This window comes from Lacipirellula parvula, from assembly GCF_009177095.1.
In the GTDB taxonomy this organism is placed as follows: domain Bacteria; phylum Planctomycetota; class Planctomycetia; order Pirellulales; family Lacipirellulaceae; genus Lacipirellula; species Lacipirellula parvula.
Genome location: NZ_AP021861.1, coordinates 3,860,555 through 3,975,897 on the forward strand (window position 1 = coordinate 3,860,555; position 115,343 = coordinate 3,975,897).

The 115,343-nt window shown below is 63.8% G+C and carries 77 protein-coding genes (2 of these 77 running past the window's edge); 54 read left to right on the forward strand and 23 right to left on the reverse strand.

What is annotated here, in order from left to right; translation table 11 throughout:
- The 3 genes in view from PLANPX_RS15050 to PLANPX_RS15060 are tightly spaced (at most 41 nt apart) and all read left to right on the forward strand, a layout consistent with a single transcriptional unit that may run on beyond the window.
- A protein-coding gene (locus PLANPX_RS15050) for a DUF1553 domain-containing protein (RefSeq protein ID WP_152099522.1) crosses the window boundary here: on the forward strand, window positions 1–980 show its end. Its footprint begins 2,188 nt before the window's first position; only the last 980 of its 3,168 coding nucleotides appear in the window; its start codon lies beyond the left edge, outside the window; the stop codon is at window positions 978–980.
- 15 nt (window positions 981–995) lie between these two features.
- Window positions 996–2,459, forward strand: a complete 1,464-nt coding sequence (locus tag PLANPX_RS15055) for a DUF1501 domain-containing protein (protein WP_152099523.1) — start codon at window positions 996–998, stop codon at window positions 2,457–2,459.
- Between the two features lie 41 nt (window positions 2,460–2,500).
- Window positions 2,501–4,369, forward strand: coding sequence for a PQQ-dependent sugar dehydrogenase (locus PLANPX_RS15060; protein WP_152099524.1), 1,869 nt, complete (start codon window positions 2,501–2,503; stop codon window positions 4,367–4,369).
- A gap of 19 nt (window positions 4,370–4,388) precedes the next feature.
- On the opposite strand, the gene PLANPX_RS15065 is transcribed toward PLANPX_RS15060, so the two are convergent.
- On the reverse strand, window positions 4,389–5,336 hold the full coding sequence (locus tag PLANPX_RS15065; protein ID WP_152099525.1) for a hypothetical protein: 948 nt from the start codon (window positions 5,334–5,336) through the stop codon (window positions 4,389–4,391).
- A gap of 240 nt (window positions 5,337–5,576) precedes the next feature.
- Here PLANPX_RS15065 and PLANPX_RS15070 point away from each other — a divergent pair, with 240 nt between their 5' ends.
- On the forward strand, window positions 5,577–6,521 hold the full coding sequence (locus PLANPX_RS15070; protein ID WP_172992087.1) for a hypothetical protein: 945 nt from the start codon (window positions 5,577–5,579) through the stop codon (window positions 6,519–6,521).
- A gap of 70 nt (window positions 6,522–6,591) precedes the next feature.
- Here the strand turns inward: PLANPX_RS15070 and PLANPX_RS15075 are convergent, their stop codons facing one another.
- On the reverse strand, window positions 6,592–7,173 hold the full coding sequence (locus tag PLANPX_RS15075) for a sulfotransferase family protein (RefSeq protein ID WP_198421739.1): 582 nt from the start codon (window positions 7,171–7,173) through the stop codon (window positions 6,592–6,594).
- A gap of 989 nt (window positions 7,174–8,162) precedes the next feature.
- On the opposite strand from PLANPX_RS15075, the gene PLANPX_RS15080 reads away from it, so the two are divergent.
- The 24 genes from PLANPX_RS15080 to PLANPX_RS15195 all read left to right on the forward strand — a co-directional run bounded on the left by PLANPX_RS15080 (window position 8,163) and on the right by PLANPX_RS15195 (window position 50,065).
- On the forward strand, window positions 8,163–9,551 hold the full coding sequence (locus PLANPX_RS15080) for a glycosyltransferase family 4 protein (protein WP_152099528.1): 1,389 nt from the start codon (window positions 8,163–8,165) through the stop codon (window positions 9,549–9,551).
- On the forward strand, window positions 9,538–11,229 hold the full coding sequence (locus PLANPX_RS15085) for an alkaline phosphatase family protein (protein WP_172992088.1): 1,692 nt from the start codon (window positions 9,538–9,540) through the stop codon (window positions 11,227–11,229). Before PLANPX_RS15080 ends, PLANPX_RS15085 begins: the two co-directional genes overlap by 14 nt.
- A 35-nt stretch (window positions 11,230–11,264) precedes the next feature.
- Window positions 11,265–12,983 (forward strand): alkaline phosphatase family protein, encoded by a 1,719-nt coding sequence (locus PLANPX_RS15090; RefSeq protein ID WP_152099530.1) that lies wholly within the window; start codon window positions 11,265–11,267, stop codon window positions 12,981–12,983.
- Window positions 12,984–13,029: 46 nt separating this feature from the next.
- The gene (locus PLANPX_RS15095; protein ID WP_152099531.1) at window positions 13,030–14,610 is read left to right on the forward strand and encodes an oligosaccharide flippase family protein; all 1,581 of its coding nucleotides are present in this window, start codon (window positions 13,030–13,032) and stop codon (window positions 14,608–14,610) included.
- Window positions 14,611–14,691: 81 nt separating this feature from the next.
- Window positions 14,692–15,837 (forward strand): efflux RND transporter periplasmic adaptor subunit, encoded by a 1,146-nt coding sequence (locus PLANPX_RS15100; RefSeq protein WP_152099532.1) that lies wholly within the window; start codon window positions 14,692–14,694, stop codon window positions 15,835–15,837.
- 27 nt (window positions 15,838–15,864) lie between these two features.
- A complete protein-coding gene (locus PLANPX_RS15105) occupies window positions 15,865–17,250 on the forward strand; it encodes a hypothetical protein (protein ID WP_152099533.1) in 1,386 nt (461 codons plus the stop codon).
- Window positions 17,251–17,282: 32 nt separating this feature from the next.
- The gene (locus tag PLANPX_RS15110) at window positions 17,283–20,390 is read left to right on the forward strand and encodes a glycosyltransferase family 39 protein (protein ID WP_172992089.1); all 3,108 of its coding nucleotides are present in this window, start codon (window positions 17,283–17,285) and stop codon (window positions 20,388–20,390) included.
- A gap of 44 nt (window positions 20,391–20,434) precedes the next feature.
- Complete coding sequence (locus PLANPX_RS15115) at window positions 20,435–21,487, forward strand: hypothetical protein (RefSeq protein ID WP_152099535.1); 1,053 nt, start codon at window positions 20,435–20,437, stop codon at window positions 21,485–21,487.
- An 8-nt stretch (window positions 21,488–21,495) separates the two neighbouring features.
- On the forward strand, window positions 21,496–21,753 hold the full coding sequence (locus PLANPX_RS15120) for a hypothetical protein (RefSeq protein ID WP_152099536.1): 258 nt from the start codon (window positions 21,496–21,498) through the stop codon (window positions 21,751–21,753).
- Between the two features lie 69 nt (window positions 21,754–21,822).
- A complete protein-coding gene (locus PLANPX_RS15125) occupies window positions 21,823–24,267 on the forward strand; it encodes a glycosyltransferase (protein WP_172992090.1) in 2,445 nt (814 codons plus the stop codon).
- Between the two features lie 225 nt (window positions 24,268–24,492).
- A complete protein-coding gene (locus tag PLANPX_RS15130; protein WP_152099538.1) occupies window positions 24,493–26,115 on the forward strand; it encodes an efflux transporter outer membrane subunit in 1,623 nt (540 codons plus the stop codon).
- A gap of 79 nt (window positions 26,116–26,194) precedes the next feature.
- On the forward strand, window positions 26,195–26,692 hold the full coding sequence (locus PLANPX_RS15135) for a MarR family transcriptional regulator (protein WP_152099539.1): 498 nt from the start codon (window positions 26,195–26,197) through the stop codon (window positions 26,690–26,692).
- A gap of 69 nt (window positions 26,693–26,761) precedes the next feature.
- Window positions 26,762–28,090, forward strand: a complete 1,329-nt coding sequence (locus PLANPX_RS15140) for an efflux RND transporter periplasmic adaptor subunit (protein WP_152099540.1) — start codon at window positions 26,762–26,764, stop codon at window positions 28,088–28,090.
- Between the two features lie 20 nt (window positions 28,091–28,110).
- Window positions 28,111–30,408, forward strand: coding sequence for an ABC transporter permease (locus PLANPX_RS15145; protein ID WP_152099541.1), 2,298 nt, complete (start codon window positions 28,111–28,113; stop codon window positions 30,406–30,408).
- A gap of 217 nt (window positions 30,409–30,625) precedes the next feature.
- Window positions 30,626–33,895, forward strand: coding sequence for a DUF1553 domain-containing protein (locus PLANPX_RS15150; RefSeq protein WP_232536127.1), 3,270 nt, complete (start codon window positions 30,626–30,628; stop codon window positions 33,893–33,895).
- A gap of 119 nt (window positions 33,896–34,014) precedes the next feature.
- Complete coding sequence (locus tag PLANPX_RS15155) at window positions 34,015–35,478, forward strand: DUF1501 domain-containing protein (protein ID WP_152099542.1); 1,464 nt, start codon at window positions 34,015–34,017, stop codon at window positions 35,476–35,478.
- 288 nt (window positions 35,479–35,766) lie between these two features.
- Window positions 35,767–38,811 (forward strand): family 43 glycosylhydrolase, encoded by a 3,045-nt coding sequence (locus tag PLANPX_RS15160; RefSeq protein WP_232536129.1) that lies wholly within the window; start codon window positions 35,767–35,769, stop codon window positions 38,809–38,811.
- A 125-nt stretch (window positions 38,812–38,936) separates the two neighbouring features.
- The gene (locus tag PLANPX_RS15165; protein ID WP_152099544.1) at window positions 38,937–41,837 is read left to right on the forward strand and encodes a sulfatase-like hydrolase/transferase; all 2,901 of its coding nucleotides are present in this window, start codon (window positions 38,937–38,939) and stop codon (window positions 41,835–41,837) included.
- Window positions 41,838–42,139: 302 nt separating this feature from the next.
- Window positions 42,140–43,762, forward strand: coding sequence for an arylsulfatase (locus PLANPX_RS15170; RefSeq protein WP_172992091.1), 1,623 nt, complete (start codon window positions 42,140–42,142; stop codon window positions 43,760–43,762).
- A gap of 193 nt (window positions 43,763–43,955) precedes the next feature.
- Window positions 43,956–45,848 (forward strand): AAA domain-containing protein, encoded by a 1,893-nt coding sequence (locus tag PLANPX_RS15175; protein ID WP_152099546.1) that lies wholly within the window; start codon window positions 43,956–43,958, stop codon window positions 45,846–45,848.
- Between the two features lie 147 nt (window positions 45,849–45,995).
- The gene (locus PLANPX_RS15180) at window positions 45,996–46,691 is read left to right on the forward strand and encodes a peptidoglycan recognition family protein (RefSeq protein WP_172992093.1); all 696 of its coding nucleotides are present in this window, start codon (window positions 45,996–45,998) and stop codon (window positions 46,689–46,691) included.
- 324 nt (window positions 46,692–47,015) lie between these two features.
- Window positions 47,016–47,372, forward strand: a complete 357-nt coding sequence (locus PLANPX_RS15185) for a hypothetical protein (protein ID WP_152099548.1) — start codon at window positions 47,016–47,018, stop codon at window positions 47,370–47,372.
- Window positions 47,373–47,727: 355 nt separating this feature from the next.
- Window positions 47,728–48,027 carry a hypothetical protein gene (locus tag PLANPX_RS15190; protein ID WP_152099549.1) on the forward strand — a complete coding sequence of 100 codons (300 nt, stop codon included), beginning with the start codon at window positions 47,728–47,730 and terminating at the stop codon, window positions 48,025–48,027.
- Window positions 48,028–48,796: 769 nt separating this feature from the next.
- Window positions 48,797–50,065 (forward strand): PQQ-binding-like beta-propeller repeat protein, encoded by a 1,269-nt coding sequence (locus tag PLANPX_RS15195; RefSeq protein ID WP_152099550.1) that lies wholly within the window; start codon window positions 48,797–48,799, stop codon window positions 50,063–50,065.
- A gap of 229 nt (window positions 50,066–50,294) precedes the next feature.
- On the opposite strand, the gene PLANPX_RS15200 is transcribed toward PLANPX_RS15195, so the two are convergent.
- From PLANPX_RS15200 to PLANPX_RS15220, 5 genes are all read right to left on the reverse strand, one after another.
- Window positions 50,295–50,774 carry a hypothetical protein gene (locus PLANPX_RS15200; RefSeq protein ID WP_152099551.1) on the reverse strand — a complete coding sequence of 160 codons (480 nt, stop codon included), beginning with the start codon at window positions 50,772–50,774 and terminating at the stop codon, window positions 50,295–50,297.
- 47 nt (window positions 50,775–50,821) lie between these two features.
- Window positions 50,822–51,880, reverse strand: coding sequence for a DUF1559 domain-containing protein (locus PLANPX_RS15205; protein WP_152099552.1), 1,059 nt, complete (start codon window positions 51,878–51,880; stop codon window positions 50,822–50,824).
- A gap of 59 nt (window positions 51,881–51,939) precedes the next feature.
- Window positions 51,940–53,469 (reverse strand): DUF4623 domain-containing protein, encoded by a 1,530-nt coding sequence (locus PLANPX_RS15210; protein ID WP_152101890.1) that lies wholly within the window; start codon window positions 53,467–53,469, stop codon window positions 51,940–51,942.
- Window positions 53,470–53,538: 69 nt separating this feature from the next.
- Window positions 53,539–54,789 (reverse strand): DUF4623 domain-containing protein, encoded by a 1,251-nt coding sequence (locus PLANPX_RS15215; protein ID WP_152101891.1) that lies wholly within the window; start codon window positions 54,787–54,789, stop codon window positions 53,539–53,541.
- A gap of 521 nt (window positions 54,790–55,310) precedes the next feature.
- Entirely contained in the window at window positions 55,311–56,486 is a 1,176-nt protein-coding gene (locus PLANPX_RS15220) for a xylose operon transcription regulator XylR (RefSeq protein WP_152099553.1), read from the reverse strand.
- 324 nt (window positions 56,487–56,810) lie between these two features.
- Between PLANPX_RS15220 and PLANPX_RS15225 the strand changes: the two genes are divergently transcribed.
- The 10 genes from PLANPX_RS15225 to PLANPX_RS15270 all read left to right on the forward strand — a co-directional run bounded on the left by PLANPX_RS15225 (window position 56,811) and on the right by PLANPX_RS15270 (window position 68,147).
- Window positions 56,811–57,902 carry an anhydro-N-acetylmuramic acid kinase gene (locus tag PLANPX_RS15225; protein WP_172992094.1) on the forward strand — a complete coding sequence of 364 codons (1,092 nt, stop codon included), beginning with the start codon at window positions 56,811–56,813 and terminating at the stop codon, window positions 57,900–57,902.
- Window positions 57,903–57,907: 5 nt separating this feature from the next.
- Complete coding sequence (locus tag PLANPX_RS15230; RefSeq protein ID WP_152099555.1) at window positions 57,908–58,843, forward strand: hypothetical protein; 936 nt, start codon at window positions 57,908–57,910, stop codon at window positions 58,841–58,843.
- Window positions 58,844–58,917: 74 nt separating this feature from the next.
- Window positions 58,918–59,979, forward strand: a complete 1,062-nt coding sequence (locus tag PLANPX_RS15235) for a Gfo/Idh/MocA family protein (protein ID WP_152099556.1) — start codon at window positions 58,918–58,920, stop codon at window positions 59,977–59,979.
- Between the two features lie 57 nt (window positions 59,980–60,036).
- Window positions 60,037–61,887: a sodium:solute symporter family transporter gene (locus tag PLANPX_RS15240; protein WP_152099557.1), complete on the forward strand. Its 1,851-nt coding sequence runs from the start codon at window positions 60,037–60,039 to the stop codon at window positions 61,885–61,887.
- Window positions 61,888–61,891: 4 nt separating this feature from the next.
- Window positions 61,892–63,646: an FAD-dependent oxidoreductase gene (locus tag PLANPX_RS15245; RefSeq protein ID WP_198421740.1), complete on the forward strand. Its 1,755-nt coding sequence runs from the start codon at window positions 61,892–61,894 to the stop codon at window positions 63,644–63,646.
- Window positions 63,647–63,991: 345 nt separating this feature from the next.
- Entirely contained in the window at window positions 63,992–65,020 is a 1,029-nt protein-coding gene (locus PLANPX_RS15250; protein ID WP_152099558.1) for a sigma-54 interaction domain-containing protein, read from the forward strand.
- Window positions 65,021–65,420: 400 nt separating this feature from the next.
- Window positions 65,421–65,834, forward strand: coding sequence for a response regulator (locus PLANPX_RS15255; RefSeq protein ID WP_152099559.1), 414 nt, complete (start codon window positions 65,421–65,423; stop codon window positions 65,832–65,834).
- A 116-nt stretch (window positions 65,835–65,950) separates the two neighbouring features.
- Complete coding sequence (locus tag PLANPX_RS15260; RefSeq protein WP_152099560.1) at window positions 65,951–66,154, forward strand: hypothetical protein; 204 nt, start codon at window positions 65,951–65,953, stop codon at window positions 66,152–66,154.
- Window positions 66,155–66,323: 169 nt separating this feature from the next.
- The gene (locus PLANPX_RS15265; protein WP_152099561.1) at window positions 66,324–66,995 is read left to right on the forward strand and encodes a PEP-CTERM sorting domain-containing protein; all 672 of its coding nucleotides are present in this window, start codon (window positions 66,324–66,326) and stop codon (window positions 66,993–66,995) included.
- 72 nt (window positions 66,996–67,067) lie between these two features.
- Window positions 67,068–68,147 carry a PEP-CTERM sorting domain-containing protein gene (locus PLANPX_RS15270; RefSeq protein WP_152099562.1) on the forward strand — a complete coding sequence of 360 codons (1,080 nt, stop codon included), beginning with the start codon at window positions 67,068–67,070 and terminating at the stop codon, window positions 68,145–68,147.
- A gap of 291 nt (window positions 68,148–68,438) precedes the next feature.
- On the opposite strand, the gene PLANPX_RS15275 is transcribed toward PLANPX_RS15270, so the two are convergent.
- Window positions 68,439–69,374, reverse strand: a complete 936-nt coding sequence (locus PLANPX_RS15275) for an endonuclease/exonuclease/phosphatase family protein (RefSeq protein ID WP_152099563.1) — start codon at window positions 69,372–69,374, stop codon at window positions 68,439–68,441.
- Window positions 69,375–69,497: 123 nt separating this feature from the next.
- Between PLANPX_RS15275 and PLANPX_RS15280 the strand changes: the two genes are divergently transcribed.
- Complete coding sequence (locus PLANPX_RS15280; RefSeq protein ID WP_152099564.1) at window positions 69,498–70,688, forward strand: Gfo/Idh/MocA family protein; 1,191 nt, start codon at window positions 69,498–69,500, stop codon at window positions 70,686–70,688.
- Window positions 70,689–70,709: 21 nt separating this feature from the next.
- On the opposite strand, the gene eutC is transcribed toward PLANPX_RS15280, so the two are convergent.
- The 7 genes from eutC to PLANPX_RS15315 form a co-directional block, all read right to left on the reverse strand.
- Window positions 70,710–71,483, reverse strand: a complete 774-nt coding sequence (gene eutC, locus PLANPX_RS15285; protein WP_152099565.1) for an ethanolamine ammonia-lyase subunit EutC — start codon at window positions 71,481–71,483, stop codon at window positions 70,710–70,712.
- Between the two features lie 2 nt (window positions 71,484–71,485).
- Window positions 71,486–72,871, reverse strand: a complete 1,386-nt coding sequence (locus PLANPX_RS15290; protein ID WP_152099566.1) for an ethanolamine ammonia-lyase subunit EutB — start codon at window positions 72,869–72,871, stop codon at window positions 71,486–71,488.
- Window positions 72,872–72,874: 3 nt separating this feature from the next.
- Window positions 72,875–74,197 carry an MFS transporter gene (locus PLANPX_RS15295; RefSeq protein WP_172992096.1) on the reverse strand — a complete coding sequence of 441 codons (1,323 nt, stop codon included), beginning with the start codon at window positions 74,195–74,197 and terminating at the stop codon, window positions 72,875–72,877.
- A 333-nt stretch (window positions 74,198–74,530) separates the two neighbouring features.
- Window positions 74,531–76,300: a hypothetical protein gene (locus PLANPX_RS15300; RefSeq protein WP_152099568.1), complete on the reverse strand. Its 1,770-nt coding sequence runs from the start codon at window positions 76,298–76,300 to the stop codon at window positions 74,531–74,533.
- 49 nt (window positions 76,301–76,349) lie between these two features.
- On the reverse strand, window positions 76,350–77,681 hold the full coding sequence (locus PLANPX_RS15305; RefSeq protein ID WP_232536130.1) for a DUF1501 domain-containing protein: 1,332 nt from the start codon (window positions 77,679–77,681) through the stop codon (window positions 76,350–76,352).
- Between the two features lie 158 nt (window positions 77,682–77,839).
- The gene (locus tag PLANPX_RS15310; protein ID WP_152099569.1) at window positions 77,840–79,492 is read right to left on the reverse strand and encodes a DUF1549 domain-containing protein; all 1,653 of its coding nucleotides are present in this window, start codon (window positions 79,490–79,492) and stop codon (window positions 77,840–77,842) included.
- 281 nt (window positions 79,493–79,773) lie between these two features.
- A complete protein-coding gene (locus PLANPX_RS15315; RefSeq protein WP_152099570.1) occupies window positions 79,774–81,087 on the reverse strand; it encodes an MFS transporter in 1,314 nt (437 codons plus the stop codon).
- A 290-nt stretch (window positions 81,088–81,377) separates the two neighbouring features.
- On the opposite strand from PLANPX_RS15315, the gene PLANPX_RS15320 reads away from it, so the two are divergent.
- From PLANPX_RS15320 to PLANPX_RS15330, 3 genes are all read left to right on the forward strand, one after another.
- Window positions 81,378–82,541: a lactonase family protein gene (locus PLANPX_RS15320; RefSeq protein ID WP_152099571.1), complete on the forward strand. Its 1,164-nt coding sequence runs from the start codon at window positions 81,378–81,380 to the stop codon at window positions 82,539–82,541.
- Window positions 82,542–82,873: 332 nt separating this feature from the next.
- The gene (locus PLANPX_RS15325) at window positions 82,874–84,040 is read left to right on the forward strand and encodes a C40 family peptidase (protein ID WP_152099572.1); all 1,167 of its coding nucleotides are present in this window, start codon (window positions 82,874–82,876) and stop codon (window positions 84,038–84,040) included.
- Between the two features lie 245 nt (window positions 84,041–84,285).
- Window positions 84,286–85,293 carry an N-acetylmuramoyl-L-alanine amidase gene (locus tag PLANPX_RS15330; RefSeq protein ID WP_152099573.1) on the forward strand — a complete coding sequence of 336 codons (1,008 nt, stop codon included), beginning with the start codon at window positions 84,286–84,288 and terminating at the stop codon, window positions 85,291–85,293.
- 395 nt (window positions 85,294–85,688) lie between these two features.
- Here the strand turns inward: PLANPX_RS15330 and PLANPX_RS15335 are convergent, their stop codons facing one another.
- Both PLANPX_RS15335 and PLANPX_RS15340 read right to left on the reverse strand, forming a co-directional pair.
- Entirely contained in the window at window positions 85,689–86,855 is a 1,167-nt protein-coding gene (locus PLANPX_RS15335) for a hypothetical protein (RefSeq protein ID WP_152099574.1), read from the reverse strand.
- Between the two features lie 251 nt (window positions 86,856–87,106).
- A complete protein-coding gene (locus tag PLANPX_RS15340; protein ID WP_152099575.1) occupies window positions 87,107–87,697 on the reverse strand; it encodes a hypothetical protein in 591 nt (196 codons plus the stop codon).
- Window positions 87,698–87,724: 27 nt separating this feature from the next.
- Here PLANPX_RS15340 and PLANPX_RS15345 point away from each other — a divergent pair, with 27 nt between their 5' ends.
- The 8 genes from PLANPX_RS15345 (at window position 87,725) to PLANPX_RS15380 (ending at window position 96,414) form a co-directional block, all read left to right on the forward strand.
- On the forward strand, window positions 87,725–88,051 hold the full coding sequence (locus PLANPX_RS15345; protein ID WP_152099576.1) for a hypothetical protein: 327 nt from the start codon (window positions 87,725–87,727) through the stop codon (window positions 88,049–88,051).
- A 395-nt stretch (window positions 88,052–88,446) separates the two neighbouring features.
- Window positions 88,447–89,478: an aldo/keto reductase gene (locus PLANPX_RS15350; protein ID WP_152099577.1), complete on the forward strand. Its 1,032-nt coding sequence runs from the start codon at window positions 88,447–88,449 to the stop codon at window positions 89,476–89,478.
- A gap of 236 nt (window positions 89,479–89,714) precedes the next feature.
- Window positions 89,715–90,869 (forward strand): hypothetical protein, encoded by a 1,155-nt coding sequence (locus PLANPX_RS15355; RefSeq protein WP_152099578.1) that lies wholly within the window; start codon window positions 89,715–89,717, stop codon window positions 90,867–90,869.
- Window positions 90,870–91,264: 395 nt separating this feature from the next.
- Window positions 91,265–92,392: a hypothetical protein gene (locus PLANPX_RS15360; RefSeq protein ID WP_152099579.1), complete on the forward strand. Its 1,128-nt coding sequence runs from the start codon at window positions 91,265–91,267 to the stop codon at window positions 92,390–92,392.
- 86 nt (window positions 92,393–92,478) lie between these two features.
- Entirely contained in the window at window positions 92,479–94,818 is a 2,340-nt protein-coding gene (locus PLANPX_RS15365) for a DUF4159 domain-containing protein (RefSeq protein ID WP_152099580.1), read from the forward strand.
- Between the two features lie 251 nt (window positions 94,819–95,069).
- Window positions 95,070–95,498 carry a hypothetical protein gene (locus tag PLANPX_RS15370; RefSeq protein ID WP_152099581.1) on the forward strand — a complete coding sequence of 143 codons (429 nt, stop codon included), beginning with the start codon at window positions 95,070–95,072 and terminating at the stop codon, window positions 95,496–95,498.
- Complete coding sequence (locus PLANPX_RS15375; protein ID WP_152099582.1) at window positions 95,482–95,925, forward strand: LamG domain-containing protein; 444 nt, start codon at window positions 95,482–95,484, stop codon at window positions 95,923–95,925. Before PLANPX_RS15370 ends, PLANPX_RS15375 begins: the two co-directional genes overlap by 17 nt.
- Window positions 95,926–96,006: 81 nt before the next feature.
- Window positions 96,007–96,414 (forward strand): hypothetical protein, encoded by a 408-nt coding sequence (locus PLANPX_RS15380; protein ID WP_152099583.1) that lies wholly within the window; start codon window positions 96,007–96,009, stop codon window positions 96,412–96,414.
- Window positions 96,415–97,038: 624 nt separating this feature from the next.
- Here the strand turns inward: PLANPX_RS15380 and PLANPX_RS15385 are convergent.
- A complete protein-coding gene (locus PLANPX_RS15385) occupies window positions 97,039–99,825 on the reverse strand; it encodes a beta strand repeat-containing protein (RefSeq protein WP_152099584.1) in 2,787 nt (928 codons plus the stop codon).
- 860 nt (window positions 99,826–100,685) lie between these two features.
- Between PLANPX_RS15385 and PLANPX_RS15390 the strand changes: the two genes are divergently transcribed.
- A complete protein-coding gene (locus PLANPX_RS15390; RefSeq protein ID WP_152099585.1) occupies window positions 100,686–102,125 on the forward strand; it encodes a cytochrome c peroxidase in 1,440 nt (479 codons plus the stop codon).
- Window positions 102,126–102,307: 182 nt separating this feature from the next.
- On the opposite strand, the gene dacB is transcribed toward PLANPX_RS15390, so the two are convergent.
- Complete coding sequence (gene dacB / locus PLANPX_RS15395) at window positions 102,308–103,759, reverse strand: D-alanyl-D-alanine carboxypeptidase/D-alanyl-D-alanine-endopeptidase (protein WP_152099586.1); 1,452 nt, start codon at window positions 103,757–103,759, stop codon at window positions 102,308–102,310.
- 137 nt (window positions 103,760–103,896) lie between these two features.
- On the opposite strand from dacB, the gene PLANPX_RS15400 reads away from it, so the two are divergent.
- Genes PLANPX_RS15400 through PLANPX_RS15410 form a run of 3 tightly spaced genes read left to right on the forward strand, consistent with a single transcriptional unit; the run spans window position 103,897 to window position 108,244 of the window.
- Entirely contained in the window at window positions 103,897–104,880 is a 984-nt protein-coding gene (locus PLANPX_RS15400) for an AAA family ATPase (protein ID WP_152099587.1), read from the forward strand.
- A 35-nt stretch (window positions 104,881–104,915) separates the two neighbouring features.
- Window positions 104,916–106,223: a DUF58 domain-containing protein gene (locus PLANPX_RS15405; protein ID WP_152099588.1), complete on the forward strand. Its 1,308-nt coding sequence runs from the start codon at window positions 104,916–104,918 to the stop codon at window positions 106,221–106,223.
- A gap of 29 nt (window positions 106,224–106,252) precedes the next feature.
- Window positions 106,253–108,244: a DUF4129 domain-containing protein gene (locus tag PLANPX_RS15410; RefSeq protein ID WP_152099589.1), complete on the forward strand. Its 1,992-nt coding sequence runs from the start codon at window positions 106,253–106,255 to the stop codon at window positions 108,242–108,244.
- Between the two features lie 176 nt (window positions 108,245–108,420).
- On the opposite strand, the gene PLANPX_RS15415 is transcribed toward PLANPX_RS15410, so the two are convergent.
- The 4 genes from PLANPX_RS15415 to PLANPX_RS15430 form a co-directional block, all read right to left on the reverse strand.
- On the reverse strand, window positions 108,421–111,441 hold the full coding sequence (locus PLANPX_RS15415) for a PVC-type heme-binding CxxCH protein (protein WP_172992097.1): 3,021 nt from the start codon (window positions 111,439–111,441) through the stop codon (window positions 108,421–108,423).
- 41 nt (window positions 111,442–111,482) lie between these two features.
- On the reverse strand, window positions 111,483–112,577 hold the full coding sequence (locus PLANPX_RS15420) for a TIM barrel protein (protein WP_198421741.1): 1,095 nt from the start codon (window positions 112,575–112,577) through the stop codon (window positions 111,483–111,485).
- 118 nt (window positions 112,578–112,695) lie between these two features.
- The gene (locus PLANPX_RS15425) at window positions 112,696–113,862 is read right to left on the reverse strand and encodes a XylR family transcriptional regulator (protein WP_152099591.1); all 1,167 of its coding nucleotides are present in this window, start codon (window positions 113,860–113,862) and stop codon (window positions 112,696–112,698) included.
- A gap of 273 nt (window positions 113,863–114,135) precedes the next feature.
- A protein-coding gene (locus PLANPX_RS15430) for a PQQ-binding-like beta-propeller repeat protein (protein WP_152099592.1) crosses the window boundary here: on the reverse strand, window positions 114,136–115,343 show its 3' portion. The gene runs 94 nt beyond the window's last position; only the last 1,208 of its 1,302 coding nucleotides appear in the window; the start codon falls outside the window, past its right edge; its stop codon occupies window positions 114,136–114,138.

Here is a 115,343-nt window from a genome sequence, read left to right on the forward strand (position 1 = left end):
CATTCCTGCCGCGGCTCGCGGAAGGCGCTCCGCGCAATCGACTCGGGCTCGCAAGTTGGGTCGTCAGCCCGGAGAACCCGCTCACGGCGCGGGTCGCCGTCAATCGACTCTGGAAGCAATTCTTCGGCGTCGGGCTCGTGAAAACGGTCGAAAACTTCGGCGTCCAGGCCGAACCGCCGTCACATCCCGAGTTGCTCGATTGGCTCGCAGTCGAGTTGATGGAATCAGGCTGGGACTTGCAACGCATTCAATGGCTCATCGTCAGCAGCGACGCTTATCGACAGACTTCCGACGCCGCGCACGACTCCTACGCTAACGATCCCGAGAACCGACAGCTCAGCCGCGGGCCGCGGTTCCGTCTTTCGGCGGAAATGATTCGCGACAACGCGCTCGCAGTCAGCGGCTTAATGAACCAAAAAGTCGGCGGCGCATCCGTGATGCCTTACCAGCCGCTCGGACTGTGGGAAGAACTTGCCGGCGGTGCACACGAAGACTATGTGCAAGTCCACGGCGACGACCTTTATCGCCGCAGCCTCTATGTCTACCGCAAGCGGACGGTCCCCCATCCGTCGCTGGCCACGTTCGATGCTCCAAGTTGGGAGATATGCCAAGCTCGCCGCTCGAGCACGAACACGCCGTTGCAATCGTTGGCGCTGCTCAACGATGTGACGTACGTCGAGGCGGCGCGTCAACTGGCGGCACGGATGCTCGCTGCCGAAGCGGGCGACGATAGCAGAAGGATTGCCTACGGCTTTCGCTTGGCCGCCGGGCGAGAACCTCGGCCTCAAGAATCAGCGGAGTTGCTGGCTGCGCTCCAGGAGTACCGCCGAGCAATGAGCGGCGATCCAACCGCTGCAGAGTCGATGATCGCCCACGGCGAGTCGGCTGTGGCAACCGGCGTCGCCACCGAGGAGCTCGCCGCCTACACGCTGCTCGGCGGCATCTTGCTCAACCTCGACGAAACGATCACCAAGAACTAAGCGACGAATCGACGCATGGAAACCATCAAACGCGTGCAGCAATGCAATCGTCGACACTTCCTGAGTGGAGCAGGCGTCGGGCTCGGGGCCGTCGCGCTGCAATGTCTCACAGGCGGCGAGGCGTTCGCTGCCAAGCTCATGGCGAGTAACGCCGCCAATGGGCCCGCCCTCGCCGGGTCGCAGCTCCAGCCTCGCGCCAAGCGCGTGATTTATCTGTTTCAGTCCGGGGCGCCGTCGCAGATCGAGATGTTCGATCACAAGCCGCTGCTGCAGCACTTGGCTGGTCAAGAATTGCCCGCCTCGGTCCGCATGGGGCAGCGTCTCACGACGATGACGGCCGGCCAAAGCAGCTTTCCGCTCGTCCCCTCCAAATTTGCGTTCGCGAAGTCTGGCGCCGCGGGAGCAGAGTGCAGCGAACTCATTCCACACACTGCCGCCATTGCCGACGATCTCTGTATCGTCAAGTCGATGGTCACCGAAGCGATCAACCACGATCCCGCGATCACGTTCTGCCAAACAGGCTCGCAACTCGCAGGACGGCCCAGCATCGGCGCATGGGTCGCCTACGGGCTCGGGGCGCTTAATCGCGACCTGCCGAGCTTCATCGTGATGCTCTCGCGTGCTTCAGGGCGAGCCAACGATCAGCCCCTCTACGATCGACTGTGGGGCAGCGGTTTCCTGCCGACGAGCCATCAAGGAGTCAAACTCCGCAGCGGCGCTGACCCGGTGCTCTACTTGGCAAACCCCGCCGGGTGCTCTCCAGCGTTGCGACGCGACATGCTCGATCGCTTGGCAACGCTCAACAAGGCCGCCTACAGCCAGTCGGGCGATCCCGAAACATTGACCCGCATCGAGCAGTACGAGCTCGCGTTCCGCATGCAAACCTCGGTTCCCGAGCTGACCGATATCTCTGACGAGCCGGCTCACATTCTCGATATGTACGGCCCCAGCGTTCATCAGCCTGGCTCGTACGCCCGCAACTGCCTGCTGGCCCGTCGACTTGCGGAGCGCGACGTGCGTTTCGTGCAGCTCTACCACATGGGTTGGGATCAGCACAACGCGCTGCCGACCAATCTCGCGCAGCAATGCAAAGACACAGACCAAGCGTCGGCCGCGCTCGTCAAAGACTTGAAACAACGCGGCTTGCTTGACGATACGCTCGTGGTTTGGGGGGGCGAATTCGGCCGCACCGCCTACTCACAGGGACCGGTCACCGCCGAGTCGTATGGCCGCGACCATCACCCCCGCTGCTTCACCGTCTGGATGGCCGGCGGCGGCGTCAAGGGAGGCCTCTCCTACGGCGCCACCGACGACTTCTCTTACAACATCGTCGACAAGCCGGTCGAGGTGTTCGACCTCAACGCCACGCTGCTCCATCTGCTCGGGATCAACCACGAGCGACTGACTTATCAATTCCAAGGTCGCGATTTCCGGCTGACCGACGTCCACGGCAAAGTCGTGCACGACTTGATCGCGTAGCGCATCGCGAACAACTGAACGATTCAACAACGAGGGGCGCCATGAGCCTTCTTCACCTGATCTCCGCACGCTTGAATGTCGTCAACGGGGCCTGCATCCCGTTAGTGCTGGGATTTTGCCTCGCAGTAGTATCGCCCGCGCGCGGGCAAGTGGCGCCCGTCCCCTACGGCTCGCTCACCGTGCGGCTCCAGCCGCAAGCAACCGGGCTCAACGGCGTCCTCACCGGCAACACAGTGAACGCCCGCAGCCAGATGATTCCGATCGACATGACGCCCCTCGGCGACGGCCGCCAACTCGTGCTCACCCTCAGCGGACATGTGCGACTGCTGAAAGCCGACGGCACGCTCATGGCGGGGGCGTATCTCGACACCTACAACTCAAACTCGCCGCCGATCATCGGCACCACCGGCGGTGAAGTGACCGACTTCCGCCAAATCGGCAACACGAGCATCGCCGCTCACCCCGGCTTTCTCAACCCGCTGTCGCCGGGCTACGGACGCTTCTACACCATCACCAGCGAACTCCCCGACGTCTTCCCCGGCGACTTCGACGACGGCACCGATTCGGTCGTCGACAGCGTGCTGACGGAGTGGGCCGTCGCTCCCTCGGCGGTCGCCGCGGGAACGACGCTGCTTCCCGGCGTCAACGTCACGAAGCGCGAGATCCTACGCGCGGCTCGTCCCGGCATCATCCACACGCTCGCCGATATGGCGTTCGGCCCCGACGGCACGCTCTACGTCACCAGCGGCGACGGCGGCGGCAACGCCTTTCCGAACACCGAGGGGAGCGCCTTCGAACAAGATCGGTGGACCAACGCTCAAGATCCTTCCAACATCTTTGGGTCGATCCTCCGCATCGACCCGATCAGCCTCCCCGGCGACACCCGACCGACCGGCGGGCAGAACGGCCAGTATCGCATTCCCACCAACAACTTCGGCGCCGCCGACGGCGATCCGACCTCCCTCCCTGAAACATTTGCGTACGGCTTCCGCAGCCCGTATCGGATCAACGTCGATAAAACGAACGGCGCCGTCTACGTCGGCGACGTCGGCGAGGGGCAGCGTGAAGAGATCGATCGCGTTGCCAACGGCGGCAACTACGGGTGGGGCGCCTACGAAGGAACCCGCGTCGAGCGCCCCGACCTCGTGGCCGGCGCCGCTGGGGTCGTTCCGCCCATGTTCGAGCTCTACCACAATCTCAACGGCCAAAGCGAATCGACGAACATCGTCGGCGGCTTCGTCTATCACGGCTCCGCCATCCCCGGCCTGCAAGGCAAATACGTCTTTGCCGACGTCGGCGAAAACAACGGGGGGCAACCAACCAACGTCGTCGACATCTACTACGGCGATCCCGCCACCTCGACGGCGAGTTCCCGCGACCAGATGTTTCGGTTCAATCTAGAGCTACCCGCCGGCGTCTCGCTGCCCGACCGCATCTGGAGCATCGCTGAAGACGCCCAAGGGGAGCTCTACCTGCTGGTCGGCCCTGATCGGCTCGACTTGTTCAATCGCACGCCAGGCGAGACCGATGGGGGCATCTGGAAACTGCTTGCTCCCTCGAATCCGCTCAATCAGATTGTCGGCGACGTCAATCAAGACGGCGTCGTCAACGGCAATGGCGCCGGCCTCCCCGCCAATGACGACGTGACCGCATTCATCGCTGGTTGGAAAAGCACCGGCTGGGCGAGCAACTACGACCGCTACACCCACGGCGACGTCAACCTGGATGGCAAGACGAACTTGCTCGATTGGTACATCCTGACGACGCACCATCAAAACGCCGGTAGCCTTGATTTGGCTGCCCTCTTGAACGGGGCGCCCGTCCCAGAGCCGAGCAGTTATTGGCTCTTGGTCGGCGGGCTGCTGTTACTCCGCCGCACGCCTTTCAGATCGCGCTCGTCTGAAGCTTAAGATTTTTGCCAAGCGTGCCCTAGCGCAGGTTCGCCAGATCCGGCGGGTAAACGTCGAAGTACGTCCCGCCAGCCGCCTTGCCGACTGCGATCCCGTCCATCACATCCTTCGAACCAAATCTCGGAGCGCTGTTCGCGGCGGCCGAGACCATTTCGAAACCGACGCGCGTGCCGGCCTTCGCCTCCCGCGCGATGAACAAGTGGTGGGGCGCCATCGGCTGCGTCGACGCCTTGAGCGCATTGTGCTCCAGCGTGAAGCGCTCGCCGAGCGCTTTCTTCCCGGCGGCGACGACCTGCCCAAGATATCGGTTCGCCGGCGGCCGGACGCTGATTGACAGAATGCATGCCGTATCAGGGAACGCCGCGGCATAGTCGGCGATCGATCGCGACCAAGCGTCGGTCATCGCCCGATCGCTGTACCCCGCCACTTGCACGATCCCCGGGGCAGGGTGCATCTCGGCGCTCGGAAACGTCGGCCCGGTGATGTGGACGCCGACCAGCAGCGGATCGGCGGCGAACTTCTCGCCCAGCGCCTTCACCAGTTCGCCGTAACTTGCCGCCAACTCTGGCGACCAGGGCACCGGCGCCCCGCGGTACCACGCTCCGCCGATCCACTCCGGCGCACAACCGGCCCCGGTCATGACAAGCAACTTATACGGCTTGCCCGCCTCGTGGCACCGCTTCACTTGCTCCTCAAGGAACGACAGGTCGATCTTTCCTTTCTCCGGCTGGAGCCATTTCCAGCGGGCCCGGATCGTCAGCCCCGCCAAGTGCGGCAGGGCCAGCTGCTCCGCCGAAATCACCCGGCGATTTCCAGGCTGCAGCACGGCAGGGTCGCCCGGTTGGAGTGCAAAATAGCCCGCCGGAACCCGCAGCTTGCCCCCTTCCGCAGCGATAGCGCCGGCAGTGGAAGCGACGCATGCGAGCGCCGACAGATAGCCCAGCATTGCAGTCATTGCTTTAATCATGGTGATATCTTTAATTGACGCGAAATGGACACTTGCCGCCGCGGCTCGCTGAACTCGCCGCTCAGCACGAAAACGCCCCTCGCGTGAGGGGGTAAAGTCACTCAATCTGGAATTCTTGAGGTGGACTGCCGCAATCGAACGTAGCCCTGCGATCGGCCCTGCATAGAATTCGCCTCCCCGGGCAGTTCAGCGTTCTCTTCTCCGCCCGGCCGCCTCACGGAACAGGAACTGGAAGGATCTATGATGAAGCAATTGTTCGCTTGCGCTGTACTCGCTATCGGATCGCTCGTCGCCCTCTCTCCGCTCTCTGCGGTCGCCCAAGTCCGCCAGCCAGTCGGCTACTTCGTGATGCAGGAAGTCGGCTCTCAAAACATCAAAGACGTGAAGCTCGCCTCTCCCGCCTTCACCGGCATCGTCATCCGCGAGCGTTGGTCGTCGCTCAATCCGGCCCCCGGGGTCTACAACTGGAAGTTCCTCGACGGCCAAACGGCGCGTGCCCGCCGCCTCGGCAAAGCCTACATCCTTGCCATCTACACCGGCAACAATGCGCCCCTCTGGCTCGGCGTCCCGCTGTTCAAGTCGGCGCCGTTGCCATGGGATTCAAAAATGCTCGCCGCCCACGGCCAAATGGTCGCCATGCTCGGCCAACGCTACGGTCGCGACGCCAACCTCGTCGGCGTCGAACTGAGCGGCCCGACGCGCGGCCCCTCTGGTTCGCTCGAAATGCACCTCGCCGACGGTCTGCTCCAGCATCCTTCCTACCGGCCCGAGAACGTCGCCCTCGCCTGGATGCAGTGCATTAACCAGTATGGCGCCGCCTTCCCGCAGTGCGGTCTCATCTCCGACGGCGGCATCGCTCCCGGCGGCAAGGACGGGTCCATCACGCAAGCCGTCTTCAATCACCTCTATCAAACCTATCCAATGCAGGCGAACGTCTCGCACTGCGCCCTCAAGGCGAACACGCAGGAATCGGCTCCGCACCATGCCATCGTCGTCGCGATGGCCCGCCGTGGCTGCAGCGTGGGCTTTGAAATGGTCGGTCCTTCCGTCGCCGGAGTAAACGGCGAGGGAGGCCCCGTCGCCCGCTTCAGCGGCGACTTCGATTCCGCACTCGCCATCGCCAATCGCGCCGGAGCGAGCTGGCTGAAGATCTACCAAGGCGACGAGTTCAACGCGATGGACTGAGCGGTCGCAAACGCGGCGAACTGATAATATTGAAAACGGCGGGCTGCTCGCTCGGCCCGCCGTTCTTTTTCTACTCTTTGCGATTGCGATAAAGCGACGCATCGACCACGCCTTGCATCGCCGCAGCGTCTAAGATCCCGCCTAAAAACTCGTTTACCCGCCCGATTTCAGCCGCGGGATTCGCGAGCATCTGGTTGTAGTTCACGTCGATCAGTTCGATGTGTTGCTGCTTGGCGGCCCAATCGTAAAACCGCTCGATCTCCGACCGAAACAGCTTCGCCATCATCTCCGGCGAAACCGCGTCGCCCGCGCTGTGACGGTTCAGCATCACCTGCTGAGACGCCAAAATCTCGTCGAGTTCCCGCCGCATGAACAGCACGCGGTACGTCCGGTCGGCGGGCAAATCGTACAGCAGGCGGTACACCATTTTGACCGCTTTGCCGTTAGCGCCCTCCAGCCAAGAGGCGTCTTCTGACGTCTTTTTGACGGCTTCGAACTCGTAGTACCCGTTCGGGTTATCGTCATCCGCGGTGCGGATTTCGTCCGTCATCACCTTGAGTCCGCCATGCTCCAGCATGCGCATCATCATCGAGGTTCCCGAACGGGGCAGGCCGGAAACAATGGTCAGAAACTCGGCGGTGGCTGTCGACATAATCATCTCAGCGTGAAATCGATCGGATCACAATCGGCACTCGAACTATTGTCGCAATGCCATAAACCACTACAGATATAGTGATTCGCGCCGCCCCCGCGCTTCATCCGCATCTCGCGTGGCCGCCATGCCGCCCGCAAGTGATATGCCCAGTCGTGGCTTTCAGGGAGCGTAGAAATCTTTCTCGCTGTTGTACTCGCTCGCCGGCCCGGTGCAAGTCTTTTGCGGGCAAGCGATCGCGCAGTCTCGCGGCAGTTGCTGCTCGCTCGATGAGCAGATTCCCAGCCAAGTTCGAGCCGCGCCGCCGCCGCCATCCCTATTGAAGTGATGAACAGGCGCTAACTGAATTGGTCGTTGCGCGTCCAGCGCGTAGTGCAAACGCCCAAACGGAATTTTCTGGCGCGACGTTTGCTTTCTTTGCGAGCGAACTATTGCTATTGACTCCGCAATGCTGTTCAATGGCCCCTGCTTGGTTGGGAAGAGGCACCACCATCCCCCCGCATGTGAGCGTTACGCCGTCCTAACGTCTGCGCACTGACGCGCGATTACCGGCTTCAAGCTCACGTCCCTAACCTAACCCGCCGTACGATCTCCACAGATCAGTCGGCATACCTCGTTCGTCAGTAATCGCCGCGCCGCTCCGCGGTTCCAGTCCATTTCTAAATTGCTTTGCTCACGCCGATCCCATTTGCGGAAGGTAGTGCCGTGACCTCGTTGCGTCACCACAGAAGCGGACAACGCCCCTCTCGGGTCGTCCGCCTCTACGCCTCGAAGCAGTTATTTCCATGCGTCGAGTCTTATTTAGATTCTGCGCAGCGGATTTACGGGCCTTCATCGGGCGTCCGCGCATCGGCTACGCGTCAAACTCCATGTGAGGATCGCGCGTCCTCGCCAATTCGAACGAAATCGATTCTTCCCGCCTCACGCATCGCCGGCGTCGGTCGTCGATCGACGCCTTCATCCTCCGCAACCCATTCGGAGCGCGAGTCATGATCAACACGTTGCGTCCCAGCAAGAAGCACGTTCGCTCGCTCCCCGCCGCCGTCTCCGAGAGCGGCGTCGTCGGACCGGAACCGCCGCTGAAGGTTTGCGTCCTCGCCGCTTGTCCCTTCCCCGCCAACCACGGCACGCCTGGCTCGATTCGCGAACTCGTCGAAGCCACCGCCGAGCGCGGCCACGAAGTGCACGTCGTCACCTACCACATCGGCGAAGAGTTGCCGCTGCGGAACGTTCATCTCCACCGCATTCCCGACTGGACCGGCGAACGCACCGTCAAGGTCGGTCCGACGAAGTATCGGCCGCTGTACGATTTTCAGATGGTGCTCAAGACGCTGCAGGTGCTGCGGCGGAACAAGGTCGACCTGATCCATGCCCATGGCTACGAAGCCGCACTCGTGGCCGCCTGCTGCCACCCCTTCGTCCGCAAGCCGATCGTTTACAGCGCCCACAACGCGATGGGCGACGAACTCGCGAGCTACAACTTCTTCCGCTCGAAGCGGATGGCCAACGGCCTCGCCTGGCTCCTCGACCGTACCGTCCCCCGCATTGGCGATCGCTGCATCCCCCACAGCGTCAACTTGCAAGAATTCCTCTACGCTCGCGGTCTGGAGAAGCGAACCGAAGCAGTTCTCAACTTCGGCGTCAACTTCGACGCAATGCCGGTCGGCGACCGGACGGCGCTTCGCCAAGCATTCAACCTGACCGACGAGCCGGTGATCCTCTACTCGGGCGTCATCGACAAATTCCAGCGCCTCGATTTGCTGCTGGAAGCAATGGTGCACGTCCTGCCGCGCTTCCCGCGGGCGAAACTGCTGCTGCTCACCAACGTCCCCAATGCCGAAAACGAAGCCATCCTCCGCGAGCATGCCCGGGCCCTCGGCATCGAAGACAACGTGATGATGATGGTCCCGCGCTCGCTCGACGACGGCCTCAAGCTGCTGTCGATGTGCGACCTCGCCGTCGTCCCGCGACCCAAGGCGCCAGGGTTCCCGATCAAGTTGCTTAATTACCTTGCGGCCAAGCGCCCCTGCGTGATGTACGCCAGCTCGTGCAGCCGGCTGTCGCATGGCGAGCACGTCTGGCTCGCATCGGAAGACACTCCGAAATCGTTGGGAGACGCCTTGGTGCAGGTTCTCAAGGATGACGCGCTCCGTAATCGGATTGCCGAGGGGGGCCACCAGTTCGTCCGCGCACGGCACGACCGCCGTGCGGCCGCCGCCCAACTTTGCAACGTGTACCTCGACTTGCTGCGCACGACGCGCCGCTGGAACGATATTGCCGCCCGCCCGGCCCGTGTCGTTCCGAACATCGAACAATCCGACGAACTTGAAGCGTTCGACGGTGAATCCAAGGAGATGCAGGCCAATGCCTACGCCTAATTACAAGGTGCTGATCGTCGGCCTCGACGGCGCGACGTTCGACCTGATGCTGCCGTGGATCGAGGAAGGAAAACTCCCGAACCTCGCCCGCATCATGCGCAGCGGAGCGAAGAGCCCGCTCGAGTCGACCGTGCCGCCGATCACGCCGTGCGCCTGGTCGAGCTTTATGACGGGCAAGAACCCCGGCAAGCACGGCCTGTTCGACTTCATCGAGCCCGACGACAACCACGGCTTTAAGTTTACGAACGCCTCCTACCGCGACGGCGAAACATTGTGGGGCTGCCTCAGCCGCCACGGCCGCCGCGTCGGCGTCGTCAACGTCCCGATGACGTTCCCGCCGGAACCGGTCAACGGCTTCCTGATCTCGGGCCTCGACACGCCGCACGACCTCAGCGCGTTCATGTACCCGGTCGAAGTTCGCTCCGAGCTGAAGATGGCGGGCATTAAGTACCGCATCGATCAGCAACATCTGGGCAACATGCGGACCGACGAACGCCGTCGCGCCCAGCTCGACGACATCTTCGCCTGCGAACGCGATCGCACCACGGCGTTCCAGCTCCTGTCCGAACAACGCCCCTGCGACTTCCGCATGATCGTCTTCGGATCGACCGACCAAGTGCAGCACCACTTCTGGCACTTCATGGATGCGTCGCACGACAAGCACGATGCCGCCGGCGCCGAGAAGTTCAGCACTGCCATCCTCGACACCTACGTCCACTGCGACGAACAACTCGGCATCCTCCTCGACGAGTGCGACGACGACACGATCGTCGTCATCATGTCCGACCACGGCTTCGGCCCGATGTCGAACGTCCGCGTTCGCGTCAATCAGATTCTCGCCGAAGCCGGGCTGCTGAAGTTCGTCGAAAGCTCCGCCCCTGGCAAGCTCAAGCAGTCGCTCGCCGCGTGGCTCGACCGGATGATTCGCTCGACGCTTTCCTCCGACGCCAAGCGCCGTATCGCCGGCATGCTGCCGCGGCTGCGAACTTGGTTTGAAACGCTCGACGAGACGCAAATCAACTGGGACGAAACGAGCGCCTACGTCAACGAGGCGTACCGCTCCAGCCCCGCCATTTGGCTCAACCGCCTGCAAGATCTGGACGAAGGCGAAGTGGCGGAACTACGCGACCGTATCGAGCAGATCATGCTCTCGCTCGTCGATCCGCAAACGGGCGAACCGGTGATCACCCACTTGGCCCGCCCCAGCGAGCTCTACCACGGCCCCCATTCCAGCAAGGCGCCCGACCTGCTCCCCGCGTGGTGGACCGACGGGTTCCTGCTCGATCAGAGCATGCCCGCCGCGGCCGGCTTGCCGAACGTCGAGCGTTCGACCGCGCCGCTCGAGGGAGGCGTCGAGTTCGCCGCCTCGCACCGTCTCGACGGCGTTTTCATGATCAGCGGCGGTCCGATCTCGCCCGAATTTTCGTTCTCCGACGCCAAAATTGTCGACGTGACCCCGACCGTCCTGTATTTAATGGGTCTGCCGATTCCCGACGACATGGATGGCAAGGTCCTGGTCGAGGCGATTGATTCCGACTTCCTCGCCGCTAACCCGATTCGCTACGAATCGACCGAAGATGGCGCCGTGAGCGAAGTCGACAACGCCCCGCGCGGGTTCTCGAAAGACGAATCAGAGATGATCGCGCGTCGTCTCCAAGCCTTGGGATACATCCAATAGCCATCGCACTCGGCGGCCCGAGAGGAATTTCAGATATGAGTCGTGTTTTCATCGTCGGCTGGGATGGCGCCACATTCGATTTGGTCGAACCGTGGATCGCTGAAGGCAAGCTGCCGAACATCGCGGAAGTCTATCGCAACGGCGCGCACGGCGAGCTCGCCTCGACGCTGCCGCCGATGACGTTCCCTGCTTGGTCCAGCTTCATGACGGGCAAGAACCCTGCGAAGCACGGCATCTACGACTTCACCCGCCAAACCCCCGGCACGTACGACCTTGAGTTCGTCAACGGCGGCAACCGGCGGGCGCCTTCGTTTTGGAAGCTGCTCAGCGACGCCGATAAACGCGTTATCTCGATCTCCCTCCCGTGCACCTTCCCGCCGGAACCGGTCAACGGCGTCATGCTCAGCGGCTTCGACGCCGCTGGCCTCGGGGGCAGCAGTTCAAAGCTCGACGCCCGCGGCATGTATCCCCGCAGCATGTACGACGAACTCGACCGCGAACTGGGCGGCCACCCGATCGGATCGTTCCCGATCCAAGAAATCAACCAGGGCAGGGCGGAAGCCGCGGTTCAGAAGATCATCGACGTCATCGGCCGCAAAGCCGCGACGGCGAAGTACCTTATGCAGAATTACGAATGGGATTGCGCGATGATCCTGTTCGGCGAGTCCGACGGCTCGGCCCACCACTTCTGGAAGTACTGCGACCCCCGCTCGCCGCAATACACGGCCGAACCTGCCTCGATGCGCGACAGCATCTTGCGGGTCTACCAAGAACTCGATCGCCAACTCGGCGAGCTCAAAGAACTGCTGCCGTACGATACGACGCTGATGATGATGTCGGACCACGGTTTCGGCGGCGTCAGCAACGCGGTCGTCTACCCGAACTGCTGGCTCCGCGAACAGGGACAACTCGGCTTCCGCGGCGGCCTGGCGCGCTGGATGTCGCGGCGGCTCGACGCACTCAAGCTCCGCGCCGTCGCCGTGCTGCCGAACTCCATCCAAAAGTTCCTCTCGCGGTTCGCCCGCGCTCAGCTCGGCGGCATCGAAGCGAAGGTCCGCTACGGCATCATCGATTGGAGCCAAACGAAGGCCTTCTTCGAAGAGAACCCGTACTACCCGGCGCTTCGCATCAACCTGAAGGGCCGTCAGCCGCAAGGCACCGTCGAACCCGGCGCCGAGTACGAAGCGCTCCGCACCGAACTGATCACGAAGCTCGAAGCCTGGCGCCATCCGCAAACGGGCGAGTCGATGGTCGAAAAGGCCTTCCGCCGCGAGGAAGTCTACTCCGGCGCCTGCCTCGACGAAGCGCCAGACATTGTCGTCAAATGGGCGACGCACCAAAATTACACCTACGCCTTCCGCGTCAGTTCGAAGAGCAAGTCCCTCGCTTGGATCGAGGAGCTCGACCCGCACCGTCAGGAGAATTCCGCGTTCTTCACCGGCAAGTCGGGAAGCCATCGCGACAACGGAATTTTCTTGGCCGAAGGACCGCAAGTGATTGCGGAGAAGACGGTCGACGGAGCCCGCATCATCGACGTGGCGCCAACGATCTTGCACCTCCTTGGGGTACCGACGCCGGCGGACATGGATGGCCGGGCGCTGATCGAAATATTCGAAGGCGCCGCGGCGACCCCCATGGCAGTTGGAGAGGCTGCCGGCGTCGTCGCCGCCTCGGAAGAGGACGACGCCTCGTACACGGATGATGACAAAGTCGTGATCAACGAACGCCTCCGGGCGCTCGGTTACATCGATTAATTCACCGCTGTTCGACGTTCAGTTTCTTCGCTGAGAGTGCCGCCACGTGAGCCGTTCCGTTCCACCAACCGCGTCTGATTCGCCGACCGTCGCGCCTGCGCACGAATCGGGTCTCGGCCGCATCGTACGAAACAGCGCGTTCAACGCCGTGGGGACGATCCTCATCGTTCCCTCGAACATGCTCGCGCTGTTCGTCATGGCGCAACGGTTGGGCGCGCAGCCCATCGGTACGTTCTTCACGATCTTCTCGATCTCCGCGGTGATCCACTGGATCGCCGATGCGGGCACGACCACGGTCCTCACTCGCCACGTCGCCCGCAATCCACAGCGGCTGAAAACGATCATTCCCGAGTCGCTCGGCGTCCTGTGCGTCGTTTGCTGCGTTTCGACGACGCTGTTCATGCTGGTCGCCGTTCCGTGGATGTCGTTCTTCACCGACCGCGTTTCGTTCGCGGTGGTGATCGTCGCCGCGTCGGCGATGTGGTCTCGGCACGCTCTCGACTTCGCCGCCAGCGCCCTCCGCGGGCTAGAACGCTTCGAATACGAGAACTTCTCCCGGGTCGTGCAGACCTGTAGTTTTTGCGTGTTCGTCTGGTTGTGGGTCCACCCGTCGACCGGCGGCGCCCTGGCCGCCTTCATCGCTTACGCCGCGAGCAACGTCATTGCCGCGATCATCATCTGGTGGACGCTGCTCACCAAGTGGGACTGCGCCGGCTTCCGCTTGAACCGCGAAATCATCCGGCGCTGGTGGACCGAATCGATTCCGCTCGGCGCCGGCGACGTCATCCGCCAGTTCCTCATGCAGATGGACACGCTGCTCCTCGCCGCGTTCAAGCCGCAGGCGATCGTCGGCATGTTCAGCATCGCCGCCCGGCCGCTGCAGCCGTTGCAGCTGCTGCCGAAGATCATCGTCTCGGTCACGTTCCCGATGCTCAGCCGCGCGGCCCAGGTCGATCTCGCCGCCGTGAATCGCCTGTTCGTCAAAACGACGAAGATCCTCTGGGCTGCCTCGCTGCCGATCAGCATCGGCCTGAGCATGGCCGCCCAGCCGATCATCCTCGCCACTGCCGGCGAAGACTTCATCGATGCGGCCCGCCCGCTCCAGATTCTGATCTGGTCTACCGGCCTGATTTTCATCAACGCCCAACTCCGCTTCGTCCTCACCGCACTCGACAGCGAAAAGGCCTACTGGCGGCTTATCTGCTGGACGCTTGCGGTGAAGCTCGGCCTCGAAGCGGCGCTCATCCCGCTTTGGGGCCTCTACGGCGCTTGCATTGGCAACATCCTCGGCGAAATCGCGCTCTGCATCGGCGGAGCGCTGGCCCTCCATCGACTCGGCGTCAAATCGCCCAACTGGCTCGACTTCCTCCGTCCAGCACCCGCTGCCGTTGCAATGACGCTGATTATGTGGCCCTACGCCGATCACGACGCCTCGCTGCTCAGCGTGATCATCGCCGGCATTGCCGGCGGCATCGTCTACGCGATCGTGGCGCTGTTCAGCGGCATCGTTCCGTGGTCCGATCTGCAGCGCATCTGGCGCTCGCTTCGTAAACCGGCGATCGTCGCCAGCCTTGAACCTGCCGCCGTCGTCGCTGTCGCCGAGACAGCCGACGCAATCCCCAACTAACCATCTGCTCAGGCACGCGAAAGACACCAACATTTAGACCCTCCCGGACGCGGGAGCAAAGGATTCTGGAGTATCTCCCTCATGAAGACATTCATCCGTTGGACCAGTGGATTGCTGTTGCTCGGCTGCGCCGTTGTTCTCATCGGCCTGTGGCAGTTGCGGGCCCGCGACGCGATGGCCGATTGGGATCCCGATGCGGCCCGTCACCGCGGCAAGCCGATCCCCGTCCGCACCATCAAAGTGGCGGCCCGCGACTTCGATGAAACGATTGGCGGCACCGCTGTGACGTTCCCGGCCCAATCGGCGACGGTGACCATCCCGCTCCGCTCCTCCTCGGTGATCGACCGCGAAGTTCTCGACGTCAATTGCGAAGCAGGCGGCGAAGTGAAGAAGGGCGACGTCCTGGTGACGTTCCTCCCCGGGCTGTTCGAGCACACCGTCCGTCAGCGCGAAGCCGCCGTCCGCCAAACGACCAAGACGCTCGAAGCCTACAAGGGCCTCAACAAGCGTCAGGCGATCACCGAACTCGAAGTCGCCGAAGCCGAAGTCGGTTACGAAACGGCTCAGCTCGAACTCGCCATGTCGAAGCGCGACCTTGAACTTTGCAAGATGATCACTCCGATCGACGGCGTCATCCAGGAAGTCAACGTCGTCCCGCAGATGCGCGTCGGCGACGGCACGATCGTCGCCGTCGTCCACGACCTCGACCCCATCTACGTCCAAATGGACTTCCCGATGGAACGGCTCGATTCGCTCCAAGTCGGCCAAACCGCCGAAGTGGAACTCGACGCTTTCTCGCAAGAAACCTTCGAAGCGAAGGTGATCCGCATCGCACCGATCGTCTCCACGAAGACCCGCGTGCTGCCGATCATGCTCGAGATCCCCAACCCCGGCAATCGCATCAAGGCCGGCATCTCGGGCTTCGCTCGCGTGAAATCGATGAAGCCGGGCGCCACCTCGATCCCCGCCGTCGCCCTTATCAAGAAGCAGAAGAAGGCGATGGTCTTCATCCTCGAAGGCGATAAGGCAAAGATTCGCGAAGTCCGCACCGGCGAAACGATCGGCACGGGCGAAGTCGAGATCCTCGAAGGCCTCGAAATCGGTGACGAGGTCGTCATCTACGGCCACGACTCGCTGCAAGAAGACGACCTGGTGAACGCCGATTGGCGCGGCTGGACTCGCCGCGGCGAGGGCAATGTTGCTCAAGCCAGTATGTCCGGTTTCTAAATCGTCGCTGCTCGCCCTTCCCGCCGCATGAACTACGTCAAACGATTCTTCATCGCCTGTTGGAGTCTGTACGCCCGGCTATTTAGCTGGTGTGCTGGCGCTGCGCTGTCGAATCGCGGACTGACGTTCACGGTGCTCGTGACTTGCTTGATTCTGATCACCGGCCCGTGGCTGCGGTCGTCGGTTAGTCGCGACTTCCGCGGCCCCCACATCCCGTGGAACAACTCGGCGAGTTCGCGATTCCTGCCGGAGTACGTCGCGAAGGCACCCCGCGAATGGCGCGTCGACAGCATCGCGATCCCGATGCTCGCCATCGTGCTCGTCGCGATTCCTGTGGCGTTCATTCGTCCGCGGTGGATGCCGCACCTATTCGGGCTGCTGATCGCCGTGAGCATTCCCGCCCTGGCGGTAACGCTCTGGAACCATCCCGGTCTGTACGAGTTTTTTGAAAGCGAAATCCGCGGTCGCAGCATGCTCCGCACCGTCTACCGGATGGAACATACCGATCTGATGACCGTCCGCGCGCCCGATCGCATGCAGGCGTTCGGCGGTCAAACCGGCAAGATCGATCTGCTCGCACCGACGCACCCGCTGCTCGTGCCGCTTAACTACTGGATGTACGGCCCCTGGCTCGTCGGCGCCGCCATCATGGGCGCCGTGGCGACCAATCGCACCAACTGGCAACGCCGCTTCGCCTACACTGGCGTTTGGGTCGGCGTCGGCGCCCTGTTCGCGCTCGCCGCCACGTGGCCGCGCTGGGTCGCCGAGTACCACTGGACTCAGGCGGAGCTGCTCGAAGAGCGAAACGACTTTGTCGCAGCCGCCGACGCGCTCGAACTTGCCCGCCAGTCGATGCCCCCTCTCGGCTTCACCAAACGCTATTGGGAAGCCCGCGGCCGGCTCGACTATCGCCAGCTTGTTCGCAGCCCCTACGCCGCCTACTTTGTCTCCTCCGAGTATCTCGAAGCCGCCGACGTCGATCGCGCTCGCAACGAACTCGCCCCCTTCGTTGACGCCGACAGCGCCGCCGCGCCGCGTGCCTTACTCGCGGAAATCATGGGCCACACCGCCACCGGCTTCAGCGCCCACGGCAAGCGCGGCGCCGCCGAAAAAGCGTGGCGCGAAGCCGCCGAAATCGCTCCCTGGAAGCCGAGCTACTGGGTCGCATACGCCGTAACGGTGCTCGGCTCCGCGCCGGAGCGCGCGCCGGAAATCGAAACTCGCTACCTCGAAGAACTTCGCGACGTCGGCGACTGCTTCGTCGGCAGTGACTTCGCCTCAGCCCTTGGCGACGCCTATTTCGAAAGCGGCGACTTTACGAGCGCCCGGCGTCTGTACAGCATGGCGATGGATATCTTCCACTTGCCGAAGTACGTCAACCTGCATGCTCAAGAGGGCCGCCTCGGCATGTAATGATGAGCTCGCGCCCTCTCGCTGCACTCCTGTTGGTCGGATTCGCACTCGCCGTCGGCGACTTCGGTTTCCGCACGTTCAATCCGTCGCCCACGCCGGAGTACATGATCTCCGGCAACGTGCAACCCCTCACGCTGCAAACCGACGACGAACCGAAAAAGCACCTTTACCTCCGTCGCACCTGGCGGCTCACCGAAGCCCCCGAGCAAGCTTGGATCAAGCTCATCGGCCATGACGTGATCGAGGTCTGGGTCAACGGCCGCCGCGCCGGCTACTCGAAGCCAGTCGGCTTCGGTCGCAACACTGGCATCGTCATGGACGTCACCCCGCTAATGCACGCGGGGGAAAACAGCATCGCGATCCACGTCGCCCAGCTCGTGCTCGATCGGCCGCCGAGCGTTTCCATCGAAGGCGAATGCCGTTTCGCCGACGGCGTCGTCCGCGACCTCGGCGACTTCCACGATTGGAAAGCCGCCGGCGTCTATGAACGCAATGGCCCCTATTGGTTTGAAACCGAGTTCGAAGACAAGCACTGGATCGAACCAACTGCCGGCGAACGCATCGAATGGCGCTGCCAGGTCGACTTCCCCCATCGCTCGATCACCCACCCGCGCGAAGCGAAGTGGATTTCGCCCACCAGTTCGACGGAAGGCGCCGCTGCGTTCGCCGCCGAGTTCGACGTCCCCGGTACGCCCCGCGACGGCTGGCTCCGCATCCTCACCAACGGCTCGCAGCGGATCGCGCTCAACGGCAATCTCCTGTCGCGCGATCAACTCGGCCTTGGCACCGAACAATCGAAGCACGCTCGCGAACTCACGTTCGACGTCAGCCCGCTGCTGCGCCGCGGTAGCAACGTTATTTCCGTGATGGCGGAAACCCCCGGTGAGAAGCCCCGTCTGCTGGCCGACCTCGAAGCGACGACCGCCGACCTGCACCGCACCTACCTCGCCACTGACGACAGTTGGAGCAGCGCCGCCGGCTACCCCAGCGATTGGCTCGAACCAGACTTCGCCGCCGCCGAGTGGCAGCAATGCAAACCCGAGATCGGCTACCAAGGCATCCCGCCTCGGTCACTGGTCCGCGAACTCGGCATCCTCGATCCCACCCGTGCCTTCTGGATCGAGCGCGGCGCCATCCACGCCGCCTGGATTCTCGGCAGCGGTCTCCTCGGCGCCCTCGGCAGCTTGGGCGTGTTCGCCGCAATGAAAAAATACGTCGCCGCTGCGGAACCGCTTCCCGTCGCACTGCCGTTCCTCCCGCTACTCGTCGGCTCCCTCGCCGCCTGCAGCGGCGCGCTGATGACCTGGGACTTCCGCTGGGCCGGGCACGATGTTTATCGCCCCGTGTGGCTCTACTCGATCTGGATCGGCGTCGCTGCACAGTGGTTGCTGCTCATCGTCCTCATCTCCGTCAAGTCGCTCGCCGATCGCCCCGCGCTGCGCCGTACGTTCAGCTCGCGGGCGATGTGGACCGCCTCAATCATCGGCTGGACGGCGTTCGGCGTCCTCGCTCTCTGGCTTCGCCTCCGCGACCTCACTGCCGAGCCGATTCACCACGACGAAGTCACCGTCTACGCCTTTACCGAAACCGTCTTCACGCAAGGTTTCCCCGGCGGTCAGGTCCATCCCGACATCCCCTTCGGCTACGCCGCGACGAACGAGCTTTGCTACTTCTTCAACGCCATTGCCGAACTCGTTTTCGACGATCCGCTGCTCGTGATCCGCGTGCCGGCCGTCATTTGGTCGATGCTCACGCTGCTGATCATCGGCTACATGGGTTGGAAGTGGTTCGATGGCTACGTCGGCGCCGTCGCCGCGGTGTTGTTTGCGATTTCGCCGCACATGATCGGCTTCGCCGACTTCGGTCGCTATCTCTCGCAGGTCCAGTTCTTCAGCTTGCTGACGATGTACTGCACATACGAAGCCATCCGCGGCACGGGCAAACCGAACCTGCCGATGATGTGGGCCGCCACCATCAGCTTCATCGCGATGTATTTCAGCTGGGAGGGAACCGGCATGTTCGGCTTCGGCCTGGCGCTCGCCGTTTTCTTCCATCGCCGCCGCCATCTCTACCCGCTGCTCGCGTCGCCGCATCTCTACATCGCGTCGACGGTGCTTGTCACCTCGGTGATCGCGCAGAACGCCCATCGCATCATGCAGCAGACGCAACGGCTTTGGTACGGCGAAGGAATCAGCTCGCTCACCATCAAAGCGATGTGGCGATACCCCTTCTTCCAGCATGATTACTTCCTGATCAACTCCGCCTGGACCCGCGACGCATTCCTCCCGATGATCGCGCTCGCCATCGGGTTCATCCTCACGATCAACCACCGCTGGCGAGCGCCGTTGCGATTCTCGCTCTTCTGCCTCGTGGTGAACGCCGAAATGATGTCGGCGTTTCTCCCCGTTCGCACGAACCGTTACGCCTGCCACCTCATCGGCATCCTGATGCTGATCGCCGCCGCCGTCGTCGTCGCCGGCGCCGAGGCGCTGCTGAAGTATCTCCGCTCCACGAAACTCCCCGAAGCCTACCGCTGGTACGCCCAAGCCGTCGCGTTCCTCTCGGTCGCGGTCGCCGTCGCGCTTTGCAGCGGCTGGACCGTTCGCACTGCTGAAATGACCCGCTACGCCAGCGCCGCCTTCGACGTCAAACAACTTCGCATCCCCGACTGGGACGAGCCGACGAAGTACCTGCACGATCATCTGCAAGAAGGCGACGTTGTCATTTCCATCTTCCCGCACACGACGAATTTCAACTTCGTGTTCGACAAAGTGAAGAAGGGCAAAGAAACGCGCACCGTCGACTACTGGCTGCAAAGCCGCTTGATCATCCAAGCCACGATCGGCGACAGCACCGAATCGCCCCGCGACCGCCGCAGCGGCGCCATCATGCTCCACAACATCGACCAGGTAAAAAAACTGTTCGCCGAGAACGACCGCATCTGGTACTGCACCATGCGGATGGCCCAAGGAAAACTGAACGACGGCGAGGTCTCCGAATACCTCCGCCACCACATGGACGTCGTGAGCGAAGATTTTGCGACAGCGCTCATGGTTCGCGACAAGAACCACCGCCCGGCTCCGATTCAAGTGCAAGAAGACGAGTCGGGACAGATGGCTGCTGAGTACTTCCTCCACTAACGGACGCCGAGCGCCCGTGCCGCGTCCGCGCGGCCGAGACGACCATGCGATTCATCAACGACATCTTCACCGCCCCGGTTGGCGAAGTCTGGACGAACGAACGCGTCGCCCAGGCCTACAACCGCGCGATCGACGCTCTTCCGGCCGAGTCGCAGGAAGAGGTGCGGGCGTTCGTGAAGTTCCAACTCGTCGGCGAGCGCAGCCGCCGCAGCGTCTTGGCCGATCCGCTCGCACTCAGCGACTTCCGCTCGCACGCCGAAGCCTACGAACGAGGCGCCGACGCGGCGCTCGACCAACTCGCCGCGCAAATCCGCCCCGCCGCCGAGGCCGCCGACGTCCAGTTCGACGCCCTGATCACCACCACCTCCACCGGCAACGTCATGCCCGGCCTCAGCTACCGCCTGGCCGAACGCCTCGGCCCAGCCGTCCGCCGCGACAGCATGATGGTCGACCTCGCCAACGTCGGCTGTACCGGCAGCAGCAAGGCGCTCAATCTGGCCCGCTCGCTCGGCCCCGAGTTCCGCCACATCCTCATCGCCGCCGTCGAGCTACCGACAACGCTCATCAACGTCCACACCGCCGATCTCGACACCTGGCAAGGCAACTGCACGTTCGGCGACGGCGCCGCGGCCCTCTGGGTTTCCGACAACGTCGAATGCGGCAGCACTGCTCTCTCACTCGAAGAGTTCCAGTACCAGCAGTTCGCCGACACCGGCCTCGACCTCATCCGCTGGGGCTACAGCGACTATTTCGGCTTCCGCCTCCGCGATCACGCGACGTTCGAAAAAGACGTCAAGCAAACCGTCGCCGAGGCGCTGCTGCAGGCCGAATCCGGCTGGCGCGACGAACCCCGCTGGGCGATCCATCCCGCCGGCATCGCGTTGTTGATGCGGCTGTCGCGGGAGCTCAAAATGCCGAAGGATTCCATCCAGCCCTCGGTCGCCCACTATCGTGAAAACTCCAACATGAGCAGCGTCAGCATCCTGTTCGTGTTGAAAGAACTCGCCGCCGCCGCGGAAGTTGGCTCTGCCGTCAACTTGCTCACCATGGGCGCCGGCTTCAACGTCATTTACGGCAGAGTGCGCCGCGTGCGCTAGGAGTCCCCGTGGATCGAGACGCCATCCTGGCAACGATGAAAGCGAACTTCACCGCCGCGGAAGCCCCGGGGACGATCGAAGAATTCGCGAACACGAAGGCCGTCGACCTCTTCCAGGAGAGCATCGACGTCATCAACTTCTTGTTTTACCTCGAAGACGAGCTCGGCCCGAAAATCGACGCCTCGCAGCTCGGCCCCGCGATGGCGAACATGACGTTCGGCGAGCTGGCCGACGAACTCAACCGCGTTCTCGCACCGCAAGCGTAAGGGCCCCTCGCCCCGCGCATGAACAACGACCACGAATCCGCAGACGACCCAACCGCGAAGGCCACTGCAGTGAACGCGAACGTAGAAACACACCCGACGCTGGCCGACAGCGTCCCCGCGCCGCATTCCGCCGCCGATGCCATGTCGCCGCGCAAAGCAGGCTTAGTCGCCCGTTGCCGCAAGAGCGCTGCCAAAACCCGCGAAGCGCTGCAAACGGTCGGCCTCAGCGCCGCGCTCTGGATGCTCTACGTGCCGCATCATGTGATGCTCCGCGCGCTCGGCCCGCGCTGGGGCATGCTCTGGGTCCGCTGCGCAGCGAACATCCACTGGCTCCTCACCTTCGTCGGCGCCCAGCGTTCCGCCCGCGAAGCGATCGCGCGGATGCACCCCTTCTTCAGCGTCAACGTCTCCGTCTCGCAGATTCTGCGCCGCCACCTGCTGCTCAAGCACGAATGCTTCGCCCGCGTCCGCGTCTTCAGCCTCCACGCCGGCGACGGTCGCGACGCCGACATGCAGTGGCAATGTAGCCCCGAAAGCGCCGCCGCGCTCCCCGGCGCCGAGCGCGAACGCGGCCTCGTGATCGTCGGCTTCCACTTCAATTTCTTCCAAACGTTTGCCGCGGGCCTCGCCAAATTCTTCCCCGGCGAGAATCTCGTCCAGCTTCGCTACCGCACGTCGCGCTGCGTCGAAAGCGCCACGTCGCCGATCGTCCAACTCGCCCTCAAGAAGGCGATGGAAGCCGACCGCCGCGCCGGCGCCAACGTCTTTTACATCGACGACATCGAGGCGATCATCCAGCTCTACCGCTTGCTGCGGCAACGCGGCGTCGTGGCCGTCACCGCCGATGGCGGCGCCGCGGGCGATTTCGTCGACGTTCCCTTCTTCGACGGCACGTTCCGCGTCCCCAGCGGTTGGGCCAAGCTTGCCGCCGGCACTAAGTCCGACGTGCTACTCATTTGCGACAAGGAACTCAACGGCAACGCCCGCGAAGGCCTCTTCTACAACCATGTGAAGTGCGCCGACGCCAGCGACGAAACGGCCTTCAACGCCATCGCCGAGGCGATCCGCGTTCTTGAGTACCGCATCAAAGAAGAACCATGGGGCTGGCACCCCTGGCAACGGCTTCGCGTCGACGTCGACGAACAGGGCATTCGCCGTTACTCGCTCAAGCAGTATGGGTTCGACGAAGGAACCCGCATGCAGAAGAAGGCATCGAGCGATCCCGCCGATCAGCAGCGGATCCGCAAGCTCGACCTCGCCGCGGCGCCGAAGCAAACCGTCGAACGCCACGTCGCGGTGATCGCCAACTCGCTCCCGCCGTACCGCGTCCAACTCCACGAAAAAATCGTCGCCGCCTACCCGCAGGTCGAGCTCTGGACCGTCACGACCCACAGCAACGCCTACCGTCGCTGGGGCGGCCTGATGCCCCCCGAGTCGATCCGCGCCGTCGAGTTCGGTCGCGGCGAACCGACGAACGAGCAACCGATGATGCGGTTCTCGTTCCGCGAATGGCGCAAGGGGGGCCGCATCATCCGCTGGCTGAAGGAACACCGCATCGACACGGTGCTGATCCAGGGCTGCGGCGACATGGGCCGCCTGCGGATCATCCGTTGGTGCAAGCGCAACAACGTGGAGTGCTTCCTCACCGGCGACTTTAACATCTGCAGCGACAACCACCGCCCACTCAAACGCCTGCTGAAGCGCGCCGTCTACAGCCGCGCCGTCAACTGGTCGACCGGCCTGATGCCGTGCGGCGAACATGGCCTCGCACTGCTCCACCGCTACGGCGGCGGGTCGAAGCCGTCGCACATGTGGCCGTTCATCCCCGACGTGACGCTGTTTCAGAATCCGTCCGCTGAGCGAATCGACGCTATCCGCGAAAGATTCAATCTCCCCGCCGAGCGCCGCCGCATCATCTTCTCGGCTCGGATGATGAACGCCAAACGCCCCGACCTCGCCGTCCGCGCATTCCTGGCGGTCGCCGCCCTCCGCCCCGACTGGGACATGATCATGGTCGGCGACGGCCCGCTCCGCGCCGAGGTCGAGCAACTGGTTCCCGAGCACCTCCGCGCCCGCCTCATTTGGACCGGCTTCGTCAACGACATGCAAGACCTTGCGGCGCTCTACGCCTGCAGCGACTTGATGCTGCTCCCCAGCGGCCACGAACCGTGGGGCGTCGTCGTCGTCGAAGCCGCCGCCGCTGGCCTCGCGATCGTCGCCTCCGACGTCGTCGGCGCCGCGCCGGAACTCGTCCGCAGCGAACTCAACGGCGAGCTGTTCCCGACAGGGAATCTCGGCGCACTCAAGCAGGCGCTGCTCAAAGCGACCGAACCGCAGCGCATCGACGCGCTGAAGGCCGGCTCGCAGCAGGTCTTCCAAGAATGGTTCGCCGCCTGCGACCCCGTAGCCAATTTTGGCCAAGCGCTCGGCGTCGCCGCCTCGACGGCAATCGCCCCCATTGCAGTCAACTCGCTGCGCCGCATCGAGGCGCCCATGACCATTCCGACCACTTAGCGCACTTTCCATCCGGATATCACTCTGGCCCTCCCCCAACGCTAGCATCCGCCATGTCGATTGCATCGACTTTGCCGGCCATGCCGCCCGCACTGGCGCCCCTGTAGCAGTCGTGACGAATATTCCGTTACGCAACGAGTCGTCGTTGCTCCGACGCTTCCGCGTCCCCGCTTCGACGCCCACGCGTTCCCGCCGAATACTCGCCCGCCACAGGTCAGCCCGACGATGCTCCCAGTCCGCCAAGCCACGGTCGTCGCGCTAATTCTCTCGCTCGGCGTCGGCTGCACCCGCCCGCGCGAATACATCCAAAACGGCTTCAAAGTCGGCCCGAACTACGCCCGCCCCGCCGCCGCGATTGCGCCGCAGTGGATCGACGCCGACGACCGCCGCGTTCGCAGCGAGCAAGACGACCTCGCCGGTTGGTGGACCATCTTCAACGATCCGACGCTCAACGAGCTCATCCAGAACGCGAACAACCAGAACCTCACCCTCCGCGAAGCCGGCTTCCGCATTCTCGCCGCGCGGGCGCAGTTCGGCTTCGCCGTCGGCAACATGTTTCCGCAATTCCAAGCGGCCGAAGGGGGCTACCGACGCTTCGGCGTCAACGACAACTTCTTCGACCAGTGGAGTTCCGGCTTCAGCCTCGCGTGGGAACTCGACTTCTGGGGCCGCTTTCGTCGCGCGGTGCTCTCCGCCGAGGCGACGCTCGATGCGACGATCGAAGATTACGACGCGGTGCTCGTGACGCTGCTCGGCGACGTCGCGACGAACTACGTCAACTACCGCACCTCGCAAGAGCGGATCCGCCTGCTCAGCCGCGTCGCCCGGGTGCAGGAAGACGTGCTCACGTTCATTAATCGAAAGCTAGCGGAAGGCGCCATCAACGATCTCGATCGCGCCCAAGCGAGCAGCGACCTCCGCCAAAGCCGCGCTCAAATCTTCGAACTCCAAACGCAGCAGCGCCAAGCGCAAAACAACCTCTGCGTGCTGATGGGCATGCCGGTGGAAAACCTCGCCCGTCTGCTCGATCGCAATCCCGACACGAACATCCCCGTCACGCCCGACTACCTCGTCGTCGGCATCCCGGCAGACTTGCTTCGCCGCCGCCCCGACGTTCGCCGCGCTGAACGGACCGCCGCCGCGCAGGCTGAACTCATCGGCATCGCCGCCGCCGACTTCTACCCGGCCTTGTCGCTCACCGGCACGCTCGGCTGGCAAGCCGCGAATCTCTCCGACCTGTTCAAAAGTTCGTCGCTCAACAGCAGCGTCGGGCCAGTGTTCCAGTGGAACATCCTCAACTACGGCCGCATCCGCAACAACGTCCGCTTCCAAGAAGCCCAGTTCCAGGCTCTGGTCGCGGCGTACCAAAACACGGTGCTCGGCGCCGACTTGGAAGTTGAAAACGGCATCGTGTCGTTCCTCAACTCGCAAGGCCGCGCTACCAACCTGCAAATGAGCGTTCAGGATTCGACGCTCGCATTCGAAGTCGTCATCGCGCAGTACGAAGCGGGACTCGTCGATTTCAATCGATACGCAGTCATCCAGAAGACGCTCATTCAGCAGCTCGATCTCTGGGCCCAATCGCGCGGCCAGATCGCCCTCAGCTTGGTCGACGTCTACCGCGCCCTTGGCGGCGGCTGGCAGATTCGCCTAGCCCCGGTTCCGGATAAGCAAGGCATCCTCTCGCCCGAACCGCTGCCGCCAGCCGCCGATACCGGCCCGGCTGCCGCTGACGAGGATCTTGCCGAAGTCGAAGCGGACGCCAATGCGGAGGTCGACGCCGCGGCCGACGGAGCTGCCGCCCCTGCCATCGACTCGCCGCTTCCGCTGCCGCCGACGATTGAATAAGCCGCGTTTGCCCGCAATCGCGAGCTGCCAGCATGCCCCTCGTCTGGCAATAGTTCATGCCCATGAATAATATAGGGGCATGAAACACACCACTGCCGTCGCTGCGCGTCCGCCAGCCCGACGCGTCCCCGCCGCCAAGCCCCGCGGCGCCGCCAGTTCCCCCGAGGTCAGCGAGGCCGACGCCCTGCTGATGTCGGTCGTCCGCGACCTCCTCTACGTCGAGGATCGCACCAGCGACCTGCCGCTGCGGCAGCTGCACGTCTGCACGACGCTCTACGCCGGCCCGCTGTCGATGTCGCAGCTCAGCCGTAAGCTCGGCGTTTCGCTCAGTGCGATGACGCAAATCGCCGACCGGCTCGAAGCCGCCGGTCTGGTCGCCCGCCAAGCCAGCGAGCCCGATCGCCGCGTCCGGTGTTTAGTCCTTACCCCGCGCGGCCGCCGTGCGTTGCAAACCCGCGAAAAGGTTCGGCACGAACGCCTCGCCGCCGCCTTCGCGACGCTCGACGCCACCGCCCGCAAGCAGTTGCTCGCCGGCCTCCGGCTATTCCAGCAAGCTTGCACCGCGATCGCCGAATAAGCGACTCGACGTAGCTCCCGCCGACCACCAGATTCGCCGCGATCGACATCGAAGCGATTGGAATCATCAATGAAAACCATCTTCTCCATCACGCTCCTGCTGGTGCTCACCGCCGTCGGCGTGAAGTTGTACGGCAACTACCAAACTGGCAGCGAGCGCGTCGCCTTCCGTACCGGCGCCGTCGAGCAGGGCGACCTCGTGCTCACGGTCGAGGCGACCGGCACGCTTGAACCGGAGGAAGTGATCGACGTCGGCGCGCAGGTCGTCGGCCGTATCAAGGAGTTCGGCCTAGATCCGCGCGGTGAAACCGATCCGCAGTTCGCCGGCAAGCCGGTCGACTACCGCTCCGAGGTCAAACAGGGGACGATCCTCGCCGTCATCGACGACGCCGTCTACCGCGCTCAACGCAACCAGGCCAAGGCCGCTCACGCCCGCGCGATTGCAGACCTCGTGCAGTTGAAGGCGCGGCTCGTCCAGACGGACGCCGAATGGCAGCGGGCTCAGCGGCTGCGCAATCTGTCGGTGAAAAGCATTTCGGCGACCGGTAAAGACGAAGGGGTTCAGATCCGCGGCATCTCCGACGCCGACTTCGTGCTCGCCAAATCGAACTACGAAGTCGCGAAGGCGAACATCGACGTGGGCGAAGCGGCGATCGCCCAACAAGCCTCTGCACTGGAACTTGCCGAAACGAACCTTGGCTACACGGTGATCAAGTCGCCGGTCGACGGCACGATTCTCGACCGTCGCGTCAACATCGGCCAAACAGTCGTCGCCAGCTTCAACGCCCCCAGCTTGTTCCTCATCGCGCAAGACCTCCGCCGCATGCAGGTATGGGCGTCGGTCAACGAAGCCGACATCGGCGGTCTGAAGGAAGGGACGCCAGTCAGCTTCACCGTCGACGCGCTCCCCGACGAAGTCTTCCGCGGCAAAGTGACTCAGGTCCGGCTTAACGCGAAGATGACGCAGAACGTCGTCGTTTACACCGTCGTCATCACTACCGACAATTCCGATCTCAAGCTGCTTCCGTACCTCACCGCCAACGTCACCTTCGAGGTCAACCGCCGCGAAGGCGTGCTCACCGTCCCGAACGCCGCGCTCCGTTACACGCCGCGGCCCGAGTTGATCGTCAGCCTACCCGCTGAGGCTGCATCGCCCGCGTCGTCGACCGCTAAGTCGAAGAAAACCGACAACCGCGAAACGATCTGGATCCGGCAAGGGCAGGGGATCGCACCAATTGAAGTCGCCATCGGCGCGAGCGATCGCTCCCGCACCGAAGTCATCAGCGACCAACTCAAACCCGGCATGGAAGTCGTCCTCGGCGAACAGCAAGCCGGCGCCGCCGAGCAAGTGAACAATCCGTTCGCTCCAAAGATGCCTCGTTCCAGACCGCGCAGCTAACGCCGAGCCGGAGATTCTGCATGTCGCTCCTGCGGCTCGAAAACATCACGAAGACCTACCACCTCGGCGAAATCGACGTCCCCGTGCTCAAGGGGATTTCGTTCACCGTCGAGCGAGGCGAGCTCGTCGCGTTAATGGGCGCCTCGGGCTCCGGTAAAAGCACGCTAATGAACGTGCTTGGCTGCCTCGATCGCCCCACCTCGGGCAAGTACTGGCTTGATGGCCAGGAAATCAGCTCGCTCTCCGCGAACGACCGCGCGCTCGTCCGTACCGCGAAGCTCGGCTTCGTCTTCCAAAGTTTTAATTTGCTGCCGCGCACCACGGCGGTGAACAACGTGCTGATGCCGCTCGACTACTCGACGACGGCGCCCCCGATTCGCGAAGCCCTCGAACGCTCGCACTCGCTGCTCGAGCGCGTCGGTCTCGGCAGTCGGCTCGACCACATCCCCAGCCAAATGTCGGGCGGCCAGCAGCAGCGCGTCGCGATCGCCCGCTCGCTGATCAACCAACCCGCCTTGCTACTCGCCGACGAACCGACCGGCAATCTCGATTCGCAAACGAGCGTCGAGATTCTGGAAATGTTCCAGCAGCTCAACGCCGCCGGACTCACGGTAATGCTGGTCACGCACGACCCCAAGGTCGCCGCGTACGCCGACCGCGTCATCCGCGTCGTCGACGGCCTCATCGTCGAAGACGACCACGGCGGCCGCACGATCGACGTCACCAAGCAGCAGCGCCCCGCGCGTGAACGGATCGACGCCGGCGTTCCCGCAGCGGAACAGCTTCAACCAGCAGCGGCCATCGCCGCCATCGAAGAACCCGAGAGCGAACTCACCGCAGCATCCGCCGGCGGCACGGCCGTGGCGGTGCGACCCAAAACAGTCGCCGCCACGGTAGCCCCGAAACCCGCAGCCGCCGCTCCAGCCGTTTCGAAAATTCATCTCGGCCTCGCGTCGCTCGTCCCCGGCCCGTTGCGTACCGCGTTCACCGCCTTACGCCGCAATAAAATGCGCTCCGCCCTCACGGCGCTCGGCGTCATCATCGGCGTCGGCGCCGTCATCGCGATGGTCGAAATCAGCCAAGGCTCGCGCACGTCGCTCATGGCAACGATGTCGACGATGGGCGCCAACACGATCATGGTCCGCTCCGGCGCCGCGGCTAGCGGCGGCATCAGCTTCGGCTCCGGCACGCTACTCACGCTCACGCCGGGCGACTCCGAAGAAATCGCCCGCGAAGCCACCGCCATCGCCGCTGCGGCGCCCGTCGTGCAGATCCAAGGCCAGGTCGTCTACGGCAATCGCAACTGGATCCCGATGAGCGTCTACGGCACGACGCCCAACTACCTCGAAATCCGCGATTGGGAGCAGCTCGAAGAAGGCGAGATGTTCAACGATCGCGACGTCCGCAACGCGAACAAAGTCTGCGTCATCGGCACGACGCTCGTGAAGGAATTGTTCGACGGTCAGTCGCCCCTTGGCGAAGACATTCGCGTGAAAAACGTCTCGCTCCGCGTCGTCGGCGTGCTCGGCCGCAAGGGGTCGAACATGATGGGCATGGACCAAGACGACGTGATCCTCGCCCCGTGGACCACCATCAAGTATCGCGTCGCCGACAACTCCGCCGCCGCCGAAGTCGCCGCCACTTCGTCGAACTCCACGGAGGTCAACTCGCTCAACGAGCTCTACCCGGGCTCGACCGAACTTTATCCCGTCCAATCGGCGACGCAACTCGCCAACACGCCGCAGCCGGTCCGCTTCACCAACATCGATCAGATCTCGGTGAAGGCCCGCTCGGCCGCCGACATTCCCGTGGCAATGGACGAGATCACCAGCATCCTTCGCCAACGCCACCGCATCCGCCCCGGCGGCACCGACGACTTCAACCTCCGCGACATGGGCGAAATGGTCAAAGCGATGGGCTCGATGTCCGAGATGATGGGGGGCCTGTTGATGATCGTCGCCCTCATCTCGCTCGTTGTCGGCGGCGTCGGCATCATGAACATCATGCTCGTCTCGGTCACGGAGCGAACCCGCGAAATCGGCCTCCGTATGGCGGTCGGCGCCCGCTCGCATCACATCCTCCGCCAGTTCCTCATCGAGGCGATCGTCCTGTGCGTCTTCGGCGGCGCTATCGGGATCCTGCTCGGCCGCACTGCGTCGTACGCGGTCTGGCTCGCAATGCGCTGGCCCGTGGAGGCCTCGCTCCCCGCGATCATCGGCGCCTTCCTCGTCTCCGCGACGATCGGCGTCGCGTTCGGCTTCTACCCCGCGTGGAAAGCCTCGCGGCTCGATCCGATCGAAGCGCTGCGGTACGAATAGCTCGCCTTGTGAGTTCTGCGGCGGCAGCTTCCGAAATTGCAATGCCCACCGAGCGCGAACGTCCTATTCTGCATAGGGAATACGCCGCAGCGAACTTGCATCCTCCCTCGCTTTCGGCGGAGAATAATAGGGTACCGCCACTTCTCTCTCGCAGGCGCCGATGCCCACTCACGGTTCAACGTCGAGCAGCTCTCATTACATGCCGCGATGTCGGCGTTTGCTCCGAACTTGCCTGATCGCGGTCGCCGCGCTGCTAACCGGCGGTGCAGCATCCGGCGCGAAGCCTGACTTCGATCGCGACATCCGCCCGATCCTCTCCGACAAATGCTTCTTCTGCCACGGCCCCGACGGCGAACGCCGTGAAGCCGAGCTGCGGCTCGACACCCGCGCGGGCGCCATCGAGTCGGTCGTCGTCGCGGGCGATCCCGACGGCAGCGAACTGATCGCCCGCATCACGAGCGACGACGAATCGCTCCGCATGCCGCCGGTCGAATCGAATCTCGCCCTCACCGCCGCGGAGAAGCAACTGCTGCACGACTGGATCGCCGCCGGCGCCGAGTATACCGAGCACTGGGCCTTCCTCCCACTGCCGGCAGAGGTTCCGCTTCCCAAAGTCACGCACGCCGACTGGCCGCACAACGAGATCGATCGCTTCATTCTCGCTCGACTCGAAGCCGAAGAGCTATCGCCCGCCGAGCGCGCCAACCCGCTCCGGCTGCTCCGCCGGTTGTCGCTCGACCTCACTGGCCTGCCGCCGAAACCTGCCGACATCGCCGCGTTCGAAACGGCCGTCGCTGCCGACGGTCTCGACGCCGCGCTCCACGCCGCCGTCGAACGCCTCCTCGCCAGCCCCGCCTTCGGCGAACACCTCGCCGTCGCCTGGCTCGACGCCGCCCGTTACGCCGATTCGTTCGGCTATCAATCCGATCAACTCAACACGCAGTGGCCTTACCGCGACTGGGTCGTGCGGGCCTTCAACGACAACCTGCCGTACGACCAGTTCCTCACCTGGCAACTCGCCGGCGACCTGCTCGAGAACCCAACGCGCGATCAAATCCTCGCCACCGCGTTCAATCGCATGCACCGCATGACGAACGAGGGTGGCTCGATCGCCGAAGAATGGCTCGTCGAGAACGCCGCCGACCGCGTCCACACGTTCGGCTCCGCGATGCTCGGCCTGACGCTCGAGTGCTCCCGCTGCCACGACCACAAGTACGACCCGATCCTCGCCCGCGATTATTACTCGATCTCGGCGTTTTTTAATTCGATCGACGAGAACGGCATGTACGACCACTCGGCGAAGGTGCCATCACCGACGCTGCTACTGCCGACGGCGGAGCAGGAGCGCGAGCTGGCGAACGCGGCGACTGCTGTTAGAAATGCAGAACAGCATCTTGCTGATGTTAAGATGGGAGGCAGCGACCGACTCGCCGCTTGGCGTGCTACTAATTCCCCTCCCTCGAAGGGACGGGAGCAACCGAGCACGCTCGCCAGTGGCGAGCGAGCGCAGGGCGGTAGTCTTGAAGAGTCGATTCCCGACGCCACAAGTCCCGTTGGAGGCAGCGCAACTACCGAAAACAAAAATCCCTCACCTAACCCCTCCCTTCAAGGGAGAGGGACCATTCCCGACCTCGTCGCTCACTTCACCTTCGACGACAAAACCTCCGAAACGCACAACGCTAACGGCCTCCCCCAGGTCCCCGGCCGCGCCGGCCAAGCGATCCGCTGCGACGGCGACCACGGCGTCACCTTTCCCGACCTGCTAAAAATCGATCGCCCCGATCCCTTCACGCTCGACCTCTGGCTCCGCGACGTGCTCCGCAATCCGCAGCCAGTCGTCGTCGCTCAGCGAACCTTCGGCACCGACGTCGGTTACAACGGTTTCGATTTGATGCTCGCCGACGGCGTGCTCGAAGCCCGCCTCTACCGCGTGTGGCCCGGCAACGCGATCGGCGTCCGCGCCGCCGAACCGATCGCCGCCGCCGACTGGGAACATATCACTGTCACTTACGACGGTTCGAGCCGCGCCGCCGGTCTGCGGCTCTACCTCAACGGCCGCGAACTACAAACGACTATCCTTCGCGATAAAATCCAGAAGAGCGTCGCCGTCTCCACCTACGGCAGCGGTACGTTCACCCTCGGCGAACGCTTCCGCGACCGCGGTTTCAAGGATGGCGAGTTCGATGAGCTGCGCCTCTACGCTCGCGCATTGACGCCGTACGAGATCACGCTGCTGCACGATGACGCAACCGCGAGCGACGATCAGGTTCACAATGATGCAGCGCGGCGCGACTACTACTTCTCCGCCCACGACGCCCCCGCCCGCGCCGCCGCTGAGAAACTCCGCGACGCCCGCCGGCAACTCGTCGCCTCCCAGGAGGCGATTCACGAAGTCAGCGTAATGGACGAACTCCCCGAGCCGCGGCCCGCCTACATCTTGCCGCGCGGCGCCTACGACGCTCCCAAAACCGACGAGACCCGCGTCACCCGCGACGTCTTTTCCGAAATGCTGCCGCCGTTCCCCGCCGACGCGCCGCGCAATCGCCTCGGCCTCGCCCGTTGGCTCACGGCGCCCAACCACCCCCTCACCGCGCGGGTCTTCGTCAATCGCCTCTGGGCGAACTTCTTTGGCCACGGCCTCTCGACGACGCCCGATAATTTCGGCCGGCAAGGAACGGCGCCAACCCATCCTGAGCTGCTCGACTGGCTCGCTCGCGACTTCGTCGCTCACGGTTGGGACGTGAAACGCCTCTGCCGGCAGATCGTCAGCTCCGCCGCCTATCAGCAAGATTCGCGGACAACGCCCGAGTTGCGCGAGCGCGATCCCGAGAACCTTCTGCTTGCCCGCGGCCCCAGCCGACGTCTCTCGGCTGAACAGATCCGCGACCTCGCGCTCGCCGCGGGAGAACTGCTCGTCGACAAGCCGGGCGGCCCGCCGGTCTACCCGTACCAACCCGGCGGCGACTTGTGGCGTGAATCAAACGGCATGTCGCCCGCGTACACGCAATCGACGGGCGAAGGCCTCCGCCGCCGCTCGCTCTATTCAGTTTGGAAGCGAACGGCCCCGCTGCCGAACATGCTCGTCTTCGATGCGACGTCGCGCGAGGTCTGCACGATCAGCCGCGGTCGCACGAACACGCCGCTGCAAGCTTTGGTGTTGCTGAACGACGTCCAGTTTGTCGAAGCCGCGCGAGCGCTCGCCTCGGCCGTCGCCAAACAGCACGCGGGCCCACGCGACCGCATCGCCGCCGCGTTCCTGCGACTCGCCGGCCGCGCGCCCAACTCCGCCGAGCTTGCACTCCTCACCGATCTCTACCAAGAACAACTAGCGAGCTTCAGCACCGGTTCGGATGGAGCTGGAGCTGCACAACTCACTGCACTAGGCGAAACAAAAGCGGACGAAGCAATTCCTCCGAACGAATTCGCTGCCCTGACCGTCACCTGCCAAGCGATCCTCAACCTTGATGCCACTATTTACGAGAGGTAAGTGGTCACATTCAGCATTCAGCATTCAGCATTCAGCATTCAGCATTCAGCATTCAGCAACTGACAACTGACAACTGACAACTGACAACTGACAACTGACAAAATATCGCCGCCCCGCCAATGAACCTCCAATCCCTAACCCGCCGCCACTTCTTCGGCGCCAGCTCCGCCGGCCTCGGCGGCGCCGCGCTCGCCTCGCTCCTAGCGCAACAAGGCTTCGCCGACGCACCGCCAACACCCGCAGTCGCCCCGCTCCCGGCCAAAGTAAAGCGAGTCATCTACCTCTTCCAATCGGGCGGCCCCGCGCAGCACGACCTCTTCGACTACAAACCGCTCCTCAACCAAAAGAACGGCGAGCAGCTCCCCCCCGAAGTTCGCGGCGGCCAGCGGCTCACCGGCATGAGCGCCCAGCAAGCGTCGCTCCCGCTCGCCGGTTCGCAGTTCAAGTTTGCCCAGCATGGCCAATCGGGCGCCTGGCTCAGCGACTTGCTGCCTCATCACCGCGAAATCGCCGACGACCTCTGCTTCGTCAAGTCGATGTGGACCGAGGCGATCAATCACGACCCCGCAATCACCTTTTTCCAAACCGGTTCGCAAATCGCCGGCCGCCCCTCGCTGGGCGCCTGGATCTCGTACGGCCTCGGGTCGATGAACGACGACCTGCCGTCGTTCATCGTCCTCGTCACCGCGAACCAAGGCGACCAACCCCTCTACGCCCGCCTGTGGGGTTCCGGCTTCCTCGACTCGAAGTTCCAAGGCGTCCAATTCCGCCCCGGCGCCGAACCGGTCCTCTACCTCAGCAACCCCGACGGCGTCTGCCGCTCCGGCCGCCGCGCGATGCTCGACAAGCTCAGCGCCCTCAACCGGCTGCAGTTCGAGCAGGAACTCGACCCCGAGATCGAATCGCGGATTACGCAGTACGAAATGGCGTACCGCATGCAAACGAGCGTCCCCGACGCGACCGATCTCTCTCAGGAAACTGATGCGACGTTCGAGATGTACGGCGCCGACAGCCGCACGCCCGGCACGTTCGCCGCGAATTGCCTCCTCGCCCGCCGCCTGGCCGAGCGAGGCGTCCGCTTCATTCAGCTTTACCACCAAGGCTGGGACCATCACGGCGGCCTCCCCGCCGGTATCCGCGAGCAATGCCGCGAGACTGATCAAGCCTCCGCAGCGCTCGTGAAAGATCTCAAGCAGCGCGGCATGCTCGACGACACGCTCGTCATCTGGGGCGGCGAGTTCGGCCGCACGAGCTACTCGCAAGGCGCCCTCACCGCCAACGACTACGGCCGCGATCACCACCCCCGCTGCTTCACCGTGTGGATGGCCGGCGGCGGCGTGCGGCCCGGCATGTCATACGGCGCCACCGACGACTACGGCTACAACATCGTCGACCCTGATGGCGCCCCGCTCACGCCGACGAAAGACGCCTTCACTCCCGGCGCCGTCCACGTCCACGATCTTCAAGCGACAATCCTCCACCTTCTCGGCGTCGACCACACGCAACTCGTCTACAAACACCAAGGCCGCCGCTTCCGGCTGACCGACGTCCACGGCCACGTGGTGAACGACTTGCTCGCGTAGCGCCCGCCATTCTTTTCTTCTATTTACTTCTGGCTCCCTCCCCCTTGAGGGGAGGGGACCAGAACAGTAAGAAGTAACGCACCAACGTCATTCACCTACCTCCTCGCGCGAATTCGAATTCATTAAGTTTCCTCCCAGCCTCGCTACGAAATCCCCCGAAAATCCCCGCACGCACGCACCCCGCGCCGCCGCAACGGTCGTCCTCGCCGCGCTTCTCAGTTATCCTGTCTGTATCAGGCAACGGCCATGGCGGCCTCCTCCCTCAGACAGCTCGACAATAGGTTTTCCGTGCCTTCAAAGACTCCCCTCGGTCGGTGGATCGCGGTCTGCGCCGCGTTCGTTCTCTCGCTCCTCGCCCACTCCCGCAGCGTTAGCGCCGCCACGGCGTCGACGCCCGCGCCGGTCGAGCGGCCGAACATTCTGTTCGTCTTCATCGACGACGCAGGCTTCGCCGATTTCCCCCACTTCAAGGATGGCCGCGCTCGCACGCCGAACATCGACCAACTCAGCGACGAAGGCCTGCGGTTCACGCAGTTCTATGTCAACGCGCCGATCTGCTCGCCGTCGCGCACCGCGTTCATGACGGGCCAGTACCCGTCGCGGTGGGGCATCATGAGCTACATCGCCGCCAGCCAAGAGAACGCCCGCCGCGGCATGCGCGACTGGCTCGATCCTGCCGCTCCCACGCTCGCTCGCATGTTGAAGGGCGTCGGCTACACGACTGGCCACTTCGGCAAATGGCACCTCGGCGGCGGCCGCGACGTCGTCGCCCCGCCGATCAGCGACTACGGCTTCGACGCCTCGCTCACCCAGTTCGAAGGCATGGGCGACCGCATCGTGCCGCTCCTCACGAACTACGACGGCAAGCCCCCCGTCAAATTCCCCCTTGGCCTCGACAGCGAAAAGCTCGGCCACGGCAACGTCCGCTGGGTCGAACGCGCCGAAGAAACGACCGCCTTCGTCGAGCCGGCGATCAAGTTCATCAAGCAAGCCCAGGCCGAGGGCAAGCCGTTCTATGTGAACCTTTGGCCGAACGACGTCCACACGCCGCTCCACCCGCCGAAGAATCTCCGCGGCGACGGCAGCAAGCGCGAGCTCTACCTCGGCGTGCTCGAACACATGGACGCCCAGCTCAAGCCGCTGTTCGACCTCATTCGCAACGACGCCAAGCTGCGCGACAACACGATCATCATCGTCGCCAGCGACAACGGTTTTGAACCTGGCGCCGGTTCGGCCGGGGCCCTGCGCGGCAGCAAAGGCAACCTCTACGAAGGGGGCATCCGCGAACCCTTCATCATCTGGGGCCCCGGCCTCGTTGACGAGAAAGCCGTCGGCACCACGAACGACTCGACGGTCATCTCGTCGGTCGACGTCGTCGCTTCGCTCCTCGACATCGCCCAAGCCAAGGCCCCCGAGAACGTCGAACTCGACGGCGAAGTCCTCACCGATGCGCTCCTCGGCCTCGAAAAATCCCAACGCACCAAGCCCCTCTACTGGGTTCGTCCCCCCGATCGTCCCGGCCAAGATGGCGGCAACCTCCCCGATCTTGCCATCCGCTCCGGCAACTGGAAGCTCCTCACCGAGTACGACGGCAGCGATCCCCAGCTATACGACCTCGCCTCCGATCCGAACGAGCAGCGCAACGTCGCCGAGCAACAGGCCGACGCCGTCAGCAGCCTCCGCGGCGATTTGCTGCAGTGGTATCGCACTGCCGTGCCGGTGAAGAAGGAAGAGGTCGACGCCCCGCGGCAGTTCACCAATCCGATTTTCGAAGGCGCCGATCCCTGGGTCATCCAGCACGATGGCAAGTACATCGTCTGCGCCTCCGAAGGCAACCACGCGATCACCCTCCACATTTCCGACGACCTCACCGAGCTCGGCCCGAAGCAAGTCGTCTGGACCGCCCCCGAGACCGGCCCCTACTCGCGTGAGATCTGGGCGCCTGAACTCCACTTCCTCGACAACCGTTGGTACATCTATTTCGCCGCCGACGACGGCGACAACAAGAATCACCTCAGCTACGTCCTCGAATCAAAAGACGACGATCCGCTCGGCCCGTACGAAATCCGCGGCCCGATCTACACGGGCGACGATCCCGAGCAAAAGAAGAACAACAACTGGGCGATCGACGCCACCGTGCTTGAGCAAGACGGCAAGCGTTACCTCATCTGGTCCGGCTGGGCCGCCGACAACGACGAGCAGTGGCTCTACATCGCCCCGATGAAGTCGCCGTGGGAAATCGGCCCGCGGGTGCAACTCTGCCACAACGCCGACCACCTGTGGGAACGCGTCAACGAGCAAGCCGACCAGCGCGGCCTCCACGAAGGCCCGCAAATCCTCAAGCGCAACGGCCGCACCTTCATCATTTACTCCACCAGCAGCTCGTGGCAGCCAACCTACAAACTCGGCCTGCTCGAACTCAAGAAGGGGGGCGATCCGCTCAACCCGCAGGATTGGACGAAGGCGCCCGAGCCGGTCTTCAAGGGAACCGAGCAAACCTTCGGCGTCGGCCACGCGTCGTTCGTCAAATCGCCTGACGGCAAAGAAGACTGGATCGTCTTCCACGCGAAGCTCGACCGCAACGACGGCTGGCGCCGCGCCGTCTTCGTGCAACCTTTCACGTGGGGCAAGGATGGCCGACCTAATTTCGGCGAACCGGTGAACGCCGGCCAGTTGCTCGACGTCCCCAGCGGGACGCCGACCAGCGATCCCGATCGCGGCGCCTTCAGCCTGCCGAAGTTCCGCTCGCTCCGCGGCTGGAGCTACTTCGGGCACCACCAGATGTACCGCGTCGACGACGGCAAGCTGTTCCTCGGCGTTCAGCCGAAGGCACCGGTCAATACCTATCGCAGCGGCGAGAAGGTCGTGCTCAACAATCGCGAGTGGCGCAATCTTCGTGCGAGCACGACGGTGCGCGTCGTGTCCGGCGACCGCGACGCGGGCATCTTGTTCCGCGTCCAGCAACCGGCCGTCGGTTTCGACGCCCAGGAAGGTTACTTCGCCGGCATCATCCCCCGCAGCGGCCGCGTCATCCTCGGCGCCACCGACGGCCTCCACTGGCGGCAGATCGCCGAAGCGAAGGCCGAGGTGAAGGTCGACCAGGACTATCGCCTCGAAGTCGTCGCCCGCGGCGATCAACTCGTCGTCAACCTCGACGGCAAGGAGCTGATCAAAGCCCACGACGACGCCTTCGCCCGCGGGAGCGTCGGCCTCCGCGTCGTCGATACCGAAGCGGCGTTTAGCGACGTCACCGTCGAACCATTGAAGCCCCGCGCAAAGGCCTCGAAGCAAACGCGAACGCGAACTGCTCCCCAGTCAGTCATCCCGAGTTAATCACGGGGTGCCACTGGCATCCTGCCAGTGCTGAAGTGGCGCCCCGCTCGGCGTCTCAGCACTGGCAAGATGCCAGTGGCGCCCAAAGAAATCACTTTTCACGCCGCGACTCAAACGACCTCATCGTGCTCCTCCACCGCCTCATCATCGTCCTCGCCGCCAGCATCGCGCTGCTCCCCGCCGCCGTGCTGCGCGCCGACGAACCCGCCACGCCTTCCCAGCCTCCCGCGTCCAAAAAACCAAACATCGTCGTCATCGTCGCCGATGATCTCGGCTGGAACGCGGTCGGCTTCCACAACGGCTTCGTCCCCACGCCGAACCTCGACCGCATCGCGCACGAAGGGGTCGAACTCGACCGCTTCTACGTCAGCCCGATGTGCTCTCCGACCCGCGCCGGCCTGATGACCGGCCGCTACGCGCTCCACCTCGGCATGGCCCGCTCAGTTGTTTTCCCCTGGAAGCGGTACGGCGTGAAGCCCGAGCTCACCACGCTCCCCGAAGCGCTCGGCGCCGTCGGCTATCGCCATCGCGGCGCCTTCGGCAAGTGGCACCTCGGCCATCTCGAACCGCAGTGGCACCCCCTCGCGCAAGGTTTTACCGAGTACGTCGGCTGCTACAACGGCGCCGCCGATTACTGGACCCGCGACCGCGAAGGCCAAATCGACTGGCACGTCGGCTACGAACCGACGCCGAGCAAAGGCTACACCACCGACCTCATCGCCGACGCCGCGTGCGAGTTCATCAACGCCAGGGCAGGGGAGGGGCCGTTCTTTTGCTACGTCCCCTTCACGGCGCCGCACGAACCGCTGCAGGCGCCCGAGTCGTACCTGAAAAAGTTCGCCCACCTCGACGGCAAGCCGAATGACGGCCAACCGGGCGAGAAGCAATGCCTCGCCGCACTGATCGCCTCGATGGACGACGGCATCAGCCGCATCCTCGCGCAGCTCGAACAAGCGGGCGTCGCCGACGACACGATCGTCTGGTTCTTTAGCGACAACGGCGGCATCGACCGCATCCGCGAGAACAATGCTCCGCTCCATGGCGCCAAGCTCTCGGTGTATGAAGGGGGCGTTCGCGTCCCCGCCGCGGTCCGCTGGCCCGGCCATATCGAAGGCGGCCGCAAGGTAACGACGCCGATCATGAACATCGACGTGCTGCCGACGCTGCTCGGCCTCATCGACGCCCCCGGCGAGTTGACCAAGCTGACGCACGAACAACCGCCGCTCGACGGCGTCGATCTCTCCGCCCCGCTGCTCGACGCCGCCGTCACCGAACTGCCCAAGCGCAACCTCTTCTTTTTCCACGGCCAAAACGGCCCGGAGCGCGAGCAACTCGCCATCACCGGTCCGCGCGGCTGGAAGCTGCAGATCGTCGGCCCCGACGTCCGCCGCGGCGGCTACCACACGCCCGAGCATCAGGTCGAACTTTACAACGTCTTCCGCGATCCGAACGAGACGACCAACCTCATCAAACAGAAGGCGAACATCGCCGCCCGCCTCGGCGCCCACTTGGTGACGTTCCGCCGTTCGGAACCAGCCGACGCGATGCCGACGGCGCCGAAGCCAGCCGACTTCACGCCGCCCAAGAGCTGGCGCAACTCGCCGGAAAAAGTTTCGACAGACGCCAAGCCATCTGCGAATACCACGCCCGCCAGCACAGCGCCCGCTGACGCAACGTCAGACAAAGCGGCGAACGCCACCCGACGTCCCGACGTCATCCTCTTCGTCGCCGACGATCTCAGCTGGCACGACATCGGCCCCTACGGCGGCGACGACGTCCGCACGCCGCGGCTCGATCAACTCGCGAAGCAATCGCTCCGGTTCGACGACGCCTTCGCCGCCTCGCCCACCTGCACGCCGTCGCGCTCGGCCCTCTACACCGGCCTCTACCCGATTCGCAACGGCGCCCACGCCAATCACAGCCCGATCAACCCCGGCGTCGAAACGCTCCCCGCGCTGCTCAACGCCCTAGGCTACCGCACGGTGATCGCCGGCAAGACTCACATCGGCCCCCGTTCGCAGTTCCCGTTCGAGTATCTCAAGAACTCGAACGTCCGCCCGCCGGGCGTGAAGGACGTGCTCGTCACTGATCTCGGCGTCGATGCCATCGACGAGTTGCTCGCCACGCACGACCGCGCGCAGCCCCTCTGCTTGATCGTCACGGCCCACTCGTCCCACACGCTCTGGAAGAAGAACGAAGGGTACGATCCCGCGGCCATCAAGATTCCTCCCGAGTTGCACGACACCCCCGCTCTCCGCGAAACCCGCGTCGACTACTACACTGACGTCACGCAGCTCGACACAGAGGTCGGCCAAGTGCTCGACTCAATGCAGCGGCACGGCTACGGCGACGCCCTGTTCATGTTCACCGCCGACCAGGGCGCCCAGTTCCCGTTCGCGAAGTGGAATCTCTACGACGCCGGCATCAAGGTGCCGCTGCTCGTCCGCTGGCCGGGGCACGTGCAGCCTGATGCGACGACCACGGCAATGGTCTCGCTGATCGACGTCCTCCCCACGATCATCGCCGCCGCGGGCGCCGCGCCGCCGGCGACGCTCGATGGCCAAAGCTTCCTCGACGTGCTCGCTGGCAAGTCGCACGAACGCCGCCCCGAAGTCTTCGCCGCCCACACCGGCGACAAAGAAATGAACCAGGCCCCGATGCGCTGCATCCGCACGCCGCAGTTCAAATACATCGAAAATCTCGCCCCGCAGATCAAGTACGTCACCCACATCACCAAGGGCCCGACGACCGAACGCTACTGGAAAGATTGGCTTGAGCGGGCGCCCAACGACCCGGCCGCCGCCGCGGTAATCGATCGCTACGAACACCGCCCCGCCGAAGAGCTGTACGAGGTAAGCGTCGATCCGCACGAACTGCACAACCTCGCCGCCGACCCCAAATTCGCGGCCGAGAAAGACGAGTTGAAAAAGAAGCTCCACGCGTGGCGCACCGCGCAGGGCGAAGACCTCACCAAGGTCCTCATGCCCGCCGACGCCCGCACGGGCCGCTTTCCGTACGCCGAGTGATTCGCCCCGCAAGAACAATCAGAACGTCATCATTTTCCGAATTGAGCCCCGTGAGGGGCGACATGTTGTAGCCAGGGGCGCAAGCCCCTGGAAAACGCCGCCATCAAAACCAAAGCCCCGGAGGGGCGACACAACTCCCAACGAAACGCACAAACTCTGCCGCCCCTCCCGGGGCTCATACGATTCGACTCGAATATTCCAGGGGCTTGCGCCCCTGGCTACATGATTCCGCCCCTCCCGGGGCTAATCCGACAACCGACGACCGATCGCGTCTCCTCATCGCCGCACGCATCAACATGCCCATGACTCCCACCAGAATCATCGCGTTGCTGCTCCTCGCGTTCCTCCCGCGCGCCTCCTCCGCCGCCGACCAGAAGTCGGCGCCCGACGCGGCCCCGCGCCCCAACATCGTCGTCTTCTTCGCCGACGACCTCGGCTACTCCGACCTCGGCTGCTACGGCTCGGAAATCGCCACGCCGAACATCGACCGCTTGGCCGATCAGGGAGTCCGTTTCCGCCAGTTCTACAACAACGGCCGCTGCTGCCCCTCACGCGCTTCGATCCTTACCGGCCGCTACCCCGCCCAGGTCGGCGTCGGCGCCATGATCGACGGCTATGCCAAGTGGATTCGCGACGCCGCCGCTCGCCCCTCGTACGACGACCACCTCAGCGCCGCAACTCCCACGATTGCCGAACTTCTCCGCAACGCCGGCTACCGCACGATGATGTCGGGCAAGTGGCATCTCGGCGATCGCCCCGCAGAATGGCCCGTCCAACGCGGCTTCGACCGCTCGTTTGCGCTCATCCCCGGCGCGATGAACTACTACGGCGGCGAAAGCGACGGCCCTCGCGCCCCCATGGTGCTCGACGGCGAAACGTTCGTCCCGCCGCACGACGGCTTCTACTCGACCGACGCCTTCACCGATCGCGCGATCGAGTTCCTCAAAGAAGCCAAAACGAAGCAGCAGCCTTTCTTTCTGTACTTGCCGTACAACGCCCCGCATTGGCCGCTGCAAGCCGACGCCGACGAAATCGCCGCCTACGACGGCGTCTACGATAAGGGTTGGCAGAAGTCTCGCCATCGCCGCCGCCGCCAGATGATCAACCTCGGTCTCATTCCCGAGACCAACCTGATGTCGCAGATGGATCGCGGCAACGCCCGCGCGTGGGACCGCATGCCCGACGACGTCCGCGACGAATGGGCACGCCGCATGGAAATCTACGCCGCCCAGGTCACGCGGATGGATCGCAACATCGGCCGAGTCCTCGCGCAGCTCGACGCGATGGGCGCCTCCGATAACACGCTGGTGATCTTCCTCTCCGACAACGGCGGCGCCGCCGAAGATCCCCACCGCGGCAAGCCCGACGCCGTGCTCGGCTCGCGCGATTCGTTCTGGGGCTACGGCCGCCCCTGGGCCACGGTGAGCAACACCCCGTGGCGCCGCCACAAGATCTCGATGTACGAAGGGGGTATCAGCACGCCCGCCGTCGTTCGCTGGCCCGCGGCAACCCCCGACGACGCCAACGGCAAGATCGTCGACGGCCCCGCCCACATCATGGACCTCGTGCCGACGTTCCTCGATCTCGCCGGCGCCCAGCCAACCGCCGCCCAGCGCGAACAACTCGAAGGCCGCAACATCGCCGACATGTTCCGCGGCGAATCGGCCCCCGCCGATCGCACGATCTGCTGGGAGCACGAAGGCAACCGGGCCATCCGCCAAGGCAATTGGAAGCTGGTCGAACTCCCTGATTCCCCCAACGGCTGGGAACTTTACGACATCGCCACCGACCGCGGCGAACACTACAACCTCGCCGCCGAACGTCCAGAGGTCGCCCGCAAACTCGCCGAAGAGTACAATCGCTGGGCCGAACGCTGCGGCGTCATCCCCTGGCCGGAAATCCGCGCCAAACGCAAAGACAAGTGACGCCGAGTTGCTCCGCTTGCGGTTAGCGACTCCCATTTGTGGGAGGGGTCTCCGACCCCGAAAACGGCTCGCGGATCGGCGCCGGCACGAAGTTGAGAACGCCATCGGCGTCGGAGACGCCTCCCACAGTTTTGCCCCGCCCGGAACCCACACCATCCCGTCCGAAGACTACTACCAACGCTTTTTCCGCTGGATGCAGCTCGAGGCCCAAGCCGAGGCCCAGCGCATGGCCGAGCGCCGCCAGCTTCGCACTCGCAAAACGGCCGAGCGCACCGGCGAAACGCTCCTCGATCTCGTCATCGAAGAGCATCAAACGGGCCTCAACGGCCGGCATCTCTTCACGCTGGTGAAGCGCAACCGCACGCTCGATCTGCCGTGGAATCGCCTCCGCGTCGGCTCGCCGGTGCTGCTCACGCCGCTCCCCGACGACAACGCGAAGCCCCACCCCGGCGTCGTCAGCGCCCGCAGCTTCCGTTCGATTCAAGTCGCCGTCGACAACTGGATCGCCGGCGAGCGTTTCGACGTCGACATGGCCGTCGACGAGGTCTCCCGCAATCGCGAGCGCGCCGCCCTCGCGGCGGTCAGCAGCGCGAAGGGCCGCCTCGGCGAATTGCGGCAGATCATCCTTGGCTCGATGGACGAAACGAACCATCGCAACCGCCAGCCGCGGTTCAAGCCGCACGCCCCGATCGCCGAGCACGAACACCCCGTCGCCGACGCCCCCGCCGCGCACCTCAACGCCTCGCAGCAGGAAGCGATCCGCTTCGCCCTCTCCGCCGAAGACCTCGCGATCATCCACGGCCCCCCCGGCACGGGTAAAACGACCTCCGTCGTCGAATTTATCCGCCAGGCCGTCGAAGAGGGGAGCCGCATCCTCGCCACCGCCCCCAGCAACACGGCGGTCGATAACCTGCTCGAACGGCTCCTCGCCGCCGGCGTCCGCGTCGTCCGCCTCGGCCACCCGGCCCGCGTCACCGAACGCCTCCGCGATCACACGCTCGACGCGCTCGTCGAAACGCACGAACACGCCCGCTGGGTGAAAGAACTCTACCGCACCGCCGAGGCGCTATTCAAAAAGGCCGATAGCGACTCCCGCTCGCGCAACGCCTACGCCGCCAAACAAGAATGGCGCCGCGAAGCGAAGCAACACAAAGCCGACGCCCGCCGGCTCGAGCGCGACATCGTCGCCGACGTCCTCGACTCGGCAGACGTGCTCTGCGCGACGACCACCATCGACGAAGACCTGCTCGGCGATCGCACGTTCGATTGGGTCGTCGTCGACGAAGCCTGCCAATCGACCGAGTCGGCCTGCTGGATTCCGTTGCAACGCGCGAACCGCGTCCTGCTCGCCGGCGATCACTGCCAACTCCCGCCGACGGTCCTCTCGAAACCAGCCGCCGCCCAAGGCTACGATCGCAGCATGATGCAGCGGCTCGTCGAACTCTACGGCCCGCTGATCACTCGCCAGCTCACCGTGCAGTACCGCATGCACGACCACATCATGGACTTTTCGTCGGAGCAGTTTTACGACGGCACGCTCGTCGGCGACGAAACGGTCCGCACCCGCACGCTCAACGAACTCGTCGGCGTCGAAGACGCGCCCTTCACGCAAACGCCGCTCGAGTACATCGATACCGCCGGCGCCGACTACGACGAACGCCAGGAAGAAGACGGCCTCAGCCGCCTCAACCCCGAGGAAGGCCGCCTCGTCCTCAAGAAGGTCGACGCACTGATCGCCGCCGGCCTCCCCGCCGCCGACATCGCGGTGATCGCCCCCTACGCCGCGCAGGTCCGCTGGCTCCGCCAACACGCCGAGCACCGCGACCTCGAAATCGACACGGTCGACGGCTTCCAAGGCCGCGAAAAAGAAGCGGTCGTCATCACGCTGGTCCGCTCGAACCGCCAAGGCGAAATCGGCTTCCTCGCCGACACCCGCCGCATGAACGTCGCCCTCACCCGCGCCCGCCGCAAGCTGATCGTCATCGGCGACAGCGCGACTCTCGGCGCTAACCCGTTCTACGCCGCGCTGCTAGACTATTTTCAAGCACACGATGCTTACCACACCGTCTGGGAAGAAATGGACTGAGTCGCAAATGAGTAAATGACCCAATGACGAATGACGAATGGAATACGCGCAAGCGTGCCCATCATTCGTCATTCGGATTTCGTCATTCGTCATTTCCTACAACAATCCCCAAACGCCAACCGCCCCCACCCAATCATAACGCCCGCCATGCGAACCCTACTCCTAACCCTCCTCGCCCTCGCCCCAGCCTTCGCCCACGCCGAGGTCCCGCGCCCAACGAACATCGTCACCCGCGAAGAGTGGAAGTCCACCCCCGACCCGATCCCCGACAACCGTAAGCACAAGCCGCGGTTCGTCACCATCCACCATGCCGGCGTTCTCTGGACGAACAGCCAAACGCCCGAGGAGTTTCTCCGCAACATGCAGGCGTGGGGCAAGCGCCGCCCCGAGATCGAACAACCGCCGCGCAACACCTACTGGCCCGATCTCGCCTACCACTTCCTCATCGGCCCCGACGGCCGCATCTTCGAAGGCCGCGACATTGCGTACGAGCCCGAGTCGAACACCAAGTACGAACTCGCCGGCAACCTCGGCGTCGAAATGATGGGCGACTTCAACCAACAGCGCCCCAGCCCCGCGCAACTCGAATCGGCCGTCCGCCTCACCGCGTGGCTCGCCGACCAGCACGACATCAAGCTCGACAACATTCGCACCCACCGCGACGCCGCCCCCGGCGCCACCAGTTGCCCTGGCGACGATTTCTATCGCTACTTCGAATCAGGCGAATTCAAACGCTGGGTCGAACAACTCCAAGCCGGCGAAGAACCGCAGATCACGCAAGGCGAGCCGTTGCCGAAGGGCCCCACCGAGTCGATCCTCGACACAAAGAAGAAGCCCCAGTAGCCGCCGGTCGACGACCGGCCGGAGCAGCGCGCATTAGTTCCAGAAAAAATCTCACGCAAAGACGCGAAGACGCCAAGAGATAAGCTTGCGCTGCAGTTTCTTTGCGCCTTAACGCCTTTGCGTGAGTCTTATCCGCAGGCGCCTGCAAGCTCGCACTCAACTTGCCGACAACCGCACCCGTGCATCGACTAGTTTTGCACGAACCCGTGCGTTACCTTGTCGACAGGCTTCGGCCTCCCGCCCACATCCCGCCTTGCCCGTCGCTCGCGCCGCCGCCCGAGCGGCACTCTGGCACGCCAAACCACCTACCCCAGGAGTCTGGTCATGCGCCGCGTTCGCCCGCTCGCCCTCACGCTTTCGCTCGCCGTTGCTTGCGCCGCTGCCGTTGGTTGCAGTCCCGATCGCCAAAGCGGCATGAACAAGAAGCCTGAACCCGCCGCTGCCGACGCTGACGCTGAATCTTCCGAGCCGCAATCAACCGCCGACTCCGCCGTTTCGAGCGACTCGACGCCGCCCCCCGCTGCCACAGGCGTCTCCGGCTTTCAAATGCCCGACTCGAAATCGATGCTGATCACCGACGAGGCAATGACCAGTTCCCTCTCGGCGCCCGTCGCCGATCCGATCGCCCCTCACGGCCAACCGATGCAGCAAACTCCCCTCATTCCCACGATGGTCAAGTAACTTTTTCACGCGCCGCGCAGACGCAGCGACGTTTCAACCACGCCTGTCGCTGTCACCCTCTACCGCGTGAGTACTCGTCGCCGCATCGCCCAGCTAGCCCGCTTACAAATTGCTTCAATGTTGAACTGATTGTTCGGCATCCCGCACCGCGCGATGCGTGGTCGCTGCGGAATCAGTTCAGCGCCGCTGCACCGCCGCAACAATCACCGAGACCCGAGAAAACAGGACGTTTTCTGCTTTGGCACGTGGTTCGCTTCACGCTACCACGGAAACATGGTCGTCCGCCGCGGCTGCGATTGAAGGCTACTCATCGCACCGCGGCAGACGGCTTGAAGACACCGATGGAGAGAGTGCGATGGTCGCCCAATTGCTAGAACCGGTCCCGCGGACGTTTGCGGAGCTCCCGCTCATTCGTCCCTGGCAGAGCCTCCGTCAGCATCTCACTTGGCTCGAAGGCGCCGAAGAAACGTGGTTCGCCTGCAAAGACGGCATCTGCTGGCTCCACTTCGAGTATAGCTTTCACTCGTTCCAAATTTACGAGCATGGCACGCGGGTCGAGCTCTCCGTCACCGACGCTGGCTGTCCCGAGCGCATCCTCAGCGAAGTAACGCAACACTTTGCCGCGCTCCTCTCTCCGCATGATCGCCCCTGCTAACGCCAACGCGCCTTAGTAGCCGCGGGGCAACGCCCCCGCCGGAGCACCCCTCCCACGGCATCGCCCCGCGTTCCTTCTCCCTCGCGCATTCCCCCCGGCCCCGCGTGGGAACGCTCTTTTCAACGCGCGGCGTCAACCCCCAATAACTAGCCACGCATCCGTTTTCATTAGCCTTCGGTTCTTCCAACCGGGGGCGAGCGGCTCCGCATCCTCTCCCGCGTAGCCGCAAACAATTTCGCACACTTTTGTGTCGAAACTAGGCCACCCGTTGTGCTACCGTGAACGCCAGTTCACATCGCAACGTGCAGCGCCGCGCATACTCCTAGCGAGCCCCCTGGTTTATCCGGGTGGGCGTCCGCAGCGCACCACGCACTACCAACCGCAACGCGCACCAAACCAAATTCCCCCCGGACAAGCCGGGGGGCTCGCCATCAATTAATCACACAGCGCCATACGCGCTTCACATCAACCCAAGCCCCCGACCTCCTGCAAAACGAACAACGCCAAAAAAACCGCGACAAGTACCGCCTCTTAATGTCGCGTAAAACGAAGAAAGCGACACAAGCGACACGACAACAAAACCGCCGCCGCGCCGCTTAGCCCCCGGTTCTTCAAACCGGGGGCTCTATCGACGTTGCCCAAATACACGGCCCGTCGGCCTGGAACCCTAACTTACGCCGCATGTCGCAACTCGCCTCAAAGTCGTAGAATACTACTCGCGCCGCGCACCAAGCGTCCGGCCCGCAGAGAATACGCCAGGGAGGAGACCATGCGTCACACATTCGTCCGATCGATCGTCATCGCATCCGCGCTCGGCGGCGTCGCCGCCGTCGCGACATTGTCGCCCGCCGCCAACTGGGCCCAGTGGCGCGGCCCCTTGCGCAACGGTCACTCCGCCGAAACCGGCCTCATGAAATCCTGGCCCGCCGATGGCCCACTGCTTGCTTGGCAAGCCAACGAACTCGGCGAAGGCTACTCCACCCCCGCCGTTGTCGGCGATCGGATCTTCCTCGTCGGCAGTCGCGGCGTCGCCGACGAATTCGTCCGCTGCCTCGACGCCGCCGGCCAACCCATTTGGGAAGAACGGATCGGCGACGTCGGCAATCCAAAGCAAATGCCGCCGTACCCCGGCGCCCGTTCGACGACGACCGTCGACGGCGACGCACTCTACGCCCTCGGTTCCGACGGCGATCTCGTTCGCCTCGACGCCGCCACCGGCAAGGTCGTCTGGAAAAAACAGCTCCGCACCGACTTCGGCGGCAAGCCGGGCGTGTGGGCTTACTCTGAATCACCCCTCGTCGACGGCGACCTCGTCATCGCCACGCCCGGCGGCGACGAAGCAACCATCGTCGCACTCAACAAGAAGACCGGCGCCCTCGTTTGGAAGACGCCGATCGAAGAAATGGAAGCGGGCTACGCCTCCGCGGTGAAGGCGACCCTCGCCGGTCGGCCGCAGTACGTCCAGTTCCTCTCGAAGGGACTCGTCGGCGTCGACGCCGCGACCGGCGAACTCCTGTGGCGCTACGATCGCACCGCGGCCGGCAGCATGGCGAACATCCCCACGCCCGTGGTGCAGGGCGACTACATCTACAGCGCGAGCGGCAAAGTCGGCGGCGGCCTCGTGAAGATCGTCGCGAAAGAGGGCGGCGGATTTGATGCCGAAGAAGTCTATTTTGAATCGCAGCTCCCCCGCGCGATCGGCGGCTCGGTGCAAGTCGGCGACTACCTCTACGGCGCCGGCGGCGACTCGGTGATGTGCGTCGAGTTCCTCACCGGCGACGTCGTTTGGCGCGAACGGTCGATCGGCGCCTGCGGCGTTTGCTACGCAGACGGCATGCTCTACCTCCACGGCGAGAACGGCGACGTTGCCCTCGTCGAGGCGACTCCCGAAGAATACCGCGAGCGGGGCCGCTTCACGCCCCCCAACGCCCCCGACCGCGGCAAGTCAAAAGCGTGGGCCTACCCCGTCGTCGCCGACGGCAAGCTCTACATTTTCGATTGGGGCACGCTCTGGTGCTTCAACGTCAGCGCCCCCTAGCCCCGGGCGGTAATGCCACAATGAATACTGTGGCTCCATCCCCCTTGAGGGGAGGGCTGGGGAGGAGGTAATGAACCCTGGTACCCGCTTCGGCCCCCCCTCCCTAACCCTCCCCCTCAAGGGGAGGGGACCTCAACGTTTGGTTTTTGATGAGGGTTCAGTAACATCCAATCGAATAAACTTCGGGCGAGGCGCTGCAGAAATACTGAGCCGCTGTTTCGCTGAGCAACTACTGAGGAAACTTCTTCTCAGGCCCCGTCAGTTCCAGCACGATCGCCTCCGTCCCGTCCGCCGGCACCTCGGCGGTCAATTCGCTGCGATCGACGAACGCGTACTTCTCCGGAATCAACGACGCCCCCGTCGAGAATTCGCCAGTGCGCGGCTTGGCCCGTTCCGAGGGGCTTTGCGAAGCGTAACAACTGACCTTCACTTTGTAGGAACCAGGCTTCGCGCCGTCGAACTCCGCAAACGTACTGAGCTTGAACGTGCCGTCCGGCTGAATCGCCGCCCCTGACGGCTGCCCCTGCGCAGGTTGGAAGCCGACCGTCCCGTAAGGCAATGGTTGGCCGTTGTACGTCACCTTGCCGCTCACCGGAACGACCTCCGGTTTGGAACCGCAACCAACGCCAACCGCGATCACGGCGAGAGCAATCGTTAGCCGGCAGGCTAACCGCTGGCGACGATTCGAATCAACGGGACATCCAGTCATTGAAACCAATGCTTTCTCAGGCTGCTGACAGAAACTCACGCCCACCACTAGAGAGCAATGCTCACGGCCTCGTCGCCGTTGACAGTCGCCAAGTCCTTATACACTTCCAACTCGATGTTGTCGGTGACGTTATGAACGCTGCCGTCGATGAACACGAACTGCGTGATGCCTGGGTGGAAGCTTCCCATCGGCAAGTGATTGAACAAGGTTGATCCAGCGGCTCCCGGACAATTTCGCGAATCGCGAACCACGCAGGCGTTTGGCGTAGTTTCAGCAACTTTCATGCTGTAAGGCCCGTCTTTGTAACCAGCCAGGTACCAAGGCCGCACATTGCCGGGGGCGTCTTCCACGGGACTGGTGAAGCAACACTCGCGGTGGACGAATTCGCCCACGAACAAAGAGTTGCTTTGACCGTCGGTGATTTCCTTTAATGTGCGGGCACGTCCGATCAACAGATTCTTTGCGCCACTGCCGCCGAAGGGGCTGCTCGACGCGGCGCCCTTGACGATTTGCATCGTCAAAGCACCGTTATCAGGAATGTCGCCAAATCCTTGATCGGAAGGAAACAATGTTTCGCCTCGATTGCGAATTGCTCCTGCAATTCCCGAGTAGGTGCACAAGGCGCCGATCTGGTATTCGAATCCGGGCGCAGCCGTGGGAGTATTTTTTGCGTCAGTCCAAGACGGGCAGATAAACGAGTCGATGACAACATTCTTCGCCGGATCAGCATAGGGATCATTGTTGGCCTTATTCACGTAATCGAAGACAATCTGATTGTAAGCCGTCTGTCCTTCGATGTAGTGAAGCATGCTAGTCAACACGCCGCGCTTCGAAAAATTGATGTTCTTGTCGGCTTCTTCCTTCGTCCGATCGTATCCCGCCGGCAACGTATTTTTCGCTGCAGCGTAGTTCTGAGCAGCCAAGCCCATCTGCTTTAAATTATTGCTGCACTGCGCCCGTCGCGCCGCTTCCCGCGCCGCTTGCACGGCCGGCAACAGCAACGCCACGAGCACGCCGATGATTGCAATCACCACCAGCAGCTCCACCAGCGTAAAACCAGCGAGCCCCCGCGAGCGGCGAATTCGTTTCTGATGCAAGGCTTCCATTCAGATACCTCGGCGATAACAAAAAATGACGACGAATCGTTTGATGACGGATGATGAAACTAGATCGTACGATTTTTCCGCAAACCAGCCAGACAAATCATGCCGAACGCCGCCAAACCAAGCGTCGCCGGTTCCGGCACGGCGCTCACTGGCGTCGGCGGCGTGATGACTGTTCCGAACTGTGTCTTCCAAGCGGCCAAGTCGGCGTCGTTCACGTTGCCGTCACCGTCGGCGTCGCCCGTCGACTTGTCGACCTGCGCCGACAACCCGAACCCGCGTTGCCAGATCAAGAAGTCAGCCCCGTCGACGATCAGGTCGCCGTTGAAGTCGGCGTCGACGACCGGCGGCACGACCGGATCGAACGTGAGGGTGAACTTCTGGATGCCGTTGTTCGTGCTCATCGAGAAGATCTCGGCAGAGTTGCCGGTGATGGCCCCGAACTTCACTTGGCCGACCGAGTTGCCGTTGGCGAATTGGTTCGGCCCGCCCGCGGTGAAGGGCAGGGCGGTTGCTTCGCCGAGCTTCCGTTGGGCCAGCGGCAGCGAGGGATCGGTCATGTCGTAGACGAAGATGCGAGCACGCGAGGCCTCGTTCTGCCCATTGCTCGCTTCGACCATCGCCATCAGCGGCCGACCATCGACGACGGCGTAATCCATCGGCCGCAGCGTGATGCCGTCCGTCCCGTGCTGAGCAACGACCGTACCGTTGGCGCCAGTGACGTCGACGACCGTCGCCGGGTTGATCGACGACTTGCCCATCACGGTATCGCTGTCAATGAACGTCACGCCCAACCGGAACTCTCCGGTGGGAATGGCCGTGAAGGGGGCGTTCGAAGTAACGGCGACGCTGGTGGCGGTGAACGTCGAACCATTGTCCGTATCGAACAGCGCGAAGCCGCTCGTCGCTGGAATCGCGGGCGTCGAGCCGTAGCCCGCCACCAGCCGTGTGTCGGCGCCGCTGCCGATCACGTCGAACGAATCGCCCAGCCGCGCTCCTGCGAGCGGCGGCGCGGGATTGCCGGCCCCGCCGCCAATGTACGCGACGGTCGGCACGGCCGCTTCGTTGGCCCAACGGTAAACCTTGTACGCACTGGCGTTAAGATCGGTCGTGAGGTTCGCCATATAGATCACGCCGTCGTCGGCGACGCCGATCATGTTCATCGCAAACGTGCCGCCCTCGACGCCCGTCATGTTGAGCGAACCTTTATCGGCCCCAGTCGCCGAATCGAGGATGCGAATCCGGTCTGTACCCGTCCCGCGGCTGACGAGCAGCAGGTTGCCGGTGGTGGCGTTGAACGCCAGCCCGCGCTCATTATTTCCGACGTTGATCGCACTCGCGGGATAGTTGGCCGTCGACAGGCCGTTCCCCATGAACTTATAGACCGGCTCGCCGCTTACGGGATCGGGCGCGGTGGTGCCGGCGACGTCGCCAGCGATGACTTCGAAGGGAGCGCGCCAGGCATCGCCGCCTCCGAACGTGAGATCAGGAACCAGCGTTGCCGCCGAGGCCGTCAACATCCCGCCGCCCACGGCGCCACATGCCGCCGCAACGCTTAACGCCTTCACACTCTTCGCAATTCCCAGTCGCATGAAGTTGATCTCCCTGATGCAAACGATGCTGGCCGACCAGTCGGCAGGCAAGATGAATTCAAAAAATGGTTAGCAGACAATCGCGCGACGCCGCGCGATCGTCACGAGTCCCAGCAGGCCCGCGCCGGCAAGGGCGAGAGTTGTCGGCTCCGGAATCACCGTCAGTTCGAACGCTTGAATGCCGTTGTTCGTGCTCATCGCGTAAATCGTCGCCGTGTTGCCGACGATCGCGCCGAATTTTACTTGGCCGACGGAGTTCGCATTGGTAGCTTGCGGTCCGGGCAAGGCCGACGCTTGGCCTAGCTTGCGATCCGCCAGCGGCAACGCCGGGTTCGTCATGTCGTACACAAAAATTCGCGACCGCACAGGGTCGGTCGTCCCCGTCGTGGCCTCGACCATCGCCATCACGGGGATGCCGGCAACCACGGCGAAATCCATCGGCCGCAGCGTAATGCCGTCGGTAGTATGCTGAGCGCTCACCGCGGCAGTCGCGCCGCTAATGTCGACGACGGTCGCCGGGTTGATCGACGACTTGCCGACGATCGTATCGCTGTCGACGAAGGAAATGCCGAGGCGGAACTCGCCGCTCGGGATGGCGGTGAACGGAGCGCTCGAAGTGACCGGGATGCTGGCAGCCATGAAGGTGGCGCCATCGTCGGTATCGAACAAAGCGAAGCCATTGCTGCCGGCGATCGACGGCGTCGAGCCGTAACCAGCGACGAGGCGTGTGTTGGCGCCGCTGCCGATCACGTCGAACGAATCTCCCAACCGCGTGCCGGCCAGGGGTGGCGCCGGGTTACCCGCGCCGCCGCCGATGTACGCCACCGTCGGCACAGCCGCCTCATTCGCCCAGCGGTAGATTTTGAAAGGACCGTCGTTCACGTTCCCTGCCAAGTTCGCCATGTAAATCGCGCCGTCGTCGGCGACGCCGATCATGTTCATCGCAAACGTGCCGCCGGTGATGCCCGTCAAATCAAGCGAGCCTTTGTCGACGCCCGTCTGTCCATCCAAGATACGAATCCGATCAGTTCCAGTGCCGCGACTCACCAAGAGGAGGTTTCCGCTCGTCGGGTTATAGGCGAAGCCACGCTCGGTGTTGCCTGGATTGATGGCGGTGTTCGTCACCGCATTGCCCAGGAAGCGATAGTTGCCGCTGCTCGCGCTGGCTGGCGTATCGCCGCTCAGCACTTCAAAAGGAGCCCGCCAGCCATCGCCGCCGCCGAAGCTTGTCTTCGCCGTGAGCGTCGCGCCGATGGCCGGCGACGCCGCGCACAAGATCGCAGCGCACGCTGCAACCAACCCCGCTTGATGAGACTTCACTAGCTCGCCCTCCGAAGAAGTGTGCCGAACCGCAAGAGATGAACGTCATGATGAAGCAAGCCGATCGGGCGCAATGCTCGATCCGCTTGGTCGGCAGCTCGCTGGCCATACGCACGGCGCGGACGCGCCGTGGCGAATGTCAGAGAACTAGCCAATGCTCGACGGAAAAGCCTGGGTCGAAAAGGAAATCCAACTCTCCGCGGCGGCGATTGCCACTTCGCCGTTCTGCCCCGGCGGGCGCCTGCTGGATTGCCTTTCGTGCATCCTAGTAATGAGGCGAAAACGCCACAAACACTAACCGCGCAATATTTTCCACACGATGCGCACGGCGTATTTGCTGCCGAATCGCCCTGAAATCCGCCGCCAACGCTCGGGCCTGCAGCAATTCACCAGGAGGGAGTGCTGAGCATAGCGGGCGAGTCGCCGTTTCGATCCTTGCGAGTCACCGCGATGCGGGAACTCGCAGCGAAAGACTGAGCGCCACGCCCGGGTGGTTTGGCTTCCAGCCCACCAGCCCGCTACTAAGAAGTCCGCAGCAATTGCCGCCGGAAGGCGAGGGGGGTGTTCCCAAAATGCTTCCTAAAGGCGACCCCAAACTGCGTCGCCCCGGCGTAGCCGCACGCGGCGGCGATCGCTTCCACGGAGAGGTCCGACTGCGTGAGCAAATCCCGCCCCCGCTCCAGCCGCAAGCGGCGAATCTCCTCCGCCGGCAGCCGCCCAATTCGCTTCTTAAACTGTAGTTCGAGATATCGCCGCGAGACCGGCACCTCGCGCAGCACGTCGTCGACCGAGATCCCGCGGAAGGCATGCGTTTGGATGAACCGCAACGCCTGAACGATCATCGGATCGTCGATCGACAGCACGTCGGTCGATTGCCGGGCGAGGACGCGCACCGGTTGGATCCGCAGCGGATCGCTCGGCGCCGCTTCGCCATGCATCATCCGGTCGAGCAGCATCGCCGCCTCGTGGCCGATCCGCTGGCTGGCGACCTCGATACTGCTGAGCGGCGGCGAGCTGAGGTTGCACAAAAACTCGTCGGTATCGCCCGCCAGAATCGCGACTTCATCTGGAACGCTAATCCGCTCCAGGCTGCAGATCTCCGCGAGTTGCCGACCGCGGCGGGCGTCGACGGCGAGCACCGCCACCGGCTTCGGCAAATGGCTGAGCCAGCGATGGATGCGGTTATGTTCCTCATCGCGGCTGATCCGCCGACCGCCGCGGTAGCCGGGGCGATAGATGTGGCAGTCGTGCTCCTCGGCCGTCACCGCGGCGAAGAAGGCCTGGGCGCCTTTCTTCGAGTACTCGTGGCTGGGCGGAGCAAAGTAGGCGAAGTGGACGAACCCCCGCTCGCGGAAGTGGGCGAGCGCCATCGCCGCCAACGAATGCTCGTCGGTGGTGACTTGGCCGACGCCTTCCTGATTCTCAAACACATTGTCGACGTTGACCGCCGGCAGACCGCTGCGGGCGATTTCATCGAGGTGGAGCGGCGTACTCACCCGCGCGATGATCCCGTCCCCATGCCACCGATCGGGAAGCGACCACCCCTGACTCTGGTCGCGCGGATCGATCAGCAGGTTCCACTGAGCGAACTTCCGCGCGTAGTCGGCCACCCCTTGGACGACGTTCCGCCCCCAGCTGTTGTCGGTCTCGACCAGCACCGCGATCTGCCGCAACTGATTTCTGCCGAGAATCGACATACCGCCCCTTTGGATTCAGCACACTTACCTTACGCACAGCCCAGTTCGCTGGATCGCTTCTAGCCCCGGGCTCCGCCCGGGGGTCGACCACCATTCCGATAGTCGTCGCCCTGAGTGGCGCCACCCCCGGGCGGAGCCCGGGGCTAGATGCGGAGCGCCAGCGGCCGTGCGAGCCGGCCAACTCCAGCATACCATGGCAATGCGCTTCCTGTGGAAAAGATTGCGCGGATCCTCAGGCGATCCCCCGAAACGACTGATAGACTACCAAACGATCTCTCGGTCACGGCTTCCAGAAAGGCTGTTGGTTTGACCCAAGTTCCCCTCATGCGCTCGGCCGGATTGCTCGCCTCGTCGTCGGGAGACGGCGTCGAAGCGGCGGTCATCGATACCGATGGCCGGGATGAGATCGTTCCGCTCGCCGGCGTTTCGCTGCCATACGACAAGCGGCTCCGCTGGCGGATTTTGGAAGCCACTCAAAACGACCTGCCGACCACCGAGATCCTGCGGCTTGAGAAGCAGCTTACCGCACAGCTCGCGCAGGTCTTCGAGAAGCTGTGCACTGAATTCCCCGAGCAGACCAAGGGGATCGAGGTCGTCGGCCTCCATGGACACACGCTGCGGCACATCCCCAGCGAAGGGCTCACGTATCAGCTGGGCAACCCTTGGCAGTTGGCCGAGGCGATCAAGCTGCCGATCGTCAGCGACTTCCGCCGGCACGATATGGCGACCGGAGGGCAGGGGAATCCGCTTGTTGCGATGTTCCATTGGGCCCACATGGCCTACGAGCCGCGGCCCTCGCTCATGCTCCACCTCGGCTCCGTCGCCAGCGTCACGTGGCTCAGCGAAGAGAACGAGATCATCGCCGGCGATACCGGCCCCGGCGTTGGCCTGCTCAACGAGTGGGTCCAGGAGATGGCCGAGATCCCGCACGATCTCGACGGCAGCGTCTCCCGCGACGGCCGCGTTAATGACGAGCTGGTGCGGACGGCGCTCGATGCGCCGTTCTTCGCACGTTCGCTCCCAAAGGCCGCCGACCGCTACGAGTTCGATCACGTCGATGTGGCCGGCCTCAGCGTTGAAGATGGCGCCGCGACGCTTTGTGCAATCACCGTCGAAGCATTTGCGCGCGCGGTGAAGCAGCTGCCCGCTCTGCCCGACCTGCTCTGGATCACCGGCCCCGGCAGCGAACATCCGGTTATCTGCCACATGCTGCAGCAGCACTTCGCGACGGTTCGCAACGTCTCGGAACGCGGCCTCAACCCGCACACGATGTCGGCCGAGTCGATCGCATGGCTCGCCGTGCGGCATCTCAAGCGGCTGCCGATCACCACGCCGGAGACAACAGGCTGCCGCTCGGCCGACAGCGCCGGCGTCCTCACGCAAGCCCACACGTTCAATCCTGCGGAAGAGCAGTAAACCAGATGGCTACGAAACGAATTGGATTCGTCGACTACCGACTCGACAACTACCACGCCGAGGTGTACCTCAAGGCGATTCGCGGGCCACTGGCTGCGCGCGGGTACGAAGTCGTCGGCGCCACGGCCATCGAGGGGGAAGTCAGTCGCGCGTGGGCTGAGGAGCGCGGCCTTCCCTACTTCGCCGATGTATCTTCGCTCGCGCCGCACGTCGATTGTTTCGTGATCCTCGCCCCAGCGAACCCCGAGCTGCATCTGGAGATGTGCGAGGCGGTTTTCCCATTTGGAAAGCTGACGTTCGTCGACAAAACGTTTGCCCCCGACGAACCAACGGCTCGCGGGATTTTCGCGCTGGCCGACGCCCATCGCGCACAGATTCAAACAACTTCGGCGTTGCGAACGACGGCAGTGCAAGCGTTCGTTCGCGAACTCCCTTCGCCGGTGCAAAGCCTGCTCCTGTTTTCATCCGGCACGACGTTCGCCGAGTATGGTATCCATCCCATCGAACTCGCGGTGAGTTGCCTAGGCCACGAGGCGGAGCGTGTCATGCGGCTCGGCCCGGCGGCCCACCCGCAGTGGCTGCTGCAGTTCTCCGGCAACCGCACGGCACTGATCGACTTCAACCCTGAAGCTGAAATCCCGTTCAGCGCGATCGTCTCGACGCAACAAGGGTGCGAGCGGATCGAAGTCGACGGCGGCACGCTGTTCCTCGACGCGGCGGCGAGCATTCTCGACTTCTTCGATGCGGGCCGACCGCTGATCGACCGCCGTGAATCGCTGATGGTCCGGCGGATCCTCGACGTGGCGATGAGCGACGAGGCCTGCAATGCGTTCGTAGATTTGCAATCGAGCGGCGGACAGCACGCGGTTCCTGCGCCGCATTTCGCTGTGAGCGCTGCAGTCCGCGAAGATCACCATGCCGTGCAACCCGCCGGCCGTTAACACGACAACACTGCTCGTAGCCACGGCCGCTGCATTAAACCAGTATCATTCGCTCACTAGATAGGCATCGATTCGTGAAGCAACTCGGAATCATCGGAGCCGGCGCCATCGGACTGAAGCATGCGGAAGCGGCGCGCGAAGCGGGCGCCGCCGTACGCTGGGTCGTCGACATCAACCTTGAGAAGGCCCACGCGCTTGCCGAAAAATTCGGCGGCGAACCGTGCGAATCGATCGCGCCCGCGATCAACGATCCGGCGACCGACGCGATCATCGTCGGCGTGCCGAACCACCTCCACCGCGAGTTCGCCGTCGCGTCGCTCGACGCCGGCAAGGATGTGCTGCTTGAGAAGCCGATGGCCCTCAACGCCGCGGAGTGCGCGGAAATCAACGCCGCAGCGGTTCGCAACGGTCGCGTGCTGCAACTCGGCTTCGCCCATCGTTACACGGCGGTCGGTCGGCTCGCGCGGCAAATCGTCGACGAAGGGCGGCTCGGCGAGATTTACCACGCTCAAGCCCACCTTCATCTTCGCCGCGGCGTTCCCGGACTTGGCAAGTGGTTCACCACGAAGTCGATCTCCGGCGGCGGCGCTCTGATTGACGTCGGCGTCCACCTGATCGACCTGTCGCTCTGGATTCTCGGCCACCCTGAAGTCGTCGACGTGAACGGGCAGGTCTACTCGACCTTCGGCCGACGGATGCGGGACTACGTTTACAAAGACATGTGGGCCGGCCCGCCCGATTGGGACGGCGTCTGCGACGTCGAGGATGCGGCCCATGCCCTCGTGCGATTCCGCAACGGATCGACGCTCGACCTCAACGTCGCCTGGGCCGGCAACTTTCCGGAGCAAGCGATGCCCGTTTCGATGATGGGCTTCTTCGGCGACCGCGGCGGCATGACGTTCGAACTGTTCGGCGATCACGCGACCGTGACGAGCGAACGGGACGGCGCGCTCGTCGACGAACGCTTCGAAGCACCTGAAGCCGAACTCTACCGCGATCAACTCGCCGCCTTCCTGCAGAGCATGGACACCCGCCAAGTGACCGGCGCCACGGGCTTAGACGGCGAGGTGGTCCAGCGCATCGTCGACGACATCTACCGCAGCAGCCTCCCGCGGCCAGCCGCTCTCCAGGCATAATGGCACATCAGGCGGTTTGATTGGCCGCCGCTCGCCCTCGGCACGCAACGCCGTCGCATGACACCATCGCTTCAAAACCATCTGCCCGACTTGCTGGTGATCGGCGCCTATTTGGCGACGACGCTGATCGTCGGCCTATGGGCGCATCGCCTCTGGGATACCGGCCACGAAGACGAGGAGAGCTACTACCTCGCCGGCCGGCGCGTGCCGGCGTGGATGAATGGCGTCTCCTACGCGGCGACGGCCATCAACGCCGACGTGGCGCCGCTCTACTGCGGCATGGCGGCGGTGATCGGGCTGCCGGTCGCGTGGTTCTACCTCTCGCGCTTTGGGCTGGCGTGGATGATCGTGGCGATGCTGTTCGCCGCGCGATGGCGGCAACTCAACATCCGCACGGGTCCGGAGTTTTATGCCCTCCGTTTCGGCGGCCGCGGCGCCAAGTTCGTTCGCGTCTACACCGCGCTGTTCGCCGTGGCCGTGAGCATGGTGCCGTGGATCGGGGCCGGCCTGCTCGGCACGCACAAGATCATGCAACCGGTGCTCGGCGTCGACAGCAAGTGGGTGACGCTCGCCTGCGTCGTGCCGATGGTCGCCGGCTACGTGTGGGTTTCCGGCTTCGCTGGCGTGTTGATCACCGACGTGTTCCAATCGGCCGTGATCATGGTCGCCAGCGCATGCTTGCTCATTGCCGTAATGGTGCAAGCCGGCGGCGCCGAACCGCTCGCCGAATCGATCCGCGCGGCCCATCCCACGGAGCATGCCGAGATTCTCTCCACGCTGCCGACGCCTGAGCATGAAATCCTCGGCCCGCTGTTGGTCGTCGCGTGGCTGATCATCCCCACAATCGGTCGCGGCGGCAGCGTCGACCTCGACGGCCAGCGGATCTTCTCCTGTCCGACGCCGCGGGAAGCAGCCAAGGTGACGATCTGGGGGCAGCTGGCGATGTTCGTCATGCTGCTGCTGATCACGCTTCCTGTGCTCGGAATGTTGGCGAAGGAACCTGACCTCTACCACGCCACCCGCAGCGATCGCGAGCAAATTTACGGCCGGATGCTCACCGCCTACCTGCCGCCCGGAGTGCTCGGGCTCGTCGTCGCCGGCGCCCTGGCAAGCGTGATGTCGACCATCAGCGGTTACCTGAACTACGGTTCGCAAACGATCGTCAACGACGTGCTCCGCCAGCTGTTCCCGAACGCCGCGATCCTCGACGCCCGCAACCCGCGCGTATTATGGGTCGGCCGGATGGTGACGCTCGTCATCTTGCTGGCCGGCGTGTGGGTGATGTACGCCTCAGACTCGCTGTTCCAAATTGCGATGGTCATCAGCGGCATGTTCGCCGCGTCGGCCGCCTACTACTGGGCCCAGTGGTGGTGGTGGCGGGCGAATCTCGCTTCGTGGATCGCCGCGATGGTCGGTGGCCCTATCATTTACTTTGTACTTGGTTCGCTGCTGCCGCAGTCGAGTTGGTGGCAATCGCAACTCGCCACGGGCGAAGCGGCCGCCGATGCAATGGCAATGTTGCACGCCGTCATCGCGATGGCGATCACGACGTTGCTGTGGGCCGTGGTGGCGCTACTCACCAAACCGGAGAGCGACGAAACGCTGACTTCGTTTTACTTGCGAGCCCGACCAATGGGGCTGTGGGGGCCCGTACGGGAAATGATCCGCGCGCAGGAGTCCGCCGCCGCTGCGCACGAACTACCGACGCTGCCGAGTGGCCTACTTCGTGGCGGATTCCTCGCCGCGATCGTCGGCGCCGCGTGGATCGGCGCCGGCGTGCTGGGGCTTTCACAACTCGCCGTCGGCCATTGGCTGGCCGCGGGCGGGTTGCTGCTCGCCGCTGCCGCGGGCGGTCTCGCGTTCTACAAATTATTTGATTGGCATATGAATCGCTTGGAGATTGACTGAACCCATGCTTCGCTCGCTGCACACGCTCACGCTCGCTCTCGCCGCGATGGCGACGCTTACGAACTCGTTCTTCGCAACGACCGCCGTTGGCGCTGAGGCGCCGAAGACCATCGATCTCACCGACTACGACGTCGTCATCGCCGGCGGTTCGACGGCCGCGTTCGCCGCCGCGATCGCCTCCGCAGAGAGCGGCGCCCGCACGGCGCTGCTCGAACCAACCGACTGGGTCGGCGGCCAACTCACCAGCAGCGGCGTCCCCGCCGTCGACGAGGCGTGGCACACGATCCAACCCAAATCGCCCGCCACCGAAGCCTACAGCGTCGCCAAGGTCGCCCGCACGCCGGCGAACATCACCCCCAGCTTCCACGCGCTGATGGAGGGCCTCGAAAATCCCGCCAATTGCTGGGTGAGCCGCTTCTGCTACTGCCCCGACAGCTTCGTGCGGCAACTCGAACCGCTGCAAGCGAAGGTCGGTGATAAGCTCACCGTCTATCTCGACACGGTGGTGAAGAACGTCGAAACGAGTCCCGACGGCAAGCGGATCATTTCGATCACCGCGATCGAGCGCAAGCCTCGCGCCGGCGTGCTCCACAACGGATACGATCGTCTGCCGTCGCAAGACCTCGCCGACTGGTACTCGCCCCACGACTCCGCGCGGTTCACGAAGCGCGTCCTGAAGTTCGCCGCCGCCCCCGGCGCCAAGCGCTCGCCCGTCTTCATCGAAGCGACCGAGTGGGGCGAAGTTCTCGCGCTCGCCGATGCCCCGTATCTGCAAGGGGTCGAGTCGACCGACGGCGGCCTCGAAGGCGACGACCGCGGCGGGCAAGCGACCGTCTACTGCTTCGTCGAAGAGTTCCTCGAGAACCCCGCCGACGAACCGAAAGCGAACGTGCCGCTCGATCGCATGGGTTTCGCCACCTACGAAGGTCGCGACGACGCCTGGGAGAAGGTGTGGACCTATCGTCGCATCCGCGGCAAAGGCGCCCCGGCGCCAGGCGACCTCTGCCTGCAAAACTGGGGTTACTCCGACAAGGTCGGCAACGGCGGCAACGACTACCCGTTCGGCTACCTCTTCCCCTCGAAAGCCGATGCCGCCGCGACGCGCGACGATTGGCAAGGCGGCGTCGACGTCAAAGTCCTCGCCGGCGCCGAAGAACGCGCCCTTGGTTGGCATGAGTGGTTCAAAGCCAACGCTCCGGAAGGAATCAACCCAAAGCAGATCGTGCTCAACTCGTCGGTCCTCGGCACGGGCCACGGCCTCGCGAAGCTGCCGTACATTCGAGACACCCGCCGCTCGATCGGCCTCGACGGCTACGTGCTGCCGATGGAGGACATGGTCGGCGAAATCGCCGAGCGCACCGGCACAAAGTTCGACGACCGCATCGCCCTCGGCGCCTACCCCGCCGACATCCACCCGATCACCGGCTTCACGTTCCCGAAGTACGTTTACAAGTACCACGACACGCTGCCGTTCTACATTCCGTTCCGCTCGCTGACGAACGACCGCGTCGAGAACATGCTCGTCGCCGGCAAGACGATGGCCCAAAGCTTCCTCGCCAACTCGGCGACGCGGCTCCACCCGACCGAATGGTCGACCGGCACCGCCGCCGGCGTGGCCGCCGCGTACATGGCGAAGACCGGCAAGACCTCGCGACAGGCGCTCGAGTCGATCGACGAGGTCCAAAAGCTGGTGGCGGAGAAGACGCCTATCGATTGGACGATTCCGACGGATGCGGTAAGCGAAGTAGCCAAGAAGTAAACTAAGAGCTGCATGGTGACGCACACACTCCAGCGAGCCGGGGGGTTTATCCCCCCGGTCTTCCCCTCAAACAAACGCCACCGCGAATCTAAATTCAGCAAACGACGAGTTGAAGTCCGCAGACGACAACGGGCGCATCAGTCCAACGTGGCATTGGGCAACTTCGCCCGCTGCGTTCGCTACACGCCGCGACTTTCTCCGAAAATCTTTCGCCAAACGCTTGGAGATTGTCGCGAGACGCCTACACTAACGCCTGCGCAGGAGCAGCGCAGAGGCGCGTCTCGTTTGTCCTCACTCGTTTTGGCGCCAGGGTCGAAATAATTCATTGGCGCCGGGCAGGGGCTCATGAATGCGCGCCGGTTGGCGAGCCCCCCGCACACATCGGGGCTCGTCGGGTCGTCGGCGGCGACGTGTCGTTTGCGCGCGGAAATCGCGCGGGCGGCTCCGTTCGCTTCGAATGTTCTCATCACAGGCCCCAGCGGCGCCGGCAAAGAGCTGGTCGCGCGGGAAGTCCATGCGCTTAGCGCACGGGCGGGCGGGCCATTCGTGCCGGTTGACTGTGCATCGCTCGTCGGCGAACTGATGGCCAGCCAACTCTTTGGCCATGTCGCCGGGGCGTTCACCGGGGCTAACTGCGACGCCGTCGGTTGCTTTCAAGCGGCCAACGGCGGGACGCTGTTTCTCGATGAAATCGGCGAGATGGAGTTGCCGCTGCAGGCCAAGCTACTTCGCGTGGTGCAGGAGCGCGTCGTCACGCCCGTTGGTAGCTACGCCGGCCGACCGATCGACGTCCGCATCGTCGCGGCAACGAATCGCAACTTGCTGCGCGAGGTTCGCGAAGGCCGCTTTCGCGAAGACCTGTACTATCGCCTGCATGTGGTCCACTTACAGGCATCTGCGCTCCGCGACCGGCCGGACGACATTCCCGCCCTGGCAGCGACGTTCCTCCAGCAACTCGCCGGCGAGGGACTGCCATGCTGCACGCTGTCGCTGGAGGCGATCGCGGCCCTCATGGCGTACGCGTGGCCGGGGAACGTGCGGCAACTGCGGAACGTGCTCGAGCAAAGCGTCATCGAAGCGGCCGAGCCGACGATCACGGGCCGCAGTATCGAGCGGCTGCTCGAAGAGGAGCAGTACTACGACGAGCCTCTCACGGATGAGTCGGCTAAGGAGCTCGCCGCAGCACTACCGTCTCCGCCGCTGCTCCCGCCTCTTCCAGCGTCGCCCGCTTGGATGACGCTCGCCGAGTTGGAACGCGAGCATCTTGTGCGAACGCTCGAACTCACCTACTTCAATCGCGCAGCCGCGGCGCGATTGCTCGGCATCAGCCGGCAGGCGCTCCTGCGGAAGATCGAGCGTCACGGCCTCGCATAACGAGCGAGCTGACCAACTCTAGCCCCGGGCTCTGCCCGGGGGTCGCCCTCCATTCCAGTTGGCATTGCCGCGCGTTGTGCCACCCCCGGGCGGAGCCCGGGGCTAGATTCGTCGCGAAGCTTCATAAATGTCCGCAATCGGACGCTTTTACCGCTTCGCACCCGCCGAGCGTCCGTCCGAATTCGGACGACTTCTCTCCGCTTCCGGACGCCGCGTTCGCTCTCTCGAAGCGAGCCGTTCCAACCACAACGGCGCAATCTTCGATAGCGCAGCGACTTACGCCGCATCTACCCGCGCTCGCATCGTTTCGGCGCGCAGCATGCTTTAAGAGCAGCGTTCAACTCGCCCGCAGGCATCACGCCTCGCCTCGCTCGCAACGAGGCTGAAAGGACGCACGCTCATGAACTCCACATTTCGGCGCATCGACGATCTCGCGATCGTCGACGCCGCTCCCCAAGATTACGCCCCACTCCTCGCGGACGATCGCTTCGACGATCTCACTTGCCGCCGCTACACGACCGGCGACGCCGCGCTCCGCGACGTCGACTCGACGCGAGCCACCCTCTGGATGGTCAACCTGCGACTTCCCGACATGCCGGGAGTCAGCTTCTTGCAACTGCTTCGTCAACGCGGGCAACGCTGCCCGATCTTCTTGATCGCCGACGAGCACTCACTCGAAGACGAACTCGCCGCTCGTGCGGCCGGCGCGTCGGCCTACCTCTGCAAGCCGGTAAACGGCGCTTGGCTCCGCTTATGTCGCGACGCCGTTTCTCGTGCCGCGGTTCGTCGCGGCGCTCCGCAATCGATGAGTTAAGCGTCCCGGCTCCGCGTCTTGCAGAGACCGCTGAACCGCTAAGCAACAGACTTCAAACCACGTCAATCACCTGCGTCTCGCCAGCTCGACGAGACCGTCACAAAAGGAACTGACTCATGACCGTAGCCTACGTCCTGCCGTTCGATTTGGAAGAAGAACTCGGCGAACTCACAGGAGACCTGGCCACCTTCCAGAAGCTGCGCCGCAACCGCGACGGGCAGATGCCGGTCGGCCGCGATCGCGCCCGGCATCGCAGCAGCCGCCGCAGCCAACCGTGGAACGCCCGCCGCGAGAGCGCGCAGCGCCGGGGCGAGAAATGAAGCGAGTCGCAAAAACTCCTCTCCCCTGAGGGGAGAGGTCGGGTGAGGGGTTTTGCGTCGAGCTTTTCCGCTTCGCCCAGTTGCCAACAGAACAAATCCCTCCCCTTGCCCCTCCCTTCGAGGGAGGGGAATTGAACCAGCAGCCACCTCTTCACTTTGGAGTGACCTCATGACACCCAACTTAATCCCACGTCTCCTCCTCGCCGCAATCGCGGCGTGCGGCGGGGTTAGCCTGCTGCCTTCAACAGCTCACGCCGTCCCCATCTCGATCTTCAACACCGGCACGGACCCCTCGAACAATGCCTGGCCCGGCATCGGCGTCCCCGACATTCACTACTTCTACACCCTCTCGCAAACCACCGGCGTGCCGGTCACGGTCGACCATACCAACTGGCCGATCTTCGGCGGGCCATGGGTGCCGAACAACCCGAACTCGCGGTGGATCGGACCCAACGCCAACAGCCAAGGCCCCGCCGGCGCCTACACCTACGCCACGCAGTTCACGCTGCCGCCGCTGACGAACCTCAGCACCGTGAGCGTCAGCGGCCTATGGGCGACCGACGATCCAGGGGTGAACATCGAGATCAACAATATCTCCACCGGCCAGCTGAGCGCTGGCTTCACGACGCTCGTGCCGTTCAGCATCACCAGCGGCTTTCAAATCGGCGTCAACACGATCGAATTCCTCGTCTCGAACGCCGGCGGCCCAACCGGGCTCCGCGTCGACAAGGTTGTCGGCTCGTATCAACTCGTTCCCGAACCGGCGACGATCGCGCTCGGCGGGATGGCGCTTGTAGGAGTCGTCGCGCTGCGGCGACGTGGGAGGACAGCGTCTCTGTAGACCACCGCAAGCTACCGCTGACGACCTTTTCACGTCCACACCGACAAAGACTCATTCTCAGGAGCTGATCTCATGCGTTCCACGTTTTACGGCCTCGCCGCCGCACTCGCACTCACCTTCAGTTTGGCTACCTCGTTGCCGCACGCAGCAGCCGATCCGCTGCCGGGCCGCGACCTGCTGAAGTTCACGCAGAAGCCGATGATCAACACGGTCATTCCCGACATCAACGGCACCGTCAACACCTACATGGGACACGACGAGCTGAGCACTGCCTACGGCTTCACCCAGCAGCCCGGGCAAGTCCCGCCGGTCTACCAAGGCAAGTTCATGGCGGACGACTTCGCCGACAACCTCAACAGCCCAGTGGTCCATGTGAAGTGGTGGGGCTCGTACAAGAACGACTTCATCGCCCCGCAGATGCCCGTGAACAAGTTCCTCATCTCGTTCGAGAGCGACGTGCCGCAGAGTTCCACCCAGCCATTCAGTCATCCAGGACAGCCGCTGCTCAACCAAGTGGTGCAACGAAACCCGGGCGGCAACCCGCTGGCCCCCGCCTCCGGCACCTTCGCCGAAAAGCTGATCCGCGGACCCGATCCAATCCTCGGCGAATCGCTCTACGAATACAACGCCGAGCTGCACCTCAATCTCGACTTCCCCGAAAAGAAGGACACCGTCTACTGGTTGAAGATCGTGGCGATGGTCGACGTGATTCCGGGCCTCACGTTTCCGGCCGGCAACCCGAATGCAAGCCCGGCGCCCGTGACGCAATGGGGTTGGCACAACCGCGACTACACGATTCCAAACCCGCTTGCCTCGCCGAATGTCTCGCCCGGCGAAACCGTCGTCGGCCAAGTCGGCATCGGCACGCCGGTGTGGCACTTCCAGGATGATTCGGTGACGGGCGACGTCCGCATCTTGCCGACGACAGCGGGCTACCTCTCGCCGCAAATCGATCAGCAGAACATGGTTCCACAGAAGTACGTCGACTTCGCCGACGGCCCGGCCAACAACAACGCCGCCTACCCGCCAATTAGCACGTTCTCGAAGGACTTGGCGTTCGAGTTATACACGACAGTGCCGGAACCGACGAGCGTCGCGCTACTCGCCTGCGGTTTGCTTGGCCTCGCCTGGAGACGTAAGCAGGTTATTTAGCGAGAGCTCAAAACGATCTTCGCCTCCGGCAGGAAGCTCTCTCAACAGCGATCTGCCGGAGGCGCCTATGAAATGCAATCGTGAGGTCCCCTCCCCTTGAGGGGGAGGGTTAGGGATGGGTGGTTGAAGCGTGTACCAGAGTTCCACCCCCTCCCCAGCCCTCCCCTCAAGGGGGAGGGAGCCAGAAGACACAAGAGATATACGATGTCCTGGCCGCGGGTTCGCTTGCGGCCAGGACCGTTTTCGTTATGGATGACGTCAAATAAGATACCTCAGCACCGTGACGGCCAATCACTTCAGCTCCGCCTCGACGACAACGGCACGGTGATCGGAAGGGTAGGGGGTGACGACGACGTCCGCCCGCTCGCTTCGCTCCCCCACGATCTCGGCAGATTTCAGCTCAATGTTCTTGCGCGTCGCGAACACGAAATCGATGCGGTCGTGGTGGTCGCTTGGATCATCCTCCGTCGTGAGCACCGTCCAAGTGAAGCCGGGTTGCTTCACTGGATCGGGATAGAGCTTTCGAAAAGCATCGACGAATCCCGCCTCCTGCAGCATCGCGGTCGCAGGCCAGCAAACGACTGCCGGATGCAAACCGGCAGCGTGCGCGGCCTCAGTCCAATCGAGCGCTGGCGGTTCGTTAAAATCACCAGTGATGAAAATCGGCTTCCCCTCGCCGCGCACCGCTTCAATCTCGGCCAGCATCGACTTCACTTGCGATTCGCGAGCGTCGCGCGCTGACTTCACGGCCTCGTCAGCCGTCTCAAGAAACGGCGCATCGGCGTACGGAATCTTCAGCAACTGGTAAGGCTGATAGGGGGCGTGGGCAAAGTGCGCGTTGAATAACCAGAACCGCTCGCCCGTCGGCATTTCAAGCTCGACGCCCCACTTCTTCGGCGTCGAGCCGACGATCTTGTAACGGCTGATGACGCCCGTGTCGTCGTCCCCCTGATCGAAATAGTTCCAGCCGAGTTGCTTCGCCAGTAGCGCGGCCGCATCGCGGCGGACGCCGTCGTGCTCGCGACCATGCGATTCTTGTAGGCCGACGACGTCGGCGCGGGCCGCTTTGATCACCGTGGCCGTCTGCTCAATTGGCTGCTCGCCCGATTCGCCGCCAACCCAAATGTTGAAGCTCATCACCCGCACCGGTTCGGCGTGCGCGATCTGGACAATGACGAGTAAAACAACGCTCAGCAATGCTGACGCAAGAATCCGAGTAACAGGCATGATTTCTCTTTCACGATGAGGAGCCGCGACTGTATCCTAGTGACGCACGCCAGCCGCGAGCGGCGAGCGGCGAGTCCTACGGGCGGCTCCCCATAGTCTACTTTTCTTCCGGAGCAATTTGAAATGCGCCGAATCACGCTGCTCGGAACGGGCCTCATCGGCATGTTCTACACGATGTCGCTGCACGGACGGCGGGGTCGCGATCGCGTCGAAGTCGTCTACTCCCGCTCGAACGATCGCGCGAAAGCCTTCGCGGGCGAGTGGGGCGTCAAACGCTTCACCACAAGCATGGAAGATGCAATCTGCGATCACGAGACCGACACGGTGATCGTCGCCCTGCCGAACCACCTCCACGAAGCCGCCGTCATCGCCGCCGCCGAGGCTGGCAAGTCGGTTCTCTGCACCAAGCCGCTCGGTCGCAACGCCGCGGAAGCACGCCGCATGCTCGAAGCCGTCGAGCGAGCCGGCGTCTTCCACGGCTATCTTGAGGACCTCTGCTACACGCCCAAAACGCTCCACGCGCTTGAATCAGTCCGCGGCGGCGCCGTCGGCAAGGTGTTGTGGGTCCGTTCGCGCGAGACTCACGGCGGTCCCCACAGCGATTGGTTTTGGAACAAGGAACTCTCCGGCGGCGGCGCCATCATCGACCTCGGCTGCCACTGCGTTGAAATTGCCCGCAGCTTCATCGGCAAAGAAATTCGCCCCGTCGAAGTGATGTGCTGGGGCGACACGCAAGTCCACCCGATCGACGCCGAAGATCATGCCGTCGGACTCGTGAAATACGAAAACGGCGCTGTCGGCCAGTTCGAGGTGAGTTGGACCTTCCGCGGCGGCATGGACCTGCGTGACGAAGTCGCCGGCACGCACGGCACGATCTGGCTTAACCACTGGCTGCGAACCGGCCTCGAGATGTTCACCGCGATCGGCCAGTCGGGATACGTCGCCGAAAAGGCCGAATCTGCCACCGGCTGGCTCTTCCCCGTCGGCGACGAGCCAGGCGCTCTCGGCTACGTCGACATGTTCGCCGACATGTTCGACGCGATCGAAGATCGCCGCGCCCCGCGCGAAACTTTTTACGACGGCTACGTCGTCAACGCCATTCTCGATGCGGCGTATGCGTCGCTAGCGTCACGCCAATGGGCGTCCGTGGAACTGCCGATCTGGCGCGGCGCCGCCTCGTCCGTCAACGTCGCCGCTATTCGCGACTACGACGCTGAACACATCCTCCTCAAAGAGGAGCGGATGATGGACGGCAGTCTCAAGCTCATCGTCCGCAGCAAAGCAACCGGCGAGATCTCCGAACGCCGAGAGTAGCCGCGGGTCGACGACTCGCGGCTACTGGAGGACACGTTGATCTTTCAACTGCACGCCGCTCAGCTGGCGCTGGCGCGATTCGTTGAGCAAGTAGCGAATCGTCTCCGCCGCGGCGGGAATCGGCAGTCCCTCTGGCCGAATGTTCGAAACGCAATTCCGTTGGGCGTCGGTGTTGCCCAACTTAGGGTCGTAGACCAAATAGGCCCCAAGACTATCGGGCGAGCCGAGCCCCGGCCGCTCGCCGAGCAGCATCAGCGCCAACTGAGCGCCGAGCAACGCGCCGACTTGGTCTTCCAGCGCCACGCGTCCGAAACGGGCGACGACGGTCGGCGCCACGCGCCAACGATCGGCCCGTAGCAACGGCAACAGCGAAGCGAGCAGCGGCGCCGCTTGCGTTTGGACGGCGAGCGCCGACAGCCCGTCGCTCACCACAATCGCCAAATCAAATCGCTCCGGCGGGGCTACGAACCCTTCGAGCAACTGCTGCGATGCGGGAGCTAGCCGGCGCCCGCGGTCGGGCCGCTGCAGGAATTCCGCACGATCGCCTGCCGCGCTGCCGACGACAATCGTCTGCACGCCAAGCTCGGAAATCTGGCCCGCGAGGTGCTCGGCGTCGAACTCCACATGCACGGCGTCCCGCGCCGCAGCATGGGCCGACTTGAAATCGAGCCATTCGTGCGTCGGCAAGCTCCCCCCCGCGCGGCCCAGTGCGATGCGGGCGCTCGTTGCGCTGCGCAGCGTCGACCACGGGTCGTTCGTGACGGCGTTCGATTTGGCGGGCAAGTTCTCAGACATCGCTAGCGCGGCTCGCCGCCTCCCAGCAACTTGTGCTGACGTTCGATCGGCAGCAAGCGACTCTCGTCATCCATTACCTGCATCGCCTCCAGCCACTCTTCAAACTCCGGCGCCGGCCGCAAATCAAACAGCTGCCGGAGGTAGTGGCTGTCATGAAACGACGTCGACTGGTAGTTCAGCATTACGTCATCGGCGCCCGGCACGCCCATAAAATAGTTGCACCCCGCCGCCGCGAGCAGCGTCAGCAGGTTGTCCATGTCGTCCTGGTCGGCCTCGGCATGGTTCGTGTAGCAAACGTCGCACCCCATCGGCAGGCCGAGCAGCTTGCCGCAGAAATGATCCTCCAGCCCCGCACGAATGATCTGCTTACCGTCGTACAAATACTCTGGTCCGATAAAGCCAACAACGGTGTTCACCAGCAGCGGCTCATAGCGCCGCGCCACCGCATAGGCCCGCGCTTCGAGCGTTTGCTGATCGACGCCGTGATGGGCCTCGGCCGATAAACACGAACCCTGGCCGGTCTCAAAATACATCACGTTGTCGCCGACCGTGCCGCGGTTGAGCGCGCGCGTCGCGTGCTGCGCCTCTTCCAGCAGATTGAGCGTGACGCCAAAGCTCGCGTTCGCCGCTTCAGTCCCGGCAATCGATTGAAAGGTGAGATCGATCGGCGCCCCGCGCTCGATCGCCGCCAGCTGCGTCGTCACATGGGCAAGCACGCACGATTGCGTCGGAATCTGGTACCGCTGAATCAACTCGTCGATCATCGTCACCAGCCGAATCACCGCGTCGACCGAGTCGGTTGCCGGGTTGATCCCAATAACCGCATCGCCGCAACCGTACAGCAGGCCGTCGAGAATCGAAGCGCCGATCCCCGCCGGATCGTCGGTCGGGTGATTCGGCTGCAACCGAATCGCCAGTCGCCCATGCAGGCCGAGCGTGTTGCGGAAGCGGGTCACGACGCGGCATTTGCTCGCCGCCAGAATGAGGTCCTGGTTCCGCATGATCTTGCTGACCGCGGCGACCATCTCCGGGGTCAGCCCCGGCGCGAGTTCGGCAAGCGTCTCCACATCGGTTTCATAACGCAACAACCAATTGCGGAAGTCACCAACCGTCAACTCGGCGACCGGCGCGAACGCCTCGCGATCGTGAGAATCGACAATCAGCCGCGTCACTTCGTCCGTCTCGTACGGAATCAGCTGTTCTTCCAAGAAGCGCGCGAGCGGCACGTCGGCTAGCGTCATCTGCGCGGCGACGCGCTCGCGATCGTTTTCCGCCGCGACGCCCGCCAGGTAGTCGCCGCTCCGCGCAGGCGTCGCCTTCGCCAACAGTTCCTTCAGCGAGTGGAACGTGTAGCTGCGGTGGGCGGCGGCAATGTGATAGGTGCTCATGTGTTACGCCGTTTTCGCTGTAGGAGGCTTCCGGCGCCAGAGGGGCGATAACACGCAGGCCGAGAGCACGAGTCCGATCAGCAGCACGCGGAACAATGGCGACCAATCGTCCCCCTTCGTCAGCATCCCCGGCAGAAATCCGCCAAAGATTCCGCCAATCGAACCGACGCCGTTGACGAAGCCAATCGCCGTCCCCGCACCCCGCTTCGTGCCGAAGTCCATCGACGCGGTCGCCGAGATCACCGAGTCGGGACCAAACAAAAACGCGCCGACGCAAAAGAAGAATGCCGCCATCGCCCACGCACTCTCCAGTTGCGTGAGCCCCACGAGCAGCACGCCCGCCGTCGCGAGCAGCGACAACATCGCCGCCGGCGCCCGCCGCGATTGGAACAACAGGTCGCTCACATAGCCGATCGCAATCACCCCGACGACGCCGCCAATCGGCATCGCCGCCGCCGTGAACGCGCTCGTCGAGGCGTCGCTGCCGAGGCTTTCCTTCACATACAGCGGACCCCAGAAGATGAACACGTAGCGGGTCAGCTTCACGCAAAAGTAGGAGATCGCTAGCAACCAAATGCTCGGCGAGCTCAGCACTTCGCGGATGATCGCCGACGAACCTTCCGGCGCCGGTTCCGCAGGCGACTCGTCGTCGATCAGCGACTCGGGCTCGCCGTGGTACTGTTCAATCGACGGCAAGCCGAGGTCTTCGGGTCGATCGCTCAGCAAGAACCACGCCAGCACGCCGACGACGCCGAGCACCGCCGCCGCGCTCCAAAACGCCGCTGGCCAATATTCCACGACCTGCGGCGCGCCGTCGGCGCCGGACCGTTGGCTGCTGAACAACCGCATCATCGCGCCGCCGAACATCAGCGCAATCGCCGGGCCGAGCGAATAACAGGTGCACCACCAACCGACGACGCGGCCCCGCTCGCGCAGCGAGAACCAGTTGCTCATTGTCTTGTTGGCGTTGCTCCAACCGGTCGACTGGGCCATGCCCTGCAGCACCGCGAGTGCGATAAAGGTCCAGAACGTGAGCGCGAACCCGCCCGCCGCTGCCGCGAACACGCTCAGCGCAATCCCGAAGAGCAACACGACGCGCGGCCCGTACTTATCGCCGAGCGAGCCAAACGCAAACTGCCCCAGCATGTAGACGGTGGAGTAGACCGAATTGACATGCCCCATCTCTTCGCGCGTGAGTCTCACCGCCGAGCCTTCGAACGCCGGTTTGGCGACGTCGAACGCTTGCCGCGTGAAGTAAAAGGTGGCGTAGATGAGCCACGTGATGCCGAAGGTGATCCGCCGCCACAGTTCGTATCGAGGATTCAACGGGCGCTCCTGCAAGGTCCTGATCAGTCGACGACGGCGATGCGACGAGCGCTCGGCGACCGCGATGATACCCGCGGCCCCGACGAGTGCCAAACAATTCCGCCGCCGCAACAAAGCCAGTGCGCAATTGCTGGGCCAAGAATGCGGAAACCGTCCGATTCGCTTGAACCGTTTCTTCACACGGCGGAGGATACGCCGCTTATTCGGCGCACCAAAGTCGCAAGCTTACTTTGTGGGAGGCGTCTCCGACGCCGATTTCGCGCCTCACTCCGACGATGTCATTGCTGGCAAACCGTCATCGGCGTCGGAGACGCCTCCCACAGAACTTCAACCTCAACTCGACGGCGATTTTGCTTCAACAGGCTTCTCTGCCGCCGGCGTCGCCTTCTTCGCCTCCGCCTCGTCAATAAACCCGTTTCTGTCGCCATCGAGTTCCGCAAACTTTTCCGGCGAGCCGAGGAACTCCCGCCGGCTCAAGTCGCCATCGCCGTTGAAGTCTGCCGCGCGGAACCATGGCGGGGCCTTGTTCTCCTGCGGCGCCGCGACGCGCGGCGGCAAGAAGAATTGATCGTCGCCGCCGGTCGCTCCCCGCACGAACGCGACGATCATCGCGTACGGCAATTCGCCCGCTGCGAGTGCACCGTCGCCGTTCGCATCGCGGGCCGCCAACCTCTCGCGGCACATCGCCATCTCGCGGGCGCCGAGCCGGCCGTCGCCGTTCGCATCGATTAGTTCGAACAACGCATCTTCACGGTCGTGCACGAAAAGTTCGATCTGGTCGCGCGCCGCCGCGGCGTTGCCGCCCATTTCTCGAAAGTTCGCCCCGGACGCGTCGGTCGCCGAGAACGCCAGCCGCGTGCCGCCGAGATCGAAATCAAGCCGTCCGGCGGGCGGCGTTCCGAGCGCCTTCAGTTCCGCTTGATGATCGACAAGCGTCACCGTCGCCGTCCCCGCCTCCATGGGCCGCTCTCCAGTCGAAGTCGTAAAGTCGACGTTGATGCGAAGATGCGGATCGATCATTAGCAAGCGGTCGAGTTCATCGCGGTCGAGCCATTCCTCGCCCGACTTGTCGAGCTGCGCGAACAACTTCGGCAAACTGGCAAAACTCTCCGGACTCAGCGCCTGATGAGGCGAGTAAAGATCGGGCAACAGGTAATCGAGCCGCTCGATGACGTACCCCGGCTGCAAATGCATCGCCGCATCGCGGGTCGATTCGTCGCCGGCGCCGCTGCCGCCGTTCTGGCCGATGAGTTGTTCGCGGAGCGTCGCGAGTTCCGCCATCGTCAGCGACTGATCGTCGTCGGCGTCGAGATCGAGCAGCGCCTGCCCGGCGCCGGCCAGTTCAGCGGCCGACAGATCGCCGTCGCCGTCTCGATCGAGAAACTGCCACACCCGCGAGGTGGCCCGCACGTTCGGCACATAGGCCCGATTACTCCGCACCTTGAACGCCGCGGCAGGCGCGCGGTTGTCGCGACCGAGCCACTTCGCCGCCTCGCGACGATCGACGTGAGCGTCTTCGTTGAGGTCGTACTCCGCGATGGCCTCGCGCTGCTCGCGAGCGTTCATCTCGGGACGGCCGGGCGACTGCTCTTCCAGGTACGTCTTGTTCTCCAGCAACTCCTTCCACATCGGCATGCCGTCGCCGTCGCTATCAGCCGCGGCGAGGAGCGCGTCGATTCGCGCTTCAAACGCTTCATTGAACGGCCGGCCGTCGAGCGTCATCGTCACGTCGACCAGCAACGGTCCGCCGGGCGTGAGGATGGCGATTCGCTCCGGCGGCGGGGGAGGGGAGGGGGGAGCACTCGCAGCTTCCTTCGCCGACTTCGCCGTTTCTTTTACAGCCGGTTCTACCTTTGCTTCGTTGGCCGGCTTCGTCTTGCTCGCAGCCTTGGCGTCGTTGCCAGCAGGCTTACCGTCGGGCTTATTTTCGTTGTCGGCCTTGGTTGCCTCTGCTGCTTTCGGCAGATCCTTCGTGGACGTTTCCGCTGCTTTGGCCTTTGCTGGCTTCGCGGGCGGGGTCTTCGCCGGCGTTCGTTTCTCTGCACAACCGGGGACGGTCGCGAGCAGGCAGACCATCAGCAACCATCGCAACAAACCGGGCACAGCGATTCCTTCGTCGGATCAAAGCTAGAGAAGTGAGAACGCGGCCATGCTACGCCAACAACTCCGCAATCGGCGTCCCCTCGGCAATCTTGATCGGCCGCTCGCCCATCGCAAAATTCTCAGTATCGGGCGGCACCCCAAGCGCCGCGCTCACCGTCGCCAGCACGTCGCCAATCGCCGTCGGCTTCTCTTCGACCGTCATGCCGTCGGCGCTCGTCTTCCCGTACGCCTGACCACCCTTCACACCGCCGCCAGACAGCACGCACGACCACGCATTGGGAAAATGATCGCGGCCCCCCATCGAGTTGATCACCGGCGTGCGGCCAAACTCGCCCATCCAAACGATCGTCGTGCTGTCGAGCAAGCCACGTTCGCTCAGTTCCGTCATCAGCGTCGCCCAGCCTGCGTCGAGTTCGCCCGACAGATCTTTCACCAACTTGAAATTCTCCGCATGCGTATCCCAACCGAGCCCCGAGCCGAGCGACACCTCGACGAACGGCACGCCGCGCTCAACGAGTCGGCGGGCAAGCAGACACCCTTGGCCGAACATGCCGGGCCCGTATTTCTCGCGGACCGCATCGGGTTCTTGCGACAAATCAAACGCCGCCCGCACTTCGGGCCGCATCATGTCGGCCGCCTTGCGGTAGAGTGCGTGGTGATCATTAAACGACGCCGCGCGATGATCGTTGAGGAACCGCTTCTCCATCGCATTCCACAATTTCATCCGCCGCATCGCTTGCGCTTCGCCGACGCCGCGCGGCAGTTCGAGGTCGTCGAGCGTCAGCGCTGCAAACTTGCCGCCCGCCACCGGTCCACCTGGCGCACCATTGCCGCCGACGAGTGCGGGAGCGAAGCTCGGCCCTAAGAAACCCGGCCCGAACGCCGCGGGGCTGATCTGCAGCGTCGGCGCCACGCTCACGTAATTCGGCAGCGACGATTCCGCCGTCTCTCCCAATTCCTTCGCTAGCGAGCACGCGATCGACGGATACGCGACGGCGCCCATCGGCGGTTGCCCGGTGCGCACGAGGTGCGTGCCGCGTTCGTGGTCGCCCTCTTTCGTGGTGAGCGACCGAATCACCGCGATCCGCTCGCTATGCTCGGCGAGCTTCGGCAAATGTTCGCTGAATCGCAGCCCTGGCGCCCGCGTGGCGATCTCTTTGAACTCGCCGCCGTTGTTGTGCCCCGGCTTCATGTCGAACGTGTCGGTCTGCGTCGGGCCCCCGCTCATCCACAGCAAAATGCAATGCCGCTTCCGCCGCGGGTCGGCTGCCACCTGCTCGGCGAGCGACGGCAACCAACTCGCGCACGTCGACGCCATCGCTCCTAGCCCTAGATGTCGAAACATCTCGCGGCGATCGGGCTGCCAAAGTGGATTGAGCATTTTTTACTTTCCGGGGGGAATAACCACGAAGACTCCAGTTGTGGGAGGCGTCTCCGACGCCGATGGCGTTCACCACTGCATACCGTTGCCGCGCCGTCACGTCGCTTCGGGGTCGGAGACCCCTCCCACAATTTCCTAAGTTAATCCCCGCATTCTCTTTAATGATTAAACGCGAACTCGGTGCTGTTCAGCAGCGCCCAAAAACTATCGCTCAGCGCTTGCTGGCGCTCCTCGTCGCTCGTCGTCTCGCTGAGCGTTTCCACGAACAGCGTTCGCTCTTCCTCGTTCGGCAAGCGTGAGAGTGTCGACAGGAACAACGCATCGATTCGCTCCGCATCGCTGAGGAACGGCGCATTGATGGCGCCGAGCAAGCGGCTTTCCTGCGGCCCCGTCACCCGCGAGGTCGTCTGCCCGTTCATCAGCATCAGCGCCTGCAGCGTGCCGGCCTGGTATTCTGTCGGTTCGCCCGGCGGCGGTCGCATCCGGCGGACGAACTCGACGCGATTCGGATCTTCGTCGAGCATCGCCGCCATTTCGTTCGGCGTCCGCCCGGCGGCATAACGCTGCTCCGGCGACGGCGCCAACCGCATGAAGCTGTCGTACAACTGCTCCGGCGTCAGCGGCTTTGGCAACATCACCGCAAACAACTCCCGCGCCGGCGGTTTGTCGCCTTCGTAGCCGCTCGAACGCTGATACGCCTCAGTCGTGGCAAGCGTCCGCCACAGCTGCTGCAGGTTAAACTTCGACTCCACGAAATAGTCCGCTAGCTCAACAAGCAACTGCTCGTTTGCCGCAAGTTCCTTCGCGTCGTCAAAATCGTCGAGCGAATCGACGAGCCCCTCGCCAAACAGGTGCGACCACGCCCAATTCACCGCCGCCCGCGAGAAGTAGCGGTTGTCGCGCGAGGTGAGCCACAGCACCAACTGCGAGCGGCGAGTCGTGCCGTCGTCGGTCGAGAGCTCTTCTCCGCGCGGATACTTCGGCGGCACCACTTCCTCCGACTCGGGAATCTTCACCTCGCCGCGCGGAACGTCGACCAGCTTGTACGACGTTTGCATCCCCATGCCGGCGCCCGGCGACTCGGTCCGCGCGAAGAACGCGGCCAGCCCCCAGAACTCCCGCTGCGACCAATCGGCGAAGGGATGGTCGTGGCACTGGGCGCACTGCAACTTCACGCCGAGAAACAGCTCCGCCGCGCTGGCAGCCACCTTCTCCGGCGCCACGCCGTGCGATTGGTAGTACAGGGCCGGACCAATTTCGTCGCCGCCGTTGGTGAGCAGCAAGCTGCCGACCAAATTGTCGTACCGCAAGTTGCGGGCGAACCTCGTCCGCAGCCACTTTTGCAGCGCCGCCGCATCACGCGCCCGCGAGGGATCGGCGCCGCTCGGCAAAATGCGATTCCGCCACGTCGTCGCCATGTGGGTTGAATACCGCGACGACGCGAGCAGCCGATCGACGAGGGCCTGCCGCTTGTCGGGTTGCTCGTCCGCCAAGAAATCGCGGACCTCCGACGCCCGCGGCACGACGCCGGTGAGATCGAGCGACGCCCGCCGCAGGAACTCGGCGTCATCGCCAAGCGGCGCCGGCGTCACATTCGCCGCGGCTTGCCCTTGGGCGAGCAACTCGTCGATGCGCTGTGTCATCCGCAACTGGCGACCGTCGACGCTCAGTGCGGACTCGGCCAACGGCGTGGCAATCTTGCCGTCATCGGCCAGCGATGACGGCGCAATGCACATCGCGGCGAAACCAATGGCGAGCGCCAGCCAGCAACAGCGGCTGCGTTTGATAGCAGTGTAGAAAAGCGACGCCATGAACCGCGCGGCCTCCGTGGCGCTCCGGGCATGCCCAAAGTCGGGTGAACGGCTCCAGTATAGCGTTCTTCGCTCGGCGGAGGAAAATCTTAGCCGGAAACTCCCTGGTTATGGCTAGCTGGGGAATTTAACCGCCAAGTACGCCAAGGAAATACAAGAGAAGGAGAAGAGCCGTGAATCTCGCGAATAAGGCAGGACAACTTCTTTCAAACTCTTCTCATTCGCGGAAATTCGCGTGATTCGCGGTTAGGCATTTTGTTCATCTGCGATGCTCAGCGGTTTCATGCGGCTGAATCAATCCGCATCGGCTCCAGCCGTGGCACCAGCAAGTGAATGATCAGCACATTGACGAGGTACGACACCGATGCAACGCCCAAGATCGCCAGGTAGCCCGACTTCCAATGCTCAAGGACGTACCCCGTGCCGATCTGAAATCCCATCCCCACGAACCCCGCCGCCATGCCGCCGAGGCCGACGATCGAGCTCACCACCTTCCGCGGCGCCATGTCGGAAACGAGCGTATAGAGGTTCGCCGAGAACCCTTGGTGAGCCGCCGCCGCGAGCGCGATCAAGCCGACGGCAATCCAACCATTCGTCACGAGCGCCGCTCCGAACACGGGTACGACGCACAGCGCGCAGACGAGCAGCGTGATCTTACGCGCGGCGTTCAGGCTCCAACCACGCTTGAGCAGCCATCCGGAAAGCCAGCCCCCCGCGATGCTCCCCACATCGGCGGAGACGTAGATCACGACCAACGGCGGCCCAATGTTCTTGAGGTCGAACCCGAACCGCTCATACAGAAACCCCGCCGCCCAATAGAGATAAAACCACCAGATCGGCGAACTGAGCGACATGCCGACGATGAACGCCCACACCTGCCGGTGGCGCAGCAACTCAAGCCACGAGATCGCCTGCGGCGGATCAATCGGGTCGCTTTGGATGTAGGCGAGTTCGCTGGCCGAGACGCTCGGGTGGCGTTCCGGCGCTTCGTACCACTTCCACCAGAAGACGAGCCAAATGAACCCGAGGAACCCCGTCGCGTAAAACGCGGCCGGCCAGCCGTAGTTTTCCGTGATCCACGGCACCATCATCGGCGCGACGAGGGCGCCAACGCTGCTGCCCGAGTTAAAGATGCCGGTAGCGAGGGCTCGCTCCCGCTTCGGGAACCACTGGCTCACCGACTTGATCGCCGCGGGAAAGTTGCCCCCCTCGGCTAAACCGAGCGCCCCGCGCATAAAACTGAAACCGAGGGCCGTCCGCACCAGCCCGTTCCCCATCGCCGCCGCGCTCCACGCCGCCACGCACAAGGCGTAGCCGACGCGCACGCCGAGCAAATCCATCGCCCGCCCTGCGAAGCCGTAGCCGAGCGCGTAAGCAAAGGTGAACGACGCGGTGACGTTCGCGAACGTTTCCTCGTTCCAATTCAGTTCCGTCATTAGCTTCGGCTTGAGAATGCCGAACACGGCGCGATCAACGTAGTTGATCATCGCCGCGAAGAAGAGCAGCGCACAAATCTTCCAGCGAACATTCCCGGTCGGCCCGACGCTCGGCCGCGCAGTTTCGTTCGGCGCATCCACAGGGGCAGTCGCGAGCATGGCGCTGGAGGTGTCCTGGAACCAGTGCGGAAGAAAAGCTGATAACTGATAAGAAGTTGGCCGCCTGCTGAGTCGATCGTACTCCGCCGGCAACGGGCTCTCTACGGCGACCGAATGCAAAATTCGCCCGAATATCGGCGAATGAGAGCAAAACGACCGGACGACAACGCGCGTGCAGCGCCGCGCATCAACGCGTCGTCGCGTTTGCGACGGAGCGCTGCGAACCGTATAACGGCGTCAACGCCGACTACGCTCTTCGCTCCATTCAACTCGCGGCAGGCTGAAAGATAATGACGTCGACTCGCACCGCATCGAAGTTAACGCTGCCCCTCATGGCGATGGCCGTTCTGGCCAGCCTCCTTAGCCAAACCAGCCAAGCCGCCGACGCGATGCGCGTCTACATCGGCGCCTACACCCAAAACGGCGGCCGCGGCATCAACCAAGCCTCATTCGATCCGAACACCGGCGAACTGAAACTGCTCGGCCTCGTCGGCGAAGCGAAGAACCCGTCGTTCTTGGCGCTCCCTGCGAACGATGAGTTTCTCTACTCCGTCAACGAAATCGGCGACTACAGCGCCACGCGCGGCGGCATGCTCAGTGCGTTCGCCGTCGACGCCAAGTCGGGCAAGTTATCGCTGCTGAACCACGAATCAACCGAGGGAACCGGCCCCTGCTTCGTTTCGCTCGATAAGGACGGCAAGCACGCGCTCGTCGCTAACTATGGCAACGGAACCGTCGCCGTCCTGCCGATCGACGCCGCCGGCAAGCTGCAGCCTGCGAGCAGCGTCATGCAACAGGAAGGTTCCGGCCCGAACGCCGCCCGCCAGGAAGGTCCGCACGCCCACTCGATCAAGCTCGACCCCGCCAATCGCTTCGCGCTCGCCTGCGACCTCGGCGCCGACAAGGTCTTCGTCTACCGCTTCGATCCCGCGAAGGGGACGCTGACGCCAAACGAATCGCCCTGGTTCCAAACGGCCCCCGGCGCCGGCCCGCGCCACTTGGCGTTTCACCCCAACGGAAAATGGGTCTACATTATCAACGAACTCGACTGCACGCTCGTTGCCGCTGCCTACGACGCCGAGCAGGGCGTCTTGAAGGCGTTGCAAACGGAAACAACATTGCCCGCCGGCGGCGTCGAGGGAAACACCTGCGCCGAAGTCGTCGTCCACCCGAGCGGCAAGTTTGTCTACGCTTCGAACCGCGGCCATGATTCGATCGCGATGTTCTCCATCGACGCGACGACCGGCAAGCTCACGCCGCTCGGCCAACACCCCGCCGGCGGCAAGACGCCGCGCAATTTCAACATCGACCCCAGCGGCAAGTTTCTGCTCGCCGCGCTGCAAGGTTCGAATCGCGTCGTCGTCCATGCGATCGACCAAGCCACCGGCAAGCTAACGCAAACCGATCACGCGATCGAAACGCCGATGCCAGTTTGCATTGAGTTCGTGCCGTAATCACATGAGCGACAACTCTGGGTGCCACTGGCATCCTGCCAGTGTGAAGTGGGTACTCGCTCGGTAGTTCTCACTGGCAAGATGCCAGTGGCACCCCATGATGCAGCGACGCTTACTCGCTCATCTTCACGGTATCGCGCACCACGCTGGCGCTCCTACGCAAACTTCGCCCTCTCAACGCGTTACGTCATCCCGCAGCGCTGTCCTCTCGTCGTCGAGTTGAGTAAGCTCGAAGAGTGAACTCAACCGAGAGGAGCCGCATCGCGTCTCGTCCCGGCGAGCCCCTCCCTTCATGGGAGGGGTCTTCCATCGACAAGCAGCGAGGTTGACGCATGCATCGTTTCGCACTGGCGAACTGTCTGGTTCTGCTCTCATTAGCAACCGTCGCTCAAGCTCAAGAAGCCGAGCCGACCGAGCGTCCCGTCGATCCGGCGGTCATCAAGCGGTTCGCCACGCAGATCGAACCCGACCTCAAGGGCAGCCAAGCTCGCATCCGCCAGTACGTCGATTCGTTCCGCCTCGGCATGGCGAACGACGCCCGCCTCTGTGCGTTCGCCGTCGCCGGCGAACCGGTCGGCAAGAACGGCGTCCGCCTTACCGGCTTCGTCGAGTTCCCCGAAACCCGCAACGCCCTCGACGCCTTCTTCAAGACGCTCGGCTTCTCGCCGATTGAAAATGAAGTCGCGACGATGCCGTCGGAGAAGCTCGGCTCCAAACGGTTCGGCATCATCAAATCGCCCCACAGCCTGTCGTACGCCGAACCTGCCGAGAAAGAAGTCGTCACCGATTGCCTCCTCGGCGAGTCGCTCTTCCTGATGCAGCTGGAAAACGACCACTACCTGGTTCACGGCGGCGACGGCTACCTCGGGTACGTGGCCGCAAAGGATATTCTCCCCGTCGACGAAACGGCTTTCGCCGAATACCTCGCCGGCCCGCGCGTTTGCGTTCGCACCGATCAAAAATCGGGCGATACGGTGACGCTCCCCGCCGGCGCCCGGCTGAAGTGGCTCCGCACCGAGGGCGAGAGCCACGTCGCACAGATGCCGACCGGCGAAGAGGTAACCGTGCCGGTCGCCGTCAGCGATATCCGCGACACGCCGCAGGAGAAGATCGACGTCGTGTGCACCAACGCGAAGCAGCTCCTCGGCACCGAGTACCTCTGGGGCGGAAAAACCTCCGGCGGCGTCGATTGCTCGGGCCTCGTGCAAGTCTCGTTCGGCAACGCCGGCGTCCGCCTGCCGCGCGACGCGAGCCAACAGGTCCACATGGGCCAACTCACCGGCACCCGCTGGTCGCGGGCCGCGATGCGCCGCGGCGACACGCTCTACTTTCTCAACCCGCAGGGAAAGATTAGCCACACCGGCCTCTACCTCGGCGACGATCAATACATCCACGCCGTTTCGCCGGTCGTACGGATCAACAGCTTTAATCCAGAAGACAAAAACTACGACCGCGCCCGCCACGCCTCGTTCGCGTTCGGGCGACGACTGTGGGAGTAATGCGGGGATTTTTAACCACGAAACACACGAAATGACACGAAATAAGAAGAGGCAGAGAAGACTTATCGCTGATGGACGCTGATGAGCACTAATAAGAATTCATTTCAATTAATTTATTAGCGACTATTAGTGTCAATGAGCGGTGCAGCGTTTCCTGTGTGTTCTTTTTCGTGCCCTTTCGTGTGTTTCGTGGTTAATAGCATTTAACAAACCAAGCCAACCACCTCACTCGATCGAGTCCCGCCATGCGTCACCTCGCCTCCGCGTTCCTCGCCATAGCATCGCTCACGTTCGCCGTTCAACTCCACGCCGCCGAAGTCGGCGAGCAAATCGAACGGACTGGCGACGAAATCATGGTCTGCGGCCAGCTCTTCCACACGACGGCCCCAGTCGTCCTGTGGACCGATCCGAAAGGTTACGACGCCTATCGCACGGAGCGCCGCTTCGGGCCGATCGAGAAGTCGACCTGGGAAGAGACGATCAAAGAGCTGCCGGAAATGGCCACGAACGGCCCCGCCCGTTACGGCATCCGCACCGAAGGGCTCGCCCCCGTTGAGATCGAAGAAGTCCGCGGCGGCGGTTGGCCGTTGCCGCTGTTGCAGCGCACGGTCGACCAGTTCGTCCTCCACTACGATGTCTGCCCGGTAAGCGAAACTTGCTTCAAGGTGCTGCACGACCACCGCAACCTGAGCGTTCACTTCATGCTCGACGTTGACGGCACGATCTACCAAACGCTTGATCTCAAGGAGCGGGCCCGCCACGCGACGATCTCGAACGCCCGGTCGATCGGCATCGAAATCGCCAACATGGGCGCCTACGGCGTGAAGAACAAAGACGCCATCATGAAGTGGTACGAAGCGACCGACGGCGGTGAGATCCGCCTCCGCCCCGCGAAGGCCTACGACGAACTCGGCGTCCGCACCCCGTCGTTCGTCGGCAAGCCCGCCCGGCAAGAGCTGATCGTCGGCAACATCCAAGGCCAAGATCTCGCCCAGTACGATTTCACGCCCGAGCAATACGAGTCGCTCATCAAGCTGACCGCGACCCTCTGCACGATCTTCCCGAACATCAAGTGCGACTACCCCAAGGACGCGGACGGCAAGCTGATCCCGAAAAAGCTGAGCGACGACGATTGGAAGGCCTACCAAGGCGTCATGGGCCACTACCACGTCCAGCTCAACAAGACCGACCCAGGACCGGCGTTCGATTGGGAGAAGGTAATCGGCGGCGCGCAAAAGCTGATGAAAAAGTAACGCCGCGCGTCCCCTAGCCCCTGGCTCCGCCAGGGGGTCGCTCACCACACCGGCAACCGTCGCGGTACGCAACGCCACCGAGCAAGAATTGGAGCTCGCACGAGCCCCAGAGGGGCGAAATGTTGTAGCCAGGGGCGTAAGCCCCTGGTAACGAATCTCGTACATGGTCCTAGCCCCGGAGGGGCGACAGAAATCGTTATGTGTATCGGGAGCTATGCCACCCTTACGGGGCTCCGCGATTATCGCGTCACGCCCCTGGCTACAACATGCCGCTCCTTCGGAGCTGAAAACACGCACACTGGGTTGCTCTGAAATATATCTATCAGCGCAAAAACAAACGGGGCCAGCCTCTCGGCTGGCCCCGTTTTCGTTGATTCACTCAACCGCTCGCACGCTTACGGCGTGCCAATCACCTCTTCCGACGACGAAGGCGTCGCCGCCGCCGCTTGCGGTTCCTGCAACCGCGCCGTGTACCAAGTCTGCTCCCCGCCGTTCGGCGTGGCGACGCTCACCTCGCCGCTCAGCGACGTCAACGTCTTGAGCGACGCCGAGAACTGCAACTCCGGCGTCGAAACTACGTTCCAGGTCGCAATCTGCGTCGTCCGATCGATCGTCCCGGTGACGTTCTCCGACAGATCGTCGTCGGCGTTGTAGTACACGCCTTTGATCTCGCCAGCCCGGCTCACGCTCAGCTGCATCAGTTCCTTCTCGCCGCCAGCCGGCGGTTCGAGGGCGTAGACGCCCAGCGACAACCAATCGCCGTCGGCCGCCGAGGCGTCGTCGGTCGAGACGTTCGCCGCGACCGCCGACTGCGGTTCAACGCTTTCGGCCGTCGCATCGTCGTCGGCCGAGCCGTTGTCGATGTAGGTCGTCGTGTTGACGCCGCCGTCGTCGTACGCCGCGGCGCCAATCCACGCCGTCGTCGCGGCAAAGCTGGCCGCCGCCCACGCGTCGGCGTTCGGATGTTCGTACCGCCACGCGTTCGGGTGGTTGGCGTACCAGTCGTGCGTGAACGGCTCGTCGCCGCTGTTGAAACGGTTCACCCAACCCTGCGCGTTGTCGCGCAGCTCGTTGGCCCGCTCCGACGCCTCGCCGCGGCGGTCGCCGTCGAGGGCGCCCCGATCTCCCGCTAAGCGTTCGCCCGCTAAGCCTTCTCCAGCCAAGCGATCACCAGCGCCGCGCGCTCCCTCGCCCGGCAATCCCAGAAACTGTTGAAGTTGCCGTTCCCCTTGGGCGCCATCAGCCAGCGGGCGAGTTCCTTCGCCATCGAGCGCGCCATCGCGACCCAACGCATCGCGACCCGCGTCGAGCCCGCCGTTAAGCCGGTCGCCGCCAGCAAGGCCGTCGCCCAAACCACGGCCAAGATCGCCGCGATCCAACCCGCCGGCATCGCCGAGCCCTCGGCCCGCATCGCCGCGGAACTCACCGCCGCCCCCGGCAAACGCCCGACCGCCCATGCCGCCGCGACCGCCGCCCCCGCCGCGAGCTTCGGCCTTCGCGACAACAACGACCACCGCCAAGCAAGCCATGGCGAGCGTCATTCCGATTGATTTCTTCGACATCTGTATTCACCCCAAGAAAAGTTTAAAAGCGAAATTCATTTTTTTGAATGTTCTGGCTCCCTCCCCCTTGAGGGAGCAACGAGCACGGTCGCCAGTGGCGATCGAGCGCAGGCGGTAGTCCGTGCGTAGCACCGGGCGGGGGGAGGGGGTGGAACCCTGGTACCCGCTGCCGTCACCCCTCCCTAACCCTCCCCCTCCAGGGGAGGGAACCTCAGAGTTCAATTCTCTGGAGCCCGAGGCTGCTGTGCGGCCTACTCCGCCGGCTGCTTCAACCGAGCCGAAGTCCAAGTCTGCTTCTCGCCATCGGCGAGCGTCACGTCCACCGGCCCTTCGCCGCTGGTGAGCGTCTTCAGCGGCGCGGCAAACGCCACCTTCTGATTCGCGTCAACCTTCCAATACGCGGTGTTCGTCTCGCGATCGACTTCGCCGGTCAGATTCGAGCTCTCGTCAGTAGCCTTCGCGTAGGCAACCCCTTCAAGCGTGCCGTCGCGACGCAGCGCCAGCTGCACGAGTTGCTCTCCCCCTTCGTTCGGCGCTTCGAGCGCGAACACGCCGAGCGGCAACCAATCGCCGGCAGGAGCGTTCTCGCCATTCGCCGGCGGTTCGGCATAGTTCGCCGACAAGACGGGCGACTCGCCGACGCTCGTGACGATCGATTGATTCGATTCGGGCGCTGCGGTGTTGTTGATGTCGTAGGTGTTCCAGCCGAGCCACGAGTTCACCGTGTCGAGACCGGCCCAGCCCCACAAGCCGCCAGCTAGATAGTTGTTGCGCCAAGCTCCTGCATGGCCCGCGTACCACTCGTTCGTGAACGGCCGATCGACGCCGTGACGACCGTTCACCCAGCCTTGAGCGTCGTGATGCCAACCATGATGATCATCGCGGTGTTCAGCGTGGTGAGCATCGTGATGCTCCGCATGATGGTCCGAATGATGCTCGGCATGATGATCGGCGTGATGTTCGCCCGAGTGGTGCTCGCTGCTGTGATGTTCGCTGTGGTGTTCTTCATGGTGCTCGGCGTGATGCTCGCCCCCATGGTGTCCGCCGGCATGGCCTCCGCCGTGCCCGCCTCCGCGAGCGTGCACCGTCGCGGCAAATACTGTCGTCCCCATAAAAGAGGCGGCCAAGATATATCGAGGAACGCGTCTGAGCATGATTTCCCCCTGCGCCGACGATGCGGCAAATCAAAAGAGTGAGTGGAACCACAGTGGGCCGATTCGGCCCGTTGATAAGTCACTGAAAAGCCGCCCCGTAGAGCGTTACGAAACCGTAGCTCACGAATAGCCGTCGCAAGCTGCCAGATCCTGCGGCCTGTAACGATTCCCCGGCAGCCGCGGGTCAACGACCCGCCGGAGCGGTGATAGAAAGAATGTCGAATGGGGAATGCGGAATGTGGCAGGACAGAGCGTTCAAACGCTCACAGCCGCCTTCCCCCATTCCCCATTCAGCATTCCCCATTTGTATTCGCTCCGGCCGGTCGTTGACCGGCGGCTACTGCAGCGGCTGCGGTTGACCCCCGCTGGCCCTTCTGCCTCGCAGCCGCAAAAATAGATTCCCGCCCATTCACTCCCCGCCTCTGGAGCTCCCCGCCATGGAATTTCGCCGTCTCGGCCACTCCGGCTTCAACGTCCCCGTCCTCACGCTCGGCACCGGCACCTTCGGCGGCGGCACCGAGATGTTCAAAGCCTGGGGCGAGACCGACGTCAAAGAAGCGACCCGCCTGATCGACGTCTGCCTCGACGCGGGCCTCAACATGTTCGACTCGGCCGACATTTATTCCAAAGGCATGGCCGAAGAAATCCTCGGCGCCGCGATCCAAGGCCGCCGCGACAAGGTCCTCATCTCCACGAAGGCGACCTTCCGCAGCGGCGAAGCCGCCAACGACGTCGGCTCGTCGCGGTTTCATCTCATCAAGTCGGTCGAAGGCTGCCTCAAACGACTCGGCACCGATTACATCGACCTCTTCCAGCTCCACGGCTTCGACGCCAAGACGCCGGTCGAAGAAGTTCTCTACACGCTCGACGACCTCGTTCGCGCCGGCAAGATCCGCTACATCGGCTGCTCGAACTTCTCCGGCTGGCACCTGATGAAGTCGCTAGCCGCGAGCGATCGCTACGGCTGGACGCGGTACGTCGCCCATCAGGCGTACTACTCGCTCGTCGGCCGCGACTACGAATGGGAACTGATGCCGCTCGGCATCGACCAAGGCGTCGGCGCCGTCGTCTGGAGCCCGCTCGGTTGGGGCCGGCTCACCGGCAAGATCCGCCGCGGCCAACCGCTGCCGGAACAGAGTCGCCTGCAAAGCCAAGCCGCCAACGACGCCGGCCCGCCGGTGCCGATGGAGCAGGTGTACAAGGTCGTCGACGCGCTCGACGAAGTCGCCAAGGAAACGGGCAAAACCGTTCCGCAAATCGCACTCAACTGGCTGCTGCAACGGCCATCGGTCTCGACCGTCATCATCGGCGCCCGCAACGAAGAACAACTCCGCCAGAACATCGCCGCCGTTGGCTGGAATCTCACGGCCGAGCAAGTCGCGAAGCTCGACGCCGCGAGCGAGACTCCGGTCGCCTACCCCTACTGGCATCAACGCTTCTTCGTTGAACGCAACCCAAAGCCTGTTTAGACCAGCCTAGCGGCACGACAGCGCCGCGATAGAGTTCCCACCTATCGCGGCGCTGCGGAAGCCGCATTAACCGACACCCCAGTCGATCCGCGCAACGCTTCTCGCGGCGTATTGCCCGTAATCTGCACGCTCCAGCCCGCAAAAATTGTGGTCTAGACTCCCCGCCGCCCGACTTGCGTACAATAGGGCTACGGAAATGGAGTCGCCTCATTCCTCGACTGCTGCGAGTCGCCAGAATGCCGAGCCGCCACGCACTGCTCCCGCTGTTGATCGCCGCCCTCTGTGCCGGCGCCCCGATCAATCTTCCCTTCGCCGCGGCGCAAGCCCCGGAACCTGCCGCTGCTGAATCGGCTCCCGCCGAGCCCGCCGCTGCGGAATCGACCTCCGCGAAAACGCCCCCCGCTGCCGGCGGCGGCCTCGGCAGCTTCCAGCCGGTCGCCATCGAGCCCGAAGGCCGCAAGGCCATCGACAAGGGGATGAAGTTCCTCCTCGGCGCCATGCGGCAAGATGGCAAGATCGGCGCCGACGTCAATTACCCGCCCGATCTTAGCTGCACCGCGATGCTCGGCCTCGCGCTCCTCGCCGAAGGCAACACCCCGTACGGCGGTCCTCACTCGGCCGAACTCCGCCGCGTCCTCGACGCGGTGCTCAACATGGCCGACGCGCTCCCATCAGGCGCACGCCCCCACAGCCGCACAACGCTCGTCCAACACAAGATCGGCCTCAACGCCGACCGCTTCCTCGCCGCCGTCTTCCTCAGCGAGATCATCGGCGAGACGGGGGAAGTCGACGGCGAAGTCCATAAAACGCTTGAACGCTTGGTGAAAGACATCAGCGACACCCAAGGCGCCGACGGCACCTGGGGCGACGAAAGCTGGGCGCCGGTCCTCGGCACGGTGCTCGGTTGGGAAAGCCTCCGCAACTCCGCCTCCTGCGGCCTGAAAGTCGACGCCTCCGCCGAACTCGTCGGCCAAGCGCTGCTGAAAAAGCTCCGCGCCAAAAACTCCAGCCACGAAGGCTGGATGCACGATTTCTACAAGAACGCCTCGGCCATCCGCGTCCTCTACTCAATGGGCCACCGCGACGATCCCCTCTACAAGCAATCTCTCGAACGGACGATTTTCGCCGCGCAAAAAGACGAACGCCCGTTCAAAGAAGCCGGCGGCGAAGAGTTTCTCGCATTCTTCCTGGTGAGCGAGTGCCTGCTGCAGTCGCCGGATGGCGAAGGAGTCACCTGGTACCCGCTGGTGAGCAAGGGCCTCATCAAAACCCAAAACCCCGACGGCAGCTGGACCGGCCACCACTGCATCACGAATCGCACCTTCTGCACCGCCGCCGCGCTGCTGACGCTGCAGGCGCCGAACTACTGCCTCTCGATTTCGAATTTGTGATTTGCCACTTGCGATTTGAACTCGCCAGCTACGTTTGCACCGGCGTTCAGCCCCGGAGGGGCGACATCTTGTAGCCAGGGGCGTAAGCCCCTGGTACACGACCGAGGCAGATCCGAAGCCCCGGAGGGGCGACACAACTCGCTTGAACGGAACGCACCTCCAACGAACCATGTCGCCCCTCCGGGGCTCCCATTCAAACCGCCCGCCCATTCCAGGGGCTCACGCCCCTGGCTACATCATTTCGCTCCTACGGAGCTATGCGAGCTGCAATCCGTCACCTTACTTGCCGCTCGATTAATCGGTCGCACGCTCGCTGCGCACTAGGCATCGTCCTTCTGGTCGTTGCCTCGGTTCTGTCCGTAACGCCGCTCACTCGCGCCGCCGAACCGCTGGACGTGAATCGCATTCACGCCGCAACTAACCGCGGGCTCGAATGGCTCGTCGCCCAGCAACACCCTGACGGCGCTTGGCGGTCGACGAGCTACACGCAACTCAACGCCGGCCCCGGCGCCACCGCCCTCGCCGCCGCGACGCTCGCGCAACTCTCGCGTGATGAGCAGCCTGAAGCGCTAGCGCCCGGAGTCGCACCGCAAGCCGCGCTCAAATCTGCACTCGCCTACCTCCTCAAAAACCTCGCTCCCGCCGGCCACGTCCGCGACGCGAGTGGCGCCAACGAATACCCCACCTACGCTGCCGCCCTCACGCTGATCGCCCTCAACAAACTCCCCGCCGCACAGCGCGAACCGCACGCCGCTGCGATCCGGAAGATGCAGGCGTACCTGGTCGCCGCGCAAGTAACGCAGCCGCTCCCCAACAAGCTCGCCACGGCCGACGACGTCGGCGGCTGGGGACTCGTCGGCGGCGATCCGACCGACCCGAGTTCCTTCCGCACGAGCAACGTCTCGACGACGCGATTCGCGCTCGAAGCGCTCCAACCCGTTGCCGCCGACCATCCTGAAACGTTCGAGCGCGGCAAAAAATCCCTCGCCCGCCGCCAACAAGCCGACGGCGGCTTCGCGTTCCTGAGCGACCCGCTCGACCAACTCAACAAAGCCGGCGCCAACGATCCGCCAACGCCCGACGCCCCGTTCGTCGCCCGCTCCTACGGCACCACCACCGCCGACGGACTGCTCGCCCTCCGCGCTTGCGGCATCGCCGACAATAATCCGCACATCGCCGCCGCGCTCGCCTGGCTCAACGCCCACCCGAACGTCGACGCCGTCCCCGGTTTTCCGAACGACGAAGTTTCCACCGCAATGGCCGACGGCTTGTACTACTACTATGCCGCGTCGCTCGCCCACGCGATGGCCGCGTACCCCGACGCCGACTTCGCTCGCCAGGCCCCCGCGCTCGCCGCCGAACTCCTCGCCCGCCAACGCGCCGACGGTTCCTGGGCCAACCCAATCTCCACAATGCGCGAAGACGACCCCCTCGTCGCCACCACGCTCGCCCTCAACGCACTCGCCACACTTCCAAGCAGTCAACCTGAAACAAAAACGAAGCCCGCGGATCAACGCGAATAATTTCAACGCCAAATTCTTCATCCGCGCCGATTCGCGCGACTCGCGGTCAACGCATCGCTTATTCCCAGTACAAGCAGGTCCCCAAAGTGACGCCACTCTCCCCACGCCTGCTCGCCACGCTCCCGCTCATCTTCGCGGTACTTGCTAACTCGGTAGCCCCCAACGCAAAAGCCCAAGACGCCACCGGCATCACCTCCGCCCAAGTCAACGAAGCGATCGCCCGCGGCGTTCGCTATCTCAAATCGCAACAGCTCCCCGACGGCGCCTGGGAAGAGCGCGCCCTCTACGCCGGCGGCCTTACGCCCCTCGCCACGCTCGCCCTCATCCAAGCAGGCTGCGACCCCAAAGACGAAGCCGTCGCTAAAGCCTTAAAACATCTCCGCAACTTCCGCCCCGACGCCACCTATACCGCGTCGTTGCAGACAATGGTCTTTTGCGCCGCCGAGCCCGAGCGCGATCGCCTCCTCATCGAACGCAACGTCAAGTGGCTTGAAGACCACCAAATCCGCGACGGCGCCCAAGCCGGCATGTGGGCCATCCCCACCCTCGGCACGCCCGACCATACCGACAACTCGATGACCCACATGGCGATGCTCGCCCTCTACGAAGCCGAACGCATCGGCGTCGCCGCCTCCGACGAAACCTGGCGGCTCGCCCTCGACTACTGGCGCCGCGAGCAGAATCCCGACGGCTCATGGGGTTGGGGCCCCGACTATCCCGGCACCGGTAGCATGACCGCCGCCGGCATCGCTTCGGTCCTCGCCGCCAGCGAACGCCTCGAACCCTCCGACGCCCGCGTCCAGGGCGACGCGATCTCCTGCTGCAATCCGCAACTGCCCAACAAAAGCGTCGACCTCGGCATGTCGTGGCTCCGCCGCAACTTCTCCGTCAATCGCAACCCCGGCGTCGACTACTGGCACTCCTATTATATGTTCGCCCTCGAACGCGTCGGCCGCATTACCGCGCAACGCTTCATCGGCGATCACGATTGGTACCGCGAAGGCGCCGAAGTCATCGTCGGCATGCAGCTTCCCGATGGCTCGTGGCCCTCCGATCTCGACGAAGAGCATCTCGACGATCTCCGCGTCCCGACGAGTTTTTATTTGATGTTCCTCGCCAAGGGGCGCCGGCCGCTCGTGCTCGCACACGTCAAGCACGAACCAGTCGGCGATTGGCGTCGTCATCGCGGCGCGCTCCTCCGCCTCGTCGCCTCGGTCGAGCGCGAGTGGAAGCTGCCGCTCGCTCATCAGGTCGTCGACATCGGCCCCGCGACGGTCGAAGACCTCCTCCAAACGCCTGTCCTCTACATCAGCGGCCACGATGCGCCGCAGTTCACCGCCGAGGAAAAAGAAAAGCTCCGCATGTACGTCGACCGCGGCGGATTTTTGTTCTTCGACCAATCGTGCCGAGGGGGCGGCTTCGACGCCGGCGTCCGCGAACTGATCGCCGAACTCTTCCCCAACCCCGACACGAAACTCCGCCCGCTCCCGCCAAGCCATCCGATCTGGCGAATGGAACGCCCCGTCGATCCGACGACGGCGCCACCCGTCTACGGCGTCGAGGTCAGTTGCCGCACCGCGGTCGTCTACGTCCCCGACGATCTCGGTTGCCGCTGGGAACTCCTCGGCCGCAATCGCGAGCTCAGCTACCCGCCAGCCGTTCGCGCGCGAGTCGAACAAGCCGAGACGCTCGGCCTGAACATTCTCGCGTACGCCACGAATCGCGAAGTCGGCTACAAAGATCCCGCCGTGCCGACGCCGGACGGGGGCGACGACGCTGACGATTCCCGCGGCACCATCCGCATCGCGAACATCCTCCACCCCGGCGGCTGCGAAGGCGCCCCTGGTGCGCTCCGCAATCTGCTCCACCTCGCCGACCACCATCTCCGCATCATCATCGCCGTGCCGCAAGAGGTGTCGCTCTCCTCGCCGACGCTCTTCAGCAACAACTTCCTCATGTTCCACGGCCGCACGGCGTTCACGCTGACGCCCGCCGAACGCAAAGGCCTGCGCGAGTTCGTCGAACGCGGCGGCACCGTTCTCGCCGACGCGATTTGTTCGAGCAAAGAATTTACCGACTCGCTGCGCACCGAACTGAAAGAAACCTTCCCCGAATCGCCGCTCGCGCTGATCCCCGCCGACGATCCGCTCTTCACCACCGAGTACGGCGGCTACGACCTCGCCAAAGTGACGCGCCGTCGCAACTCCGGCGGAACGCGCGATGCGGAAAACGGCGGCGTCGCGAGCATCGAATCGGAAGAGCCGCCGCAATTGGAAGCGGTGACGATCGACGGCCGCCACGTGATCATCTTCTCGCCGCACGACCTCAGCTGCTCGCTCGAAGGCGCCGCCCCGCAGTGCGAAGGCTACACCCGCCAAGACGCGGCGCGGATTAGCCTCAACGTCCTCCTCTACGCGATCCACTAGCACACAGGTGCGGCCATCTCCCCTAGCCCCGGGCTCCGCCCGGGGGTGAGTATCTACACCAGCATGCGTAGCCCCGCGCAACGCCACCCCCGGGCAGAGCCCGGGGCTAGAACGCGCCTGTCGGGCGAGATTGGCTAACTTATGCCTGCAATCGCCACCGCAAGTGCAGACAATCTCTTGCGGTTTACCGCCCGCTGCGACAAGATAAGGAAACCCCCTTATCCACTTTCAATTCCCAGCGACGACGCTCCATGCCCAGATTCTTCGCTCTCTCCATGCTCTTCCTGGCGGGCGTCTGCTCCGCAAGCAACGCCGCCCTCGTCCACCGCTACAGCTTTAGCGGTAACGTCAACGACTCGATCGGCACGGCCCACGGCACGATCGTCGATCCCGGCACGGTGAACCACGCCTTCGCCGGCGGCAAGCTCGACGTGCAGACGAATCGCGGACTCCCCTATCCGCAGAACGCCGACGGCGCCTTTGTCGAACTGCCGGGGAACATTTTTTCCGCTGCGTTTCTCGGCGGCGTGGCTGGCGAAATCACCATCGAGATGTGGGTAGAAGTGGCTGCATTGACTCCCTGGGCCTCGCCATTCAATTTTGGTTACGCCGCCCCCGACAGATACTTGCAGGTATTCGGCGAGTTCCTCGAACAACCGCGAGATGGGCGTCGACGTTAGTCCCGGGCGTAACACCGCTCCCTCACCCAATACGAACATTCAAGGGACCGGGCCGCTGTCCGTCGGAAAGTTGTCGCATGTGGCGATCACCCTGCAAACGTCTCCCTCTCGGCCGATACAAACAACGTACTACCTTGGCGACTACAGTGTTTACGTTGATGGCAACTTGATCGGTACGAAGCAACTTCCCACCGGCTTCCAACCTAACGATATGCCGGGCGCCCAGCTCCGCCTCGGCCGTTCGGTTTGGCCCACCGACCCGTTCTTCAACGGCAAGTTCGACGAATTTCGCATCTACGACTCGCGGCTCGCGCCGCAGCAAATCGCCGCGAACTTCGCAGTCGGCCCGAACGCCGTTCGCGAGCCGCAATCAATCGCGCTGCTGCTCGCCGCCGCCACCTTCGCCATAACGTACCGCCGTAGGTGAATCCCTAGCCCCGGGCTCCGCCCGGGGGTCGGTTACCATTCCGGCAAACGTAGCCCCACGTCACGCTCCGCGAGCCGCGCCATGAACCTCGCCGCCAACGCCGACCGCAGCCCCTTTCAGTGGAACGCCGGCGGCTGGCTCGGCGCCCAACTCGGCGGCGCCGGCTGGCTCCTCGGCGGCGCTCTCTACATGCTCCTCTCGGCGCCGGAAGTCTCCGCGATTTGGTTCGCGGGGTTCGTGATCCTCAACGCCATCGGCTGGGCCCTTTGGCGCCGCCGCGACCGCCTCCGCGCTCATACGGCGATACAACTACTCCTCGCCGCGATCGGCATCGTCGGCCTCGTCGCCTGGACCGCGCTCGTTCAGTTGCGGCCCGACATCCCCCGCCGAGAACTCTGGCCCACCAGCTATTGGCCGCTCGCGATTATCCCCGCGATGATGCTCTGGTTCGCCCTCCGCGATCACCTCTCCCGGCGCGCCGCCATTTAGCCCCCGGTTCTTCAAACCGGGGGCTCAATGCGGACGCCAGCACGCCAAATCTCCCATATTGGTAGTTGCTTTTGGCCGCCCACTCTGCCATACTGAACATCCGAACATACGTCAAATCGCCCGCGAACCGCGCCGGCGATCGTTTGACGCTGCGCTCTTTGACAACCCAACTCACAACCCATCGCCGCGGCGACGGAGTTGATGCCAGGCGCTTTCACGCCCAGCAGATGTCGCCCGACAATCGCGTTGATGCCGCCTCTTAGTGTCGCCTTGTCGCCTGCAAAACGGCCGCACACGCCACTTAAGCTACTGCCAGGAAATGAGTTAACTAGTGTCGCCTAAAATGCGTATTTCCATCCGCAGGCGACACGACACGACATCCCACGAACTCCTAGCCCCGGGCTCCGCCCGGGGGTCGGTCACCATTCCGGTAGGCATCGTCGCGCGTAATGCACCCCCGGGCGGAGCCCGGGGTTAGAAATGCGACAACGCGCTTCGTCACACCCACGCGCAAAAAACAAGCGGGCCACCCGCCTACAAGGCATCGTGGCCCGCTTGCCCCAATCAAGCGCTCGTTAACTGCAGGCCGTTCCAACGGCCCGCATCAGCCTTTTAGCAAAGCAGCTACTTGCGAAGCGGCCGCCGCATGAAAGGCAACGCCGCAGCCGCCGCGGCTAGCAGCCCCCACGTCGCCGGTTCCGGCACCGCGGCGGTCGCCGTCGTCGCCGGCGGCGTCACGCCGCTGCCGAACTGCCGCTGCCACGCGAGGAAGTCGGCGCCGTCAACCTTGCCATCGCCGTTCGCGTCGCCGGTCGACTTCGTTCCACCGGCAGCCAGACCATAGTTCGTTTTCCACAAACCGAGGTCCGCGCTGTCGACGTCGCCGTCGAGATCGAAGTCCGCCGCAAAACCCGCCGCCGCTCCCGCGACGAGCGTCGCCGAGTTGGCCCCGTACTGAACGCTCCAAGTGTTGGCGCCGTTCGTGGTGATCGCGGCGAACGTCCCGGCAAGACCGCCCGTCGTGGTGAGAATGGGGAAGGTCGCCCCCGTCGCCGCGACGAAGCCAGTTGGCACAACGACGTTCAGCGTGCCATCGAGCGTAGCAGCGCCATTCACGGCAAGCTTGTCGAAGCCAGTGCCGTCGAGATCAATGTCAAAGAACGACCCGGTTCCGAAGCCGACGTTGCCCGAAACAGTCAACTGGCCGATCGTCACCCCGGGGTTGATCCGGCCGTTCGCGACGACCGAGACATTCGATGCATCGCCAGCCGTGCCGACAAAGCCGGTGCCACCGAGCGTGCCGCCGTCGATGACCGAAACGTCGCCGGTCCCCACGGCCGAGCCAGTCGTGTTGTTGGCGAGCAGCGGCCCTTGGTCGACGATCGTCCCGCCGTCGTAGGTGTTCGCCGCAGTGAGCGCGAGAGCACCGTTGCCGATCTTCGTCAGGCTGGCGCCCGTGCCGCTGATGACGCCGCTCACGATCGCATCGACCGCCTGCGTGCCATCGCGGCCGTTGATCGTCCGCGGCGCCCCAGCCAGGTCGATCGGGTTCTGAAATTCGATCGTTCCATCCGATCCGGTCGCACTCAGCAATAGGTTGCCCGAGACAAACCCGTCGCCCCACACGAGCGGCGCCGCAGCCCCGCCGATGTTCACCTTGCGATTGCCGCCGTACGCCGCGAAGCCGGCATTGAAGGTCGCCCCAAACTGAATCTGCCCCGGCCCCGTGCCGATGCCGCTGGTAAAGTCCGACGCCCCCAGCCCGATCGTGCCGCCGCTGGCGGAGATCTGAATGTTCGCGATGTTGCCGCCGGTGACGCCGCCCGGAATCGAGTTGGCGTTCGTAAGGATAACGACGCCGTTGTTAATGAGCGTGGCGCCGGTGTAGGTGTTCGCAGCCGCGAACTCGACGTTGCCCGGCTGCGTTTTGTTGAGCGAGCCAGAACCGCTGATCACGCCCGTGAGCCGCGCGTCGAGATCGGCAGTGCCGTTGCGAACCGCCAGCACGCGGGTCGAGGCGCCGAGGTCGATCGGATTGGTGAACGTGATCGTCCCCGCAGCATTGTCATCCGAGAGCACAAAATTGTTCGCCGCGAAGCTGTTCAAACCCCACGCCATGCCGGCGCCTCCATTGAGCGTCACCGTATGATTCCCGCTGAACGCCGCAAAGCCGCCGTTGCCGGTGGTGAATTGCAACTGGCCAGGCCCCGTGCCGAGCGTGCCGTTATAGTCGCCGATCACGAGCCCAAGCAACCCGCCAGCCCGCAGCGTCACGTTGGTCGTTGCCGGCAGCGCTTCAGCGTGCTCAAGCACGAGGGCGCCATTGTTGACGATCGTCGGTCCGGCGTAGGTGTTCTTAGCCGCCAGAGCGAGGGCGCCCGGCCCCATCTTGGTGAGCGTCGCCGCGCTGTTCGAGCTGATCTCGCTCGTGATCCGCGCTTCGATCGGCGCCGGACCTTCGTACGTCCGGATGGTGCGGTTCGCCGCGCCGATGTTGAGGGGGTTCTCGAAAACGACCGTGTGGGTCGCCGTCGTCGAACCAAACGTCAACTCGCCGAACGTCGCTCCTGCATCGCCCCACACGATCGGCGCCGAGGCCCCGCCGAAGTTGACCACGCGGTTCGCCCCGTAGGCGGCGAAGCCGTTCGTGCCGACGTTGTTGAACTGAATCTGATCAGGCCCCGTGCCGATGCTGCGTTTCAAGTCGCTGGCGCCCAGGCCCAACACCGATGCGTCGTTCAAGGCAATATTGCTCGTGCCGCCAGCGGCGCCGAGGCCGCCGGGGATCGAGTTGGCGTTGTTCAACCGCACCGTCGTGTAGTTGGCGCCGCCGGTGCCGCCGATCACCGTGCCGCCGGCATACGTCCCCGCTCCCTCGAGGATGACGTCCCCCGTGCCGCTCGTGCCGCGATTAATCAGCAAGTTGCCGCCGCCCGAAAAGCCTTGGGCAAAGCGGATCGAATCGTTGTCGAACTGCGAGATCGTCAGCTGCGAGTTGAAGATCAGCGGTGCATCAACGACGCTCAGCCCCGTCCCTTCGGCGGAGTTGCTGTTGGACACCAACCCCGTGCCGCTGAAGGTAAGCGTGTTCGTCGCCGAGCCAATGATGGTCGTCGGCGAGACGTCGGTAACGAGCACCCCTTTGTTGATCGTGAGCGAATCAAGTTCAATCGCTTGGCCCAGGTTGATCGTCAGCGGCCCCGTCGGCGCCGGCAGAATCGCTGTAGCGCCCGGACCGTTCGGAAACGGCTGCGGCGGCGAGGGGCCCCAATTATTGGCGTCGTTCCACGCTTGCGTCCCGCTCGTCGGCACAAAGTCCGCCCCCGCCGCTTGTCGGCGATCGCCGAGCGACGCCGCCGCAATCCCCATAGCGCCCCACACGGTCGCCTGCCACGTGATTCTCCGTTTCATATTTCATCTCCCAGAAAGGTTTGATACTTGATGATTCGTTGCCGGAAGCGCAGCCGCCCCCGCGCGCAGCGTGCCGACGAGCCGCAGCTTCACTCGGCTAAAAACGCACCTAACAAGCGATGCCACAACAGCGCTCGGACGAGGCTGAGAAAGATCGCGCAGTCGACAGGCCCCCGCTCGTCGACTGCGCGAAGAAGTGCGTCATGCAAACATCCGCCGGAAACAGAGCGCGCTTCCGGCTTTCCAGTTCGCCGCGCAACAAAGAAGACAAACGCCGCCGCGTTCGCCGCGGTAGGCTTTTTCAGAGGGCTCGCTGCCGCTGTGCCGGTCGCATGGCGCCAAGGCTGAACGAAGCGAGCTAGGTTGCCGATCGCTGAACGCAATCGACGTGCCACTTGGTTCGCTGCAGCGGGAATGCCCTGCAGTTGCAGCCGTTAAGGGGAATCGCGTCGCGAACAGCGCTAGCAACCAGCATCGGCGCCCAACGACCTGAGAACCGGCCACGGCGAGCCCGCGATATCCCGCGGCAGCCGTCCCCGACCAGAATCCGCGAGCCCCCTGCGCAGAAGTGAGAGAAACGCCGCATACTCGCGACGCGAATCGCCCTGAATCGGCTCCTCAACTCGCCGGACTACGGGCCATTATGCCCGAGATTTCTCAGTCTCGACGAAGGTTATTTCCAACCAATTCATTCATGTTGACCCAGCCGCTGCTACCAGTAATATGGACATGTTGCGCCGCCCCCGCTTGCCGGTCTCTCGCCTGGCCAGGGCGCAACGCCCGGAACAGAACAGAGAGCTTCTCCCCAGGGTCTTCGTGCGCCTCGCGTGCACGCTCCCGCGTTGTCCGCTGGAACCGCTATGTCCCAACGTCGCGTCCCGCTGCTGCCTGCGCTCTTGGCACTGACCGTTCTCAACGGAGTTGCCGCCTCCCTCCGCGCCGATTCGCCCGGCGTCCCCGCCCTCCCGGCGACGACGGCGAACTACCGCAAGTACGCCGTCGACGACCTGCCGCAATACTTCAAGGCGGGTGCGATCGCGAGCATGAACAACACGCCGAGAGATCCTGTCACAAACGCTCTGATAAATGACATTTCGAACGCTGGCGCCACGCTAGGCCGCGTGTTGTTTTACGACGAACGGCTTTCCCACAATGACGGCCTGAGCTGTTCTTCCTGCCACCGACAAGCCAACGACTTTTCTGACCCCAGTCCAAAGAGCACGGGATTCGAGGGTGGCCATACGCGCCGCCATTCAATGGGCCTCAGCAACGCAGCCTATTATGGCCCAAAGAGTTTCTTCTGGGACCAGCGGGCCGCGACGCTCGAACAGCAAGTGCTGATGCCGATTCAAGACCCCGTCGAAATGGGGACGAACCTCACGCAACTCACGGCTGAGTTGTCCGCCACGAAGTTCTACCCTTCGCTCTTCCAGAACGCCTTCGGTTCCCCGGAGGTCACGTCGGACAAAATCTCGAAGGCCTTGTCGCAGTTCGTCCGCTCAATGGTTTCATACCAGTCGAAGTTCGATCAAGCAGTCAAATTGGGATCGCTCAGCAACCCGAACTACGCCGCCGCCGGCTATACTGCGCAAGAGCAACTCGGCGCCCAACTGTTCCACGGCGAGGGCCGCTGCAGTTCTTGTCACGTGACTGCCGCGCAAGTCGGCGATGCGCCGCGAAACATCGGCCTTGATGCGGACAGTTCCGCCGATCTCGGCGTAGCGTCGACGTCAATCGGCCAATTCAAAACGCCATCGCTCCGCAACGTCGAAGTCCGTGCCGGCTACACGCACGACGGCCGTTTCACATCGCTCGAGCAAGTGGTCGCATTCTATAGCAGCGGCATTCAAGACAATCCGTTCCTCGACCTCCGCCTGCGCGACAACTTCCTCGCCACGGGCCAGCCGTACCGTCCCAACTTCGACGCCACCGAGCAAGCGGCCCTCGTCGCTTTCCTGAAGACGCTCACCGACCAATCGTTCCTCAACAACGAACTCTTCAGCGATCCGTTCGAGGACTTGCCGGGCGACTTCAACAACGACGGCGAAGTCGATAGCGCCGATCTCGCCGTTTGGAAGACCGCCTTCGGCGCCACCGCCGGGGCCGACGCCGATGGAGACAACGACTCCGACGGGCAAGACTTCCTCGTCTGGCAGCAGAACCTCGGCCGGTCGTGGGAAGATTTCGTCGGCGCCAACATTCCCACCGCCGCGGCAGTTCCCGAACCCTCGGCCGCCGCGATCCTCGCCATCGCGGCGATCGCACTGGCCCCGCTCCACCGCCGCCTCAAGCGCAGCTAGAAAGCAGCGTCGCCCCCAACTAAATGTTGTGGCTCCCTCCCCCTTGAGGGGAGGGCTGGGGAGGGGGTGGAACGTTGGTACCCGCTTCAATCACCCCTCCCTAACCCTCCCCCTCAAGGGGAGGGGACCTCATGGTTCAATTTTCCTGGGGCCGATAAGCGCACTTGTCACGCCGCCAACCGCTACGGTTGGTACTTCACCAACTCTCGCCAAACCTGCTGCCGCAGGTCAAACACCGGCTGGTTGTTGCCAATAAACCCATTGGCCAGCAGCGAGAAGCCAAGCCGCCGCCCATCGAGCGTCCGCAAGTAGCCCGACATCGTCGAGACGCTCGACATGCTCCCTCCCTTCGCCGAAACGCGCGGGGCGTCCGACTGATCACTCGCTCCCTCAAGGTCGGCGTCCGTCAGCTTCACCTCCGACGTTGGCAGCGATTGGAAGAACGGCTCGAAGTCCTCGCTCGCGTTGAGGTACTTCAGCAGCCGCAGCGCTGAATCGGCGGTGATGAGGTCGTAACGCGAGAGCCCCGAGCCGTCGACGATCCGGAACGAGCCCGGTTCGAGCTTCGCGGTCTCAACGAGCCAATCGCTAATCGCCTTGGCGCCTTGCGGCCAATCAGGCCGCTTCGCCCCCTTCGCGATCGCGATCTCATGAAGCAGCACCTCGCCGACGGCGTTCTCGCTCACATGATTGAAATGCTTGAGCGTCTCGGCAAGCGTCGGCCCCTCGTGGACCAATTCTCGCGGCTCGACGCCCGCTCGCGCCGGGGGAGCAGCGCCCTTCGCGGGGGGCGCGAAGGCCACCCCCTCGTCGGCCAACATCTGCGTAAACATCCCCGCCGCCCACGGCCCCGGGTCGTGCATCGTCATCTGCACCGACTGCGACTCCGCAAGCTTCCGATCGCCGCGGTACTCGATCGCCTCCGTATACGGCCGCCGCGTCGCTAGGGCGTCGCCGTACGCCGTCTGCTCGTCGACGCTAAACAATTCCGGCGAAACCGACGGCGGATCGAGTTTTGCGTAGACAAACCCTTCGCTGTCGGGCATCAGCTTCACGGTGAGGACGTTGAAGTCGACCATCAACGGCGTCACCGACATGTTGTAGTACGCCGGCTCGTCGTCCCACATCCACCCCGGGCCTTTTAACCGCGGAGCGTAGCGAGAATTATCGACGACCACTTTGCCGACGATCTTTTTGATCCCCAGTTCCTCCACGACCCGCTTGGCAAGCTTGCGGAGGTCTTTGCTCGTGAGCATCGCATCGCCGCCGCCGATCAGCAGCAGGTTGCCATGCAGCACGCCGTCGACGACGTCGCCGTCGGTGCGGACGATCGTCTTGAACCGGTGTTCCGGACCGAACAAATCGAGCGCGCACGCGGAGGTGTAAATCTTGAGATTCGACGCCGGCACTTGGAACCGATCACCGCCACGGTCGTAGATCGTTTCCCCCGTCTCGAGGTCGATCACCTTGAGCGTCACCGTCGTCCGCTTCGCGGTCGGGTGGGAGTCGAGCACTTCATCAAGCCGCTTTTGCAACTCCGCCGCGCTCAGCGGTTCGGCGGCGTGGAGCGGGCAGGCTGCCGACAAACAAGCGGCCAGCGACAAACAAACAACAGACAGCAAACGAACGAACATCGGCAACTCCCACGAACCAGGCGACCCCAGGGCGGATCGGCCGCCCGGACCTCTCCAGTGTATCTCGCCGACCCCGCGGCAGTTAAGCTACAAGGGTCGCCGCGAGACCATTTTGCATCTCTTACGGAACCGCAACGGTGGCTGAGAATCCCGCAGAGAAACCTCGCTCGCTCGACGTCACGGCCGTCAGCCGGCGGATCATCGCCAACGTCGAGCAGGTCGTCGTCGGCAAACGGCAACAAATCGTCCAAGCCCTGGTTGCGTGGTTCTGCGAAGGACACGTCCTGCTCGAAGACGTCCCCGGCGTGGCGAAGACGATCCTCGCCCGCGCGTTCGCCCGCAGCGTCGGCTGCGAGTTCAAGCGGATCCAATGCACGCCCGACCTGCTGCCGACCGACGTCACCGGCGGCTCGATTTTTAATCAGAAGCTGGGCGAGTTCGAGTTCCGCGCCGGCCCGATCTTCGCGCAAGTGGTGCTGGCCGACGAGATCAATCGCGCAACGCCGCGGACACAGGCGGCGCTCCTCGAAGCGATGGCCGAGAGTTCCGTCACGATCGACGGCCAAACGCACCGCCTGAAGCCGCCGTTCCTGCTGATCGCAACGCAAAACCCGGTCGACCACGAAGGAACCTTCCCGCTACCCGAAGCGCAGCTCGATCGGTTCCTCATCAAGCTCTCGCTCGGCTACCCGTCGCTCGACGAGGAATCCCAAATGCTCGAGATGCTCAAGCGTGAGCATCCGCTCGACAAGCTGCAGCCCGTCATTACTGCCGAACAACTCGTCGCGTGTCAGCGGGCCGTGCGAACGGTGCACGTCGATCCGAAGATTCGCCGCTACATCACCGAAATCGTCCACGCCACGCGCGGCCATCACGACGTGCGGCTCGGCGGCAGTCCGCGGGCGTCGATTGCTCTCTACCGCAGTTCGCAGGCGGTCGCGGCAATCCGCGGCCGAAACTTCGTCGAACCCGACGATGTGAAGCAGATCGTGCCGGCCGTGTTGGGGCACCGCATTATCTTGCAGCCCGAAAGCCGGCTGCAAAACGTGACGGTCGCCGAAATCTTGACCGACGTCCTCGACCAGACGAAGGCCCCCGTGCTCGAACCGGCGGCCCGCTAGTCGACTGCCCGCGTTAACTCCCCGAGAATCTCCTCATGCGATGGCTCGTCGGCGCTGCGATGCTGCTGGTCGTTGCCGCGCTGCTCGGCCTGGGGCTACTCGCGTACGCGATGTACGCCCTCATCGGCGTCATCGCACTGAGCCGAGTGCTCGCCAACCTCTGGTCGCGCGAACTCTCCGCCACCCGCGAGATGAGTCGCGACCAAGTGAAGATCGGCGAGACGATTGCGATCGTCACCGTGCTAGAAAATAACAGCTGGTTCCCCGTGCCGTGGCTGCTGCTCGAGGATCTGCTGCCGCGGCGGGCGCTCATGTTTGATACGCCAAATTTGCAGATCAACGGCCGACGGCTGCAACTCGTTTCCTTCCAGGGACGCGGCCGGAAGACCTTGCTCTACCAACTAAAATGCAATCGCCGCGGCTACTACCAAATCGGCCCGCTCGTGGCGGAAACGGGCGACGTCTTCGGGCTCTACCGCCGCTACCGCGTGCTCACCGCTCCTCACTTTCTGCTGGCGCTACCGGAAGTGATTCCGCTCGCCGGCTTCGACGTCGCCTCGCGGCGGCCGCTCGGCGAAGTGCGGATGACGCACCGGCTGTTCGAAGATCCGACCCGCATCGCCGGCGTCCGCGGTTACCAAGCGGGCGATCCGCTCAACCGCATCCACTGGGGCGCCACGGCCCGCACGGCAACGCTCCACAGCAAGATTTACGAACCGTCGACCGTGGCCGGCGTGACGATCTTGCTCGACTTCCACGAACAATCGTACGACCCGAAGCACGAGCCGGTCCGCTCGGAACTTGCCGTTACTGCCGCGGCGTCGATTGCCGGCGCCGTGTGCGAAATGGGTCAGCAAGTCGGCCTCGCCACGAACGGCCGCGATGCGGCAGATCGTATTCGGACCGAAGGCTGGAGCCACGACCAACTCCGCAGCCGCAAACTCGCCCAAGCCGCCGGCATGCGCGATCGCAGCGAACGGCTCCGCCCCGTCGTCGTCCCCACCGGCCGCAGCAACACGCAGCTGCAGCAGATCCTCCGCACACTCGCGCGAGTAGAGAAAACCGACGGCCTCACGTTTTCGCAGCTGGTGTTCGAAGTGACGAGCCGCCTGCCGCGTAGCGCGACGGTGATCGCGATCCTCTCGCACGTCACGCCCGCGACGGCGATCGCCCTCGGCACGCTCCGCCGCCGCGGGTTTGCGGTGACCGCGATCGTCAACACCTTTAACGAATATGATTACGCTCAGATTGCCGGGCCGCTGATCGCCGAGCAGATCGACGTCCGCCAGCTCCGCGATCGCGCGGCGATTCCCCAAGTCTGCCTGAAGTGCCTGTTGCGATAGCGCGTTCTCACACGTACGGTTCGACTCCGATGCCTCGCTTACGAATGACCAACGCCGACTACGTCGCGATCGCGATCAGCCCCGCGCTGGTGATGGCGCTCGTCGGCAGCTTGGTCTTTTTTCTGATCGAAGTGCTGTACGTCGGCAACTACACGGGGCGGCTGAACTACGTCTTCGCGCTGTTCGTCTTCGCCACGGTGCTGATCGCGCGGATCGCCATCGAAATGGGGTCGGAGCGGGCCGCGATGTTCAGCTTGCCGATGGGGCTGCTGATGTTCATCGCGCTCGGGAAGTTTGTGGAGCATACCGGGCCGTTGGGCTGGCTGGTGAACCTCTGCCTGCTTGCCGCGGTTTGGTGGTCGTCGCACAAGCTGACGTGGGACTGCACCGTCATCGACGACGATGAAGATTCGTCAGGCGAAGGGTTGCTTGGCCGCGTTGGGCTCGATCCGCCGGAGAACGCCGCCGAGCCCGCTCCGCCGACGGTTCCGACCGCGACAAGATCGCTCGCCGCGCACGGAGCGAACGCTAACGAACTCTTCAACGATCCCGCGGAAGGCGAAGCGCCCAAGTTGAGTTGGTGGCAGCGACTCGCCAGCGCCGGAACCGGTCCCCACACGCCAGGGCTGTGGGTTCTCTATTTTTCGCTCGCCGCGCTGCCGCTGTTCGGCATCGGCCAACACTGGATTCCCGCCAGCGACGTCGGCCGACGGCAGTACGCCTTCGGGTTGCTTGCCGTGTACGTGGCGGCCGGCTTGTCGCTGCTCGTCACGACCAGCTTTCTTGGCCTGCGGCGTTACCTGCGGCAACGGAACGTCGAGATGCCGGCGCCGATGGCGGCGACATGGGTCGCGATGGGGGCGGCCCTCATTGTCGTCGTGATGCTCGCCGCTGCGCTGCTGCCGCGACCAGCGGCGGAATACGCGGCGGCGCAACCGCCGTGGCGGCTCGGTTCGCGGAACGATCAGTCATCCTCGGCGGCGAGCGTCGGCAGCGAGGGAACCGTCGACGCCACCTCGGATGAGCAGGTCACCAGCGACAATCAACCTGATGCTGAGGCCACCGGCGAAGCTTCGCCCGACGCCCAAACCGGCGAATCAACCGCCGGCAGCGAGCCCGGGAATGGGCAACCCGCTGGGCAAGGGCAGCAGGATACGCAAGATTCCTCGTCATCTGGCTCCCAGAATTCATCGGACTCCAACGCCAACGGCGAACCGCCGCAAGAGGCCGATCAATCGCCGTCCGCTGAAGATGCCGACAGGGCAGGGGAGGGCGAGTCGCCGTCAGACCAAACGCAAGGCGAACGAGACGCATCGCCAGAACAGACCGCTGACGAATCGCAGTCCTCATCAGACGCATCTTCTCAAACATCTAGCCAGTCGAACCAGCCGAACGAATCGCCGACCACGCCGCAGCCTGAACAAGGCAGCGCACCAAGCGAGCAGTCGTCGCCGTCGATGCAACCACCCAACTTCTCAGCGATTGCGGGCATGCTCAGCAACTCGCTCGCCGACATCGTGAAGATGATCGCCTACATCTTGCTCGGCGTCGCCATCGCTTACTTCGCGTGGCGGAACTGGCCGGCGATCGTGCGGGCGTTTCTCGAGATCATGCAGATGATTCGCGATCTGATCGCCCGGCTCTTCGGCGCCAAGCCGGCGGCAGCGGGCGGCAACGACGCCGAAAGTTCCGCACCGACGGCGCCGCCGCGCCGCAGCTTCTCCGAGTACACCGATCCGTTCCTCAGCGGTCGCGATCGGCAAACGTCGCCGAACGAACTCGTTCGCTACACGTTCGAAGCGTTTGAAGCTTGGTCGTGCGATCGCGGCCAAGCCCGCTCGCCCGAGCAGACGCCGCAAGAGTTCGTGCGACTCGCGGCGCCGCCCGCCTCGCCGCTGCATGACGAAGCACGGCGACTGCTCCAGCTCTACAGCGCGGCCGCATACGCTTCCGCCAACATCCCGCGCGAAGCAGCCGCCGGGTTGCGGCAGCTGTGGCATCTCATGCAGTCGGCGCGGTGAGGCGCCCCACATTTGAAATTTGAGGTTCCCTCCCCTTGAGGGGGAGGGTTAGGGAGGGGTGACGCAGCATGTACCAACGTTCCTACCCCCTCCCCAGCCCTCCCCTCAAGGGGGGAGCCAGAGCATTCAGGACGCAAGAAGCCTCGAAGCCAGAGGCCAACATGTTAGAACGCCGCTTACTCCGCGAGCGGCACTTGCGCCGTCGTCGACAGATACGCAAACAAATCGGCAATCTGCTCGTCCGTCAGCTGTGTCAACAATCCGTCCGGCATCAGCGAAAGCTCTTGCGGAACCATCTCCTCGATGTCGTCGCGATCGACGGCAATCTCCTCCGTCTGCGTCCGCAGGATAAGCGTCTTGTCGGTCTCGCCTACGATCACTCCCGACAGAGCTCGGCCGCTGGACAGTAGCACCGCCGTCGTCCGGAACTCCGTCCCCACCGTCGCACTCGGATCGACGATGTTCTCAAGGAGGTAGGTGACGTTGCGGCGATCAGAGCCGGTGAGATCGGGACCGACAAGCTTCCCCTCGCCGTACAGCACGTGGCAGTTGCTGCAGGTTTTGTTAAATAGGACGCGGCCCGCGCTCGCATCGGCCTGTTCTAACTTCCGTGGCGTGAGCGCGATCCGCAGTCGATCGATCAATGCTCGCTTGTCATCAGCGGTTGTGCGAATACTCCCCCAGGTTTCCTCGAGCGCCTGCGTCAGCTCGGCGTCATTGAACCCTGCGATTAGCCGTGCGTGCGACGCCGAGAGCGCCGTGCGGTCGATCGCTCCAGCCTTGACGGCGGCCAGTAGCGCCGCTGCATAGTTCGCGCGAGACGTGAGCGTGTCGATCGCCAGTTCTTTGCCAGCGGCGTCGAGCGCTGCGTACCGCTGCAGCACGAGTTCCGGAATCGCCGCATCGTCGTACACGGCCAAGCCGCGCACCGCTTCATTCGCCACGGCGGGATCGTCAAGCAGCGTCTCGAGCAGCGTGAGCGTCTCAGGCCCGCCGTCGGCCGTGAGCACCCGCAGGGCGTTGTTCCGCTCGGCGGCGTTCGCTTGCGGGTCGGCGGCAACCTTGCGAAGCTCGGCGATCGCTTGAGGATCGCCAAAGATCACGCCGAGCCGCCGCGCCTCGTCCCGCACATCGGTGTCGGAGGCAGCGAACAGTCGGGCAGAAAGGGCGTTCCAACCCGCAGGCGCCGGCGCGCGACGGCGACCTTGCAGCGCATCGCCCATGCCACGGAGGATGTCGAGTTGCAGAGACTTGTCGTTGGACGTCGCGGCCACTTCCGCCAAGTCCGTGACGGCTTGGCCGTTCGCTTCGAGTTCGCTCGTCAGCCGTCGCGCGATGTGCCGCCGCACCAGCGGAAGGCACGGCTGTTGGCTGAGTGCGATCGCCTGCTCCGCGGCGGCCGGCAGCGTCGGTTCCAGGCCGTACCAAATCATCAGCGGCAACTGCCGATCGTCGGCGTCTTCGAGCCGCGCGGCGAGTGCGGCGCCAATCGGCCAACGATCGGCGTGCGGCAGACGCTGCAGCGCTGCAGCAAGGTACAGCCGCACAAGCCCCGACGAATCGCCGGCCGCGAGTTCCGCGAAGCGAGCGAGCGTCGCCGCTTCAACCGTCGCCTGATCCGCCAGCAAGCGAATCGCCCACACGCGCAAGTGCTCGTTTGATTCGCCGAGTTGCTCCCGCAGCCACGCTTCGTCCGCGGCGCCGATCGCCGCCAAGCACCACATCGCCCGCAGGCGATGAACTTCGTTCCGCTGCGAGTCGTAGAGTTTCGGTAGTGCCTCGCGTGCGGCGACCATATCTTGGCCAGCGGCATGTCGTTCGGCGAGCAGACGCCGCGCCTTGCGGACGTACCAATCGTTCGCGTGGAGTTGCAGCTCGACGAGTTCCGCATCGCTGCGATCGCGCAGGTCAAATTTCCCTGGCCACTTCGGCTCGCCGTAGGCCAGCCGATAGATTCGTCCCGACGCATGGTGCACACCGTCGGCCTCGTGGCACTCGCCCGTATCCGACCAGTCGGCGATGTAGACCGCACCGTCGGCGCCGGCAATGAGATCGATCCCGCGGAACCATTCGTCTTGCACGAAGAACATGTCCTCGCCATGCAGGCCTACGTAGCCGCTGCCACGCCGCTCCAGCCGATCGGCGTTGAGCCGCCGGCCATGGAAGTTGAGCGTGTACATCTGGTTGCGATAGCTCTCCGGCCAGTTATCGCCCTGATAGATCATCAACCCGCTGTGGGCGTGCCCGCCGCCTGCCTCGGAGGTGGTGTTGCTCACCCCCTGGCGGATATCGTTCCAATGTTCGCCCGTATCCCAATGAAAGTGGTCGGCCGTCTGCCCAATCAACCCGTATAGGTGCGGGTTGAAGTCGGCGCCATACATCCGCTCGTAGTGGGCGCCCGGCACCAAGTGCCACAGGTGGCCGATGACGGTGTTGATGAAAAACATCTCGCCGTGGCGATCAAAATCAAAACCCCACGGATTGGTCGTGCCGTGGGCGACCGCTTCGAACACCTTGCGCGTGGGATGATAGCGCCAGACGCCGACGTTGATCGGCGTCCGATCTTCATCCTTGGCGCCCGGCGCGCCGACGCGCGACGTGGCCAGAATGCCATGCCGCCCGTAGAGCCAACCATCGGGCCCCCACCGCAAGCCGTTGACGATGTTGTGCCGAACCGCCGCCGCGTCCCAACCGTCGAGCACCACTTCCGGCGGCCCGTCGGGAACGTCGTCGTGGTTGCGGTCGGGAATGAACAACAACTGCGGCGCGCACAGCACCCACACCCCACCGTAGCCGACCTCGACGCTGGTGAGCTTTTGCGCCTGATCCCAAAACACCTTGCGGCTGTCGGCGCGGCCGTCACCGTCGGTGTCCTCAAGAATCACGACGCGGTCGCGTTTCGTGAGATCAAAATTCGTCGCCTGGTCGGCATAGGTGTAGTTCTCCGCCACCCACAGCCGGCCCCGCTCGTCGGTTGCGATGCCGATCGGCTGCTGCACGTCGGGTTCGCTGGCAAAGAGCGTCGTGCGGAAGCCGTTCGGGACGAGGATTTCGTCATTGGCTTGTGCTGCTGGCGCCGGAGCCGTCGATTCGGCGCCACTCTCAGCTTGAGCAGAAGGGGACACAAAAAACGCGCACCACGCGACCGTCGAAACGGCCGCGTGGAACGCGCGTAATAACTGCGTCGAATTTTTCATGGCAACTTCAGCACGGGGCCGCAACGGAAAGTCGCGGCGCATTACTTCGCCTGGCTATATTCGCGCGCCGACTCGATCGCCGGCAACGCATCGTCGCTGACCCCCATGAGGTGCCGCAAGATGTACGCATCGAGTTCTTCGTAATCCCGCTCGGCAATCAGCTGCTTTTCCAGTTCGCGGTCGAACGTGCGGACCTTCTCCACCAGATGCAGGAACGTCTTGCGGCTGTTCGTCAGGTGGGCCGTCGACTTGTCCTGCTTCTGCGTGCGGATCGCCTTGACGTCGAGGCCGACGAACTCGCCGCGACGGCCGAAGCCGTTTTCTTCGAGGACGCGAACCTGGTTGAAGGCCGAGCGAAGGTTCGCCGAGCCAAAGCACTTGTCCTGGTCGTACTTCAGGCCGTTCTGGTCGTTGAGGTGCACGCTTGCCAGTTTGTCGTGCGCCAAGGCGAACGCCATTTCATCGGCCGGATCGAGACCGGCAAGAATCGCGTGGGCCGTTTCGATGAGCCCGCTCACGCGGCTTGGATCGACCGAGCGATAGGCAATCGCCAGGGCGTGGCCGATCGTCGGCACGTAGGCGTGATCGGTCGGTTCGTTCGGCTTCGGCTCGATCCAGATGCGGCACTCGCGATCGTATTCGAGCATCGCGTTGACCGCATCGAGAATCCGATCGTAGGCGACGCGGGCGTTCTTCGACTCGCGGATGTACGAACCTTCGCGAGCGAGCCAGAGCACGATGTTCGGCGTGCCGAGTTCTCGGGCGACGTCGATCGTGCGAAGCGAACGATCGAGGGCATACTGCCGATCGCTAGGGCTGTTCGAGGTGTAACCGCCGTCGACGGTGCGCGAATCGAACCAGAGCCGCGGGGCGACGAACTCCGCCGTGAGGCCGCGATCCTTCAGCATCTGGCCGACTTGCCGAGCCTTAGCCGCCACTTGGCTCGCATCGAGGTCGTCGATGTTCTCGACGGCGTCGTCGTCATGGAACTGCACCCCCTCGAAGCCGAGCGGGCGGTACCAGTCGAGCTTTTCCTCGAACGAGTAGGGCGTGCGGACCATCGGGCCGAACGGGTCGGCGCCTTCGCTGATGTTCCATGGTCCGAAAGAGAAGCGGTAAGTCGTTGGTTGTGTCACGGTCGAAAGTTCTCCGAAAAGATGATCTAAGCGATGCAATTCGATGTTACATGACGTGGCTTGTCACGATTTTGTTTTTCAATTTCAAAACGCGCCAGTTTTGGTTGATTAAGGTCGACTAGCGGAGCGCCGCCTTGCGAATCTCGCCCGGCGTCTTACCGGTCGCGTTGCGGATCATGGCCGTAAAGTACTGCACCGACGAAACGCCGACTCGCTGGACGACTTCCTTGATCGGCATCGTCGTCGTGATCAGTAGCCGCTCGGCCGATTCGATTTGCACGCGGCGAATTTCGGCGTGGATCGAGCGGCCGATCGCCGTGCGGAACCGGGCGTCGAGCGTCGAGCGCGACATCCGCGCCATGTCGAGCACGTCGCGGACGTTGATCGGGCGGCAGGCATTCTGCCGGATGAAGCGGAGCGCCTCGGCGACTTCCTCGTCGGCGACCGCCATGACGTCGGTCGAATGGCGGGCAACGACGCGTTCGGGGGGAATCGCGGTCCGCTGTTGGGCCGGTTTCTTTCCCTGCATCATGTCGTCGAGCAGCGCGGCCGCTTCGAAGCCGACCCGCATGGCGCCTTGCTCGACGCTCGACAGCGGCGGCTGAGCCAGCTCGCACATCACGTCGTCGTTGTCGACGCCGACGATCGCGACGTCTTCGGGCACCCGTTTGCCGACGAATCGGCATGCTTGCAGCAAGTGCCGCGCGCGTCCGTCGTTGCACGCCATAATTCCGATCGGCGTGCGAAGCTTCGCCACCCACTTTTGCAGCGCGGCCTGCGACAGCCGCCACTCCTTCGCGGGACTATGCTTGCCGGCGAAGTGCTCGCACGGATAGCCAGCCTCTTCGATCGCTTCGCAAAAGGCTTCGGCGCGTTCCTTCGCCCAGCCGTTGGCGCGGGTCGGCGGCTCGGAGCAAAACGCGAACTGGCGGAAGCCGAGGTCGATCAAGTGCTGCGCCCCCATGCGAGCGATGGCCCGATTGTCGGTCCGCACATAAGGGATCTGCGGGTTCTCTTCGTAGTAACCATAGCCGCCGCCAATGCCGACCACCGGCACGCCGAGGCTCGTCACTGCCGCGGCGACGCGACGGTCGTCGAAGTTCGCCAGAATCCCGTCGCCCCCCCACGCCTTCAGGTCAGGAAGCCGATCGATGTGGTCCTCTTCCACATAGAGCGACCAGTCGCGCTGGGCCTGCTGAACATAGGCCGCCACGCCCCGCACGATCCGGCGATCGTAGGGGGAGCTGGGGTCGATGATGAGTGCCACTTCTTGCCGATGCTGCATGGTCGCCTGCCGGAATCTGAAGTTTCAGCGTACACGACGAATCGTTACGACGGACCGTCGCCAGAACCTATCTTAAAAGGATTACGATGCATCTCAAGATGGCGGCGCAGAACGAGCCCATTCGGGACGTGGCAATTCTCGTGGAGAAATATGCGATCCCTAGCCCCGGGCTCCGCCCGGGGGTCGGTCTCTACCTCCAGTCGACGTTGCGAGACGCAACGCCACCCCCGGGCGGAGCCCGGGGCTAGAAGTGGGACAGATCAGAACGCTTGCTTATGGCTTCGCCAAATCGACGCAAATGCACTCTTCGTCGTTGCGAATGTACGCCCGCTTGTTCGCGAACGCCGGCATGCTCCAGACGACGTCGCGACCGAATGCATCGTTCGTCGGTTTAATGACGTGAGCCCGATCGAGCTCTTCAAAACCCTCCGGCGTGATTCTCGCGATCAGCAGATCGCCGCTGTCATTGAACATCCAGCAGCGATCGCCATGCCGAACGATGAACGCCGTCCCGGAGTTGGCGGGCCGCTCGCTCACCGGCTCGGAGGTTTCCCACAGCCGCTTCCCCTCAGCCAGATCGACCGCTCGCAGCGTTCCCTTTTGATCGAAGCCGTACAAAATGCCATCCTCGGCGTAGGGCTGCACGTTGATCGGCGAGATCGCTTGCTGGCCTTTGTTGCGCCACACGATCGACGCCGCCGGCTTGTCTGCGGCGAGCTTGAGCAGCAGGCTCTTGTTCGAGTAGCCGCCGACGTACAGCAAGTCGCCCGACACGACAGGCGACATGATGATCGACCCATTGTCAGCGACGTATTCTTCCGACCAGTACTCTTCGCCGGTCGCTGGGTTCACCGACGTTATCGCGTTGGGGGCGAGCAGTAGCAGTTGGCGAACGCCGCCCGCTTCGACGATCGTTGGCGGCGAGTAGCCTTGCTCCGGCGCCGTGAGCGCGGCCCACTTCTGCTCTCCGGTGTTCTTGTCGAACGCGACGGCGTGCGTCCCTTCACCGCCGACGATGCAGATCACCGTATCGCCTTCGATCAGCGGGTGGCTTGCATAGCCCCATAGCGCCGTCTTCGTGCCGTAGTCGGCGGGGAAGTTTTTCTTCCACAGCACCTTGCCGCTCTTCACGTCGATGCAGTGAAAATCGCCCACGGCGCCGAGACAATACGCCTTGCCGTCGTCGACCGTCGGCGTGCAGCGCGGACCGGCCGGGTAGGAGATGTCGTAAGCGACGGGATAGTCGTGCTTCCACACTTCTTTACCGGTCGCATCGTCGAGGCAGATAATCCGTTCCGTTCCGCTCGACGGCTTCCGCTCGAAGTTCGCGATCTTCACCTCGTCGCCCGTGACGTAATCCATCACGATCACGCGCCCATCGACCACAGCTGGCCCCGCGTACCCGCCGGCAATCGGCGTCCGCCACACAACTTTCGGGCCCCCTTCGGGAAACTTCTCGATGATCCCTTCTTCGCGCCAAA

What these genes read in the sequence shown, in the direction of transcription:
- PLANPX_RS15055 (WP_152099523.1), top strand. Translation starts at nt 996, where the DNA reads ATGGAAACCATCAAACGCGTGCAGCAATGCAATCGTCGACACTTCCTG.
- PLANPX_RS15060 (WP_152099524.1), top strand. Translation starts at nt 2,501, where the DNA reads ATGAGCCTTCTTCACCTGATCTCCGCACGCTTGAATGTCGTCAACGGG.
- PLANPX_RS15065 (WP_152099525.1), bottom strand. Translation starts at nt 5,336, where the DNA reads ATGATTAAAGCAATGACTGCAATGCTGGGCTATCTGTCGGCGCTCGCA.
- PLANPX_RS15070 (WP_172992087.1), top strand. Translation starts at nt 5,577, where the DNA reads ATGATGAAGCAATTGTTCGCTTGCGCTGTACTCGCTATCGGATCGCTC.
- PLANPX_RS15075 (WP_198421739.1), bottom strand. Translation starts at nt 7,173, where the DNA reads ATGTCGACAGCCACCGCCGAGTTTCTGACCATTGTTTCCGGCCTGCCC.
- PLANPX_RS15080 (WP_152099528.1), top strand. Translation starts at nt 8,163, where the DNA reads ATGATCAACACGTTGCGTCCCAGCAAGAAGCACGTTCGCTCGCTCCCC.
- PLANPX_RS15085 (WP_172992088.1), top strand. Translation starts at nt 9,538, where the DNA reads ATGCCTACGCCTAATTACAAGGTGCTGATCGTCGGCCTCGACGGCGCG.
- PLANPX_RS15090 (WP_152099530.1), top strand. Translation starts at nt 11,265, where the DNA reads ATGAGTCGTGTTTTCATCGTCGGCTGGGATGGCGCCACATTCGATTTG.
- PLANPX_RS15100 (WP_152099532.1), top strand. Translation starts at nt 14,692, where the DNA reads ATGAAGACATTCATCCGTTGGACCAGTGGATTGCTGTTGCTCGGCTGC.
- PLANPX_RS15105 (WP_152099533.1), top strand. Translation starts at nt 15,865, where the DNA reads ATGAACTACGTCAAACGATTCTTCATCGCCTGTTGGAGTCTGTACGCC.
- PLANPX_RS15115 (WP_152099535.1), top strand. Translation starts at nt 20,435, where the DNA reads ATGCGATTCATCAACGACATCTTCACCGCCCCGGTTGGCGAAGTCTGG.
- PLANPX_RS15130 (WP_152099538.1), top strand. Translation starts at nt 24,493, where the DNA reads ATGCTCCCAGTCCGCCAAGCCACGGTCGTCGCGCTAATTCTCTCGCTC.
- PLANPX_RS15135 (WP_152099539.1), top strand. Translation starts at nt 26,195, where the DNA reads ATGAAACACACCACTGCCGTCGCTGCGCGTCCGCCAGCCCGACGCGTC.
- PLANPX_RS15140 (WP_152099540.1), top strand. Translation starts at nt 26,762, where the DNA reads ATGAAAACCATCTTCTCCATCACGCTCCTGCTGGTGCTCACCGCCGTC.
- PLANPX_RS15145 (WP_152099541.1), top strand. Translation starts at nt 28,111, where the DNA reads ATGTCGCTCCTGCGGCTCGAAAACATCACGAAGACCTACCACCTCGGC.
- PLANPX_RS15155 (WP_152099542.1), top strand. Translation starts at nt 34,015, where the DNA reads ATGAACCTCCAATCCCTAACCCGCCGCCACTTCTTCGGCGCCAGCTCC.
- PLANPX_RS15170 (WP_172992091.1), top strand. Translation starts at nt 42,140, where the DNA reads ATGACTCCCACCAGAATCATCGCGTTGCTGCTCCTCGCGTTCCTCCCG.
- PLANPX_RS15175 (WP_152099546.1), top strand. Translation starts at nt 43,956, where the DNA reads ATGCAGCTCGAGGCCCAAGCCGAGGCCCAGCGCATGGCCGAGCGCCGC.
- PLANPX_RS15180 (WP_172992093.1), top strand. Translation starts at nt 45,996, where the DNA reads ATGCGAACCCTACTCCTAACCCTCCTCGCCCTCGCCCCAGCCTTCGCC.
- PLANPX_RS15185 (WP_152099548.1), top strand. Translation starts at nt 47,016, where the DNA reads ATGCGCCGCGTTCGCCCGCTCGCCCTCACGCTTTCGCTCGCCGTTGCT.
- PLANPX_RS15190 (WP_152099549.1), top strand. Translation starts at nt 47,728, where the DNA reads ATGGTCGCCCAATTGCTAGAACCGGTCCCGCGGACGTTTGCGGAGCTC.
- PLANPX_RS15195 (WP_152099550.1), top strand. Translation starts at nt 48,797, where the DNA reads ATGCGTCACACATTCGTCCGATCGATCGTCATCGCATCCGCGCTCGGC.
- PLANPX_RS15200 (WP_152099551.1), bottom strand. Translation starts at nt 50,774, where the DNA reads ATGACTGGATGTCCCGTTGATTCGAATCGTCGCCAGCGGTTAGCCTGC.
- PLANPX_RS15205 (WP_152099552.1), bottom strand. Translation starts at nt 51,880, where the DNA reads ATGGAAGCCTTGCATCAGAAACGAATTCGCCGCTCGCGGGGGCTCGCT.
- PLANPX_RS15210 (WP_152101890.1), bottom strand. Translation starts at nt 53,469, where the DNA reads ATGCGACTGGGAATTGCGAAGAGTGTGAAGGCGTTAAGCGTTGCGGCG.
- PLANPX_RS15220 (WP_152099553.1), bottom strand. Translation starts at nt 56,486, where the DNA reads ATGTCGATTCTCGGCAGAAATCAGTTGCGGCAGATCGCGGTGCTGGTC.
- PLANPX_RS15225 (WP_172992094.1), top strand. Translation starts at nt 56,811, where the DNA reads ATGCGCTCGGCCGGATTGCTCGCCTCGTCGTCGGGAGACGGCGTCGAA.
- PLANPX_RS15230 (WP_152099555.1), top strand. Translation starts at nt 57,908, where the DNA reads ATGGCTACGAAACGAATTGGATTCGTCGACTACCGACTCGACAACTAC.
- PLANPX_RS15240 (WP_152099557.1), top strand. Translation starts at nt 60,037, where the DNA reads ATGACACCATCGCTTCAAAACCATCTGCCCGACTTGCTGGTGATCGGC.
- PLANPX_RS15245 (WP_198421740.1), top strand. Translation starts at nt 61,892, where the DNA reads ATGCTTCGCTCGCTGCACACGCTCACGCTCGCTCTCGCCGCGATGGCG.
- PLANPX_RS15250 (WP_152099558.1), top strand. Translation starts at nt 63,992, where the DNA reads ATGAATGCGCGCCGGTTGGCGAGCCCCCCGCACACATCGGGGCTCGTC.
- PLANPX_RS15255 (WP_152099559.1), top strand. Translation starts at nt 65,421, where the DNA reads ATGAACTCCACATTTCGGCGCATCGACGATCTCGCGATCGTCGACGCC.
- PLANPX_RS15260 (WP_152099560.1), top strand. Translation starts at nt 65,951, where the DNA reads ATGACCGTAGCCTACGTCCTGCCGTTCGATTTGGAAGAAGAACTCGGC.
- PLANPX_RS15265 (WP_152099561.1), top strand. Translation starts at nt 66,324, where the DNA reads ATGACACCCAACTTAATCCCACGTCTCCTCCTCGCCGCAATCGCGGCG.
- PLANPX_RS15270 (WP_152099562.1), top strand. Translation starts at nt 67,068, where the DNA reads ATGCGTTCCACGTTTTACGGCCTCGCCGCCGCACTCGCACTCACCTTC.
- PLANPX_RS15275 (WP_152099563.1), bottom strand. Translation starts at nt 69,374, where the DNA reads ATGCCTGTTACTCGGATTCTTGCGTCAGCATTGCTGAGCGTTGTTTTA.
- PLANPX_RS15280 (WP_152099564.1), top strand. Translation starts at nt 69,498, where the DNA reads ATGCGCCGAATCACGCTGCTCGGAACGGGCCTCATCGGCATGTTCTAC.
- eutC (WP_152099565.1), bottom strand. Translation starts at nt 71,483, where the DNA reads ATGTCTGAGAACTTGCCCGCCAAATCGAACGCCGTCACGAACGACCCG.
- PLANPX_RS15290 (WP_152099566.1), bottom strand. Translation starts at nt 72,871, where the DNA reads ATGAGCACCTATCACATTGCCGCCGCCCACCGCAGCTACACGTTCCAC.
- PLANPX_RS15305 (WP_232536130.1), bottom strand. Translation starts at nt 77,681, where the DNA reads ATGCTCAATCCACTTTGGCAGCCCGATCGCCGCGAGATGTTTCGACAT.
- PLANPX_RS15310 (WP_152099569.1), bottom strand. Translation starts at nt 79,492, where the DNA reads ATGGCGTCGCTTTTCTACACTGCTATCAAACGCAGCCGCTGTTGCTGG.
- PLANPX_RS15315 (WP_152099570.1), bottom strand. Translation starts at nt 81,087, where the DNA reads ATGCTCGCGACTGCCCCTGTGGATGCGCCGAACGAAACTGCGCGGCCG.
- PLANPX_RS15320 (WP_152099571.1), top strand. Translation starts at nt 81,378, where the DNA reads ATGACGTCGACTCGCACCGCATCGAAGTTAACGCTGCCCCTCATGGCG.
- PLANPX_RS15325 (WP_152099572.1), top strand. Translation starts at nt 82,874, where the DNA reads ATGCATCGTTTCGCACTGGCGAACTGTCTGGTTCTGCTCTCATTAGCA.
- PLANPX_RS15330 (WP_152099573.1), top strand. Translation starts at nt 84,286, where the DNA reads ATGCGTCACCTCGCCTCCGCGTTCCTCGCCATAGCATCGCTCACGTTC.
- PLANPX_RS15335 (WP_152099574.1), bottom strand. Translation starts at nt 86,855, where the DNA reads ATGTCGAAGAAATCAATCGGAATGACGCTCGCCATGGCTTGCTTGGCG.
- PLANPX_RS15345 (WP_152099576.1), top strand. Translation starts at nt 87,725, where the DNA reads ATGATGATCATCGCGGTGTTCAGCGTGGTGAGCATCGTGATGCTCCGC.
- PLANPX_RS15350 (WP_152099577.1), top strand. Translation starts at nt 88,447, where the DNA reads ATGGAATTTCGCCGTCTCGGCCACTCCGGCTTCAACGTCCCCGTCCTC.
- PLANPX_RS15355 (WP_152099578.1), top strand. Translation starts at nt 89,715, where the DNA reads ATGCCGAGCCGCCACGCACTGCTCCCGCTGTTGATCGCCGCCCTCTGT.
- PLANPX_RS15370 (WP_152099581.1), top strand. Translation starts at nt 95,070, where the DNA reads ATGCCCAGATTCTTCGCTCTCTCCATGCTCTTCCTGGCGGGCGTCTGC.
- PLANPX_RS15375 (WP_152099582.1), top strand. Translation starts at nt 95,482, where the DNA reads ATGGGCGTCGACGTTAGTCCCGGGCGTAACACCGCTCCCTCACCCAAT.
- PLANPX_RS15380 (WP_152099583.1), top strand. Translation starts at nt 96,007, where the DNA reads ATGAACCTCGCCGCCAACGCCGACCGCAGCCCCTTTCAGTGGAACGCC.
- PLANPX_RS15385 (WP_152099584.1), bottom strand. Translation starts at nt 99,825, where the DNA reads ATGAAACGGAGAATCACGTGGCAGGCGACCGTGTGGGGCGCTATGGGG.
- PLANPX_RS15390 (WP_152099585.1), top strand. Translation starts at nt 100,686, where the DNA reads ATGTCCCAACGTCGCGTCCCGCTGCTGCCTGCGCTCTTGGCACTGACC.
- dacB (WP_152099586.1), bottom strand. Translation starts at nt 103,759, where the DNA reads ATGTTCGTTCGTTTGCTGTCTGTTGTTTGTTTGTCGCTGGCCGCTTGT.
- PLANPX_RS15405 (WP_152099588.1), top strand. Translation starts at nt 104,916, where the DNA reads ATGCGATGGCTCGTCGGCGCTGCGATGCTGCTGGTCGTTGCCGCGCTG.
- PLANPX_RS15410 (WP_152099589.1), top strand. Translation starts at nt 106,253, where the DNA reads ATGCCTCGCTTACGAATGACCAACGCCGACTACGTCGCGATCGCGATC.
- PLANPX_RS15415 (WP_172992097.1), bottom strand. Translation starts at nt 111,441, where the DNA reads ATGAAAAATTCGACGCAGTTATTACGCGCGTTCCACGCGGCCGTTTCG.
- PLANPX_RS15425 (WP_152099591.1), bottom strand. Translation starts at nt 113,862, where the DNA reads ATGCAGCATCGGCAAGAAGTGGCACTCATCATCGACCCCAGCTCCCCC.